The 91,186-nt window shown below is 60.7% G+C and carries 90 protein-coding genes and 2 tRNA genes (1 of these 92 running past the window's edge); 34 read left to right on the top strand and 58 right to left on the bottom strand.

Annotation, left to right across the window (positions count from 1 at the left end; translation table 11 throughout):
- Positions 1-208 carry the 5' portion of an ornithine/lysine decarboxylase gene (gene odc2, locus PH552_RS25090; protein WP_183764788.1) on the bottom strand. It extends 926 nt beyond the left edge of the window, so 208 of the gene's 1,134 nt are visible here — the first part of the coding sequence; it begins with the start codon at positions 206-208; its stop codon lies beyond the left edge, outside the window.
- 528 nt (positions 209-736) lie between these two features.
- Here odc2 and PH552_RS25095 point away from each other — a divergent pair.
- The 3 genes from PH552_RS25095 to PH552_RS25105 all read left to right on the top strand — a co-directional run bounded on the left by PH552_RS25095 (position 737) and on the right by PH552_RS25105 (position 3,486).
- Positions 737-1,630, top strand: a complete 894-nt coding sequence (locus tag PH552_RS25095; protein WP_112343266.1) for a LysR family transcriptional regulator — start codon at positions 737-739, stop codon at positions 1,628-1,630.
- Between the two features lie 90 nt (positions 1,631-1,720).
- Positions 1,721-2,380: a DUF1007 family protein gene (locus tag PH552_RS25100; protein ID WP_169645759.1), complete on the top strand. Its 660-nt coding sequence runs from the start codon at positions 1,721-1,723 to the stop codon at positions 2,378-2,380.
- Positions 2,374-3,486 (top strand): nickel/cobalt transporter, encoded by a 1,113-nt coding sequence (locus PH552_RS25105; protein WP_183764785.1) that lies wholly within the window; start codon positions 2,374-2,376, stop codon positions 3,484-3,486. The genes PH552_RS25100 and PH552_RS25105 overlap by 7 nt, the downstream gene beginning before the upstream one ends.
- 38 nt (positions 3,487-3,524) lie before the next feature.
- Here PH552_RS25105 and PH552_RS25110 read toward each other — a convergent pair whose 3' ends face one another.
- The 3 genes from PH552_RS25110 to PH552_RS25120 form a co-directional block, all read right to left on the bottom strand.
- A complete protein-coding gene (locus PH552_RS25110; RefSeq protein ID WP_112343263.1) occupies positions 3,525-3,740 on the bottom strand; it encodes a hypothetical protein in 216 nt (71 codons plus the stop codon).
- Positions 3,741-3,820: 80 nt separating this feature from the next.
- Complete coding sequence (locus PH552_RS25115; protein WP_112343262.1) at positions 3,821-4,534, bottom strand: tellurite resistance TerB family protein; 714 nt, start codon at positions 4,532-4,534, stop codon at positions 3,821-3,823.
- 128 nt (positions 4,535-4,662) lie between these two features.
- A complete protein-coding gene (locus PH552_RS25120) occupies positions 4,663-5,301 on the bottom strand; it encodes a 2-dehydro-3-deoxy-phosphogluconate aldolase (protein WP_183764782.1) in 639 nt (212 codons plus the stop codon).
- A 158-nt stretch (positions 5,302-5,459) separates the two neighbouring features.
- Here PH552_RS25120 and PH552_RS25125 point away from each other — a divergent pair, with 158 nt between their 5' ends.
- The 3 genes from PH552_RS25125 (at position 5,460) to trhO (ending at position 8,045) form a co-directional block, all read left to right on the top strand.
- Positions 5,460-5,945 (top strand): CYTH domain-containing protein, encoded by a 486-nt coding sequence (locus PH552_RS25125; protein WP_113250041.1) that lies wholly within the window; start codon positions 5,460-5,462, stop codon positions 5,943-5,945.
- Positions 5,946-6,100: 155 nt separating this feature from the next.
- On the top strand, positions 6,101-6,832 hold the full coding sequence (locus PH552_RS25130; RefSeq protein ID WP_348647380.1) for a CHAD domain-containing protein: 732 nt from the start codon (positions 6,101-6,103) through the stop codon (positions 6,830-6,832).
- Between the two features lie 271 nt (positions 6,833-7,103).
- The gene (trhO, locus tag PH552_RS25135) at positions 7,104-8,045 is read left to right on the top strand and encodes an oxygen-dependent tRNA uridine(34) hydroxylase TrhO (protein WP_183764779.1); all 942 of its coding nucleotides are present in this window, start codon (positions 7,104-7,106) and stop codon (positions 8,043-8,045) included.
- Between the two features lie 36 nt (positions 8,046-8,081).
- Here trhO and PH552_RS25140 read toward each other — a convergent pair whose 3' ends face one another.
- From PH552_RS25140 to PH552_RS25150, 3 genes are all read right to left on the bottom strand, one after another.
- On the bottom strand, positions 8,082-10,292 hold the full coding sequence (locus PH552_RS25140) for a putative bifunctional diguanylate cyclase/phosphodiesterase (RefSeq protein WP_145644463.1): 2,211 nt from the start codon (positions 10,290-10,292) through the stop codon (positions 8,082-8,084).
- Between the two features lie 108 nt (positions 10,293-10,400).
- Complete coding sequence (locus tag PH552_RS25145) at positions 10,401-10,949, bottom strand: NADPH-dependent FMN reductase (protein WP_183764776.1); 549 nt, start codon at positions 10,947-10,949, stop codon at positions 10,401-10,403.
- 165 nt (positions 10,950-11,114) lie between these two features.
- Positions 11,115-12,488: a GH1 family beta-glucosidase gene (locus tag PH552_RS25150; RefSeq protein ID WP_183764774.1), complete on the bottom strand. Its 1,374-nt coding sequence runs from the start codon at positions 12,486-12,488 to the stop codon at positions 11,115-11,117.
- A gap of 233 nt (positions 12,489-12,721) precedes the next feature.
- Here PH552_RS25150 and PH552_RS25155 point away from each other — a divergent pair, with 233 nt between their 5' ends.
- Complete coding sequence (locus PH552_RS25155) at positions 12,722-13,126, top strand: DoxX family protein (RefSeq protein ID WP_112343254.1); 405 nt, start codon at positions 12,722-12,724, stop codon at positions 13,124-13,126.
- A gap of 46 nt (positions 13,127-13,172) precedes the next feature.
- Here the strand turns inward: PH552_RS25155 and PH552_RS25160 are convergent, their stop codons facing one another.
- The 5 genes from PH552_RS25160 to PH552_RS25180 all read right to left on the bottom strand — a co-directional run bounded on the left by PH552_RS25160 (position 13,173) and on the right by PH552_RS25180 (position 19,476).
- A complete protein-coding gene (locus PH552_RS25160) occupies positions 13,173-14,360 on the bottom strand; it encodes a Gfo/Idh/MocA family protein (RefSeq protein ID WP_183764771.1) in 1,188 nt (395 codons plus the stop codon).
- Between the two features lie 192 nt (positions 14,361-14,552).
- Complete coding sequence (locus tag PH552_RS25165; RefSeq protein WP_112343252.1) at positions 14,553-15,605, bottom strand: sugar phosphate isomerase/epimerase family protein; 1,053 nt, start codon at positions 15,603-15,605, stop codon at positions 14,553-14,555.
- A 258-nt stretch (positions 15,606-15,863) separates the two neighbouring features.
- A complete protein-coding gene (locus PH552_RS25170; protein WP_112343251.1) occupies positions 15,864-16,811 on the bottom strand; it encodes a substrate-binding domain-containing protein in 948 nt (315 codons plus the stop codon).
- A gap of 69 nt (positions 16,812-16,880) precedes the next feature.
- Positions 16,881-17,891 carry an ABC transporter permease gene (locus PH552_RS25175; protein WP_183764768.1) on the bottom strand — a complete coding sequence of 337 codons (1,011 nt, stop codon included), beginning with the start codon at positions 17,889-17,891 and terminating at the stop codon, positions 16,881-16,883.
- Between the two features lie 61 nt (positions 17,892-17,952).
- Positions 17,953-19,476 carry a sugar ABC transporter ATP-binding protein gene (locus PH552_RS25180; RefSeq protein WP_183764765.1) on the bottom strand — a complete coding sequence of 508 codons (1,524 nt, stop codon included), beginning with the start codon at positions 19,474-19,476 and terminating at the stop codon, positions 17,953-17,955.
- A gap of 166 nt (positions 19,477-19,642) precedes the next feature.
- Between PH552_RS25180 and PH552_RS25185 the strand changes: the two genes are divergently transcribed.
- Both PH552_RS25185 and PH552_RS25190 read left to right on the top strand, forming a co-directional pair.
- Complete coding sequence (locus PH552_RS25185) at positions 19,643-20,668, top strand: LacI family DNA-binding transcriptional regulator (RefSeq protein WP_183764763.1); 1,026 nt, start codon at positions 19,643-19,645, stop codon at positions 20,666-20,668.
- Positions 20,669-20,680: 12 nt separating this feature from the next.
- Complete coding sequence (locus PH552_RS25190; protein ID WP_183764760.1) at positions 20,681-21,085, top strand: VOC family protein; 405 nt, start codon at positions 20,681-20,683, stop codon at positions 21,083-21,085.
- Here PH552_RS25190 and xylA read toward each other — a convergent pair.
- The 5 genes from xylA to PH552_RS25215 all read right to left on the bottom strand — a co-directional run bounded on the left by xylA (position 21,076) and on the right by PH552_RS25215 (position 28,077).
- Positions 21,076-22,386, bottom strand: coding sequence for a xylose isomerase (gene xylA / locus PH552_RS25195; protein ID WP_145644458.1), 1,311 nt, complete (start codon positions 22,384-22,386; stop codon positions 21,076-21,078). The genes PH552_RS25190 and xylA overlap by 10 nt on opposite strands.
- 168 nt (positions 22,387-22,554) lie before the next feature.
- The gene (gene xylB / locus PH552_RS25200; protein ID WP_183764758.1) at positions 22,555-24,012 is read right to left on the bottom strand and encodes a xylulokinase; all 1,458 of its coding nucleotides are present in this window, start codon (positions 24,010-24,012) and stop codon (positions 22,555-22,557) included.
- A gap of 37 nt (positions 24,013-24,049) precedes the next feature.
- Positions 24,050-25,075 (bottom strand): LacI family DNA-binding transcriptional regulator, encoded by a 1,026-nt coding sequence (locus tag PH552_RS25205; protein WP_183764755.1) that lies wholly within the window; start codon positions 25,073-25,075, stop codon positions 24,050-24,052.
- 150 nt (positions 25,076-25,225) lie between these two features.
- Complete coding sequence (locus tag PH552_RS25210; RefSeq protein WP_113249550.1) at positions 25,226-26,830, bottom strand: DHA2 family efflux MFS transporter permease subunit; 1,605 nt, start codon at positions 26,828-26,830, stop codon at positions 25,226-25,228.
- Positions 26,831-26,856: 26 nt separating this feature from the next.
- On the bottom strand, positions 26,857-28,077 hold the full coding sequence (locus tag PH552_RS25215; RefSeq protein WP_113249549.1) for an HlyD family secretion protein: 1,221 nt from the start codon (positions 28,075-28,077) through the stop codon (positions 26,857-26,859).
- A 180-nt stretch (positions 28,078-28,257) separates the two neighbouring features.
- On the opposite strand from PH552_RS25215, the gene PH552_RS25220 reads away from it, so the two are divergent.
- The 3 genes from PH552_RS25220 to PH552_RS25230 all read left to right on the top strand — a co-directional run bounded on the left by PH552_RS25220 (position 28,258) and on the right by PH552_RS25230 (position 30,793).
- Positions 28,258-28,938 (top strand): TetR/AcrR family transcriptional regulator, encoded by a 681-nt coding sequence (locus PH552_RS25220; protein ID WP_113249557.1) that lies wholly within the window; start codon positions 28,258-28,260, stop codon positions 28,936-28,938.
- Between the two features lie 117 nt (positions 28,939-29,055).
- Positions 29,056-29,895 carry a GyrI-like domain-containing protein gene (locus PH552_RS25225; RefSeq protein ID WP_113249548.1) on the top strand — a complete coding sequence of 280 codons (840 nt, stop codon included), beginning with the start codon at positions 29,056-29,058 and terminating at the stop codon, positions 29,893-29,895.
- 157 nt (positions 29,896-30,052) lie between these two features.
- Positions 30,053-30,793 (top strand): TerC family protein, encoded by a 741-nt coding sequence (locus tag PH552_RS25230; RefSeq protein ID WP_113249547.1) that lies wholly within the window; start codon positions 30,053-30,055, stop codon positions 30,791-30,793.
- A gap of 45 nt (positions 30,794-30,838) precedes the next feature.
- Here PH552_RS25230 and PH552_RS25235 read toward each other — a convergent pair whose 3' ends face one another.
- Positions 30,839-31,249 (bottom strand): hypothetical protein, encoded by a 411-nt coding sequence (locus PH552_RS25235; protein WP_112343240.1) that lies wholly within the window; start codon positions 31,247-31,249, stop codon positions 30,839-30,841.
- Positions 31,250-31,602: 353 nt separating this feature from the next.
- On the opposite strand from PH552_RS25235, the gene gltX reads away from it, so the two are divergent.
- Together gltX and lysS are read left to right on the top strand one after the other, a co-directional pair.
- Entirely contained in the window at positions 31,603-33,060 is a 1,458-nt protein-coding gene (gene gltX / locus PH552_RS25240; protein ID WP_112343239.1) for a glutamate--tRNA ligase, read from the top strand.
- 16 nt (positions 33,061-33,076) lie between these two features.
- Positions 33,077-34,573: a lysine--tRNA ligase gene (gene lysS, locus PH552_RS25245; RefSeq protein ID WP_113249546.1), complete on the top strand. Its 1,497-nt coding sequence runs from the start codon at positions 33,077-33,079 to the stop codon at positions 34,571-34,573.
- A 134-nt stretch (positions 34,574-34,707) separates the two neighbouring features.
- Here lysS and PH552_RS25250 read toward each other — a convergent pair whose 3' ends face one another.
- On the bottom strand, positions 34,708-35,544 hold the full coding sequence (locus tag PH552_RS25250) for a hypothetical protein (protein ID WP_113249545.1): 837 nt from the start codon (positions 35,542-35,544) through the stop codon (positions 34,708-34,710).
- A gap of 195 nt (positions 35,545-35,739) precedes the next feature.
- On the opposite strand from PH552_RS25250, the gene PH552_RS25255 reads away from it, so the two are divergent.
- The 7 genes from PH552_RS25255 to PH552_RS25285 all read left to right on the top strand — a co-directional run bounded on the left by PH552_RS25255 (position 35,740) and on the right by PH552_RS25285 (position 42,887).
- A complete protein-coding gene (locus PH552_RS25255) occupies positions 35,740-36,648 on the top strand; it encodes a LysR family transcriptional regulator (protein WP_112343236.1) in 909 nt (302 codons plus the stop codon).
- Positions 36,649-36,818: 170 nt separating this feature from the next.
- Positions 36,819-37,979 (top strand): ABC transporter substrate-binding protein, encoded by a 1,161-nt coding sequence (locus PH552_RS25260; RefSeq protein ID WP_112343235.1) that lies wholly within the window; start codon positions 36,819-36,821, stop codon positions 37,977-37,979.
- Between the two features lie 190 nt (positions 37,980-38,169).
- Positions 38,170-39,156, top strand: a complete 987-nt coding sequence (locus PH552_RS25265) for an ABC transporter ATP-binding protein (protein WP_113249544.1) — start codon at positions 38,170-38,172, stop codon at positions 39,154-39,156.
- On the top strand, positions 39,153-40,127 hold the full coding sequence (locus tag PH552_RS25270) for an ABC transporter permease (RefSeq protein WP_112343233.1): 975 nt from the start codon (positions 39,153-39,155) through the stop codon (positions 40,125-40,127). The genes PH552_RS25265 and PH552_RS25270 overlap by 4 nt, the downstream gene beginning before the upstream one ends.
- Positions 40,117-40,932 (top strand): ABC transporter permease, encoded by an 816-nt coding sequence (locus tag PH552_RS25275; protein ID WP_113249543.1) that lies wholly within the window; start codon positions 40,117-40,119, stop codon positions 40,930-40,932. The genes PH552_RS25270 and PH552_RS25275 overlap by 11 nt, the downstream gene beginning before the upstream one ends.
- 13 nt (positions 40,933-40,945) lie before the next feature.
- The gene (locus PH552_RS25280) at positions 40,946-42,373 is read left to right on the top strand and encodes a gamma-aminobutyraldehyde dehydrogenase (protein WP_183764752.1); all 1,428 of its coding nucleotides are present in this window, start codon (positions 40,946-40,948) and stop codon (positions 42,371-42,373) included.
- Positions 42,374-42,713: 340 nt separating this feature from the next.
- Entirely contained in the window at positions 42,714-42,887 is a 174-nt protein-coding gene (locus PH552_RS25285; protein ID WP_015341190.1) for a DUF1328 domain-containing protein, read from the top strand.
- Between the two features lie 31 nt (positions 42,888-42,918).
- Here the strand turns inward: PH552_RS25285 and PH552_RS25290 are convergent, their stop codons facing one another.
- The 11 genes from PH552_RS25290 to PH552_RS25340 all read right to left on the bottom strand — a co-directional run bounded on the left by PH552_RS25290 (position 42,919) and on the right by PH552_RS25340 (position 53,184).
- Positions 42,919-43,593 (bottom strand): DUF1345 domain-containing protein, encoded by a 675-nt coding sequence (locus PH552_RS25290; RefSeq protein ID WP_113249541.1) that lies wholly within the window; start codon positions 43,591-43,593, stop codon positions 42,919-42,921.
- Positions 43,594-43,699: 106 nt separating this feature from the next.
- Positions 43,700-44,431 carry an SDR family oxidoreductase gene (locus PH552_RS25295; protein WP_113249540.1) on the bottom strand — a complete coding sequence of 244 codons (732 nt, stop codon included), beginning with the start codon at positions 44,429-44,431 and terminating at the stop codon, positions 43,700-43,702.
- Positions 44,432-44,538: 107 nt separating this feature from the next.
- Complete coding sequence (locus PH552_RS25300; RefSeq protein ID WP_285166335.1) at positions 44,539-45,672, bottom strand: extracellular solute-binding protein; 1,134 nt, start codon at positions 45,670-45,672, stop codon at positions 44,539-44,541.
- Complete coding sequence (locus PH552_RS25305; RefSeq protein WP_113249538.1) at positions 45,669-46,130, bottom strand: MaoC/PaaZ C-terminal domain-containing protein; 462 nt, start codon at positions 46,128-46,130, stop codon at positions 45,669-45,671. Before PH552_RS25305 ends, PH552_RS25300 begins: the two co-directional genes overlap by 4 nt.
- 3 nt (positions 46,131-46,133) lie before the next feature.
- On the bottom strand, positions 46,134-47,168 hold the full coding sequence (locus tag PH552_RS25310) for a Gfo/Idh/MocA family protein (protein WP_113249556.1): 1,035 nt from the start codon (positions 47,166-47,168) through the stop codon (positions 46,134-46,136).
- A 213-nt stretch (positions 47,169-47,381) separates the two neighbouring features.
- Complete coding sequence (locus PH552_RS25315; RefSeq protein WP_113249537.1) at positions 47,382-47,711, bottom strand: L-rhamnose mutarotase; 330 nt, start codon at positions 47,709-47,711, stop codon at positions 47,382-47,384.
- Positions 47,712-47,724: 13 nt separating this feature from the next.
- Entirely contained in the window at positions 47,725-48,837 is a 1,113-nt protein-coding gene (locus PH552_RS25320) for a mandelate racemase/muconate lactonizing enzyme family protein (RefSeq protein ID WP_285166337.1), read from the bottom strand.
- A 12-nt stretch (positions 48,838-48,849) separates the two neighbouring features.
- Complete coding sequence (locus tag PH552_RS25325) at positions 48,850-49,947, bottom strand: ABC transporter ATP-binding protein (RefSeq protein WP_183764746.1); 1,098 nt, start codon at positions 49,945-49,947, stop codon at positions 48,850-48,852.
- A gap of 5 nt (positions 49,948-49,952) precedes the next feature.
- The gene (locus PH552_RS25330) at positions 49,953-50,819 is read right to left on the bottom strand and encodes a carbohydrate ABC transporter permease (protein ID WP_095435887.1); all 867 of its coding nucleotides are present in this window, start codon (positions 50,817-50,819) and stop codon (positions 49,953-49,955) included.
- Positions 50,820-50,821: 2 nt separating this feature from the next.
- A complete protein-coding gene (locus PH552_RS25335; RefSeq protein WP_112343222.1) occupies positions 50,822-51,715 on the bottom strand; it encodes a carbohydrate ABC transporter permease in 894 nt (297 codons plus the stop codon).
- 185 nt (positions 51,716-51,900) lie between these two features.
- The gene (locus PH552_RS25340; protein ID WP_483315505.1) at positions 51,901-53,184 is read right to left on the bottom strand and encodes a type 2 periplasmic-binding domain-containing protein; all 1,284 of its coding nucleotides are present in this window, start codon (positions 53,182-53,184) and stop codon (positions 51,901-51,903) included.
- A gap of 211 nt (positions 53,185-53,395) precedes the next feature.
- Between PH552_RS25340 and PH552_RS25345 the strand changes: the two genes are divergently transcribed.
- From PH552_RS25345 to PH552_RS25360, 4 genes are all read left to right on the top strand, one after another.
- Positions 53,396-54,187, top strand: a complete 792-nt coding sequence (locus PH552_RS25345; RefSeq protein WP_112343220.1) for an IclR family transcriptional regulator — start codon at positions 53,396-53,398, stop codon at positions 54,185-54,187.
- A gap of 65 nt (positions 54,188-54,252) precedes the next feature.
- Entirely contained in the window at positions 54,253-55,089 is an 837-nt protein-coding gene (locus PH552_RS25350; RefSeq protein WP_113249533.1) for an amidohydrolase family protein, read from the top strand.
- Positions 55,090-55,121: 32 nt separating this feature from the next.
- On the top strand, positions 55,122-55,676 hold the full coding sequence (locus tag PH552_RS25355; protein ID WP_113249532.1) for a MaoC family dehydratase: 555 nt from the start codon (positions 55,122-55,124) through the stop codon (positions 55,674-55,676).
- On the top strand, positions 55,669-56,826 hold the full coding sequence (locus PH552_RS25360; protein WP_113249531.1) for a CaiB/BaiF CoA transferase family protein: 1,158 nt from the start codon (positions 55,669-55,671) through the stop codon (positions 56,824-56,826). The genes PH552_RS25355 and PH552_RS25360 overlap by 8 nt, the downstream gene beginning before the upstream one ends.
- A gap of 141 nt (positions 56,827-56,967) precedes the next feature.
- Here the strand turns inward: PH552_RS25360 and tal are convergent, their stop codons facing one another.
- Positions 56,968-57,933, bottom strand: a complete 966-nt coding sequence (tal, locus tag PH552_RS25365) for a transaldolase (protein WP_112343216.1) — start codon at positions 57,931-57,933, stop codon at positions 56,968-56,970.
- 501 nt (positions 57,934-58,434) lie between these two features.
- Here tal and PH552_RS25370 point away from each other — a divergent pair.
- Positions 58,435-59,424, top strand: a complete 990-nt coding sequence (locus tag PH552_RS25370; RefSeq protein ID WP_113249530.1) for a sugar-binding transcriptional regulator — start codon at positions 58,435-58,437, stop codon at positions 59,422-59,424.
- Between the two features lie 264 nt (positions 59,425-59,688).
- On the opposite strand, the gene PH552_RS25375 is transcribed toward PH552_RS25370, so the two are convergent.
- Together PH552_RS25375 and PH552_RS25380 are read right to left on the bottom strand one after the other, a co-directional pair.
- Entirely contained in the window at positions 59,689-60,561 is an 873-nt protein-coding gene (locus PH552_RS25375) for a methylated-DNA--[protein]-cysteine S-methyltransferase (RefSeq protein WP_113249529.1), read from the bottom strand.
- A gap of 111 nt (positions 60,562-60,672) precedes the next feature.
- Positions 60,673-61,176, bottom strand: a complete 504-nt coding sequence (locus PH552_RS25380; RefSeq protein ID WP_145644570.1) for a DUF2244 domain-containing protein — start codon at positions 61,174-61,176, stop codon at positions 60,673-60,675.
- A gap of 22 nt (positions 61,177-61,198) precedes the next feature.
- On the opposite strand from PH552_RS25380, the gene nth reads away from it, so the two are divergent.
- A complete protein-coding gene (gene nth / locus PH552_RS25385) occupies positions 61,199-61,978 on the top strand; it encodes an endonuclease III (protein ID WP_145644448.1) in 780 nt (259 codons plus the stop codon).
- Here nth and PH552_RS25390 read toward each other — a convergent pair.
- Positions 61,975-62,697, bottom strand: a complete 723-nt coding sequence (locus tag PH552_RS25390; RefSeq protein ID WP_145644447.1) for a sulfate transporter family protein — start codon at positions 62,695-62,697, stop codon at positions 61,975-61,977. The genes nth and PH552_RS25390 overlap by 4 nt on opposite strands.
- A 256-nt stretch (positions 62,698-62,953) precedes the next feature.
- On the opposite strand from PH552_RS25390, the gene PH552_RS25395 reads away from it, so the two are divergent.
- Positions 62,954-63,805: a MurR/RpiR family transcriptional regulator gene (locus PH552_RS25395; RefSeq protein WP_145644446.1), complete on the top strand. Its 852-nt coding sequence runs from the start codon at positions 62,954-62,956 to the stop codon at positions 63,803-63,805.
- Between the two features lie 6 nt (positions 63,806-63,811).
- On the opposite strand, the gene PH552_RS25400 is transcribed toward PH552_RS25395, so the two are convergent.
- From PH552_RS25400 to PH552_RS25440, 9 genes are all read right to left on the bottom strand, one after another.
- Positions 63,812-65,395 (bottom strand): FGGY-family carbohydrate kinase, encoded by a 1,584-nt coding sequence (locus PH552_RS25400; protein WP_145644445.1) that lies wholly within the window; start codon positions 65,393-65,395, stop codon positions 63,812-63,814.
- 20 nt (positions 65,396-65,415) lie between these two features.
- Complete coding sequence (locus PH552_RS25405; protein WP_145644444.1) at positions 65,416-66,090, bottom strand: HAD family hydrolase; 675 nt, start codon at positions 66,088-66,090, stop codon at positions 65,416-65,418.
- A gap of 98 nt (positions 66,091-66,188) precedes the next feature.
- Positions 66,189-67,670, bottom strand: a complete 1,482-nt coding sequence (locus tag PH552_RS25410; protein ID WP_183764743.1) for a mannitol dehydrogenase family protein — start codon at positions 67,668-67,670, stop codon at positions 66,189-66,191.
- A 151-nt stretch (positions 67,671-67,821) separates the two neighbouring features.
- Entirely contained in the window at positions 67,822-68,820 is a 999-nt protein-coding gene (locus PH552_RS25415; RefSeq protein ID WP_145644442.1) for an ABC transporter ATP-binding protein, read from the bottom strand.
- A gap of 11 nt (positions 68,821-68,831) precedes the next feature.
- Positions 68,832-69,674: a carbohydrate ABC transporter permease gene (locus PH552_RS25420; protein ID WP_112343205.1), complete on the bottom strand. Its 843-nt coding sequence runs from the start codon at positions 69,672-69,674 to the stop codon at positions 68,832-68,834.
- Between the two features lies 1 nt (position 69,675).
- Positions 69,676-70,548, bottom strand: a complete 873-nt coding sequence (locus PH552_RS25425; protein ID WP_112343204.1) for a carbohydrate ABC transporter permease — start codon at positions 70,546-70,548, stop codon at positions 69,676-69,678.
- Between the two features lie 146 nt (positions 70,549-70,694).
- Positions 70,695-72,011, bottom strand: coding sequence for an ABC transporter substrate-binding protein (locus tag PH552_RS25430; RefSeq protein WP_112343203.1), 1,317 nt, complete (start codon positions 72,009-72,011; stop codon positions 70,695-70,697).
- Between the two features lie 145 nt (positions 72,012-72,156).
- Complete coding sequence (locus PH552_RS25435) at positions 72,157-73,110, bottom strand: sugar-binding transcriptional regulator (RefSeq protein ID WP_145644441.1); 954 nt, start codon at positions 73,108-73,110, stop codon at positions 72,157-72,159.
- Between the two features lie 84 nt (positions 73,111-73,194).
- Complete coding sequence (locus PH552_RS25440; protein ID WP_112343201.1) at positions 73,195-73,650, bottom strand: RbsD/FucU family protein; 456 nt, start codon at positions 73,648-73,650, stop codon at positions 73,195-73,197.
- A gap of 223 nt (positions 73,651-73,873) precedes the next feature.
- Between PH552_RS25440 and PH552_RS25445 the strand changes: the two genes are divergently transcribed.
- The 5 genes from PH552_RS25445 to PH552_RS25465 all read left to right on the top strand — a co-directional run bounded on the left by PH552_RS25445 (position 73,874) and on the right by PH552_RS25465 (position 78,678).
- Positions 73,874-74,533, top strand: a complete 660-nt coding sequence (locus tag PH552_RS25445) for a response regulator transcription factor (protein WP_112343200.1) — start codon at positions 73,874-73,876, stop codon at positions 74,531-74,533.
- Positions 74,530-75,882 (top strand): ATP-binding protein, encoded by a 1,353-nt coding sequence (locus tag PH552_RS25450; protein ID WP_145644440.1) that lies wholly within the window; start codon positions 74,530-74,532, stop codon positions 75,880-75,882. The genes PH552_RS25445 and PH552_RS25450 overlap by 4 nt, the downstream gene beginning before the upstream one ends.
- 85 nt (positions 75,883-75,967) lie before the next feature.
- On the top strand, positions 75,968-76,894 hold the full coding sequence (locus PH552_RS25455) for an ROK family protein (protein ID WP_145644439.1): 927 nt from the start codon (positions 75,968-75,970) through the stop codon (positions 76,892-76,894).
- Positions 76,884-77,594: a copper homeostasis protein CutC gene (locus PH552_RS25460; RefSeq protein ID WP_145644438.1), complete on the top strand. Its 711-nt coding sequence runs from the start codon at positions 76,884-76,886 to the stop codon at positions 77,592-77,594. The genes PH552_RS25455 and PH552_RS25460 overlap by 11 nt, the downstream gene beginning before the upstream one ends.
- A 208-nt stretch (positions 77,595-77,802) precedes the next feature.
- Positions 77,803-78,678, top strand: coding sequence for a DUF6030 family protein (locus tag PH552_RS25465; protein ID WP_145644437.1), 876 nt, complete (start codon positions 77,803-77,805; stop codon positions 78,676-78,678).
- A gap of 109 nt (positions 78,679-78,787) precedes the next feature.
- On the opposite strand, the gene PH552_RS25470 is transcribed toward PH552_RS25465, so the two are convergent.
- From PH552_RS25470 to PH552_RS25530, 13 genes are all read right to left on the bottom strand, one after another.
- Positions 78,788-80,338 (bottom strand): SpoVR family protein, encoded by a 1,551-nt coding sequence (locus tag PH552_RS25470; protein WP_145644436.1) that lies wholly within the window; start codon positions 80,336-80,338, stop codon positions 78,788-78,790.
- Complete coding sequence (locus PH552_RS25475) at positions 80,335-81,606, bottom strand: YeaH/YhbH family protein (protein ID WP_112343194.1); 1,272 nt, start codon at positions 81,604-81,606, stop codon at positions 80,335-80,337. Before PH552_RS25475 ends, PH552_RS25470 begins: the two co-directional genes overlap by 4 nt.
- A gap of 18 nt (positions 81,607-81,624) precedes the next feature.
- The gene (locus PH552_RS25480; protein WP_113249519.1) at positions 81,625-83,571 is read right to left on the bottom strand and encodes a PrkA family serine protein kinase; all 1,947 of its coding nucleotides are present in this window, start codon (positions 83,569-83,571) and stop codon (positions 81,625-81,627) included.
- 339 nt (positions 83,572-83,910) lie between these two features.
- Positions 83,911-83,986, bottom strand: a tRNA-Phe gene (locus PH552_RS25485).
- A gap of 196 nt (positions 83,987-84,182) precedes the next feature.
- Positions 84,183-84,398: a DNA gyrase inhibitor YacG gene (yacG, locus tag PH552_RS25490; RefSeq protein WP_145644435.1), complete on the bottom strand. Its 216-nt coding sequence runs from the start codon at positions 84,396-84,398 to the stop codon at positions 84,183-84,185.
- A gap of 5 nt (positions 84,399-84,403) precedes the next feature.
- A complete protein-coding gene (locus tag PH552_RS25495) occupies positions 84,404-85,024 on the bottom strand; it encodes a Maf-like protein (RefSeq protein WP_112343190.1) in 621 nt (206 codons plus the stop codon).
- Positions 85,025-85,114: 90 nt separating this feature from the next.
- Positions 85,115-85,333, bottom strand: a complete 219-nt coding sequence (gene infA, locus PH552_RS25500; RefSeq protein WP_004117876.1) for a translation initiation factor IF-1 — start codon at positions 85,331-85,333, stop codon at positions 85,115-85,117.
- Positions 85,334-85,475: 142 nt separating this feature from the next.
- The gene (locus PH552_RS25505) at positions 85,476-85,943 is read right to left on the bottom strand and encodes an arsenate-mycothiol transferase ArsC (protein WP_113249517.1); all 468 of its coding nucleotides are present in this window, start codon (positions 85,941-85,943) and stop codon (positions 85,476-85,478) included.
- Positions 85,944-85,948: 5 nt separating this feature from the next.
- Positions 85,949-86,422, bottom strand: coding sequence for a UPF0262 family protein (locus PH552_RS25510; RefSeq protein WP_112343188.1), 474 nt, complete (start codon positions 86,420-86,422; stop codon positions 85,949-85,951).
- Positions 86,423-86,425: 3 nt separating this feature from the next.
- Positions 86,426-87,724, bottom strand: a complete 1,299-nt coding sequence (gene hisD, locus PH552_RS25515; protein WP_112343187.1) for a histidinol dehydrogenase — start codon at positions 87,722-87,724, stop codon at positions 86,426-86,428.
- Positions 87,725-87,782: 58 nt separating this feature from the next.
- The gene (locus tag PH552_RS25520; RefSeq protein WP_112343186.1) at positions 87,783-88,226 is read right to left on the bottom strand and encodes a DUF2948 family protein; all 444 of its coding nucleotides are present in this window, start codon (positions 88,224-88,226) and stop codon (positions 87,783-87,785) included.
- Positions 88,227-88,464: 238 nt separating this feature from the next.
- Positions 88,465-89,757 (bottom strand): UDP-N-acetylglucosamine 1-carboxyvinyltransferase, encoded by a 1,293-nt coding sequence (gene murA, locus PH552_RS25525; RefSeq protein WP_145644434.1) that lies wholly within the window; start codon positions 89,755-89,757, stop codon positions 88,465-88,467.
- Between the two features lie 144 nt (positions 89,758-89,901).
- Positions 89,902-90,198, bottom strand: a complete 297-nt coding sequence (locus PH552_RS25530) for a hypothetical protein (RefSeq protein WP_210278946.1) — start codon at positions 90,196-90,198, stop codon at positions 89,902-89,904.
- Positions 90,199-90,354: 156 nt separating this feature from the next.
- Between PH552_RS25530 and PH552_RS25535 the strand changes: the two genes are divergently transcribed.
- Positions 90,355-90,429 (top strand) — tRNA-Thr (locus PH552_RS25535).
- A 166-nt stretch (positions 90,430-90,595) separates the two neighbouring features.
- On the opposite strand, the gene PH552_RS25540 is transcribed toward PH552_RS25535, so the two are convergent.
- A complete protein-coding gene (locus tag PH552_RS25540; protein ID WP_145644433.1) occupies positions 90,596-90,805 on the bottom strand; it encodes a hypothetical protein in 210 nt (69 codons plus the stop codon).
- A gap of 21 nt (positions 90,806-90,826) precedes the next feature.
- A partial coding sequence (locus PH552_RS25545; RefSeq protein ID WP_285166338.1) for an IS5 family transposase occupies positions 90,827-91,186 on the bottom strand: 360 nt, incomplete at its 5' end.

A 91,186-nucleotide genomic window follows, 5' to 3' on the forward strand; every position in this document is an offset into this window, starting at 1 on the left:
ACGCGCAATCGAAGTTGGAGCCGAGGCTGGCGAGCAGGCGCAGCACTTCCGGAGCCGGATTGGCCTTGACGGCATAATAGATGGCGCTGTCCGGCATGGCATGACGGAAGGCGTGAAAATTGTCGCGGACGACATCGAGATCGACCACCAGGCAAGGACCGTCCGGACGTCGGGCAGCGAGGAAATCGCGAATACGTTGCGTGGTCATGTCAATTCCCTTTCAATTCCAAAGGCTCCGGGGAAGACCCAGAGGACAAAGGGCGACGCTCATTCGCTCAGGAACCAGCCGGTGGAGACCCCGGTACCGTGCAAATGCGCGAAGCGCGGATGATGAACGAGTGCCGCAAGCGGCGCTAATTCGCTTTGTCTGCCATGGATTGGAGGGAAGATCCCAACCGCACTTCCGGCAATGAAGGTGTGCCTCTTCAGTAACCCCGGCTGATGGAAAGCCGGGAGAGAACAAAAAGGCCCGCACCGTCGTTGCTTCAGATGTCCTCGCATTTTCCGGTTGGCCGGAATAGCGACTGGAGGGGTTAATTCCAGGTACCTTACCGATTTTCTCACCACATCGAGGATCGGCGGACACCCACGGGCACGTGCGACTTTGGGCTGACCCCGAAATAGGAATATTCGCCGACATAATCAAGAAAATTTTTCTTCCATGCCCGAAAAAAATAATTGAACAAATCGAAGCATTTTGTTCAACATCCGGAAACAGTTAGCGGGAGGCTTCACCATGGACACTTTGACCCGGATTCGCGCCTTCATCGACGTGGTCGAAGCCGAAGGATTTTCAGCGGCTGCGCGCAAGACCGGCCGCTCCAAGGCGCTCTTGTCGAAATATGTCCGCGAGCTGGAGGACGAACTCGGCGCGCTGCTCTTGAACCGCACCACGCGTCAATTCTCCATGACGGAAGCCGGCCATACCTATTATCGGACCGCCTCCGATATCCTGAAGGAGATCGACAACCTTGCCGACCTCGTGCGCGAGAACAACCAGCAGCTTAAAGGCCGGCTGCGCGTCTCCGTGCCGCGCACCTTCGTCGACGCCGATGTCGGGCAATCGCTGATCGACTTTGCCAAGGAAAATCCCGATCTCGCGCTGGAAATCTCTGCCGACGACCGTTTTGTCGATCTGATCGAGGAAGGCTTCGATGTCGCCGTGCGCATCACCAAGCTCGAGGATTCCGGCATGATCGCCCGCAAGATCTCGGACTTCCGCATCCATCTCTGCGCAACCCCGGCGTTCCTCGAGCGCTATCCGACGCTGGAGCATCCGAGCGATCTTGCCCGCGTGCCTTTCATCATCGATACCAACACCCGCTCACAAGGCAATATCCGCTTCGTCGATGCCGACAGCACCACTTTCAACGTCGCCATCAACGGCACGCTCGAAGTCAACAGCCCGCATGCGACGTTGCGCGCAGCTCTTGCCGATCTCGGCATCGCCATCGTCCCGGATTTCATCGGCCGCCAGGCGATCGAAAGCGGGCAATTGCTGACATTGTTCAACGACTATCTTCCGACCGATCGCGGCATCTATGCCGTCTATCCGCACCGGCGCTATCTGCCGGCCAAGGTGCGCATCTTTGTGGACTATCTGCACAACTGGTTCCGCAAGAACGGCTGAACGCCCGAGCTTGGCCGCCCGGTCCCAATTCCGTCTCATTTCCTGACCAGAAAACGAAGTGAATCAATGCTCGCGAAACCTATCGGACGCATGAGAAAATCCACGACCGCCTACGCTGTTGCCCTGACCGGCGGCCTGCTGCTCGTGCCCGCCGCAGCATCGGCGCATCCGCATATTTTCGTGGAAGCCCGCCTGGAAGTGCTGGCCGGCGCGGATGGCAATGTGCAGGAACTGCGCAACGTCTGGCGGTTCGATGAAGTATTCTCTTCCTCGGTGCTGATGGATTTCGACAAGAACACCAATCTGAAGCTCGACCCGGACGAGCTGAAGGAGGTTGGCAAGACGGTGCGCGAGTCGCTTGCCGACTACGACTATTACACGAACCTGACGCTGAACGGTAAAGTGATCAAGGTGAACAAGCCTGACGTCATCAATGTCGATTATCGCGATGGCCAGCTCCTGATGTTCTTCGCCGTCAAGCCTTCCGAGCCGATGCCGCTTGCCAAGGGCAACAAGCTGAGCTTCGGCATCTACGATCCGACGCTCTACACCTCAGTCGATTTCCCGAGCGACAATGAACTGGTGACGGAGGGCGATGCCTTCAAAAGCTGTACGCAGAAGGTCGTTCGCCCCAATCCGGACGAGGTTATCGCCGAAAACAGATCGACATTGACGGATGCCTTCTTCAACGATCCGACGGGAACGACCATGTCGAAACTCTTCGCAACGCGGATAGACGTCGAATGCTGACTTCGAGACTGAGGAAGCTCGCTCCGGCCGCGGTACTCGCCCTTTTGGCGGCCGCCGGTCTGGCGCATGCCGCAGGCTCTCCGCTCGGCATCGGCACGGCGGAGCCGAGCTTCCAGCCGATTGGCGGCCCGCTTGCCCCGATCTTCCTCTATGTGAACTACGAACAGCAAGCCTTCTATCGCGCGCTTACCAGATCCATCGAGGCCATGCGCCAGGATCCCTGGCAACTCTGGACGCTGATCGGCCTTTCCTTCGCCTATGGTATCTTCCATGCCGCCGGTCCGGGCCACGGCAAGGCTGTCATCTCCTCCTACATGGTCGCCAACGAGATCGAGCTGAAGCGCGGCATCGGCATCTCGTTCGTTTCCGCGCTCATTCAGGGCCTCGTTGCCGTCCTTGTCGTCGGCGCCGCCTATTTCGTCCTGCGTGGTTCCGGCATCACCATGACGATGGCGACCAACGCCATGGAGATCACCAGCTTCGTCATGGTCATCCTGTTCGGCAGCTGGCTCTTGTTCCGCAAGCTGCGGGCAATGATGCAGAGCCGGGCGCAGCGTCAGGAAATGCAGCTCGCGACATCGGCGGGGCCAATCAGTGTTTCGCTGTTCGAGGGGGCCGCGACGGGCACGGATTCGACGAGAGGTTTTGCGCGCAGCGGCGCCGTCATGTCCACTGCCGGCGGCTATCAATGCTACGATCCCGCCCATGCGGCCGGCGATGGCGCTTATTGCGAGACCTGCGGCCACGCCCATCTTCCCGATCCGAAGATGCTGTCGAATGAAAAATTCAGTGTCCGCGAAGCCTGGTCGGCCATCATCGCCGTTGGACTGCGACCGTGCTCTGGCGCCCTGCTGGTCATGACCTTTTCGATGCTGAACGGGCTCTATCTCGGCGGGCTTCTGTCCGTGCTGGCCATGTCCATCGGCACGGCGCTGACCGTCTCGCTGCTTGCCATGATCGCCGTCTTCGCAAAAGGCACCGCCGTCCGTTTCACGGGCAAGGGCTCGAGGCTTTCGGCCTGGGTGGGCAATGGTATCGAAATTCTCGGTGCGCTGCTGGTCATCTGCACGGGCGTCATTCTGCTCGGCGCCTCACTGCAGAACTGAGCGATTTCGGAGGATTCGGGAAAGCCTTACGCTAGAGCTTACGGCCCATTGCGCCGCTGGTACCGGGCTCTCAGCCAGAACACCAGGAAGAAGGCCAGGATGACCAATACGCCGAAGCTCGTGCCGAGCCATGGCGAAATCGAGCCGAGCCAGACGATGACATTCGGCATCAGGTAAAGCGCGACCGTCGCCGCCACCAAAATAATGCCGGCGGCGATCGCCGCCGAGCGGGTGTCGCTTTTCTTGTCCGTCAATCGCCGATCCCCAGCACGCCATGAAATGTTTCGGCGAAGGCTTAGGCCAGCCGCCGCCGAAAGGCAACCAGCGCTATCTATCAGAGTGGGACTTTGGCACCAGCGACCGTCGCCTCGATATGGTCGACCAAGGCGTCGGCCAAACCGAGCCTGCCGGCCAGCAGATCGAGATAGCCGCGCTCGGCCCGAGAATCCGGCTCAATCGCGAGCCGCGACGCGGTATAGACCTGTACCCGCTGCTCTTCGGTCTTCGCCGAGGCGACGATCGCGTCAAGATCGACGGGATTGGCAAGCTCGCGCTGGAAGAAGGCTTCCGCCTCCGACCCGACACCGGCCTCGTGCACCTTGCCGAGAATGCGCTGACGCTCCGCATCGTCGATATGGCCATCGGCACGGGCGGCCGCGATCATCGCCCGCACCAGCGAAAGCGTAAAATCATTGCTGGCGATGGCAGGCGCTGTGCTGAAGCCGGAATCTGACGGCGGCGGCAGGAACTGCGGCTCGGCCTGCTGGGTCGATTGGGGTGCCGGCTGCGGCTGATTGCCATCGCGGTAATTCTTGTAGGCTTGATAGCCAAGTCCGGCGATGGCGGCGAGGCCGCCGAGCGCCAGCGCATTGCCGGCAACCTGGCGTCCGGTCTTCGTCCCCAGCAGCACGCCGGCGATCGCGCTCGTCGCCATCGGATTATCCCTGGCGAGATTGATGGCCTGGGTTGCCCTGTCCTTCACGGTCCCCTGCACTCCCGGAACCTGTGATCCCAGGAATTGGTCAAGAAGCTTGCGGGCGTCGATCATATGGATGGTCCTCCGTCCTTGTGATGGTGAGAGGGAGATAGGAAGCGCAACCGCAAATACCAATCCATAGAATCTAAAAAGGCGCGCAGAAGGCTGCGCGCCTTTACAATTGAACGGAAGCGATCGTCTCAGCCCTTGAGCGTGGCAGCCTCGGCGGCAAGCTTGGTGATGCCGGCCCAGTCGCCTGATGCAACCAGTTCCTTCGGTGCCACCCAGGAGCCGCCGACGCAGATGACGTTCGGCAGCGACAGATAATCATGGGCATTCTTCAGCGAAATGCCGCCGGTCGGGCAGAAGACCGTGCCTGCGAGCGGCGAGGACAAGGCCTTGAGATAGGAGGCGCCGCCGGCCTGCTCGGCCGGGAAGAACTTGAGCACCGTATAGCCCTCCTCCCGCAGCGCCATGACTTCGCTTGCGGTCGCGGCACCCGGCAGCAGCGGCACATGCGAGGAGCGCGCAGCGTCCAGCAGTTCCTGGGTCGTGCCGGGGCTGACGATGAACTTGGAACCGGCTTCGACGGCCGCATCCCACTGGCTGACATTGAGGATCGTACCGGCGCCGACTTCGGCCCCTTCCACCTCTTCGGCGACCGCACGGATGGCATCGAGCGCGCCGGCCGTGCGCAGCGTGATCTCGATGGCCTTCAGACCGCCGGCAACGAGCGCCCGTGCGAGCGGCACGGCCGATTTCGCATCATCGACGATCAGCACCGGAACGACGGGCTGCAGTTTCAGAATGGAAAGAAGCTTTTCGGTTTTCTCGCCCATGGTCGGTGCGCTCCTTTAAAACGATTGAAACCGGCTCTCGAATAACCTCCCCGAGAATGCTTGTCGAGACAAAAGCATGCTTTGGACAGGACGGGTAGGAATTCGTCGTGACATACTATAGTCTGCCGCGGTCTGTGCCAGTGGAGCATGTTAAACGCATGGCAAAAGAGATCGAGCGAAAGTTTCTGGTGCGCGGCGATCATTGGCGTGATTACGCTTCGGAGAAGCTGATCCTGCGACAAGGATATATTGCCTCCATGAACGACCGCTCCGTGCGGATAAGGCTGACGAACGAAACCACGGCGACTTTGACGATCAAGATCGGCAAGGCGATGACGAGGGATGAATTCGAGTACGAGATCCCCGTCGATGAGGCCGAGGAGCTTCTGGGAACGGCGGTCGGCCTCGTCATCGAGAAGACCCGCCACAAGGTGCCCTTCAAGGGATTTGTCTGGGAGGTGGATGTCTTTCGCGGCGCCCATCGCGGTCTTGTGATCGCCGAAGTGGAGATGGAAGACGAAAGCGATGATCCGGAACTGCCGGACTGGATCGGCCGCGAAGTGACCGGCGAATACCGCTACTCCAATCAGGCTCTCGCGACCCAGTTCGAACAGGAGTACGATGAGCTATCGCGTACGGCCTGACCGGGCTCTTGATGGCGAGGTGCACAAAGCCGCCGCGCATCAACTCGGCAAAGCGATAGCTGTTCTGACGGATAGGCCCCAAGGTCTGCACGAAGCGGTTCACGCCGCGCGCAAGAACATCAAGCGCGTGCGCGCTTTACCGTCTGATAGCGCCGATTGCGCGCGAATTTCAACAGCACGAGAATGACCGGCTTCGTGACATGGCCCGCTCGCTTTCAGGCCTACGCGACGCGACCGCGCTGATTGAGGCCAGCCATTACCTGCAGACGACGGCGAAATCCGAAGATGAACTGCAGGCGCTTAGCCGAGTAACCGATGTTCTGACCAGCAAGCGCGACCGCCTCGCCGAGGCCGAGACCGATCTCGAAAGCAAGGCACGGCTGGCAATCACCACCTGCAACGAGGCGCTCGAGACGTTGAAGGATATATCATTCGAGGCTGGGCGGCGCGACACGGCCCGTCTTTTCCAGAAGGGGTGGCGCAAGAATCTCCGCAAGGCGGTGCAGGCGCTTTCCGAGTGCCATGTGGAAGCGGCCCATGCCGAGTGCTTTCACGATCTGCGCAAGCGCAGTCAGGATTACTGGATGCATCACATGCTGCTACGCGACGTCTGGCCGGCCGCCATGCATGCCAAGCAGCTGGAGGCCAAGATATTGGTCGATGTGCTCGGCCGCTATCTCGACATGTCGATGCTGGCGGATGTCGCGGATCGCGAGCCGCATCTCTTCAACGGGAGCGACGATCACGCGCGCCTGCTGGAGGCGATCATTTCCCGGCAGCAGGCGGCCCGTGAGGAAGCGCTGAACCGGGCGCGTTGGGTCTTTGCAGACAAGCCCAAGCGCGAGGCACGAACCATAAAGCGCCTCTGGCTGGAGGCGGTGGATTGAGGCGGATAAGACCCCTCACCCGCCCTCGTGCTTCGAGGCTTCGGCCCTGAGCGCCTACGCACCTCAGCATGAGGGCTGGTCATCGGCGCCCGGCGCGTCACTGCGGAGCACTGTCTGAAGCTCAAAGGCCGCTCCACTCTCATTCTGAGCCCGTCGAAGGACGAGGGTGGCCCCGGTGGCGATGCCTCGAAGGATCGAGGCTGCCAGGTCGCATAGTTTCAAAATACGAATCCCGATTGCCTGAAAGCCCACAAAATTGTATTTCCCCGCCATGACCGACAAGCTTTCAGATCCACGGCGCGACGCGACCGGCGCATTCCTCGTTGCCGCGCTCTATCATTTCGTTTCCTTTCCGCGCTTCGAAATCCTGCGCGAGCCTTTGCTTGCGCTCTGCGAGGAAAATGGCGTCAAGGGCACGTTGCTGCTTGCGCATGAAGGGATCAACGGTACCATCGCCGGCACGGATGCTGCCATCGGCGCAGTCCTTGCCTTCCTGCGCGCCCAGCCGGAATTTGCCGGCCTGGAGCACAAGGAAAGCCGCGCGTCGAAAATGCCGTTCGTGCGCATGAAAGTGAAGCTCAAGAAAGAGATCGTCACCATGGGCGTCGAGCATATCGACCCCACCAAGGTCGTCGGAACCTATGTCGCGCCGAAGGACTGGAACGCACTGATCTCCGATCCCGATACGATCGTCATCGATACCCGCAACGACTATGAGACCGCCATCGGTGTCTTCAAGGGCGCGGTTGACCCGAAGACCAAGACCTTCCGCGAATTTCCCGATTGGGTGCGCGACAATACCGGCCTGCACAACAAGCCGAAGATCGCCATGTACTGCACCGGCGGCATCCGCTGCGAGAAGGCGACCGCTTTCATGAAGCAGCAGGGCTTCGACGAGGTCTATCACCTCAAGGGCGGCATCCTGAAATATCTGGAGGAAGTGCCGGCGGAAGAAAGCCTCTGGGAAGGCGCCTGCTTCGTCTTCGATGAGCGCGTCTCCGTCGAACACGGCCTGAAGGAAGGCAATCACAAGCTCTGTCACGCCTGCCGCAATCCCATTACATCAGAGGAAGTGACCTCGCCCTTCTACGAAGCCGGTGTATCCTGCAGCCATTGCTATCACGAGCGCAGTGAAGAGGATCGCGAACGTTATCGCGAAAGGCAGCGGCAGATCGCGCTCGCCCGCAAGCGCGGCCACGAGCATATCGGCTGACGCAATTCCAGGAAAAGCGGAAATGCTTTGGGCATATCAGGCCGCGGCATGCTCCTCGCCCAGCTCTACCGCCATCTGCACGGCAAGCCGCTTGCTGATCTCGGTTTCCGGCATCGGCTTTCCGTAGAAATAGCCCTGCAGCTCGTCGCAGCCGAAGCCTTCCAGCGCCCTTCCCTGCGCCTCGGTCTCGATACCTTCGGCGGTCACGGGAATATCGAGTGAACGGGCCAATGCCACCGTCGCCTGCAGCATTTCACGGGCGCGGTCGTCTTCGAGCACATTCATGGTCAGTGAGCGATCGATCTTGATGCGATCGAAGCCGAACTGGCGCAGATAGCCGATAGAGGAGAAACCGGAGCCGAAATCGTCGAGGGCCACCTTGACCCCGAGTGTCTTCAGCCGCTCGATCGACTGGCGGGTGCGCTCCGGATTCTGGATGATGTAGCCTTCGGTAATTTCCAGCGTTACCCGCTCGGCCTCTATCCCCGTCCCGTTCAGTACGCTGCGGACGTAGTCGGCAAAGGCAGGATTGCGGAATTGACCCGGCGATACATTGACGGCGATGCGAAGATCCGGCCATTGCCGCGCGGCTTCACAGGCCTTGCGCAGGACGAGCAGCCCCAGCGCCTCGATCAGACCGCTGGTTTCAGCAATGGGAATGAAGACCTCTGGTGAAATCGGGCCGTGACCGGGACGGTTCCAGCGCACGAGCGCTTCGACACCGATCATTTCGCAGCTCGATGCCTCGACCAGAGGCTGATAGGCGAGCGTCAGCTCTTCCATCTCGATGGCACGGCGCAGATCGAGTTCAAGCGCGTTGCGCTCCTCGCGATGGGCATCCATGGCCGTGTCGTAGCAGGTCATGCGGGCGCGGCCCGCCTCCTTGGCCTTGTACATGGCAAGATCGGCACGCCGCACCAGTTCCTCTCTGTCGATCCGGCCTTCCGGCGAACTCGCTATGCCGATGCTGGTGCCGACGACGACCACCCGCCGGCCGATTTCCAAGGGCTCGGAGAGAAAATCCAGGATCTGTTCCGCCAGCTGCAAGGCAGGCGCGTCGTTGAGTTCCTTCGTCGGAAAGACGATGGCGAATTCGTCTCCTCCAACCCTGGCCAGCGCCGCCTGTGGCGGCACAAGCACGCTGAGGCCTGCCGCCACGGCGCGAATGAGCTGATCGCCCGTGCCATGCCCATAGGAATCGTTGATTTCCTTGAAACCATCGAGATCGAGATAGAGAAGCAGAACATTGGTGCCGTCGCTGCGCGCCCGTTCGACCAGCCGGTCCACATCGAGCCGCAACCCCTCCCGATTGAGAAGACCGCTCAACCTGTCACGCAGTGAAACCTGACGCGCCTGAACCTCCTCCGACCGCAACCTGCGCCCAGCCAACGACCCCAAGATCAGCAGCACGACGAAGAACAGGCCGACAAGGCCGAGCGCGCCGAGCACCAGCGGCCGGACCTTTTGGTAGCTCATGTCGCCCGGTTCGCGCGAGCTCCAGACCAGCCGCCCCAGCGACTTGCCTAAGGGATCGACGATGGAAACCGCATAGCGAGCCACGGTTTCCGGCGGCATCAGCGTCAGGCCGCTGATGACATAGGTGTTGGAAAGCATCTTGATGCGGGCAGCGTCGAGATAACGCACGAGGATCAGGTAACGACGCTGGCCTTGCGGCGCGGGAATGCGGCCGGATCTTTCGCGGATGGTCGCCGCGCCGGCGGCGGCGATACCATCCCTGGTCATGATGTAACCCGAGGCTTCCGGCACACCGGTCACGCGCGTGGTGCGCGCCTGATCGACCAGGGCCCAAATGGCGGTGCCGAGGACGTCTTCGATATTCTCCGTCAACGGCACGCCGTCGTGATAGGCAATGATAGGCTTGTTGTGGTCGTCGACAATAACGGCGGTATCGAACAGCGCGCCGTCGGAGGAGATGTCGCCGTAATTGCCGGCGATCCAGCCCCGGTCGTTCGTCCCGTAGACGCTTCGCGCCGCATCGTTGCGCGCGGAATGATCATGCAGCGTCGCTTCCAGCTGCCCCTGGAAGGTTTTCAGGGCGCCGACGGTCGTCTCCCAGGAACGTTCGTCATCCAGCTTGTTGGAGTAATCGGCGACGCGGCCGATTGCGGTCAGCACCATCAGGGTCACGACGGCAACCACAAGAGCAAAGGAAATCAAAACGGCCGTCACAATGGAATGACGACCGATCTGTGTCGCTTGCCGCAATGAATTGAAAGTTGCTCCCACGCCTTTTCTCCTTGGCACGGAAGTCTGCCGTCAGGTCTTCAACAAACGGTTAAGGCGTATCGGAGATTCCTACAGGAATGGGTTGCATATTTGCCGAAGCCGGAAAAATCATGCTCTGGTGGCAATCGTTTGCGCGAAACGGCTGAGACCCCCGGACAGGAGGCCGTTTTCGTGCGCCTCCAGAAGCATGGCCGCCTGTGCCTCATCGCTCTTGCCCGCAATCGGCAAGCGCAGGAAAGCGTCGGCCACGATGTGCAGCGACATGGTCTGCAGGACCTCGGTCAGCTGTGCTAGGACAAGATCGCCGCGATGGGAAGCATGGGCGAGCATCAACGGCTTGAACGGCACTTCGTCGCGCGACACCAGCCAATCCAGCGCATTCTTGAAGCCGCCGGGAATACCATGAGCATATTCGGGGCAGGACACGATCAGACCATCCGCCTTACGGATCTCGGCTGCAAATCTCTCGACCACGGGCGGCGTCCTCTCGCCCTCATCGTCGGGATTGAAGATCGGCAGAGCGCCGATCAGATCGCAGATGGCGATGCTGACGCCGTCAGGACAGGCGAGCTGCAGCGCCTGCAGCAGCCTGCGGCTGGTCGAGGCCTGCCGTTGACTGCCGCAAAGCGCGTAAAGAAAAATCGGCCGTTGGGTCATGCGCGATATTTATCAGGCTTTACCGATTCAAGCGACCGACACCCTCCCCTTGAGGGGGAGGGTCGGACCGCAGGTCCGGGGTGGGGTGACCCCCGCGTTCACCCCAGAAATCACCCCCACCTGCGCGTTCCGCGCGACTTCCCCCTCAAGGAAGATGGAACCGCATCAAACCGCCTTGTGGTTGCCCTTCGGAAACTGCGAAGCGAGCTCGCGGTACCATTTGCCGCTCTTCTTGATCGTGCGCACCTGGGTCTCGTAATCGACATGCACGAGGCCGAAACGCATGCGATAGCCTTCCGCCCATTCGAAATTATCCATCAGGCTCCAGGCGAAGTAGCCGCGCATCGGATAGCCATCCTTGATGAGATCCGCGACGACACCGAGATGCTCGATATAATAATCGAGGCGCGGCTGGTCATCGACCTCGCCGTTGACGACGCCCATATTGTAGCAGGCACCGTTTTCGGTGATGTAGCACTCCGGCAGGTCGTAGCGCCTGTTGAGATCCTCGACGACGTGCTTCAGACCCGGCGAATAGACCTCCCAACCGATATCCGTTTTTACGTCGCTGACCGGCGGCGCCTCCTTCGTCCAGGGAAAATCGCCGCTCTTCGAGGCGTCGTCGGAGACGCGCATCGGCATGTAATAGTTCAAACCCCACCAATCGAGTTTCTGGTTGATGGTCTTCAGATCGCCGTCTTCGATGACAGGCATACGATCGCCGAGCGCCTCGACGAGCTCCTTCGGATACTCGCCCTTGAAGATCGGATCGAAGAAGGCGCCGTTGTGAAACTGATGCGCGCGTTCGACAGCGGCGGCATCTTCCGGGCGATCCGAGCCCGGCAGGATCGAAGCGGCATTCAGCACGATGCCGACCGGCACCTTCGGCGCCACGGAGCGGATCGCCTCGACGCCGAGACCATGGGCAAGGTTCATATAATGCATGGCATAGAGCGCCGCCTGCATGTTACGCTCGCCGGGTGCATGAACGCCATAGAGATGGCTCAGCCAGACGATGCACCAGGGCTCGTTGAAGGTGGCGACAGAGTCCAGACGGTCGCCGAGGCGGCCCATGACGGTCTTGGCATAGCGCTGGAAGGCATGCGCCGTCGAACGCGCCGTCCAGCCGCCGTCGCCGGCGAGCGCCAGCGGCAGATCCCAATGGTAGAGAGTCGCAAAGGTCTTGATCCCTCGCGCCTTGCAGCCATCGACGAGGCGATCATAGAAATCGAGGCCGGCTTCGTTCACGGGGCCGGTGCCTTCGGGAATGATGCGCGGCCAGGCGATCGAGAAGCGGTAGGCCTCGACGCCCATCTCCTTGATGAGATCGAGATCCTGCTCCAGACGGTTATAATGATCGCAGGCGACGTCACCATTATCGCGCTGATAGACGCGGCCCGGCATGTTGGCGAAAGCATCCCAGATAGATGGCTTACGGCCGTCGGCCTTGGTGGCACCTTCGATCTGGAACGCGGCAGTGGCAACGCCGAATGTGAAATCGCCTGGGAAGCGATCGGCAAGAAGCTTCGGATCGATCATGATGAAAATCCCGTCTGTTGTGGCTTCGTTGGCTGCGGTTTAGCCAACCCGGTTGGCAAAGTACAGCGTCGATTTGAGGAAACTGCAACGTTGCAGATGCCAAAAAATGCAGCCGGCTAACAGCTCTGTCCAGGCCACCCGCGGGCGATAACATCAATGTCAACAGTCGTGACTTGTCTTTTCGAAGTGGATCAATTGAGGGTGGTGCTCAACTCGACGACGAAAGGATAGAAATGCTCGCTGCTCTCCATACCCTCCACCCTTATCTGCTGAGCCTTCTGCGCATCGTCGCATCCCTTGTGCTGTTCAGCTATGGAACGCAGAAAATCCTGCATTTCCCAGCCGTCGAAAATGTGCCCGCCGTCGGATCGCTGCCCTGGATCGCCGGCCTGCTTGAGCTCACCCTTGGCTTCCTCGTCCTCATCGGCTTCCAGACGCGGATTGCTTCGTTCATTCTGTCGGGCCTGATGGCCTTCGCCTATTTCCTGCGCCACGCGCCGCAGAGCTTCTATCCCGCCCAGAATGGCGGAACGGCGGCTATCCTCTTCTGCTTCATCTTCCTGTTTCTCGTCGCCGCCGGCGCGGGCCCTCTGAGCGTCGATGCACTGACGAAGCGCAAACGGGACATCGCTGCCTGAATGAGCAGGTTCGAGGCGGTTCGCCCGCCTCGAACCTGCACCAAACCTAGAGCTTGACCCAGGCACCATTGCGCTTCGAGGACGCAACGCAAGCCTCGACGAAAGCCACGCCCTTCACGCCGTCATCGACGGTCGGATAGACCACGGCGGGATCGACCGCCACGCCCTTCTTTCGGGCATTGATGGCACGCGCAGCCTCAGTATAGATCGTTGCGAAAGCTTCCAGATAGCCTTCCGGATGGCCCGACGGGATGCGCGAGACGCGCGCCGCGGCCGCACCCGAGCCGGCGCCGTTGCGGGTAATCAGCCGCTTCGGCTCGCCAAACGGCGTGTACCAAAGATAGTTCGGATCGGCCTGCGTCCACTCGATGCCGCCCTTGGTGCCATAGACGCGGAGCTTCAGGCCATTCTCATGGCCCGGCGCCACCTGGCTGCACCAGAGCATGCCTTTCGCCGGTTTTTCCTTGCCCTTCGCCTTGAAACGCAGCAGCACATGGCCGTTGTCGTCGAGGCGACGTCCCTCAACGAAGCTGTCGAGATCGGCAGCAAGGCTATCGAGCTCGAGACCGGTGACGAAGGAAGCGAGATTATAGGCATGCGTGCCGATATCGCCGGTGGAACCGCCGGCGCCGGACTGAGAGGGGTCGGTACGCCATGCAGCCTGCTTCTGACCGGACTGCTCGATATTTTCCGTCAGCCAATCCTGCGGATATTCGGCCTGCACGATGCGGATATCGCCGAGCTCGCCGTTGGCGATCATCTCGCGCGCCTGACGGATCATCGGATAGCCGGTGTAATTATGCGTGAGGATGAAGAGCGCACCGCTTTCATCGGCCACCTTCTTCAGCTTCTTGGCATCGGCGAGATTGGAGGTCAGCGGCTTGTCGCAGATGACATGGATACCGCGCCGCAGGAATTCCTTGGCGGCGTCATAGTGCACATGGTTCGGCGTGACGATCGAAACCGCCTCGATGCCGTTCTTCAGCTTGGCTTCGCGAATTGCCATGTCACGATAACTGGAATAGGTGCGCGAGGGATCGAGACCGAGATCGCGGCCGGAAGCCTGAGCCTTGTCCGGCGAAGACGAGAGCGCGCCGGCGACGAGATCGAACTGGTCGTCAATGCGCGCGGCGATGCGATGCACAGCGCCGATGAATGCGCCGGCGCCACCGCCCACCATGCCAAGCCGGATGCGCGGCTCGCGCGTCTGTTCCGATGATCCTTCGATTGCCATTTTATCCTCCTGAATGAATGGAATTGTACTCACCTTCTCCCTGCGGGGAGAAGGTGGCCCGAAGGGTCGGATGAGGGGGGACTCAGCGGACACTGCCTTTCGCTTGTGGCTCAAGGCACTCGTCGCGACGCTCCTCGTCCCCCTCATCTGTCCTTCGGACATCTTCTCCCCGCCAGGGAGAAGAAAAAGAGATTACAGCCCCAGCATGCGCCGGTTCGCCGCCTGGTCCGTGCCGCTGCCCGCAAAATCGTCGAAGGCCTTTTCCGTGACGCGGATGATGTGCGCCTTGACGAATTCGGAACCTTCGCGGGCGCCGTCTTCGGGATGTTTCAGCGCGCATTCCCATTCGACCACGGCCCAGCCGTCAAAATTATTGGCGGTCATCTTCGAGAAGACGGCGCCGAAATCGACTTGGCCGTCGCCCAACGAACGGAAGCGGCCGGCACGCTCGACCCAGCCCTGATAACCGCCATAGACGCCCTGGCGCCCGGTCGGATTGAACTCCGCATCCTTAACGTGGAACATCTTGATGCGGTCCTTGTAGATGTCGATGTTCTCGAGATAATCGAGGCACTGCAAGACGTAGTGAGAGGGATCGTAGAGCATGTTGGCGCGCGGATGGTTCTTCACGCGCTCCAGGAACATCTCGAAGGTGATGCCATCATGCAGGTCTTCGCCCGGATGGATTTCGTAGCAGACGTCGACGCCGTTTTCGTCGGCATGGTTGAGGATCGGAGTCCAGCGGCGGGCAAGCTCTTCGAAGGCGGTCTCGACAAGGCCGGCCGGACGCTGCGGCCAGGGATAGATGAAGGGCCAGGCGAGCGCGCCGGAGAAGGTCGCATGCGCCTTGATGCCGAGATGCTTCGATGCCGTCAGCGCCATCTTCACCTGCTCGACCGCCCATTCCTGGCGCGCCTTCGGATTGCCCCGTACTTCCGGAGCGGCAAAACCGTCGAAGGCTTCATCATAAGCGGGATGCACGGCGACGAGCTGGCCCTGGAGGTGGGTGGAAAGCTCGGTGACCTCGACGCCATTGGCGCGAGCGACACCGGCAAATTCGTCGCAATAATCCTTGGAGGAGGCCGCCTTCTTCAGGTCGATGAGCTGGCTTGCCCAGGTCGGAACCTGCACGCCGATATAGCCGGCATCGGCAGCCCATTTCGTGATCGAATCCCACGAGTTGAATGGCGCCGCATCGCCGGCGAACTGGCCGAGAAACAGGCCTGGTCCCTTGATCGTCTTCATCTGTATTTCCTCCCTAATCGCGTTCTGTAAACGTTTCCGATGCCTTTCGGGCCCATATCCGAGGCGGCTGAGGTGCCGCAGCCTCCAAAAACTATAGGGTCGTCGGGCTGAAAGTCGAATGCCCCGTGACCTAATCACGGCCCGTCGCCGACGGCAAGAGGTACGTGCCGCAAAAATTACCGCAGGATGCGAAGCCAAGCGGCAGACGCATAAAAACGCCCGCCGGAACCGGCGGGCGCGTCTATCTGAATCAGCCGATCAGAATGGAGATTCGGCGAAGTAGAAGTCCTTGGCGTTGTCCTTTGTGACGAGCGTCGCATCGAGGATGTAATTGCCGCGAACCGGAACCTGATCATAGAAGTTGGCGGCGGTCAGCTCCATGGCGGTGCCGACCATTGCCGGTGGGTAGAGCACGTCGACGGGGATCAGCTTGTCGCCATCCATGACCTTCTTGATCATGTCCTTCGAGCCGGCGCCGGCGATGATATACTTGATATCGGTGCGCTTGGCCTGCTCGATTGCCTGCAGCACGCCGACAGCCATGTCGTCATCCTGGCACCAGACCACATCGATCTTCGGGAACTTGGTCAAGTAGTCCTGCATGACCTTGAAGGCGTCGTCGCGGTTCCAGTTGCCATACTGGCGGTCGAGAACCTTGACGTTCGAGCCGGCGATGCCCTTGTCGAAACCGTCCTGGCGCTGCTGATCGATCGGGATCGGCAGACCGCGGATGACGACAACCTGGGCATCCGGCGTATTGGCCTTGATGTATTCGCCTGCGACCTGGCCGAGCGCCGGATTGTTGCCGGCGACATAGAGGTCACGGACGGAATTGTCATTGTTGCTCGGCGCACGGTCGACCAGCGCCACGAACTTGCCCTTGTCCTTGACTTCCTTGATGGCGTTGACGAGCGGATCCGGATCCGACGGCAGGATCACGAGCGCATCGATACCCTGGGTCTCGAGGTCCTGTACCGCATTGGCCTGGCTCGCCGCATCAGGCGAGGTCTTGACGATGACGTTGAGTCCCGGATGCTCCGCCATCAAAAGCTTGGCGACGCGCTCGGCATGGAATACCACGCCCGAGGTCCAGCCGTGGTCGGCGGCCGGAATGGAAACGCCGATCGTTACCTTCTTGTCCTCGGCATGGACCGTGCCGGCCAGAGCCGCCATCACGACAGCCAAGCCTATGAGTCTCTTTCGCATGTTTCTTCCTCCCAGATAGAGACAGGGCCTTGTCACCAAGAACCGGGCGCCCCCTGACCCGGCTATTCGCTATTTGCGAGCAAGCGAGCGCTGAACCAGCATGGCGATGATGATGATCGCACCCTGGATGGCACTGAGCAGATACTCGCTGATGAAATTGGAAAGCAGCATGATGTTGCCGACCAGCTCAAGGATGAAGGCGCCGCAGATCGTGCCCCATACCCTGCCCGCCCCGCCCTTCAGCGCCGTGCCGCCGACGACCACGGCGGTGATCGCCTGCAGCTCCCATAGGCTGCCCGTCGTCGCCGACGTCGAACCAAGTCGCGGCACATAGAGAAGCACGGCGATCGACACGCACAGGCCCTGGATGACGAAGGCGATAGTGCGCACGCGGTTGACCGCCACGCCGGAATAGCGCGCAACATCGCGATTGGAACCGACGGCGATGACATGCCGCCCGTAGCGAGTGCGATAGAGAATGAAGGCCGCAATGCCGGTGACGACAAGAATGACCACGATCGGCACCGGCACGCCGAGCACCGAGCCATAATAGGCGGGCTTGTAGAGCGCCTGCAGATTCGCCGGCCGCAAGGTGATCGCACCGCCCTGCGACAGCCAGGTCGTCAAGCCGCGATAGACACCCATGGTGCCGAGGGTCGCAATGAACGGCTCGATCTTGCCCATGGTCGTGATGAGCCCGTTGGCAAGGCCGCACAGGAGGCCGGCGACGATCGAGAACAGCACGGCGGCTGCCAGCATCAGGGCGGGATCGGCGATGACACCCGAATTCATCAGGAGGATCATCAGGCTTGCGACGAAGGCAACCATCGCGCCGACAGACAAATCGAGATCACCCGCCGAGATGACGAAGGTGGCACCGACCGCGATGATGGCGATGAAGGCGCATCTCGTCGCGACATTGGTGAGATTGGTAATGCCGATGAAGTTCGGATTGACCAGCGCGCCTACGATCAGAAGCAGCACCAGCGCTGCAAACGGCGCCACGGCCCTGAGATCGACATCCCGCCAGGAGCGCCCCCGCCGACCGGCCTTTCCGCTACTGTCTTCACCCACGCTCATAACCAAAACCAACCTCCCGTCCCATGACTTCTGGGAATTCGCCCTGCTCTCCGCCGCCCATTCAGGCAGCGGTCTTTTTCTTCAGGCCCGCCGCATAACGCATGATTTCCTGCTCGGTGATCTCTTCACCTTCGAGCACGCCGACGATCCGGCCCTCGCGCATGACCGCGATCCGCGTGCACAGCCCGATGACCTCGGGCATTTCCGAGGAGATGACGATGATCGAATGACCGTCACGCGCCAGCGCCGAAATGAAATGATAGATCTGCTGCTTCGTACCGACATCGATACCGCGCGTCGGCTCGTCGATGATGATGATCTGCGGCTCGGTCTCCATGACCTTCGCCAGCAGCAGCTTCTGCTGGTTGCCGCCGGACATGCGGCCGGCAACGATATTGCCGTCACGTACGCGTATATCGAAACGGCGGCGCGCCCTCGCCAGCGCATCGGCTTCACTTGAGGCGCTCAGATAACCGAACTTGCCATGCCGGTCGAGCGACTGCAGCGTCAGATTGACGACCATGCCAGAACTCAGAAGCAGGCCCTTCGACTTGCGGTCCTTGGTCATATAGGCAAGCCCCGCATCGATGGCCGCATGCACGTCATGCGGCGGCACCGTTTGGCCGTTGACGACGACCTCGCCGGAGACACGCGAACGCAGTCCGACGATCGCCTCCATCAGCTCGGTTCGCCCAGAGCCGATCATGCCGGAAAAGCCCAATATCTCGCCCTTGCGCAGCTCGAAGCTCGCATCGTGGACGTAGCCGGTCGAGACCGAGGCGACGCTGAGCACCACCTTCTCGTCGACATCGGGCTCGTTCTTGGCCGGATAAAGGCTCGAGAGCTCGCGCCCGACCATCAGCTGGGCGATCGATTCGCCATCGAGCAGCGAGGTTGGCGAGGTCTTCACCCATTGGCCGTCACGCAGCACCGTGACCCGATCCGTCAGGTCCATGACCTCATCGAGCTTGTGGGAGACGAAGACGAAGCTCGTTCCCTGATCGCGCAGCTTGCGCACCTGTTTGAACAGGAAATTGGTCTCCTCGCGCGACAAAACGGCGGTCGGCTCATCCATGAAGACGATGCGCGCATCGCGGCTGATCGCCTTGGCGATCTCCACCATCTGCTTGTCGGCGATGGAGAGCGTACTGATGATGGCGTTCTCATCGACATGCGAGCCGAGAAGGTCGAGCACGCGCCGCGTTTCGGCACGCATATACTTGCGATCGAGCACGCCGAGGCGGGTGACTTCGCGGCCGAGAAACAGGCTCTCGGTGACGGTCAGATGCTCAGCAAGATTGAACTCCTGGTGGATGATGACGATGCCGAGCGCCTCGGCCGCACCGTTCGGCGGCAGCTTCACCGGCTTGCCATCGAGCAAAATCTCGCCGGAGGTCGGCTGCTCGAAACCGGACAGGACCTTGACCAGCGTCGACTTGCCGGCGCCGTTTTCGCCCATGAGCGCATGGATCTCGCCGGCCCGAAGATCGAAGTTGACGCTGAACAGCACCTGCACGCCGTTGAAGGATTTCGATATCCCTCTCGCAGACAGCACGACCGTACCGTCGACGGCTTCCGAACTCATTGAATCCTCCCTGCGGTCCCACCCGCTTTCCATGCTGTGTAAACCTTTACATAACCTGTGTAAAGGTTTACATCATTGGATATCGCATAAATTTTCGCGGTCACCTTTGACCTCCACCGAAGTCTGTGTAGTCTCCAGCCCCAGACGAGACCCAAGGCAGAGCGCAGTGTCGAATTCCACGCCCGCAACTATCGAAGACGTCGCCCGAATTGCCAATGTTTCGATAGCAACGGTTTCGCGGGCAATCCATATGCCGGAGAAAGTCGCCAATTCGACGCGGCTGAAAGTCAATCAGGCGATCGCCATCACCGGCTATACCACCAATGCCATGGCACGCAGCCTCCGGCTTGGCCGATCGAACATGATTCTCGTGGTCGCACCCGATATCGGCGATCCCAATTTCTCCAATATTCTCATCGGCCTGGAGAATGAGGCACGTTCGCACGGCTACGGTATCCTCATCGGCCACACGCAGAACGACGCGCAGCGCGGGCTCGAATATCTGAAGTTTCTGAACTCCAACCAGGCGGCCGGATTGATCCTTTTTACCGGCATCCTGCCCTTCGGACATCAGACGATGACGGCGCGGCTGCCGCCGAGTGTCGGCGTTTTCGAGCCGGTCTTCAACGGCGGCATTCCCTATGTCGGCGTCGACGATATCGCAGGCGCGCGCAAGGCCATCGACCTCCTGATTACCGAGGGTCATCGCAGGATTGCATTCGTCGGCGATTCCCGCACACGCCTCGCCTACAGCCGCCGGCGCATGGGTTATGAAGCCGGGCTGGATGCGGCCGGCATCGGGCAGGACCTGCGCATCGTGCTGGAAGGCGACGGCACCATCGAAAGCGGGAGGCTCGCCGTCGAGCAGCTCTTCATGCGCGACACCCTGCCGACAGCCTTCATGTGCGTCAACGACCAGACGGCGATCGGCGTGATGATCGGGCTAAAGGCGCGCGGCTACGATATCCCCGAGGATTTTTCGGTGACCGGCTTCGACGACGTACCGCAAGCCGTCTTCATGACGCCGTCGCTGACGACAATCCGGCAGCCGCGCACCGCCATCGGCAAGCACGCGATGGCGCTTCTGCTGGAACTGCTTTCGGATGGCGAGCCGGCCGAGACGGAGATCCTGCTGCGGCCGGATCTGATCGTGCGGAACTCGGTCGGAGCTCCGCCGCGCAGTCGACGCTAGGCAGACGCAACGATGCCGCTCGGCAGAATCACCCTCTATGTCCGCGATGTCGAAGCGACGATCAGCTTTTACGAGAAGCATTTCGGGTTCAAGCCACTCCGTCTGGAGGGCGATCGGATCATTGAGCTGCTCGCGCAGGATGGCGGTGCCAATCTGATGATCCATCCTGCGGGCAAGGCGCAGAAAATGGGCCAGGTGCTGGTCAAGCTGGTCTTCGACGTCGAGCATGTCGAAGCTTTCCGCGCTAGGTGTGCCGAAGAGGGGCTGGAGTTCGGCCCCTTTCATCAGGCCGACGGCTATGCTTTCGCCAATGCCAAGGACCCCTCAGGGAATCCCATAGCCATTTCCAGCCGCGCCTTCAGGCTGAAATCGGGAGGCGATGAATCACCGCCTCCCGAAGCTGTCGATCAAACGTAACGGTTGACGATGTTTTCCAGCAGTTCCTGCTTGCCGGATTTCGGCTGCGGGTTGACGTCCTTGGTCTCGACCCACTGAGCGATCTGATCGAGCGAATATTCGCCTCGCAGCAGCTTCTGGCCCTCGGCCGAATCCCAGCCGGCGTAACGGTCGGCGAGCGGCTTGGAGAGCGCCTTGTCCTCGATCATCTTGGCGGCCGCCTTCAGACCGCGGGCGCAGCAATCCATGCCGCCGATGTGGCCGATGAGCAGATCTTCCGGATCGAGCGACTGACGGCGCAGCTTGGCGTCGAAGTTCGTGCCGCCGGTCTTGAAGCCGCCGCCTGCCAGAACCTGGTAATAGGCCAGCGTCATTTCCGGAACGTTGTTAGGGAACTGGTCGGTATCCCAGCCGGACTGGTAGTCGTTGCGGTTCATGTCGATGGAACCGAAGACGCCGAGCGCGTTGGCGAGCGCCAGCTCGTGCTCGAAGGAATGGCCGGCAAGGATCGCATGGCCCTGCTCGATATTGAGCTTCACTTCGTTTTCCAGGCCGTACTTCTTGAGGAAGCCGTAGACCGTTGCGACGTCGTAGTCATACTGATGCTTGGTCGGCTCCTGCGGCTTCGGCTCGATCAGGATCGTGCCCTTGTAGCCGATCTTGTGCTTGTACTCGACGACGAGATTGAGGAAGCGGCCCATCTGGTCCATTTCCCGCTTCAGGTCGGTGTTGAGCAGCGTCTCGTAACCTTCGCGGCCGCCCCAGAGAACGTAGTTTTCGCCGCCGAGCTTATGGGTGGCGTCCATGCAGGTCTTCACGGTCGCAGCCGAGAAGGCGAAGACGTCCGGGTCCGGATTGGTCGCAGCGCCCGACATGAAGCGGCGGTTGGAGAAGAGGTTCGCCGTGCCCCAGAGCAGCTTGACGCCGGTTTCGGCCTGCTTCTGGGCGAAGTAGTCGACGATCTCATTCAGGTTCTTGGTGTTCTCGGCGAAATTCTTGCCTTCCGGACGTACGTCGGCATCGTGGAAGCAGTAATAGGGAGCGCCGAGCAAGGTGAAGAATTCGAAGGCGACGTCAGCCTTCAGCTTGGCGGCTTCCATCGTCTCGTGGAACCAGGGGCGAAGGAAGGTCTGGCCGCCGAAGGGATCGCCGCCCGGCCAGGTGAAGGTGTGCCAGTAGGCGACGGCGAAACGCAGATGGTCTTCCATGCGCTTGCCGGCAACGACTTCGTCCTTGTTGTAATAGCGGAAGGCCAGCGGATTGGTGCTCTCCGGACCTTCGTATTTTACCTTGCTGATGTCACCAAAAAATCCGGTGCTCATGTCTCATCTCCTTGGGTTGGTGTTTCGGTAGTGTTTTGTCACTTTGATGCCCCCCTCATCCGACCCTTCGGGCCACCTTCTCCTCGAGGGGAGAAGGTATGGGTGACTGCAGTAAGCTCCGTCGTCCCCTCTCCCCTCGGGGAGAGGGCTAGGGTGAGGGGGTTGACCTCAAACCATGCTCAACGGCTTGATCGCCGGATAAACCGCTCGGTAGCGCTTGTAGGCATCCGCATAAGCATCCGTCAGCGACGCAACCGGATCGATCGTGCCGGCCGTCTGCGGCGGGGTGCAGACCGCGACGGGGTCGGCGCCGGTGGCGGCAATCAGGCCGAGACGCGCAGCACCGAAGGCGGCGCCGAAATCGCCGTCCGCCGGCAGATCGACCGGTACGCCGAGCGCAGTCGCGATCGAGGCCAGCCAGTAGCGGGAGCGCGAGCCGCCGCCGATGGCGGTCACACGTGCGATATCCGTGCCGGCCGAGCGCAGCGCTTCCAGATTGTCGCGGATGGCGAAGGACACGCCTTCGAGCACCGCTTGCGTCAGCACGGCGCGGCCGCTTTCATGGCCGAGACCGATGAAGGCGCCGCGGATCGTCGCGTCGTTGTGTGGCGTGCGTTCGCCGGAGAGATAGGGCAGGAAGGTGACGCTGCTCGGCGCCTTCAGCGTCTCACCAAGCTCGCTGGTGAGTTCAGCAGCAGACTTGCCTGTCACATGCGAATGCCAATTGAGCGCATCGGTTGCCGAGAGGATGACGCCCATCTGGTGCCAGGTGTTGGGCAGCGCGTGGCAGAAGGCGTGAACAGCACTTTCCGGCTTCGGCAGATAGGAGCCGTTGGCAGCAAAGAGCACGCCAGACGTTCCGAGCGAAACGAAGGCCGCACCATGGCTCACAGTGCCCATGCCGCAGGCCGAGGCCGCATTGTCCCCTGCCCCGCCGGCAACGACGACATCGCCGCCGATACCCCATTTCGAGGCCAACTCGCTGCGGAGCTTGCCGGCAACGTCGGTGCCTTCCACCAGAGCCGGCATCTGCTTTTCATCGAGATTGGTCGCGGCCAGCAGCTCGGACGACCATTTGCGCTTGCCGGTATCGAGCCAGGAGGTGCCGGCCGAATCGGACATTTCCGACATGTGCTCGCCGGTCAGCCAAAGGCGCAGATAGTCCTTCGGCAAAAGCACCCAACGCACCCTCGCGAAAATCTCCGGCTCATGCTTGGCGACCCACGCGAGCTTCGGCGCGGTAAAGCCGGGGAAGACGATATTGCCGGTCAGCGCGCGAAATCGCGGATCGGCGTCGAGCGCTGCAGCCTCATGATAGCTGCGTGTATCGTTCCAGAGAATGCAGGGACGCAGCACCTTGTCATCGGCATCAAGCAGCGTCGCGCCATGCATCTGGCCGGAAAGGCCAATGCCGCGCACGGCCGCCAACTCCTTCGGATGTGCCGCCTTCAGCCCGGCAACGGCCTCTTCGGTCGCGCGGATCCAGTGGGCCGGATCCTGCTCGGACCAGCCGGGATGCGGGCGCGAGACGTCAAGCTCGCCATTGGCCGAGCCGATGATCTTCTGATTGCCGTCGATCAGCATCGCTTTGACGCCGGACGTTCCGAGATCGAGACCCAAATACATCAGATGTTACTCCCTGTGCTCTGCCGTGTTCGAATGCTCAGGGCAGATTATCCTTCAAGAAAATGTCGAGACGTATGCGCTCCTGATCGGCGATGACGGCCTGGCCGTCGGCGGTCGCCTTCATGACGCGGATGGCGCTGCGCACCTCGTGACCGGCATCCTGGTTGAGAACGGCGTCGATCGTGCCCTCCACCAGCGCTGCACGCGTATGCTGCGTCAGCTCATGAACGACGACGGTCAGTTCGCGCTCGGGCCTGACGGCCTTCAAGGCAGCGATCAGGCCCCGGTTGCCGGCACCGAGATTGTAAATGCCGATAATGTCCCTGCTTTCGGACAATGCCTTGGAAACGAGCGATCGGGCTAGGTCCGGATCGTCGCGCCCTTCCAATACGGGTCGCGGGTGCAGCCTGGGAAACTCCTCGGCCATGACGTCAGAGAAGCCCTGCAGGCGCTCGCGATGGTCGCGCACCAGCATGGAACCGGCGAGAACGGTAATCTCGCCCTGGCGGCCGCCAAGGAAGCGCCCGAGCAGCCGGGCGGCTGTGCGGCCGGCGGCGATGTTGTCGATGCCGGCATAATGATGCCGGGCGGAATCGGTCAGATCGGAGACAAGCGTGACGACGGGGACACGCTGGGAGACGAGCCGGCCGACCGCAGCCCGAACCTCGGGCGCATCGGTCGCCACCAGCGCGACGCCGGCGATGTCCTGCCCCTGCACCGCATCGAGCGCCGACACCAGCGCCGGCACATCGAAAGGTGGCACCTCGACGATACGGATATCCGTGCGCTCTATGCTCGCCCGCAACGTCGCATGATGCACCTCTGAGCGCAGCCCATGCATGAACGAGTTGTCGCCTGTCGGCACGATGAAGACGAGAGGATAGACGCGGCCCTTGGCCAGATTGGCGGCGGCGACGTCGCGGATATAGCCGATCTCCCGAATAGCGGCCTCCACCTTCTCCCGCGTCACCAGCCGCACGCCCGGCCGCTGGTTCAAGACACGATCGACGGTGGCGAGGCTGACGCCCGCGGCGGCGGCTATATCATGCACGGTCGGTCTCATCGGCTCCTCCTTGCCGAAATCCTTTACCGCCATTTCTGATGTACGTAAATCAAAAATTTCCGGCCGCTCGATTTTCCTCACAGGACCATAAACAAAAAAAGGCCCCTCACGAGGAGGGGCCATGCCTTGGGAGCATTCTTAAGCGTTGGATCAGTGGCCTCCGCCGCCACCGCCGCCTGTCGGACTGGGCTTGCTCAACATGAGGACGCCGAGGATCATCGCCAGGAACAATACGGTCAGCATCAGGAAGATATCCCCGAAGGACATGACCACCGCCTGCCGCGTCGCCATGTTGACCATCTGCTTCAACGCGGCCTGCTCACCGTCGAGGCCGGCTGCGTTGAAATTGGCGGCCATGTTGTTCAATTGGGTTACGGCGGCATGGCTGCCCCAATGAATATGGTCACGCAGGCTGAAATAATGCTGGTCCTGCCGGTTCGTCAGCAGCGTGTTGATGATCGCGAGACCGACGGCACCGCCAAGGTTACGCGTCAGGTTGAACAAGCCGGATGCGCCGCGCATGCGGGCGGGCGGCATGGTTCCCAGCGCGATATTGTTGATCGGCACCATGCAGAGCATCAGACCGAAGCCGCGCAGGATCTGAGGAATCATCAATTCCCAGAAATCCCAGTCCGTCGTCAGGTGCATCATGATGTAAGTACCGGCCGAGAAACTGGTGAAGCCGATGATCATCAGGATGCGGAGATCGATTCTGCCCGCAAGGAAACCGGCCAGCGGTGCCGTAAAGAACATGGCAAGGCCGGACACGAACATCGTCTCGCCGATCTGCAGAGAGTCGTAGCCGCGGATACGCCCGAGGAAAAGCGGATAGATATAGGTCAAGCCATAGAGACCGATACCCATCACGAAAGAGAACATCGAGCCGAAAGCGAAATTCTTGTTCGTGAAGGCTCTGAGATCGACCACGGGAAATTCGACCGTGAAGGCACGATAGAAGAAGATCACCGCACCGATCGCGGAAGCGATAGCGCCCGCAACGATATAATTGTCGTTAAACCAGTCGTTGGTATTGCCCTCTTCGAGAACATATTCCAGCGCGCCCAGAAAAACGCCCATGGAAAGAAGCCCCCACCAGTCGAATTTCTTCATCAGCGACAGTTCGGGCTTATCGAAATCGATGAAGTTCCAGGTCACGATTGTAACGATGATACCCGGGGGGATGTTGACCAGGAACAGCCAGTGCCAGGAAAAGGCATTGGAAAGATAGCCGCCCACGGTCGGGCCGATGGTCGGCGCAAGCGTCGCGATCAGGCCGATGATCGGCGAGACGACGTTGCGCTTGGATGGCGGGAAGATCGTGAATGCCGCCGCGAACACGGAAGGGATCATGCCGCCGCCGATGAAGCCCTGCAGGGCGCGGTAGACGATCATCTGGTCGATGTTGGTGGCGGTCGCGGCAAGCGCGCTCGCTGCAGTGAAGCCGGCGGCCGAGATTGCGAACAGATAGCGCGTCGAAATGATGCGCGCCAGCGTTCCCGACAACGGGATCATGATGACTTCGGCGATCAGGTAGGCCGTCTGCACCCAGCCGATCTCATCCGAACCGGCGCTGAGGCCTGCCTGGATTTCGCTGAGCGAGGCGGAGACGATCTGAATGTCGAGGATTGACATGAACATGCCGAGCACCATCGCCAGAAAGGCGATGAGTTTTTTCGTGTCGATGTGATCCGCCGCTGACGCGGCGGGGCCGGCCGCGCGCGGAGGCGACCCGGCTGTAGTGCTGGCGGACGACATGCTGCGTCTCTCCCGAGCTTGATCGCTTACTTATCCGGCGCCGTGCGGGTATCGACGTCGACGACGACGCTGAGGCCTGCGCGCAGACGGCCGGTGTTGAGCGCGTCCTGCGGCAATGCGATGCGGACAGGCACGCGCTGAATGATCTTGGTGAAGTTACCCGTCGCGTTTTCCGGCGGCAGCAGCGAGAAGACCGAACCGGAAGCCGGCGAGATCGACTCGACGGTGCCGACGATGGGATGATCGCTATAGGCATCGACGTGAATATTGACCTTGGAACCGGGAACCAGATGCTGGATCTGCGTTTCCTTGAAATTCGCGTCGATATAGAGCTGGCGGATCGGCACGATCGCCATCAGCTTCTGGCCGGGAGAAACAAGGTCACCTTCCTGGACAGAGCGATTACCGACAATGCCGTCATACGGCGCCTTCAGCACGGTGAACGACAGGTCGCGGGAAGCCTTGTCGCGAGCGGCCTCCAGTCCCTTGATCGTGCTCTCGGCCTGCCTGCGCTGAGCCTGCAGCAGATTGATGTTCGCCTGCGCCGAGGCAATCGCGGCATCGCCGCCGACCAGGTTCGCCTTGGCTTGGTCGAGCGCGATGTTGGCGCTATCCAAGGCGGCCGTGGTGCCGACCGACTTCGACTGCAGTTCGGCAGCGCGCGTCTGGGTGATCTGCGCGCCACGGACAGTGGCTTGCAGGGCAACCTTCTGTGCCTGCGACTGCGCAAGAGCGGCCTGGCCGGCTGCGATCTGTGCATCGATGGTATGGAGTGAAAGCTGCTCGGTATCGAGCGAGGCCTGGGCCTGTTCCAGCGCCAGCTTATAGTCGCCGTCATCGAGCGTGGCGAGCACGTCGCCGGCCTTGACCTGCTGGTTGGCAACGACGTTCACCTTGGAAACGTAGCCGGTAACCTTCGGCTGGATGGTCGCGATGTCGCCGCCGATATAGGCGTCGTCTGTCGAGACCATGAAGCGGCCGTTCGTCCACCAGTCATAGCCGTACCAGCCGCCGGCCGCGAGAGCGGCGACGAGGATAATCGGAAAAACCAGGCTGCGCCGCTTTTTCTCCGGCGGCGGTGGGGCCGCAGGGACCGGAGCAGCAGGCGCAGCCTGGGCGGGGGCAGGGTTGCGACGTGTTTCAGCCGCCGGAGCTTCAGCAGACACGCCGCCTTCGCGGGCTTCCGCCTCAGCATCTGCTGGCTCGTCCACGATGCGTGCTACATTGTTTCCATGACTTGACGACATTTCCCTACCACCGAAATCTGGCAAAATAATCGAACCGAACGGTTCGGTTCAATTGACATAGAGCCTTTTTCACTCCATATCAAGAGATATCGAACTGAGCGGTTCGATTTATTTGGCGAATCTGTTTAAGATTTGGAAAAAGTGATCGCCTATCGCGTAAAGGAGACGGTGAAAGAGCCGATGAAACACGAATCCCAAAATGCCGCTGTGTTGAACGCGCCTGCGCCGGGCTCCGGTGGGCGCTGGGCAGCCGGCGAAGACCCTGCCAAGCGTCATCAGATTCTCGAAGGCGCCAAGCGTGTCTTTATGAAAATGGGTTTCGATGCGGCGAGCATGAACGATGTCACCCGCGAGGCGGGCGTTTCCAAGGGCACTCTCTACGTCTATTTCGCCAACAAGGAAGATCTGTTCGCCGCCATGATGGAGAGCGAGCGCGCCCATTTCGTCAACCTTGTGCGCAATGCTCTTTCAGACGAAGCGGATGTCACGACCTCGCTTTATGATTTCGGTATCGTCTTCGTCACGCACGTCACCTCGGATAAGACCATCAGCGCCATGCGCACGGTCATCGGCGTGCGCGAACGCATGCCCTCGCTCTGTCAACGCTTCTTCACCGGTCCCGAAAATCTGCGCACGGTGCTGCGCGGCTTCCTCGAGCGCCAGGCTGCAGCTGGCCATCTCAAAATCGATGATTTCGACATGGCCGCGCGTCATTTCCTTGAAATGGCCAGTGGCGGCTATTTCAAGCTACGGCTGTTCGGCGACATGGAGGAGCCTCCGTCGAAGGAAGAGATCGACTATGTCGTGCGCGGTGCCGTGCGCGTCTTCCTGGCCGGCTACGGCCCCGACCGCAAGGATTAGCACGAACAACTCTCCCCTTGTTGCCGGCGAGCAGGTAGTGATCCAACTCCGCAACGGCGATCAAGCATCGCCACCGCCGGAGGCCTATGACTGGCCCGGCAACCAGGGGAGTTGAAGATGAGCGCGATCGGAAGAGCGATATGGTTTATCGAAAGCCATTTTGCGTCCGATATCTCGCTGGACGAGATTGCCGAGACGGCCGGGCTGTCTCGCTATCATCTGTCGCGCGTCTTCGGCATGACGACAGGCCATTCGATCAGCAGCTATATCCGGAGCCGCCGCCTCAGCGAGGCAGCCCTCGCGCTGATCGACGGTTCCTCTTCCATTCTCCAGGTTGCCCTCGATGCCGGCTACGGCTCGCACGAGGCCTTCACCCGCGCCTTCCGCGAGCAGTTCGGCATGACGCCGGAAAGTCTGCGCAAGCAGGGGCACATTCGCAACCTCGCTCTACAGGAGCCGATCAGAATGGACGACACCCGCCTTCCCAAGCTCGATGCCCCGCGCTTCGAAACCCACCCCGCAATGCTGCTCGCCGGCCTTGCGGAAACCTATGCCCACGAGGCAACGCAGGCGATCCCCTCGCTTTGGCAGAAGTTCAATCAGCATTTCGGTCATATTCCAGGCCAGGTCGGCAATGTCGCCTATGGCGTCTGCACCCAGGCGGAAGAAGGCAGCGAAAGCTTCCGCTATATGTCGGCAGCCGAAGTTTCAGCCGCCGACGGCCTGCCCGAAGGCTTCGTGACAATGAAGCTGCCGCAGCAGCGCTATGCGATCTTCACGCATCGCGGCCATATCTCCGGCATTTCCGCCACCGTGCAGCAGATCTTCGGCGAATGGCTGCCGCAATCGGGCCAGCAGCATGGCGGCACCCCCGACATGATGGAACGCTACGACGAGCGCTTCGACCCACGCACGGGCGCGGGCGTGACGGAGATATGGGTCCCCCTGAAGGCCTAGAAACCCAGCGTGGGAACAAGACCCGGAGATAAGGCCGCCGCCACGAAATTGGCGGTGGCGCTTGTACGGACGACTGCGCTCCTTACATTACGGCCATTCTGGAAAGGCCGGGCTGGGGGTCAGCACCGGCGAATGCTGATCAAAGGGGGCATCGTCAATGGATATTATCGGGCTGATACAGGACCCGGGGGCGTGGGTGGCGCTCATCACGCTTGTCGTCATGGAGGTGGTCCTCGGCATCGACAACCTGATCTTCATCTCGATCCTCACCAACAAGCTGCCGCCGGAGCATCGTGACAGAGCCCGCAAGATCGGCATCGGCCTCGCCCTTATCATGCGCCTCGCGCTGCTCGGAACAGTCGCCTGGATCGTCCAGCTGACCCAGCCCGTCTTCGAAATCTTCGGCCAGGGCTTCTCCTGGAAGGACATGATCCTCATCGGCGGCGGCCTCTTCCTCGTCTGGAAAGCGACGAAGGAAATCCATCACAATGTCGATCCGCAGGAGCAGGGCGAGGATTTCATCGCTAAATCAACCACGACCTTCGCCTCGGCGATCGGCCAGATCCTGCTGCTCGATCTGGTCTTCTCGATCGACAGCATCATCACCGCCGTCGGCATGACGCCGCACCTGGCGATCATGTTCGTCGCCGTCATCGCCGCCGTCACGGTCATGCTGGTCGCCGCAAACCCGCTCGCCAACTTCATCGAGAAGAACCCGAGCATCGTCATGCTGGCGCTCGCCTTCCTGCTGATGATCGGCACGACGCTGATCGCCGAAGGCATGGGCGTACATGTTCCCAAGGGCTACATCTACGCCGCCATGGCCTTCTCCGCTCTGGTTGAAGTGCTGAACATGGTGGCACGCAACCGGCGGAAAAACGCATCTGGCGGCCATTGATCGAAAGAACTGCGCCCGCCAGCGGGTGCAGTCCCATTAGAGCGATCAATCCTGCACGTGCACGTCGACCCATTCGCCGATATCGCCGCGGCCATAAATGTCGACCTTGATCCAGACGTTGCCGCGAACGATATAATTCCCGGCATCGTCGGCGATATTGCCGTTTGCCAGCATGGCTTCCAGCTTCTGGCGATTGGAGGGCAGTGAGAAGAAACTGTCGCCCTCGTCGCCACGGTCACGGCGGCGATAGGCGTGATAGTTGGCACGGTCCTGGCGGATGATCTGCCAGGGCGCCGTCAGGCGCTCGCCCTTGGAATTGTAAAGGTCGTCATTGCCGATATAGGCGCGGTAGGACTCGATCAGCCGGGCAGAACTGTCCCGCGTGATGGTCGATTGCGCCGCGGCTGCATCGAACGCGGCGACCGCCAATAAAAAGCTCAAAATCAGTTTCTTCATTGTTTCCTCGCGGTGGACGATTGAAGACCTATTTCGTCACTGCCGCGAAAATTGCAAATCAAATTCGACGGGCAGCCCGCTTTTGTCTCCGTAGCCTTATGAAGAGTAAAGACGTCTCGTGAAATTGAGAGACCGGCTCAAATCGATGCGGCGCAACCGGGTGCAAGCGGCCTCGCAGCGCAGTTTCCCTTGACGTCTCCCGTTGAATATGGCCTAAGGCCAGCCATACGGAAACGCGGAACTGAAGCGTTAAGAACGCCCTTTTCCGGCCGGTTTCCTGATCCAGATACACATTTTCGGCTGGACGGCGCTTGTCCCAAGCGCGGCCCGGCCTTTTATGACGGGCAAACAAAATGACCACATCAGGCGTTCGCGTCCGCATCGCACCCTCCCCCACCGGCGAGCCGCATGTCGGCACCGCTTATATCGCGCTGTTCAACTATCTCTTCGCCAAGAAACACGGCGGCGAGTTCATCCTGCGCATCGAGGATACCGACGCGACCCGCTCCACTCCGGAATTCGAGACCAAGGTGCTCGACGCGCTGAAATGGTGCGGCCTGAAATGGTCCGAAGGTCCCGATATCGGCGGCCCTTACGGCCCCTATCGCCAGAGCGACCGCAAGGACCTCTACAAGCCGTATGTCGAGCAGATCGTTACAAACGGCCACGGCTTCCGCTGCTTCTGCACGCCGGAGCGCCTGGAAAAGATGCGCGAGGCGCAGCGCGCCGCCGGCCTGCCGCCGAAATATGACGGCCACTGTCTGAACCTCTCGGCCGAAGAAGTGACCTCACGCGTCGCGGCCGGCGAGCCGCATGTCGTGCGCATGAAGATCCCGACGGAAGGCTCCTGCAAGTTCCATGACGGCGTTTACGGAGATGTAGAAATCCCGTGGGATGCCGTCGACATGCAGGTTCTCCTGAAGGCCGACGGCATGCCGACCTATCACATGGCCAACGTCGTCGACGACCACCTTATGAAGATCACTCATGTCGCGCGCGGCGAGGAATGGCTCGCCTCGGTGCCGAAGCACATTCTGATCTATCAGTATCTCGGCTGGGAGCCGCCGGTGTTCATGCACCTGTCGCTGATGCGCAATGCCGACAAGTCGAAATTGTCGAAGCGCAAGAACCCGACCTCGATCTCTTATTACACGGCCCTCGGCTATATCCCCGAAGCGCTGATGAACTTCCTCGGCCTGTTCTTCATCCAGATCGCCGAAGGCGAAGAGCTCTTGAGCATGGATGAGCTTGCCGCAAAGTTCGACCCGGAAAACCTCTCCAAGGCCGGTGCGATCTTCGATATCCAGAAGCTCGACTGGCTGAACGGCCGCTGGATCCGCGAAAAGCTCTCGGAAGAGGAATTCCAGCATCGCGTCCTGATCTGGGCGATGGAAAACGATCGCTTGAAGGAAGGCCTGAAGCTCTCGCAGTCACGCATCACCAAGCTCGGCGAACTGCCCGATCTCACCGGCTTCCTGTTCAAGTCCGATCTCAACCTCGACCCCTCCGCTTTCGCGAAGATCAAGTCGACGCCAGAGGAACTCTTGGAAATCCTGAACACGGTGCAGCCAGATCTGGAAAAGATCCTCGAATGGAACGTCGAGACGATCGAAGCCGAGCTGCGCGCCATCGCCGACCGCATGGGCAAGAAGCTGAAGGTCATCGTCGCGCCGCTTTTCGTCGCCGTATCGGGCTCCTCGCGCTCCCTGCCGCTTTTCGATAGCATGGCGATCCTCGGCCGCTCCGTCGTACGCCAGCGGCTGAAACTGGCCGCGCAGACCGTTGCGACCCTCGTCGGCCCAAAGAACTGAACCGGACTTTAAAACCATGAACGACAAGACCGAAGCATCCGCCCTCTCCTCCGACGCAACGGAAGTTCGCCGCCAGAAGCTGAAGCTGCTGCGCGAACAGATCGGCGACGTCTATCCGGCGCATTTCCACCGGACCATGACCAATGCCGAGCTCGCTGCGAAATACGAGGGCCTGGAGCCGGATACGGAAACCGGCGATGTCGTCACCGTTGCCGGCCGCGTCTATTCCTCGCGCAACTCCGGCATGTTCATGGATATCCACGACGCCTCCGGCAAGATCCAGATCTTCAGCCACAAGGACGTGACCTCGGAAGAGGCCCGCTCCCTGCTGCCGATGATCGATATCGGCGACATCATCGGCGTCACCGGCATAGTGCGCCGCACCAAGCGCGGTGAGCTCACGATCAACGCCCAGCAGATCACCATGCTGACCAAGTCGCTGCTGCCGATGCCGGAAAAGTGGCACGGCCTTTCCGATATCGAGCTGCGCTATCGCAAGCGCCATCTCGACATCATGACCAACGAGGAATCGAAGCTCCGCTTCCAGCAGCGCAGCCGGATCGTCTCTGGCATCCGCCGTTTCATGGAAGATGACGGCTTCATGGAAGTCGAGACGCCGATGCTGCATTCGGTCTATGGCGGTGCCACCGCCGAGCCGTTCAAGACGCATCACAACACGCTGAAGCTTGACATGTACCTGCGCATCGCTCCGGAGTTGTTCCTGAAGCGCACCCTGGTTTCGGCCCTCGCGGACAAAGTCTTCGAAATCAACCGCAATTTCCGTAACGAAGGCGTCTCCACCCGGCACAATCCAGAATTCACCATGATGGAGTGCTATTGGGCCTATGCCGACTACGAGGACATGATGGATCTCGTCGAGCGGCTGTTCTCGACGCTCGCCATGTCGATCCACGGCAGCACGGAATTCGCCTTCGGAGACAAGCAGATTTCCTTCAAGGGCCCGTTCCGCCGCGTGCCGATGCCCGATGCCGTCAAGGAAGCGACCGGTATCGATTTCCTGGCGATCAAGACCGACGAAGAAGCCCGCGACGCCGCCAAGGCTGCCGGCTTTACCGTCGAGAAGGATGCAACCTGGGGCGAATGCCTTGCCTTCATCTTCGAAGAGAAAGTCGAGGGCACGCTGATCCAGCCGGCGCACGTCACGCATTTCCCGAAGGACATCTCGCCCTTCGCCAAGGAAGTACCGGGCGAACCGCGCCTCGTCGAGCGCTTCGAGACCTATTGCAACGCCTGGGAACTCGGCAATGCCTTCTCGGAACTCAACGATCCGGAAGAGCAGCGCGCCCGCATGGTCGAGCAGCTCGAGCAGGCGCATGCGCGCGGTGAAAAGCAGAAGGAACTCGACGAGGAATTCCTTGATGCCATCGACCAGGGCATGCCGCCCGCAGGCGGCCTCGGCATCGGCGTGGACCGCCTCATCATGCTTCTGACCAACTCGCCGTCGATCCGCGACATCATCCTCTTCCCGGCCCGTCGCAACAAGGCCGATTGATCCGGCGATTTCAGACGCCAGAACAATTCAAGGAAAGCGCGTGGCGCTTTTTCGTCCGGAATTGCGCAAGAACAAACAGATTGGGCGTTTCAGCGTTTCGCGGAACCGCCCAATCTGCAACAGGGACGATGGCGTCAATTCGTGATGGGCGATCGGCGGTCCGCGGCACCCGTCATGGTCGGGTCCAGTCGCGGTGACGGAGTCTTTTCCTTGTCGCGGGCATCGGCGCCGATGAATTCGCCGTTGTCGTCATAACCGGGCCGCACATTGCCGGTCGATTTCGGCTCCGGCAGCGACGGCTTGGCATCATGCTGTTCTTCTTTTGCCGCTGCCTTTTCTTCCGCAGCGATCGCCGCTTTCATCTTGTCCTTCTTCGCGGTCGCGGCACCATTGTCGCTCGTCAGCGCGTTGTCGCAATCGCTATAGTCCTTCAATTCGGCAAGCGCGGCATCGATATCCTGCGGCAGCATGGTGACCTGCTCACCGTAGAACAGGCCGGCATTGCTGGCGCCGCCATCATAGTAGCGCGCCGTCACCGGCACCTCGGAGCTGCCGTCGACGAGCTTGTCCGGGTGCGGCACGTAGACCACGTCGGCGCCCAGCGCCCGGCCACGTATGTCGGAGCGCAGCGTCGGTCCGTTCTTGTCGAGAACCACAACCTGAACGAGATCCGGCTTCTGCTCCTGATACACAGCCTTGGCGACCCTGAGCGCGGTCCTGACCCGTGTCAGGCCATCGGTCGGTTCCGTGCGGATATATTTACGCACCCAGAAGCGGTTTTCCTTGCGGATGGTGACGAGATTGACATCCAGGCATTGAAGCCCGTTGGGGGAAGCCGACGCTAAATCGAGCAATTTGTCCTTGCCGATAGAAAGCGCCAAAACGCCGGAGGAGCCCACGAGCAGGGCCACTCCGCCGATCATGACGACAAACTTCCGGTGTGCCCGGAAAATATGCAGTAAGGCGCTCACGCCAACTGCTCCAGCATAGACCACTCCAAGCCGACAAAGATGATCAACCCTCACGTTAGGCAGAGGGCGTTTCGGAATACTTAAAACGGACGTGAAACTTGCAACTCTGGCGGCATTGCTACCAAAAAAGGTCCGAACTTTCACAGGATTGGCGGATGCTTGCCTTTCACGCCGCGAACATGCTCTAACCGGAGCATGGCTTTCACCCTGAGACAGCTGCAATACTTCGTCGCCGTAGCGGAACAAGGCTCCGTGACGCGCGCTGCACAGAACCTGTCCATCTCGCAATCATCCGTCACGGAAGCCCTCAAGGAGCTCGAAAGCGATCTGGGCGTCGAGCTGTTCGAGCGCCATCCGCGCGGTCTCTCCATCACCCATAACGGTCACCAGTTCCTGCGCCATGCGACGAAGATCCTCGCGACCGTTTCCGATGCCCGCACCAGCTTTTCCGGCAAGCGGAACGAGGCCGGCGGTACGCTGAATATCGGCGTGACATCGCTTGTCGCCGGCTATGTTCTGTCCGATCTTCTGGCGCGCTATCGCCGCGCCTGCCCCGGTGTCGAGGTCAGCGCCATCGAGGACAACGGCGGCTATCTGGAACATCTTCTGGTGGGCGGTGAACTAGACGTTGCCGTCATGGTCATCTCCAACCTTCGCGATCGCATGGCCCTGCAGGCGGAGATCCTTGAGACTTCGCCTTATCGTCTTTGGCTGCCAATGGGTCATCCCCTGGTCTCGGCCGACATCATCAGTGTCGCCGACATCAGCCGCGAGCCACTGATCATGCTGACCATCGACGAGATCGAGGAAAATACCGGCAAGCTGCTGACGGCGCTCGGCGCCCGCCCCCATGTTGCCTTCCGAACCCGTTCTGTCGAAGCAGTGCGCAGCCTGGTTGCGACAGGCGCGGGCGTCGCTCTCCTTCCGGATCTCGTCTATCGCCCCTGGTCGCTGGAAGGCGACCGCATCGAAAGCCGCGACGTCTCCGGCTCGCTGCCTGTGGTGCAGGTCGGCATGGTCTGGCGCAAGGGCTCGAGCCTGCCGCAGGCCGCCCGCGACTTCGTCGGCGTCGCAGAAAGCATGCGCTCGGGCCGGCAGCGGTAGCACGAGCTTATTCCTAGCTCACGCGTACGCGCCGGGAATCGGAATTTCCGATATCGCCTTTCTGATAAATGAATTTGCGAATGCGGTGAAATAGCGTCACCTTTTCTTCCGGGAACAGGAAGCCAGCCACTGGCTCCACGCCATCAAGGCTTAAAAACCGGGAGAGTCCGATGAAGCATCTGCTGAAATCATGCACGGCCGCACTCGCATGCTTAAGTTTCGCCACGCAGGTCATTGCCGCCGAACCGTTGAAGACGCTCGGCAAGGGCGAAGGTGCGGTGAGCATCGTCGCGTGGGCCGGCTATATCGAGCGCGGTGAAAGCGACAAGAATTACGATTGGGTTACCGGTTTCGAAAAGGAGACCGGCTGCAAGGTCAGCGTCAAGACCGCCGCGACCTCAGACGAAATGGTCGCGCTGATGAACGAAGGCGGCTTCGACCTCGTGACCGCTTCCGGTGATGCGTCGCTGAGACTCGTTGCCGGCAAGCGCGTCCAGCCGATCAACACCGATCTGATCCCGAGCTGGAAGAACCTCGACGAACGCCTGAAGAATGCCCCCTGGCACACGGTCAACGGCGTTCACTATGGCGTGCCCTATCTCTGGGGGCCGAACGTGCTGATGTACAACACGGACGCCTTCAAGGGTCAGGCGCCGAAGAGCTGGAATATCGTTTTCGAAGAAACAACGCTGCCTGATGGTAAGTCAAACAAGGGCCGCGTGCAGGCCTATGACGGGCCGATCTATATTGCCGATGCAGCCCTCTATCTCATGGCCCACAAGCCGGAGTTGGGCATCAAGGACCCCTACGAGCTCAACGAAGATCAGTACAAGGCCGCCCTCGAGCTGCTGCGTGGCCAGCGCAAGATCGTCAGCCGCTATTGGCATGATGCGATGATCCAGACCGACGACTTCAAGAACGAAGGCGTCGTCGCCTCCGGCTCCTGGCCGTTCCAGGTGAACCTGCTGCAAGCCGACAAGCAGAAGATCGCCTCCACCTTCCCGGATGAGGGGACTACGGGCTGGGCCGACACCACCATGCTGCATGCCGACAGCGAGCATCCGAACTGCGCCTATATGTGGATGGAGCACTCCCTGCAGGCCAAGGTTCAGGGCGATGCCGCCGCCTGGTTCGGCGCCGTACCCTCGGTTCCGGCAGCTTGCAAGGGCAACGAACTCCTGACCGACAGCGGCTGCGCCACCAACGGTTATGATCACTTCGACAAGATCAAGTTCTGGAAGACGCCCGTCGCGAAATGCAGCACGCAGGGCGAATGCGTGCCCTATCACCGCTGGGTCTCCGACTATATCGGCGTGATCGGCGGGCGGTAGGAACTTACCTTCTCCCCTCGGGGAGAAGGTGGCCCGAAGGGTCGGATGAGGGGGTGGCGCAGCATAGCAAAAGCTGCGTTTCGCTTGCCGCTCACCCTCCGCTTCACTCCGCTCTTCAGCCCCTCATCCGCCCTATCGGGCACCTTCTCCCCACTGGGGAGAAGGAAAACAAGTACCCCTGGAGCACCCCATGACCGCCGTTCGTTTTCAGCAGGTGTCGCGCCATTTCGGCCAGGTCCGCGCTGTGGACCGCGTCGATCTGGAGATCGCGCCCGGCGAATTCTTCGCCATGCTCGGCCCTTCCGGCTCCGGCAAGACTACCTGCCTCAGACTGATTGCCGGCTTCGAGCAGCCCACGGGTGGCCATATCGAAATCTTCGGCGAAACCGCCGAAGGCGTGCCGCCCTATAGGCGCAACGTCAACACGGTCTTCCAGGATTATGCGCTCTTTCCGCACCTCAATATCCTCGACAACGTCGCCTATGGGCTGATGGTCAAGGGTGTCGGCAAGGCCGAACGGCTGAAGGCAGCCGAGCAGGCGCTGGAACTGGTGAAGCTTCCGGGTTATGGCGCGCGTCGCCCCGGCCAGCTCTCCGGCGGTCAGCGCCAGCGTGTGGCGCTCGCCCGCGCGCTCGTCAACAAGCCGAAGGTACTGCTGCTCGATGAGCCGCTTGGCGCGCTCGACCTGAAACTGCGCGAGCAGATGCAGGAGGAACTGAAGAGCCTGCAGCGGGCGCTCGGCATCACCTTCGTCTTCGTCACCCACGATCAGGGCGAGGCCCTGTCCATGGCCGACCGCGTCGCTGTCTTCAACGACGGCCGCATCGTGCAGCAGGGCACGCCGCACGACATCTATCAGCGACCAAAGACCCGCTTCGTCGCCGATTTCGTCGGCTCCTCCAATGTCATCGCCCCCGAAACCATGTCGTCGCTCGGCGGCGAGCGGCGCTGGGCAAGCCTGCGCCCCGAGGCCATCCGGTTGACTGAGGGGAGCGGCGTGGTGGCCACCGTGAAAGCAACGAGCTTTCTCGGTGCCGCTACCCGCCTCTCGGTCGAGACGAATGGCGCCCGCCTGCATGTGACCGTACCCGCTGGCCAGCCGGCTCCGGATACCGGCGCCGCCATCCGCCTCGCCTGGTTGCCGGCGGATGTTCATTATATGGACGACGCCGCATGAACGCCGCCGCCTTCCCCGCCTCGTCGAGCCGGGCGCCGGCCTCGATCCTGCCGCGCCGCGGCGGCGTCTTCGGCCGCCTCTCGGATCTCTTCTGGCGCCGCCCGAAACTATTCCTCTTCCTGATGCTGACGCCGCCGCTGCTCTGGCTCGGCATCATCTATATCGGCTCGCTGATCGCGCTCTTGCTGCAGAGCTTCTTCTCGATCGACGACTTCTCGGGAATGGTGAACTACGAATTCACCCTCTCGACCTATGCCCAGCTGCTGAACTCGGCGAATTTCGATATCATCCTGCGCACGGTCGTGATGGCCGCCCTCGTGACCGTCGCATCCGCCTTCGTCGCCTTCCCTATCGCCTATTACGCCGCGCGCTATGCCCAGGGAAAATGGAAGGCGCTGTTCTATCTTGGCGTCATGCTGCCGCTCTGGTCGAGCTATCTCGTCAAGGTCTATGCCTGGAAGCTGATCCTCGCCAAGGAAGGCATCCTCACCTGGATCTTCGACAAACTGCATCTCGGCTGGCTGCTCGACGGCGTGCTTGCCTTGCCGATCATCGGCGGCAACTCGCTCTCCGTGAGCTACATCGGCACCTTTCTCGTTTTCGTCTATATCTGGCTGCCCTATATGATTCTGCCGACGCAGGCAGCACTTGAGCGCGTGCCGGCGAACCTGCTGGAAGCCTCCTCGGATCTCGGCGCGACGCCGAACCAGACCTTCCGCACGGTTCTGCTGCCGCTCGCTTTGCCGGGCGTCGTCGCCGGCTCCATCTTCACCTTCTCGCTGACATTAGGCGATTACATCATCCCGCAGATCATCGGCTCCTCGCGCCTCTTCATCGGCCAGGCCGTCTATACGCAGCAGGGAACTGCCGGCAACGTACCGCTGGCCGCCGCCTTCTCGGTCGTGCCGATCGTCATCATGGCCATCTATCTCTGGATCGCCAAAAAGCAGGGAGCTTTCGATGCGCTCTGATCGTGGCCAACGCGCCTCCTTGCCTTTGAAGATCGCAGCCGCTGGCGGCCTCCTCTTCCTGCATCTGCCGATCCTGCTGATCTTCGTCTATGCCTTCACGATAGAAGAAAAGAGCTATCAGTGGCCGCCGCCGGGGCTGACCCTGCAATGGTTCGGCATCGCCTGGAACAGGCCGGATGTCTGGTCGGCGCTGGCGCTGTCGGTGCAGGTCGCGACCATCGCCACCATCATCGCATTGATCCTCGGCACGCTCTGCGCCGCCGCCGTCAGCCAGACGAAATTCTTCGGCCGCGAGGCGATCTCGCTCTTGGTCATCCTGCCCATCGCGCTGCCCGGCATCATCACCGGCATTGCGCTGCGCTCCGCCTTCAGCCTGTTCGACATCCCCTTCTCGGTCTGGACGATCATTCTCGGCCATGCCACCTTCTGCGTCGTCGTGGTTTATAACAACGCCGTCGCCCGCTTCCGCCGCACCTCCGGCTCGCTGATCGAGGCCTCGATGGATCTCGGCGCCGATGGCTTCCAGACCTTCCGCCATGTCGTCCTGCCGAATATCGGCACGGCGCTGCTTGCGGGCGGCATGCTCGCCTTCGCGCTGTCCTTCGATGAAGTCATCGTCACCACCTTCACCGGTGGCCAGCAGATGACCCTGCCGATCTGGATGCTGGAGGAACTCATCCGTCCGCGCCAGCGACCGGTGACCAACGTCGTCGCCATGGTCGTCGTGCTCGTCACTTTCCTGCCGATCCTGGCAGCCTACTATCTCACCCGCGACGGCGATCAGATCGCCGGCGGCGGCAAATGAAAGGGAGAGAATAATGGATACCCAAATGCTGATCGGCTCCCGCTTCGAAGCCGGCACGGAAACGGAAGAACGCGTCCTCAACCCGAAGACAGGCGAGACGGTGCTCAACTTGCCCGAGGCGTCGCTCGGGCAGATCGATGCCGCCGTCGATGCCGCCGAAAAGGCGTTCACGAGCTGGTCGCAGACGACGCCAAGCCAGCGTTCGGCCTATCTCCTCAAGATCGCCGATGCCATCGAGCGCGATGCCGAAGGTTTCGCAGCCCTGGAGGCGCTGAACTGCGGCAAGCCGATCAACGCCGTGCTCAATGATGAGATCCCGGCGATTGTCGACTGCTACCGCTTCTTTGCCGGCGCGGTGCGCAACCTGCACGGCCCGGTCGCCGGCGAATATCTGCCCGGCCATACCTCGATGATCCGCCGCGATCCGATCGGCATCGTGGGCTCCATCGCGCCTTGGAACTATCCGCTGATGATGATGGCCTGGAAGCTGGCGCCAGCCATTGCCGGTGGCAACACCGTCGTCTTCAAGCCTTCCGAACAGACGCCTCTGACGGCGCTGAAGATGGCGAAGCTGCTGGCGGATATCCTTCCCGAGGGCGTCGTCAACGTCATCCTCGGCCGCGGCGAGAGCGTCGGCAATGCGCTGATCAACCATCCGAAGATCAGCATGGTTTCCATCACCGGCGATGTCGCTACCGGCAAGAAGGTCCTGCAGGCTGCGGCCAAGACGGTCAAGCGCACGCATCTCGAGCTCGGCGGCAAGGCTCCCGTCATCGTCTTCGACGATGCCGATATCGACGCCGTGGTCGCCGGCATCCGCACCTTCGGTTACTACAATGCCGGCCAGGACTGCACCGCTGCCTGCCGCATCTATGCCGACGCAAAAGTCTATGACAACTTCGTCGCGGATCTGACGTCAGCCGTGTCAAGCATCAAGTTCAACCTCGCTGACGACACCGAGAACGAGATCGGCCCGCTGATCTCCAAGCGCCAGCGCGACCGCGTCGAAAGCTTCGTCACCCGCGCCGCCGAACACAAGCACATGGAGATCACCACCGGCGGCAAGATTTCCGGCGAGCGCGGCTTCTTCTATGCCCCGACCGTCGTCGCCGGCGCTACGCAGGATGACGAGATCGTCCGCCGCGAAGTTTTCGGCCCTGTGGTCTCGGTGACGCGCTTCACCAATGCCGAGGATGCCGTCGCCTGGGCTAACGACAGCGACTACGGCCTGGCTTCCTCGGTCTGGACCAAGGACATCAGCCGCGGCATGCAGACGGCTGCCCGCCTGCAATATGGCTGCACCTGGATCAACACCCACTTCATGCTGGTCAACGAAATGCCGCATGGCGGGCTCAAGCAATCCGGCTACGGCAAGGATATGTCAGTCTACGCTATCGAAGACTATACAGCCGTCCGGCATGTGATGATCAATCATGGGTGACGGGAGGTTTGACGCAAACCAGCCTTCCTGAGTTTGGGGCCCCGCTGTACCCCCCTCTGTCCCTTTCGGGACATCTCCCCCACAAGGGGGGAGATCGTTGGAGCGCATCATTCAGTCCGTAAGATAAAGCATAATAGCCCAGCCGATACGATGCTCATTGTTTTGCAATGGCAGCGCTGCAAGTTACAATCTCCCCCCTTGTGGGAAGATGTCACGAAGTGACAGAGGGGGGTGCCACACTCCCCACAATTCCAGAGCCGTCGTCAAAACCCAACCGCCCTCGGAACAAATCACCCTCCTCCCGCGTCTTCAACAAGTACAACGCAGAGGAGATTGCTAAATGCTGAAATGGGCTCTCATTTTCTTTGTGATTTCGCTGATCAGCGGCTTTTTCGGTTTTTCAGGGGTATCGGCGGCAACCGCAACCATTGCGCGCGTTCTCTTCGCCATCTTCCTGATCATATTCCTGGTGTTCCTGATCCTGGCCGTGATGGCCGGTAACGCCGTCGTTTGACGACAGGGATCATCGATGCATCGGGGCGGGCCTAGATCAGGCTCGCCCCGACATTTATCGCAAGCGCCAGGATCGTCGTGTTGAACAGGAACGAGAGGATGGCGTGCAGAAGCACGAGCTTACGCATCGAAACGGTGGAAACGCCGATATCGGCCGTCTGTGCAGCAACGCCGATGGTGAAGGAGAAATAGAGGAAATCCCAATAGATCGGTTCCTCCACCGGCTCGGCGAATTTCAATCCCTGCCCCTTGCCCGGAATGCTATAGAACCGATGCGCATAGTGGATGGTGAACAGGGTGTGCAGGAAGGTCCATGAAATCAGGATCGTCACGATCGCCATCATCACGCGGTAGAAAGCGACTTCGGGTGAGGCGTCCTTGACGCCAAGCAGATCCAGCGCAATGCCACCAATGCTGGCGATTGCCGCCGCGATCGACAGGAAAAGCAGGAATCCATCCGAAAAATCGAGGTCGGCCGAGCGCTTGCGGATGCTAAGCGCATTGGCCGTCAGCATCCGATAGAGGCTATAGACGATAAAGACGACGGCGGTCGTGTCCCAGGCGATCAACAGGTTGCTGGCATTGAGATCACGTGATGTCAGAAACAGGAAGACGGCGATACCGGCAAGCACGGAGATCACGATCACATGGTGCTTGCGCCACAGCACGAGACCTCTGGAACGATGCAAAAATCCGTTCGCATCCATGCCGCTCTCCTGATCGCAAATCGCCGTTACAAACCGATTCGCAAACGAGAGTGGCAAATAAAAGGAGGCCTCGCAACACGAGGTCTCCGATTGCGACAAGGAAGCCTCAGCCCGTCCAGCCGCCGTCGATGACGTGGATCTGACCCGTCGTGAAGCCCGCCTCATCACCGGCCAGATAGGTCACCAGAGCGGCGATCTCTTCGGCGGTCGCGATGCGGCCCATCGGCTGGCGGGCGATGAAATCCTTCATTGCCTTGTCATAGTCGCCGGTTGCCCTGAGCCGCTCATGCAGCGAGGGGCTGTCGACCGTGCCGGGGCATATCGCATTGGCGCGGATGCCCTTCGCAACGAAATCGGCAGCGATCGACTTGGTGAGCCCGATAACGGCAGCCTTCGAGGCACAATAGGCGAAGCGGTTGGGCACACCTTTCACGCTGGAAGCGACCGAAGCCATGTTGACGATCGAGCCCTTGCCCTTCTCCAGCATGCCCGGCAAGAAGGCCCGGCAGGTCGTGTACATCGCCTTGGCATTGAGGTTGAAGGAGAAATCCCAATCCTTCTCCTCGCAATCAAGGATCGTGCCGGCATGGACAAAGCCGGCACAGTTGAAGAGCACGTCGATAGGGCCGACCTCTTGCGAGAAAGCCTTGACGGCGGTGCCGTCAAGCACATTCAGCACATGCTTGCTGGCGCCTTCCAACGTCGAGAGCGTCTGCTCGTTGATGTCGGTGGCGTAGACATGCGCGCCAAGCGAGATGAAGCGCTCGGCCGAAGCCCGGCCGATCCCCTGCCCCGCCGCCGTGATGACGACCTTCTTGCCTTCCAACCCGTGACCCATAATCCTGATCCTTTCCTCCGGGATCATGACCTCATCCACTTCGCCGGCTCTGTAGCCGGCATTTCGGATAAGATCATGCAATAACAATCAGTTGGCGCAGCCTCACACTAAGCTTCGAAGGACTGCGCGAAACGGCGGTTCAGCTTGTCGATGAGGACTGTATGCCGCTCTCCGGTTCGCAGTCCATCGCTAATCACTGCGGATGCGTCGCTTTGAAATGCCATGTAGCCGTCGTGCCGCGGCCGCACATAGGCGCCTTCCAGCGTCGCACGCGTGTTGCGATAAAAATCGAGCGCCGGCGCATTGACCGCATCGCTGACCCAGCCGTCGGCATGGCCGGATTGACCGTTTCCACTCGCATAAACACCCGCCTGCACCGGCCCGCTCGCAATCCAGCGCGCAAAGGCCTTCGCCTCTTCAGGCGCTTGCGTGCGTGCCGACACGGCGATGCCGGTGCCGCCGAGTGCCGAGCCATTCGGCGCGCGTCCATCGGTCACGGGCATATCTGAAAAAGCGATCCGCGCCGGCCTGAATCCAGCAAAGGAATAGTTCACGTAGCCATAGATGAAAGGCGACGCCACATAGGGGCTGTCAGGCTGGCCCATCAGGTCGAGCACGGCGATCGGATCCATTTCGTAGCAGCTGGCATCCATGCCCGAAACGAGCTGCGCGATCCAGTCGAGCACCGCTTCGCCATCAGCCTTGGCAATGAAATCCGGCCCTTCGATGTTGCAGGGCGTGCCGAGATGGGCAGCCAGCGTGATGAAAGTCATCAGCGAATGCGGCGGCCGCATCGGCAGGATCGCTTTGCCTTCCTTGGCGAGCGTCACGAATTCGGCGAGATCCTTGACCGGCGCGCTCAGTCGGCTAGGCCGATAGGCCTGCACCTGTGTTGCTGCATCGAGCGGAAAGGCCCATTGCCGGCCTTGCCAGTTGTAGCTTTGATAGGAGCGCCCAACGGTGCCGGCCGCGATCGCCGCGATTTCATCCGCATGTTCAACGTCGTCGAGCGGCAGCAGGCAGTTCTCGCGGGTGATCTGGCCAACATGCGGGTGATCGATGACGATGAGGTCGTATCGGGCGGCAAGTTCTTCCACCGGATAGGTCTCGAAATCCTGCAGCGACCGCTTTTCCCAGCCGATCTCGACGCCGGTCTTTTCCCGCCACACCTTCGAGCAGGCGATCATCGGATCGTAGCCGCGCGGATGCGACCAGGTCATTCCCTTCAGCGTCGCCATCATGCCTGCTCCGCTGCCGGTTTGCGTTCAACGACGAGGATGTGATCGGCGGCAAGCACGACTTCGTCGCGCTGGTTCAGCACTTCACAACGCTCGACCACACGACCGGACGCCGGACGCTTCGGATCATCCTCCTTCGCTGAAATGGTGACGCGGGTGCGGATCGTATCGCCGATATGTACCGGGCGGACGAAGCGGAGCCGGTCGTAGCCATAGGAAAAGGCGACGGGATTGATGAGCGAGGCCGTCAGTCCGACGCCGATCGCAAAGATCATCGTCCCATGCGCGATGCGCTGGCCGCCGGGCAACGTCTTGGCGAATTCCGCATCCATGTGATGCGGGAAGAAATCGCCGGTATGGCCGGCATGGACAACGAAATCGGTTTCGGTGATCGTCCGTCCGGTGGTCACCCTGACATGGCCGAGTTCATAGTCTTCTAAATAGATGGTTTGCTCTGCCATTGCTCAAACCTTTGGGAGTTCCGCGATCGGTGTCGCCGGCAAGGTGCTAGACTGATAGGCGGCCTCGACGAGCGCCATGGTCTGCCAGGCATCCTCGACCGAGCCGATCAGCTCCTGATCCTCACCGGATGCGAAGCGCTGCAGGTTGGCCATGCGATTGACGAAGGCATCCGGGAACCAGGCGCCCTCCAGCTTGACCTCGACCCAATCGCTGCCGCCGGCAGGGCGGATCCACAGCTCGTCCGGCTCGCCACTGGGATAGTCGAGATTGACGCCGAGCTTGACGTAGGCAGCGCCCTTGGTGCCGGAAATGCGAAACTCGCAGGCCTGGAACTTGCGGCCGAAATCATGGTCATGATTGACCGAGAGCACGCAGCGAACCTTGTCACCATAATCGAAGATCGCCGCCGTCCGCGTCTGCGCGACATCGTGATTGGGATGGCCGATGGTCTTGGCATGAACGCCTCGCGGATTGCCGAGCAAGCCGCGAATGAAATCGAGATAGTGGATCGAGTGCATGGCGATCTCGATCCGCGGCAGGCCTTTCAGGAACGGCCAGAGTCCCCAGGGTGTTGCAAGCGCCAGCCATGCGTCGAAATCGACGACCTCGCCGAGATAGCCCTTGTTCACCGCATCGTAGAGCGCCAGCATCATCGGCGCGAAGCGAAGCTGGAAGTTGACGGCCGCCTTGATATCCCGCTCGCGGCAGATCCGCAGGATTTCGGAGGCGCCGGCAAGATCACTGCCCATCGGCTTCTGGATCAGCGCGAAGGAACCGCGCGGCAATTTCGAAAGGATCGTCGCATGCGCTGCCGGCGGCGTCGCCAGATCGAAGATCGCGCCCTTGACAGCAAGGGCCTCCGCTTCGGAGGCGAAAACTCGAATGCCCCATCGAGCAGCCAGCGCCGCCGCCTTCTCGGCGTTCGGATCGTAAAGACCCGCGACCGGAAAGCCGGCTTGCTTATGAGCCGGAAGATGCGCGTCGCCGACGATGCTGCCGGCACCGAAGATCACGATGGAGCGAGGATGCGACGGCATCGGCCACCATTGGCGCAAGGATTTGGGATCGAAGGTCACGACACCCTCCCCTTGAGGGGGAGGGTCGGACCGAAGGTCCGGGGTGGGGTGATCCCTCCTCGTGCGAAAACGGCAGCGCTATGCGCCCGGAGCATCACCCCCACCCGCGCGTTCCGCGCGACCTCCCCCCTCAAGGGGGAGGTGACCGCTTCGCGGTCCGTTCCACTCCAATCCCTAATCATGATGAAACACCTCCTCCATCATGGCCCACCACTCGCCCTCTTTGCGGGTCTCGAAGGGCTTCTGGCAGGGTATGCAGAAGGACCACCACTCCTGGTTCTTCGGGTTGGCAGCCATCTTGGCCATATCGGCCTCGAAATCCGTGCCGACATATTCCCAATAGCCGAAGAGCAGGTTTTCCGGCTCCTTCAGGAAGATCGAATAGTTGGTGATGTTGCAGTCTGAGATCAGCGCCAGGATCTCGGGCCAGACGGCCACATGCAGTGCCTTGTATTCCGCCACCTTGGCCGGCTCCAGGCCGATCACCATTCCCATCCGCTGCATGGCAAGCTCCTCCTCAGCCGTGAATTTCCCGGGTGAATTCGCCGATCGAGCGCGCCTTCACCGCTTCCCAATCCCAGGCAATGCCGATGCCGGGCTCTGATGGGGCCACCGCCTTGCCATCGACGATGTCCATGCCCTTCGTCGTCAAGTCGTCGAGCTGCGGGATGTATTCGACATATTTGCCGTTCGGCACGGCGCAGGTGAGGCTGACATGCAGCTCCATCAGGAAATGCGGGCAGACGGGAATGTCGAAGGCTTCGGCCGCATGCGCCACCTTCAGCCAGGGCGTGACGCCGCCGATGCGGGCGACATCCACCTGCACGATCGAGCAGGCGCCCTTCTGCATGTATTCGCGGAAATGCCGGATCGAATACATGGATTCGCCCACCGCGATCGGCGTCGGCGTCGATCGGGTCAGCCGGATATGGCCATCGAGATCGTCGGCCGGCAGCGGCTCCTCGATCCAGGCAAGGTCCAGTTCCTTCAAGCGTGCCGCCCGCCGGATCGCCTCATCGACGGTGAAGCCCTGATTGCAGTCGGTCATGATCTCGAAGCCGGAGCCGAGTGCCAGACGCATCGCGGCCAGCCGGTCGTAATCCTCGGAGCCATGCGGCTTGCCGATCTTCACCTTCGAGCCGGAAAAGCCCTTGGCCTTCGCCTGCAGGGCGTCTTCGGCCAGGGCTTCCTTCTCGATGTGCAGCCAGCCGCCTTCCGTGGTATAGAGCGGGCAACGATCCCTAGCGCCGCCGGCAAGCTTCCAGAGCGGCAGACCTTGCTTCTTGGCCCGCAGGTCCCAAAGCGCGGTATCGACAGCCGCAAGCGCCAGTGCCGTAATGGGACCGATCGTCGTAGCATGCGTGGCGAATTCCAGTCTGTGCCAAATCGCCTCGATGCAATCGGCATCCTCGCCGATCAGCAGCGGCACCAGATGGTCGGAAAGCAGCCGCATGACGGACGAGCCACCGGTGCCGATCGTATAGCTGTAGCCGGTGCCGACTGCCCCATCGCTGTCGGTGATGGTGACGATCGGCGTCTCTTGGCTGACGAAGCTCTGGATCGCATCCGTCCGCTTCACTTTCGGCGGCAGGTCGACCATGCGCAGTTCAATTTTCTCGATACGTGCCATGGGAGCTATTCCTCAGTTTGCCAGGCTCTTGCCGGTATCGGCGGAGAAGAGATGTGCCTGGCTAAGATCGAAGCTCATCTTCAGCCGTTCGCCGCTCTTCAGCGCGCGCGGATTGAGCATGCGCGTCACCCATTCGCGCCCGGCGAATTCGACAAAGACGAGCGTTTCATTGCCGAGCGGTTCGGTGATGGCAACCGGCAAGGTCAGCTCGTAGACAGCCGATTCCACGCCGGAATGCAGGCCGTGGCCGGTCGGGAAGATATCGTCGGGCCTGAGACCGAAGGCGACCTTTTCTCCTTCCCTGACCCTTCCGGCAAACTGGTTCGGCAGCGGCAGACGATCACCGTTCTTGAAGGTGAGTTCGCCTGCCTTCAGCGTCGCCTCTTCGATATTCATCGGTGGCGAGCCGATGAAACCGGCGACGAAGCGGGTGGCGGGCCGCTTGAACACTTCGTCCGGCGTGCCGACTTGTTCGATGTGGCCATCGCGCATGATGACGATGCGGTCCGCCAGCGTCATGGCCTCGACCTGATCGTGCGTCACGTAGACCACCGTCGACTGCACCTTCGCATGCAGTTTCTTGATCTCGGTGCGCATCTGCGTGCGCAGCTTGGCATCGAGGTTCGATAGCGGCTCGTCGAAGAGGAAGACCTCTGGCTGGCGCACGATGGCGCGGCCCATGGCAACGCGCTGACGCTGGCCGCCGGAAAGCTGCGCCGGGCGGCGATCCATCAGCGCTTCGAGGCTCAAAATAGCAGCGGCCTCGTTGACGCGCCGGTCGATCTCGGCCTGCGGCTGTTTGGCGATCTTCAGCGAGAAGCCCATGTTCTCGCGCACCGTCATATGTGGATAGAGCGCGTAGGACTGGAACACCATGGAGATGTTGCGGTCGCGCGGCGGCAGGTCGTTGACGACCGTATCGCCGATCTCGATCGTGCCGTCGGAGACATTCTCCAGGCCGGCGATCATGCGCAGCGTCGTCGACTTGCCACAGCCGGACGGGCCGACGAGCGCGATGAACTCCTTGTCCGCGATGTCGAGATCGATCCCGTGGACGATTTCCAGCGCGCCGTAGCGCTTGACGAGTTTTTTGAGGGAAACCTGAGCCATGGAGATCAACCTTTGACCGCACCGAATGTCAGACCCGACACCAGATGCTTCTGAATGATGAAAGTGAGAGCGAGCGCCGGAATGATCATCACGACCGCCAGTGCGCACATGCCGCGCCAGTCGATGGTGAACTCGGCCGTGTAGTCGAGCAGGCCCACAGGCAGCGTCTTGGAATCGACGGAACGCGTCAGCTGCGAGGCGAGAGCATATTCATTCCAGCAGGTAAGGAAGGCGAAGATGCCGGCCGATGCGATACCCGGGCCGGCAAGTGGAAATTCCACCTGCCAGAAAGCCTGCCAGCGGGTGCAGCCGTCGATCTGCGCGGCCTCGGCGAGATCTTTCGGCACCTGCCGGAAGAAGCCGTCGATCAGCCAGATGGTGAAGGGCACGTTCAGTGCGACATAGGTGAGGATCAGGCCGAAATGCGTGTCGATGATGCCGAGCCGCGCATAGACCATGAAGAGCGGCAGCGATAGCGCCACGCCGGGCACGGAACGCGTCAGCATCAGCCCGAGGAATACGGCCGACTTGCCTGCGAAACGAAAGCGAGCGAAGGCATAGCCGCCGGACATGCCGATGACGAGCGCAATGGCGGTCGAGGTGACGGAGATGATGAGCGAATTGCGGAAATAATCCCAGACGGGAATGCCGCCCTGCCCGACGCCGCTGAACATGGCGCGATAGGCTTCCAGCGACAGCTCCTGCGGGATCCAGACCGGCGGTTTCGCCATGATTTCCACGGTCGGCCGTAGCGAGCTGATGACGATCCAGAAACCGGGCAGGCAGATGATAAGCATCGCGAGGAAGAGGCCGATGAGATAGGCGACCTTCCAGAGGCGGCGCTGCAGGCGTTGTTGAGCGTTGCGATCCATGATTACCACTCCGCTCCGATCTGGGTGCGGGCAAGCGCCAGCTTACGGAAGAAATAGACGGTGAAGACGATCGACAGGATGATCGAGACATAGGCCATGGCATTGGCGAGCCCCATCTGCGCATCGGCATAAGCGGTGCGCCCGACCAGCGTCCAGATCAGCTCCGTGCGCCGCGCTGGCCCGCCATCGGTCATGATCTTGACGATGTCATAGGCGCGGGCGACGTCGAGCGAGCGGATCGTCATGGCGATGAAGGCAAACGGCATCAGGAATGGCCAGGTGACGTAGCGGAAGGTCTGCCAGCTGGTGCAGCCATCGACCTTGGCGGCCTCGACAGGCTCCTGCGGCATGGCAAGCAGACCGGCTAGGATCAGGATCGCGAAGACCGACGTCGACGACCAGACTTCGGCAATGACGATGGAAAACAATGCCAGATTGCCATCGATCAGCCAGGGAATGGCCGTCTCGGTAATGCCCAGGGATTGCAGGGCATTGTTGATAATGCCGACATTGTCGTTGAACATGAATTTGAACTGAAAGCCGACGAGAACGGGCGAAAACATCATCGGGAACATCATCAGCGTGCGCAGCACGCGCTTGCCGTAGGTCGCCTTGTTGACCAGCAAAGCCAATCCGAGGCCAAGCAGCATTTCCAGATTGAGCGCGATCGTCAAAAGCACCACGGTGCGCACGAAGGCGGCGAGGAACACCGGATCCGAAAGGATGCGCATGTAGTTGCGCAGACCGATGAAGGTGAAGAGTGTGGCCGGCCGCGTCAGGCGAAACGGCGTGAAGCTGGAATAGAAGGAGAGCAGCAGCGGAAACAGAACCACCGCCGCCAGGACGATGATCGCCGGAAGAAGAAGCAGGACCGGTGGAGATATTCTTTTGAGCATGGTTTGCACCTGTCGGCATTCCTCGGCAGCGTGGCCCGGACTGCGTGGAATGAATTGCTTGGGACGAGACCCGGCAGAAAACCGGCAACGCGGATGGCGCCTAGCGGTGCCGATCGAAAGCGATTCTCGAAGTCAGATTGCGGAAGCCCCGCGCTCTTGAAGGCGCGGGGCTTCAATTGCACCGCTTAGAGCGCGCCGGCGTCCTTCAGGACATCGGTTGCCTTCTGAGCAGCGGCATCGAGCGCTTCCTTCGAGCTCTTGTCGCCGAGGATCGCGGCCTGAAGCTCAGGATAAACGACGTTGGAAATCTCGATCCATTGTGGCGTGCGCGGAACCGGGAAGGCATATTTCATGGCTTCCTGGAAGGTGCTCAGCACTTCCTTCTTGTAAGGATCGGAAGCCGCCTGCTGGATATCCCAATCCCAGACCGCCTTGCGGGTCGGCAGCGTGCCGTTGGCGGCTTCGAGCTTTTGCGAATCGTCGTTCGTCAGGAACCAGACGAGCGAGGCGGCAGCATCCTTGTGGGCGCAGGCTTCGGTGACCGAGAAGCCGTGATGGCCGGACCAGCCGGTGTGCTTGCCGGAGGAACCGGCGGGCTGCACGACGACACCGACATTGCCGGCGATCTTCGAAGACTTCGGGTCATTGAAATAGGTTGCCCAGCCCGGCCAGTCGAGATCGAGGGCGATCGAACCGGAGGCGAAGCCGGCGCCGAGGTCGTCCCACAGATAGTTGGTCGTGCCGGCCGGAACGGCCTTGGCCTTGTACATGTTGACGAACCAGTCGAGCGCGCGCACGCCGGCTTCGGAATTGAAGGCAGGCTTGCCGTCCTTGTCGAGATATTCGCCGCCTTCGGCGACCAGCATTTCATAGAAGCGGCCGTTGATCGCCTCTTCCTTGCCGGGGAATTGCGTGCCGAAGAAGTTCGGCGGGTTGGAGAAGAAGATCGCCTGATCTGAGACTTCCTTCCAGGTCTTCGGGGGCGCCAGATCGTAGCCGTACTTCGCCTTGAACGCCGTCTTCTTGGCATCGTCCTTGTAGAGGCTCTTCTGATAGTAGAGCGCCGAAACGTCAAACTGCGCACGCGGCAGCATGATCAGGCGGCCGTCGATGGTCGAGGCCTGGATGGTCGAATCGACGAACTGGCTGATTTCTTCCTTCGGCAGCAGCTTGCCGAGGTCGGTGTAGAGGTCGGGATACTGCGGCGCGAAGGACGAATGGTTCGAGCCGACACACCAGGAGATGCTGCCCGATGCCATATCGGATTTGATTTCCTTGTCGAGTTCGAAGTGGTTCTTCTTGGAGAGAATGTTGACCTTGGCACCCGTCTCCTTCTCCCACTCGGCGATGCGCGCATAAAGCGGCTCATATTGCTGGCCGCCGATGAGCTTGGCGTCGATCGTCACACCCTTAAATTTGCCCGGCAGATCGGCGGCGAAGACCGAAGTACCCGCCAGCAATGCCATCATGCCGGCAGCAAGACCGGCCTTCCAATTCCTCATCGAAGTTCCTCCCCTGAGACCGGACCCTTGTCCGATTGTCCTCCCGACCCAAATATGGATCGATGATTTATAAGTAAACATCTTATTCATTGGCCGTCAAGCTGCGATCGCGCGCTTGTAAAATGTCTTCATTCATATATGAATGATGATTCATGTTTCTTCGCATAGGGGCTTGTTGATGAGCGTAGAAGACGACAGTGACCGCTACCGCGCGCCGGCGCTGGACAAGGGGCTCGACATTCTGGAGCTGCTGGCAAGGATCGATGGTGGCCTGACGCAGGCGGAAATCGCCAAGGCGCTCAACAAGAGCCCCAACGAATTCTATCGCATGCTCGATCGCCTTGTGCGGCGCGGCTACGTACAGCGTCAGGATGGCGATCGCTTCTATCTGACGCTGAAGCTCTTCGGGCTCGCGCATTATCATGCACCGGTGCGCCGCCTCGTCTCCTTCGCGACCCCGCTGATGCGTGAGTTCTCCAACCGTGCCGAGCAGGCCTGCCATCTGGCGATCTACGACCGCGGCTCGGTGATCGTCATTGCCCAGCAGGATTCTCCCACCTATTGGGGCATCTCCATCCGCGTCGGCGCGCAGATCAATCTCTACAATACCGGCTCCGGCCATATTCTTCTGGCATTCCGGGATGCAAAGCAGCGCCAGATGATGATCAACGAGCAGAGACGCCAGGAACAGGATCCGGAGGAGCCGCCCGCAGATCTCGAGGAAAAGCTCGCGGCAATCCGTGAAAAGGGCTTCGAAACCATGAGCAGCCTGCAGACGAGCGGCGTACACAATATTTCCGCGCCCGTGCTGGCGATGGACGGCAACGCGCTTGCCGCCCTCACCTGCCCCTATATCGAGCCAGTGAACCCGAAGGCGCCTACGCGCGAGCAGGTGGTCGAATATGTCCGCGAAGCGGCAAAAGAGATCTCCGAAACCGTGGCCGGCACGGTCGATAAGGCCGAGCTGTAATTTTTATTTGAATAAACTATTCTTCTGTGAGTATATGTTGAGCAAGCAGGTATGGGAGGATCACCATGCTCTTCGACAGCCATTTGCACATCGTCGACCGGAACCGTCTCGCCTATCCCTGGCTGGCCGGCGCCGGCACGCTCAATCGCGACAGCCTCTATGAAGACTATGCGCGCGAGGCCAAGCGCCTCGGGATCACCGATACGCTTCACATGGAGGTCGACGTCGCCGAGGATGATATCGAGCGGGAAACCGATTACGTCAAAGACCTCAGCCGTGAGCCCGGCAGCCTCCTCAGGGGTGCCATCGCCGCCTGCCGCCCTGAAAGCACGAACTTTCCCGCCTATCTCGAACGCGTACTCGCCGATCCCTTCGTCAAAGGTTTCCGTCGTGTACTGCATGTCGTGCCAGATGACGTCTCCGAGGGCGCCCTCTTCCGCGAGAACCTGAAACAGCTCGGTGGCACGCCGCTCACCTTCGATCTCTGTGTCCTACCGCATCAGATGTCCAAGGCGCTCGTACTCATCGACCTCAATCCCAACATCCGCTTCGTCCTCGACCATTGCGGCGTACCGGCGGTGAAGGATGGCTTCAGCGAAAGCTGGGCAGCGGGGATCACAGAAGCGGCAAAGCGCCCGAATGTCATCGTCAAGATTTCCGGCGTCGTCGCCTATGCCGATCCGGACAGCTGGACGCCGGAAACGCTGCGTCCCTTCGTCGAACATTGCATCGCAAGCTTCGGCTGGGATCGCGTCATCTGGGGCAGCGACTGGCCGGTCTGCACGCTCGGCGGCAATCTCTCCACCTGGGTCGCCGCCACCCACACTCTGATGCAAGGCGTAAGTAACGACGAACGCAATCGGCTCTATCATCTGAATGCCAAGCGCCTCTGGTCTCTCTGAGACCAGGCGCGTTTCTTCCGAAAGACGATGTCATGACCGCCACCGTCGGCGTCTCCAGCACCCATCCGAAAACCATGCCGGCCGATCACGCCGAAATCCCCGTTTGGAACGCGGAGAACTGGTTCTATGAGGATTTCGAGATAGGCCACAGGATACGCTCGCTGCGCCGCACGATCTCCGAAGGCGAGTCACAGCAGTTCAACGCGCTCGTCCTTGATATGCATCCTTACGTCAGCGATCAGATCTTCGCCGAAACCGAAGGCCTGTTCGGCAAGCGGCTCGTTGCCGGTGCCTTCGTCTTTTCCGCCGGCCTCGGGCTTGTCGCCACCAATTGCGTCAACGCCTTTTCCTATGGCTACGACAAGCTGCGCTTCATCAAGCCCACCTTCATCGGTGAGACGATATACACCATCCGCACCAATCTGGATAAGCAGCCGAATTATGCCGAGCTCGGCCTGATCCGCTCTTCTTACGAAGTTTTCAAGGGCGAAGGCGAGCTGGTACTCTATTGCGAGCACATCCAGACCGTGCGTTACAGGAACGGTCGGCCGGCGGACGCGCCGCCGCTGAAAGTCCGACATGAATAACGAGCACGAAGAGGGCCTGCTCTCCGGCATCATCGTACTGGATATGAGCCAGTTTCTTGCCGGCCCGATGGCGGCGCTCCGGCTCGGCGATCTCGGCGCGCGCGTCATCAAGATCGAGCGACCCGATGGCGGCGATCTCTGCCGCCGGCTTTATCTGAGCGACACCGAGATCGGCGGCGACTCCACGCTCTTTCACGCCATCAATCGCGGCAAGGAGAGCTTTGCGGTCAATATGAAGGATGAGGGCGATCTGCAGGAACTGCGCGCGCTGATCGCCAAGGCTGACGTCGTCATCCAGAACTTCCGCCCCGGCGTCATCGAAAGGCTTGGCCTCGACTATGCCGCCGTTGCCGCGATCAATCCCCGTGTCGTCTATGGCAGCATCACCGGATACGGCCCCGACAATGAATGGCGACATTTCCCCGGACAGGATCTCCTGGCCCAGGCCCGCTCCGGCGTCATGTGGCTGAATGGCGAGGCGGATGACGGGCCTGTGCCGTTCGGCCTTGCGATCGCCGACATGTTGGCCGGCAATCTCCTGGTCCAGGCCATCCTCGCCGGCCTTGTACGGCGCGGCGTCACCGGCCGCGGCGTACATGTAGAGACGAGCTTGCTGGAGGCGCTGGTCGACTTTCAGTTCGAAGTGCTGACCACGCACCTGAACGACGGAGGCCGCTTGCCGAAGAAATCCGCCGTGCGCAATGCGCACGCCTATCTCGCGGCGCCGTATGGCGTCTATCGCTGCGCCGACGGCTGGCTGGCGATCGCGATGATGCCACTCGCGAAACTCGCGCCGCTGCTCGATCTGCCCGCGCTTGCCGGTTACGCGCCGGATGATGCCTTCCAGCATCGGGACGAGATCAAGAGCATGATCGCCAGCCGCCTGCGCGAAAAGACGGTTCAGCAATGGCTCGCCATTCTGGAACCGGCCGATATCTGGGCGGCGGAGGTGCTGGATTGGCCGAAATTGCTGCAAAGTGCCGCCTTCCGCCAGCTCGATATACTGCAGACGGTAACCCGTGATGACGGCACTTCCCTGCGCACGACGGCTAGCCCCATCCGCGTGAATGGTGTTCGAGCCAAAAATGGGCTAGCGGCGCCGACGATCGGCGGGCAGTCGGAGAAGGTCAGGGCGGAGTTTCTTCGGTAGGCCATCGCGCATTTGTGTGCGCGGCACCTGTGCCGCAAGCGCGAAGTCCCTGACATATCTTCCAAAACAAAAAAGGGCACCGCATCCCTGCGGCACCCCTTCTCTAACAACGCATCTCATAAGAGGGGAAGCCAAGTCGCCTCAAGCGGCAGCGAGCTGCAGCTCCTTGCTGACCATGGTGCGCAGCGCGACCAGGTCCTTGGCGAAGGCGCGGATGCCTTCGGAGAGCTTCTCGGTCGCCATTGCGTCTTCGTTCATCATCCAACGGAAGGTCTTCTCGTCGACGGCGATCTTTTCGACCGACCCCTTGGGCTCCGGCGAGAGCTTGCGCTCCAGCTTGCCTTCGTCCTTGGAGAGCTCGTCGAGCAGGTTCGGGCTGATCGTCAGACGGTCGCAGCCGGCCAGCGCTTCGATTTCGCCGGTGTTGCGGAAGGAGGCGCCCATGACGATCGTCTTGATGTCGTTGGCCTTGTAGTAATGGTAGATGTCGCGCACCGAGATGACGCCCGGATCTTCCTCGGCCGTGTAGTCCTTGCCCGTCGACTTCTTGTACCAGTCGAGGATGCGGCCGACGAAGGGCGAGATCAGGAACGCCTTGGCGTCGGCGCAGGCAATCGCCTGGGCCTTGCTGAAGAGCAGCGTCAGATTGCAGTCGATGCCTTCCTTCTGCAGCACTTCGGCGGCGCGAATGCCTTCCCAGGTGGAGGCGAGCTTGATCAGGATGCGGTCACGCTCGATGCCGCGCTCCTTGTAGGCGGCGATGATGGCGCGGGCCTTGGCAAGCGATGCTTCCGTGTTGAAGGAGAGGTCGGCATCGACTTCGGTGGAGACGCGACCGGGAACGAGGCCGGAGAGCGCTGCGCCGACTGAGATCGCCAGACGGTCGGCAACTGCGGCAACGACGGCTTCGGAGGCGCCGCCCTGCTTCTTGCCCCAGGAAACGGCTTCCTTGATCGCGTCGGCGAACATCGGCGTGCCAAGCGCCTTCAGCACGATGGTCGGGTTGGTGGTGCAATCCACCGGCTTCAGGCGAGCGACTGCCTCGATATCGCCGGTATCGGCCACGACCGTCGTCATGGCGCGGAGTTGATCAAGCTTGGAAGTCATAACAGGTATCCTTGTTGAATGAGGCCCATTTGGATGGGAGATGTCGGGCAGCAGATCCGATCTTTTCGTCGGACGGACTTGAAGGCGTCAGGGATGCAGCCTTCCTTCTCCTATGTTTCGGTAACGGGATAAAAAGCGCGAAAGTTCCATTTCCGGTGAACGGCTGAGCGATGAGGAGACAACCTTCCGAAAACAGGCTTTTCGCCGGCACCGGGCGCCCTATATGGCTCCCTGTCCGGCCTGGCGCTTGCTCGGAGCAGCATCTGCACATTGTCCTCCTCGATTGGACAAGACCGAATTCCTCACCACCGACTATCAGCAATCCCGCACGGAAAAGTCAAGGACATTTGTGCAATTCGATTGACATAAGTTTCACGTCATAGAATATCGGCAGCAGAAGAGCCGATCTCGCCTGCTCCTGTCGTCCGCCATAACAATATTTCGCATTCTGGGCGGATCATGACGTTAAACGGCGCATGCGACAATCCTGCCGGAGGACCCGTGGCCAAACTGAGACGCGGAACCCATACCGCCTATTCGGAAACCTCGTCCCTGAGGCTTCGCGCCGCTTGGCTCTATTACAATCAGGGCCTGACGCAGAAGGACGTTGCCGAACAGCTGGGCATCAGCCGTACCACCGTCATCCGCCTGCTCGACGAGGCCATGCGCCGTGCCGAGGTGCAGATCTGGATCACCGAAGGCATCGATGATTGCGTCGAACTGGCAATCAAGCTCGAGCGCACCTATGGACTCGACGAGGCGATCGTCGTTCCAGAGCCTGCTGGCGGCAACGTGAACGCGCAGGCGAAGAGCGTCGGCCTGGCACTCGGCCAGTTCCTGACGGAGGCCATCCCCGACAATTATACGATCGGCGTCGGCTGGGGCCGGACGATGACGGCTTCGCTCGCAAGCTTCCGCCCGACCCGCCGCGACAATTGCAAGGTGGTTTCCCTGCTTGGCGGCATCGTCGCCGTCCACCAGACAAACCCGATCGACTATACGTGGCGCCTGGCAAGCCAGCTGGGTGCCGAATGCTATATGTTCCTGGCGCCGCTTCTCGTCGACTCCGTCGAGACCAAGCGCAATCTCATCGAGAAATGCGGCCTCGAAGCGATTTACCGGCTGGCGGAAAACCTCGATCTCGCCATCGTCAGCTGCGGCGATATCGGCCCGCAATCGACCTCCTTGTCGGAAGGCTTCATTTCGAAGCGGGAACTGGAAGAGCTGATCGACATGGGCTGCGTCTGCGACACCATGTTCAACTTCCTCGACGCCGAGGGCAATTCCGTCGATCACCCGATCAACAAGCGTGTCATGTCGGTCGATCTCGATACGCTGAAAAAGGCAAAGCACATCGTGATCTCCTCCGGCGGCGCCCACCGCGCCCAGGCGATCAGCGCCACCATCAAGCGCATCGGCTGCAATACGCTGATTACGGATGAGAGCGCTGCCAAGGCGCTGCTGCAGATGGCGATAGCGAAGGCGGCGTGAGCCATGGCATTTGAGTTCGCGGAGGGTGCATACCCCCCTCTGTCGCTGTCGGGACATCTCCCCCACAGGGGGAGATCGTTGGGAGTTTGTGGCTCGCGCTACCGAATGTTCAGCAATTGCAATTTCCGCAGGCGCAATATTTGCTTTGAAGCGAGAGGCCGCCGCGAATTACCAATCTCGCCCCTTGTGGGGGAGATGTCGCGATAGCGACAGAGGGGGGTAGCGCAGGCATGGTAAACTCAGGGCTTCCGAAGGCACACCCCCTCAAGCATCCCCCGCCTCCCATCCCAGCATCGCCCGCTTGCGCGTCAGCCCCCAGTGATATCCCGTGAGTTGACCGTTCTTTCCGAGCGCACGGTGGCAGGGCACGACGAAAGAGATCGGATTGCGGCCGACAGCTGCGCCCACGGCCCGCATCGCCGTCGGCTGGCCAATATCCTTGGCGATGTCGGAATAGGTCACCGCGCGGCCCATCGGGATCTTCAACAGGCTTTCCCAGACCCGAAGCTGGAAATCCGAGCCAATCAATACGACACGCAACGGCTGGTCGCTTGACCAGTTCGAGCGCTCGAAGATGCGGGCCGCATAAGGTGCCGTTGCGTTCGGATCCTCGATGAACTCGGCATTCGGCCAGCGGCAGGTCATGTCGGCGAGGCAAGCCTTCTCATTGCCGGAATCGCTGAAGGCGAGACCGGCAAGGCCGCGATCCGTGACCATGATCAAGGCGAGACCGAAGGGCGAGATGTGGAACGCATAGCGCATCACCAGGCCGCTGCCCCTCGCCTTCCATTCGCCCGGGGACATCGCCTCATGCGTGACGAAAAGATCGTGCAGTCGGCTGGGGCCGGACAAGCCGACCTCGAAGGACGTTTCGAGCAGCGGCAGATCCTCCTTGCGCAGGAGCCGCTTGGCATGATCGAGCGTAACGGCCTGGAGAAACGCCTTGGGCGACAGCCCAGCCCAGCGCGTAAACGTCTTCTGCAGCTGAGTCGGCGACTGGCCGAGCCTTTCGGCGAGCATCTCCAGCGACGGCTGGTCGCGATATTCCTCGGTGATGAGCTCGATAACCTCCCGCACGGTGTCGTAATCGTGACCTTCCGGGGTGATGTCTTTCTTCAGCTGTGCAATCGCATTCATGATCTTTCTCCTTGGAAAGGAGAAAACCACGGCAAGAGGGCTAAAACCACCCGTTTCTTGCCTAAGTGGTCTCTCTGCAAAAATGCGATATCGCCGGTTTGGGTAGGCCGCTCATATCCGTTGTGTCACGGTCGCCAAGGCACGCTTGAAGGCTTTGGCAAAACTCTCACGATCCTCCGGATTGAGGAAGGAGCCGACATCGGTATCGTGGCTCCTGTCGCGGACATGCATCGATACGACCCCGATCTCGCGGTGGCGGCGAACGAGGAAGCGCGTCCAGAACGGATTGAAATCGTGCTCCACCATGCGGCCCGTCGGCGAGAACTTGCGGATGGAAACATTGGTGCGCGATACCGTCACCTCTTCGCGCACGCGACCCGAACGGTAATTCAGCCAGAAGGCGCCATAGAGCAGGAAGAGATCGGCGCCGAAGAAGATGCCGATCGGCCAGGCGCCGCGAAGGATGAACAGGACGCTGTAGACGAGACAGAAGCCGCCCGCCAAGGCCAGCATGACCCTGAACCCCTTTCGCCCCAGCGAGCGATGAGGGAACAATTCGGCAGCGAAGACCGGCCTGTTGCCCTCTGCCGCCCTATCGGCGTTGCGTTCCGTCATAGGAGTTGAGTATAGGTCGTTCATGGCAAATCCCAAGATCAAATCCAGCGCCCAAACCGCGAAAAAGTCAAATGCGACCGCAGGCCGCAAGCCGACCGGAAAGAGCCTCTATTCCAAGGCAGACCTTGAAGAGATCTTCCGCCGCTTCTCCGTCCAGCGGCCGGAGCCGAAGGGCGAGCTGGAGCATGTCAACCCTTTCACGCTCGTCGTCGCCGTGGCGCTATCGGCACAGGCAACCGATGCCGGCGTCAACAAGGCGACGCGCGCCCTCTTCGCCATCGCTGATACGCCGCAGAAGATGCTCGACCTCGGCGAGGAGCGCATCCGCGAATACATCAAGACGATCGGCCTCTACCGTAACAAGGCCAAGAACGTCGTCGCCCTGTCCGAAAAGCTGATCACAGATTTCGGCGGCGAAGTGCCACGAACGCGCGAAGAGCTGATAACCCTGCCCGGCGTTGGCCGAAAGACCGCAAATGTCGTGCTCTCCATGGCTTTCGGCCAGGCGACGATGGCCGTCGATACGCATATTTTCCGCATCGCCAACCGGCTGCTACTGGCGCCCGGCAAGACCCCCGATGAAGTCGAACAGCGGCTGATGAAGATCATTCCTGATCAATATCTCTACCATGCCCACCATTGGCTGATCCTGCATGGCCGCTATGTCTGCAAGGCGCGCAAACCGGAATGCGAACGCTGCGTCATTGCCGACCTCTGTCGCTCGCCGGAAAAGACCTGCGACATTCCCGCTCCTCTGATCGAACTTCCGCCCCAGGTCATCGGAGCGGAAGCGGCAGGCTAAGCCTGTCTTGACCGCAGGCCTGTCTCCCTGTGTGAGATCAGCTTGTGCAGGTGCACCATCATGCCCGCTGCAAACAGCGGCGTCAGCAGGTTGAGAAACGGGATCGCCAGAAAGGCGGCAATCACCAGGCCGGCAAGGAAGACCGTCAAAGCGTGCTTGACCCGGAATTCCCGCGCCTCGTCCGGCGAGCGGAAGCGCATGGCGGCGAATTCGAAAAACTCGCGGCCAAGCAAATAGCCGTTCACTAGGAAGAAGGCGACGAGGTTGACGCCCGGAATGAACAGCAGAAACAGCGCCACGATGTTGCCGACGATGACGACGCCGAGAAAACGCACGGAACTCTTCATCGCCGCAACGAGCGGCATCGCCGTTCCGAGCGCATCGCCGGGATAGTCGCGCTTTTCCACAACTTCGGCGACATCATCAAGAAACAGGCCGGCGATCAGTGCCGTCACCGGCGAAATCAGCAGCGCCATCGCCAGAGCCAATGCAATCCCCGCGAAAATGGCAAGGAAGAGCGTAAGCCAGCCCGTCCAGTCGGCCGTCGATGGCATGAAGCCCTGCAGCCAGGGCAGGATGAAGGAATTGAACGCGCCCCGCAGCGCAAACCACAGCGCGACCAGCGCCAGCAAAGTCAGGCCCAGGACCTTCCAGAAAACCTTGCGCGTCTCCGGCGCAAAGAGATTGGCAAGGGAAAGACGCGCAGCAAGAACAATCATTCGGTCGACCTCTTTTGATGGCAAGTGGACACCTAGGAAGTGGTTGCATCAATATCAATATCTCGCGTCGGTGTACGAAATACGTTCAATTAAAAATTTGAATTATTGTAATATATTTTACAGTAATATATCCTGTTCGCCACATTAAGAACAACAATCGAAACAAGACCAGCCGCTCGATTAGATTTGAATGAGCGATTGAACCAGGAATTGGCGCAACCGAACATCGGAAAGACCATCGACGAGGCGTGAAAAATTGGAAGACCTTAGCCAGAAACTTAGACAATATATCAAGATCGGCACTCCTGCCGAACGAAGAATTGCTAAGTATTTCTCAGAGCATCTAAATGAACTACCGTTCGAAACGGCCTCTTCGGTCGCCGACAGGCTGGAGCTCAGCCCAATGACGGTAGGGCGGTTCCTGCGGTCCCTTGGTTATCACGGCCTGGATGGGATCAAGGTGCATCTCAAGGAAAATGCGCCAACGCTTACGTCACAATTGCCTAACATTCTCGAACAGCTTCAGAGGGACGCCAGCGAAGGCCGTCCGCTTGCGGCCCAGATCGCCGAGCAGGTCGAAATGCTGCAGCATATCTACAACCTCGCCGGCCAGCCGCAGTGGCAGGAGGCGACCACGACCATCCTGTCCTCCGACAATGTCTTCGTCGCCGCCCATCCCAGCCTTGCGGGAATTGGGCGTCATTTCTCCGACCGCCTGGCCTTTGCCCGGGATCAGGTCCTGTTTCTCGACGGGGCCAATGGCAGCTATATCGAACTGTTCGGCGAGCGATCCAAAGACGGATTGCTCGTCATCATCGATTCACCGCGCTTTGTTTCGTCCCGCCTGCTCGCCCGCTCCGCGCGCCGGTCCGGATGCAAGGTACTGCTGGTGACAGGCCAGTTTACCGAATGGGCACATGAATTCGCAAACGTCACCCTGTCCCTGCCACCGCAGCGGGCTAACAGCCGCGAAAATCTCACGGCCATGATGTCGCTGCTCGAATATCTGGCCGTCGCCGTCATTCAGGCAGCTGGCGAGACCGCGGAAACCAGAACTCGCCGCATAGAAGAGCTACAAGGCATGTTTGCCCATGCGCCGCTCCGGTAAGCCATTCTATTCCATGGCGTCCAGTTCCGCACGGTGGCGGTACATGGCAAGGAAGCGCCGGTAATCGCGGTCGTAGAATGCCTTCTTTCCCGCGTTTGGAAGCCGTTCGTGACCGCCCGGATACATCGCAGCGCCCGCAGCCCCCAGGCTTTCATAGAGGCCGCAGGAGACGGAAGCGGCGATCGCCGTGCCCAAAAGCACGGTCTCGTTCATTTTCGGGATCACGACCTTGCAGCCCGTCACGTCGGAATAGAGTTCCATGAGCAGCGAATTCTTCACGTGGCCGCCGGCCACGTGCAGCGTGTCGGGCACATAGCCGTAGTCCCGCATCCGCTCCAGGATGTGACGAATGCCGAGCGCAATGCCGACGCTGGTACGCCAGTAGAGCCGGCAGAGACCATCAAAGGAAGCGTCCAGCGTCATGCCGCTGATGACGCCCAATGCATGCGGATCGGCAAGCGGTGACCGATTGCCGTGAAAATCGGGCAGCACATGGATGCGTCCGCCGAGCGAATCGCCCTCCTCCAGCCGCAGTTCGGCGATCCGCCGGACGATGCGGTCATGCAGCGCCGCCGTTGGCGGTCCGCCGGCCGCATGCATGCTGACGATATGATCGAGCAGCGCACCCGTTGCCGACTGTCCGGCCTCGGCAAGCCACATGCCTGGGAAGACCGCCTCGTAATAAGGACCCCACATGCCCGTGCTGCGCTTGCGCTCGCGTGCAAAGGAAACGACGCAGCTCGAGGTTCCGGCAATCAGCGCCAGCTGATGTTCCAACATGCGGGCATCGCCGGCATGGGCGGCAAGCGCACCCAGCGCGCCGGCATAGGCATCGATCAGGCCCGCGCCGACATGACAGGCGCGATCGAGCCCCAGCGCTTCAGCCGCGTCGGCCGTCAATGTGCCGATGCTTCCGCCCACTGCGACACTCTCTTCAGGCAGGCTACCGCGCTCGCACAGGTCGCCAAGGCCGATCACGTTGAGAAAATCGGCCTGCCAGCTCGGCTCGCGATGGGCGAGATAGTTCCATTTCGCCACCAGGGTGGAGCGCGACCGGGCAAGCGAGCCGGTTGCCTTCCATGTCATGAAATCCGCAAGGTCGAAGAAATAACCGGCCTCGGCCCAGCTTTCCGGCAGGTTCTCCTTCAGCCACATCAGTTTGGGCATTTCCATTTCGGGCGACATGAACTCGCCGGAATAATCGAGAACCTCGTGCTTCGTCGCCGTGCAATAATCCGCCTCGGCAAGCGCGCGGTGATCGAGCCAGACGATGGTATCGAATCTCTTCTCGCCACAGGTGGAAACGGTGAGTTGCCCGCCATCGCGATCGCGCACGACCAGCGAACAGGTCGCATCGAAGCCGATCGCTCCGATGGCGGATGCGGCAACGCCGGATGCTTTCACGGCTCCGCGAACCGCGGTGCAGACGGCGGCCCAAATATTTTCGGAATCATGCTCGGCGTGGTTTTCACGCGGGCGATTCATCAGGATCGGATGTTCGCTTTTACCCAGCAGTGAACCGCCCGCGGTGAAGACACCAGCGCGTGCGCTGCCTGTGCCGATATCGACCGCAACCACGTGATCACGCATGCAAAAGAGGTCCCGCCCACTTATGTCTTGTTGCGGACAAGTTGTATCAATTCCGGCATCGCGTCAAACACGACCTCGGGCGAGAGCTGCTCCAGTTCCGCCCGGTAACTCGGCGAATGAGCATGCGAACCACCAGTGAAGGCAAAGACCGTCATGCCGGCCGCGCGGGCTGCCGTGATCCCCGCCGGGCTGTCCTCCACGACGATGCAATCCTTCGGCGGCACGCCCATTTTTTCCGCCGCATAGAGAAAGAGATCCGGCGCGGGCTTGCCGCGCTTGACCATGCTGGCGCTGAAAATATTCGGCTCCAATCTGTCGAGAAGGCCGGTCACGCCGAGCGAGAGACGGATGCGCTCCAGCTGGCTCGATGAGGCGACGCAGCGCGGAAGCTTGAGCACATCCAGTGTCGCTGCAATGCCGTCGATCGGCTTCAGCTCGTGCTTGAAGCGCTCGTAAAGATCGTTGCGGATGCGATCGAGAAATGCCTGGTCGATGAAGACGTCGAACTCCGTCTGCATCGTGTCGACGAGCGTCGCCAGGCTCTTGCCGAGGAAGCGGCTGTAGACATCTTCCTCGCTCATCTCGATGCCGACATCATGCATCGCCTGGATGAGCACACTGACCGACAGCGGCTCGCTGTCGACAAGCACACCATCGCAGTCGAAGATTAGGAGCCCTGTTCCCGCATCCGCCATCACAGATCCAACCTGAATTCTGTTGCTGTCCCGCCGGCTGGAAACCCGGCACGGCAATGGAAAACGGCCGGAACAGGAGAAGTCCGGCCGCTTGAAAATCATTCCGCGAGTTTGTTGTCCAAGTATAGCTGCAGGGTGACGCGGGTACCCTTTTCCCACAGCGTTTTCAGTGCATGCGCGAAGCGCTTGCGGAAGAGATCGGATTTGGCGACATCGCCGAAAATATCATTGAAGACCAGGAAGGCATTCGGATCGTCTTTTGCCTTGAGGGCTGCTGCATGCAGCCGATCCGCGCTGGCATCGTTGAAGACGATCTCCTTGCCGCTGTCGCTCTTGCCGGCGAAATAGCGGCACCAGAGAGCGGAAACGAGTGCGAGACCGACGATATCCTCGCCGCGACGGAGACGGTCGGCTGTCGATGGCAGAATGAATTTCGGCTGGCGGTTGGAGCCGTCCTGCGCCAGACGCGGGATGGTATCGGCGATCTTCGGATTGGAGAAGCGCCGCTCGATCAGCTTGAAGTAATCCGCAAGCACCGTATTCGGTACCGGCGGGATGACGGGGATGATCTCGTCGTTTTCGAGCTTTGCGAGGAAGGCGCGGATCAGCGGCTCTTCCATGGCTTCATGCACGAAATGGATATCCATCAGCGCCGCCGGATAAGCAATCGCCGCATGGCCGCCGTTGAGAATGCGGATCTTCATGTGCTCATAGGGCGTCACGTCGGGAACGAAGGTCACGCCGACGTTTTCCAGCGCCGGACGTCCTGCCGGGAAGTTGTCTTCCAGCACCCATTGCTTGAACTCTTCGCAATACACCGGCCAGTTGTCCTCGATATCGAAGGCTTCTTTCAGCAGGTCGACTTCACGCGCGCCGGTCGCCGGCGTGATGCGGTCGACCATGCCGTTCGGGAAGGCGACGTTCGCGGCGATCCAGTCGGCAAAGGCCGGATCGGAAAGCCGCGCCGTACCGACCACGGCGGCTTTGGTGACGCCGCCATTGTGGGGGATGTTGTCGCAGGACATGACGGTGAAAGGCTGCAGGCCGACCGCGTGGCGCGCCTTGAGACCTGCGACGATCAGGCCGAACACCGTCTTCGGCGCATCCGGGTTCTGCCCGTCGGCCACGATCGCCGGATGGGCGGGATTGAACTTGCCCGAGGCGTCGATGAAGTAGCCGCCTTCGGTGATCGTCATCGAAACAATGCGGATCGTCGGATCGGCAAGCTTGGCGATGATGGCCTTGGCATCGCCGACCGGCAGGATGTCGATCATCGGCGCGGTCACGCGCGCGGCCGTGCGATTATTGTCCTGCTCGACGACGGTCGTCAGAAAATCCTGGGCTGCGAGCTTTTCCCGCATGGCCGCATCGGACGGCAGCACACCCGCACCGATGATCGCCCAGTCATGGGCTTCTCCGGCATTGAAAAGATCGTCGAGATAAACAGCCTGATGGGCGCGATGGAAATTACCGACACCGAAATGCACGATGCCCGCCGAAAGCGATTTCGGATCGTAAGCAGGAATGGCCGCCTTTGCAGCCGCCTGCTGAAGAGTTGCGAGCGATAATTTGCACGTCATGTCTCTGGTCCTTTTGAAGGTCTCTGGCTCCGGACGACTTGGGAAAGCCGCACCGGCTATAGGCTTGCCCGTCCGCGGAGATCGCAGGATGCGGCCCGGGAGAAATGCAATCGGCCATGCTCGCAAAAGCGCACACGGCCCTGACTCGGGTTCAGATCGAAAGCCCCTCGGCATTGAACCGGTGGATATGCGCCTTGTCCGGCGTTAGGTAGACGGTATCGCCAGCCCGAGCCGGAAAATCGCCCGAACCGCGTGCCGTCACCGTGCCGATCCCGTCGACGTCGATGTGCAGGAAGGTGTCGGAGCCGAGATGTTCCGCCACAAGTACCTTGCCCTGCCAGTCGCCAGAGCTGGTCGACAGCACGACATGCTCCGGACGAACGCCGATCGTGTCGCCGCCAAGGCTCTGGGCATAGGCGCCTTTGACGAAATTCATCTTCGGCGAGCCGATGAAGCCGGCGACGAAGAGGTTGCGCGGGCTGCGATAGAGCTCCAGCGGCGAGCCCACCTGCTCGATATTGCCGCGGTTGAGCACGACGATCTTGTCGGCCATGGTCATGGCTTCCACCTGATCGTGCGTCACGTAGACCATCGTCGTCTTCAGCTGCTGGTGCAGCTCGCTGATCTCGAGGCGCATGTTGACGCGCAGCGCTGCGTCCAGGTTCGACAAAGGCTCGTCGAAGAGGAAGGCCGCCGGCTGGCGCACGATGGCGCGGCCGATGGCGACGCGCTGGCGCTGGCCGCCGGAAAGCTGGCGCGGCTTGCGCTCCAGATAATCGGTCAGGTTGAGGACACGCGCGGCATCCGCCACCTTCTTGTCGATCTCCGCCTGCGGCATGCCCGCCATCTTCAGCGGAAAGGCGATGTTCTTGCGCACGCTCATATGCGGATAGAGCGCGTAGGACTGGAACACCATGGCAAGGCCTCGGTCGGATGGCTTCAGATTGGTGCCGTCCTTGCCGTCGATCATGATCTGGCCGCCGGAGACGTCTTCGAGGCCGGCAATCAGGCGCAGCAGCGTGGACTTGCCGCAGCCCGACGGGCCGACGAACACGACGAACTCGCCATTGTCGATCTCGAGGTCGATGGAAGGGATGACCTTGGCTTCGCCGAAGACCTTGGAAACTTGCTTGAGAACAATGCTACCCATGCTTGTCTTCCTTACTTAACCGCGCCGAAGGTGAGGCCGCGAACGAGTTGTTTCTGGCTGAACCAGCCGAGGATCAGGATCGGAGCGATCGCCATGGTCGATGCCGCCGAAAGCTTGGCATAGAACAGGCCCTCCGGACTGGAGTAGGAGGCGATGAAGGTGCTTAGCGGTGCGGCGTCGACCGCGGAGAGATTGAGCGTCCAGAAGGCTTCGTTCCAGGCGAGGATGATGTTGAGCAACATCGTCGAGGCAAGGCCGGGGATCGCCATCGGCGTCAGGACGTAGATGATTTCCTTTGCCAGCGTGGCACCGTCCATGCGGGCGGCTTCGAGGATCTCGCCGGGGATTTCCTTGAAGTAGGTATAGAGCATCCAGACGATGATCGGCAGGTTGATGAGCATCAGGACGATCACCATGCCCAGCCGGCTGGCGAACTGGTTGTTCAGGAGACCGAAGCTCTGGAACAGCAGATAGATCGGGATGAAGGCGCCGACCGGCGGCATCATCTTCGTCGACAGCATCCACATCAGGACATCCTTGGTCCGCTTGGTCGGCGAGAATGCCATGGCCCAGGCGGCAGGTACCGCGACGAGCAGGCCGAGAATGGTCGAACCGAAGGCGATGATGACCGAATTGCCGAAGTGGAGGAAGTAATCCGAGCGCGACTGCACCTCGAAATAATTCTCCAGCGTCCAGTGGAAGAAGAGGAATTGCGGCGGCGAGGCAATCGCATCGCCCTCCGTCTTGAAGCTCGTCAGGATCGTCCACAGGATCGGAAAGAAGATGAGGAGCGCCACGACCCAGGCGGCGAGCGATACGACGATCTTGCGTTGCGTGGTGATCTTGCGTGCCATCTCAAGCCTCCAGATTCTTGCCGACCGCACGCATCAGGAAGATCGCGACGATATTGGCGAGTATGACGGCGATGATGCCGCCCGCCGATGCGCCGCCGACGTCCTGCGACAGAACGATCTGCGAATAGACGAGATAAGTGAGGTTCGTCGTCGCCGTGCCCGGCCCGCCATTGGTGGTGACGAGGATCTCGGCGAAGGCCGACAGCATGAAGATCGTCTCGATCAGGATCACGACGGTGATGGCGCGGGCCAGATGCGGCAGGATGATGTAGATGAACTTCGAAACCGGCCCGGCGCCATCCATCTCGGCGGCTTCCTTCTGCTCCTCATCCAGCGACTGCAGGGCCGTCAGCAGGATAAGCGTCGCGAAAGGCAGCCATTGCCAGGCGATGATGATAATGATCGACAGCAGCGGAACCGTCTCCAGCCAGGTCAGCGGATCGAGCCCGAAAAATTTGAAGAGATGCGCCAGGAGCCCGTTCACCGGGTTCATGAACATGTGCTTCCAGATGAGGGCGGCGACGGTCGGCATCACGAAGAAGGGTGCGAGCACCAGCATGCGCACGATGCCCTGGCCGAAGATCGGCTGATCGAGAAGGAGCGCCAGCGCAATGCCGCCGATGACGGTAATGAGCAGCGCGCCGCCGACAAGCAGCAGCGTCACGATCAGAGAGCTCACAAAGGCCGGGTCGCTGATGAAATATTCGTAGTTGAGCCAGCCGATGAAATCATGCGTGCCGGGGTTCAGCAGATTGTAGTTCAGCGTCGAGAAATAGATCGTCATCACGAGCGGGACGATCATCCAAGCGAAGAGAAGCAGAACCGAAGGCGCCATCATGACGCGGGCGGTGGAACGGGTGTGCAACGTTGCCATGGCAAGTACCGACCTATCTTTTTAAGGAGGGGATGGCCGCGGACCGGCTGAAACAAAAGGGGCCGCCAAGGGCAGTTCGGCGCTCGGCGGCCTAGGGGAAAACAGCGCTCGAGAGGGGGCGCTGCTTTCCTTAGCTTCGAAGGCCCTTACTTCGGATAGCCGGCCTTCTTCATTTCGCGTTCCGTCAGCTGCTGGGCAGCCTTCAGCGCCTGATCGACGGAGATCTGGCCGGCGAGAGCAGCCGAGAACTGCTGGCCGACAGCCGTGCCGATGCCCTGGAATTCAGGAATGGCGACGAACTGGACGCCGACATAGGGAACCGGCTTGACGGTCGGATGCGTCGGATCAGCCGAGTTGATCGAGTCGAGCGTCATCTTCGCGAAAGGCGCGGCCTTCTGGTAGTCCGCATTCGCGTAGAGCGACGTGCGGGTGCCGGGAGGTGCGTTCAGCCAGCCTTCCTTCTGTGCCACAAGGTTGGTGTATTCCTTGCTGGTGGCCCAGGAAATGAACTTCTCCGCCGCTTCGGTCTTCTTCGAGGAAGCCGGAATGGCGAGGTTCCATGCCCAGAGCCAATTGCCGCGCTTGCCGAGGCCCTTATCCGGAGCCAGAGCGAAGCCGACCTTGTCGGCGACCTTCGATTCCTTCGGATCGGAAACGAAGGAGGCTGCAACCGTCGCGTCGATCCACATGCCGCATTTGCCGGACTGGAACAGGGCCAGGTTTTCGTTGAAGCCGTTGGAAGAAGCGCCCGGAGGGCCGGCATCCTTCATGAGCTTGACGTAGAAGCTCAGCGTGTCCTTCCATTCCGGCTGGTCGAACTGTGCCTTCCACTTCTCGTCGAACCAGCGGGCGCCGAACGAATTCGACATGGCCGTCAGGAACGCCATGTTCTCGCCCCAGCCTGCCTTGCCACGAAGGCAGATGCCGTAGACTTCATGGTCCTTGTCGGTGATCTTGCGGGCTGCATCGGCGACGAAGTCCCAGGTCGGGGCGTCCGGCATCTTGAGGCCGGCCTTCTCGAACAGGTCCTTGCGATACATCACCATCGAGCTTTCGCCATAGAACGGTGCTGCATAGAGCTTGCCGTCGGTGGTCAGACCACTGCGAATGGCCGGGAGAAGGTCATCCACCGCATAGTCCTTGTCGGCGGAAAGCTTGTCGAGCGCCGCGAGCCAGCCGAGCTTGCTCCAGATCGGCACTTCGTAGGTGCCGATGGTCAGCACGTCGTACTGGCCGGCCTTGGTAGCGATGTCGGTCGTAACCTTCTGGCGCAATACGTTTTCTTCGAGCGTGACCCATTGCAGGTCGATGCCGGGGTTCTTGGCTTTGAAATCGTCCGTAAGCTTCTGCATACGAACCATGTCGCCGTTATTGACCGTCGCAATGGTGAGGGTTTCTGCGGACGCCAGGCCGGCAAACATCAGCGCCGAGCAGGCGCTCAGCAATAAAGTTTTCAATTTCATATCTTCCTCCCAGAAGACTAAAAATGAGCATTCGCTTTGCTCGTGGGCAATTACTCGCTCATTGCGACAAAATGTCAATGCAGATTCGTTGCTGCATTGCCGAGCAAGAAACCCATCTCTTTGTTTTTATAGAAAAATTTTTTGCTCAATCCCTGAGCAAAAATTCAGCAACTGCCTCGTCGGTGATCAACCCGTTGATTTGCCGGCCAATAACCGCAGCCTTGATCGCCTCGAACTTGCGTCTTCCCTTGGCGATTCCAATGACGGAACAGGTGTCCCGGGACGGGATCGGCGCGCTGGCGACGCGATCGTTGACATCATCAGGCATGAGCTTGCCATCGCCATCGAAAAGCCAGCCGCAGATCTCGCCGGCAGCGCCGCGGTTCATGAGCGCCAGCATCTCCTCTCTCTCGAGGAAGCCATCGAGACAGAGCGGCGCTTCGATGCCCATCTCACCGATACCGACGAAGGTCACATCGGCCTGGGCGCTGATATCCAGCGTCGAGCGTACCAGCGCCTGCGCATGCAAGAGTTCGCGTTCTTCGGCCGACGATACCAGCACCGGCAGCGGCATCGGAAAATGTCGCGCCTTGACGACGTCGGCCATGCTGAAAATGACGTTGTAATAGGCGGCTGAACCATCCGGGCCGATATTGCCGGTCAACGACACCACCCGGTGCTGCAGACATTCGATGGCCGGCAGTTGGTCGACCGCGGCCTTCAGCGTGCGCCCCGTGCCGATCGCCAATACGATCGGATCGCTACGCCGCAGCCAGCGCTCGATTTCGGCTGCCCCGGCTTCGGCGATGCCGATGGTAGACGATGTGCTATCCGGATCGCTCGGCACGACATCGACATGACGAAGACCGAATTTTGCTTTCAGCGCCGCAGCATATTCCAGGCAGGCGGCGATCGGGTGATCCAGCCGCACCTTGATCAACCGTTCAGCAACGGCGAGCGATACCAGACGCTGCGCCGATTGGCGAGAGATTCCCATTGCGACCGCAATCTCGTCCTGAGTCCGGCCGGCAACGTAATAGAGCCATCCGGCTCGTGCCGCATCGTCAAGCCGCCCCTGGGAATCCAGCTTTCTCGCCATCGCATTCCTTTATCGAAACAGCGCCCGATCCTCGGCACTTATGCTCGCGATCCGGGCCAGGTGATCCGGACCGACCGTGCCGGATCACTCAGCTTCCGGCGGAATGACGCCCTTGGTCAAGGTGAAACAACCGTAGAAACGGCGTTCGCCGGTCTGAATGACGCAATAGGCATCCTTGGCGCGCTCATAGAAGGCGTAGCGTTCGACCGGCGTCAGCGGCCAATGCTTGCCCTCGGCCTTGTCGATCGCAGCCTGCACCTCGCGCTGCACCTGCGGCACCTCGTCGGGCGCACCGACCACTTCCATGCGCGTTGCGGCATCGTCGATGAACGTGTCGAGCGGCATCAATGACAATATCGCGGCAACCGCGTCGGCGGCCGGCACGTTGTCGATGCGCAGCAGCTCGCCCAGAACCGTCTGGCTTGCGATGGCTTCGGCGGGGAAATTCGTATCGACCACGACGAGCATGTCGCCATGTCCCATCGATTTCAGCGCATAGAGCACATCCGCATTCAACAGCGGCGAAATTCCCTTCAGCATGACCGAGCATCCTCCAATGACCTGTGCAGCCATCCTGCGGCCGCTTCGTTCTCCGCGCAAACAAGTAACCATCACGTTCCTGTCTGTCCATAGGCACCGGGACCGTTTTCGGCGGATGGATACCCGAAGAACTGTGCATCCAGGCTTGGCTTATTTCGGCCGTTATTGACCCGATAGCTTCGTCGGCATTAACTGAAGCGCGTTCAATGGTTGCGAGGTGCAAGTGCGCATTCTTCTGGTAGAGGACGATGACACGATCGGCAGCGCGGTTCGCGACCATATCGCGGCAGGCCCGCACGCTGTGGACTGGGTCAGGAATCTCACCGATGCCGATGAGGTTACCAGCGCCGTGCAGTATGGCCTTGTCCTTTTGGATCTGCAGCTTCCCGATGGCAGCGGCATCGATTTTCTGAAGCGGCTGCGCCGCAGGCCAGACGAAACGCCCGTCATCATCCTCACGGCGCGCGACCAGATTTCCGATCGCATCGAGGGATTGAACAGCGGCGCCGACGACTATCTCGTCAAGCCGTTCAATCTCGGCGAGCTCACGGCCCGCATCCTGGCGGTAGCCCGCCGCTATACCGGCAGCCCGCAGCCGACCATCCGCTTTGCCGATCTTGAAATCGACCAGCCGCAACGGCGCGTCCGGCTGGAGGGCAAGGATGTGGTGCTGACAGGGCGCGAATGGGCCGTGCTCGATCTGCTGGTTGCAAGGCCCGGCGCCATCGTCTCGAAAGACAAGATAGAGGAAGCACTCTATGCCTTCGGCTCCGAGATAGAAAGCAATACGGTGGAAGTCTATATCAGCCGTCTGCGCAAGAAGATCGGCAGGGACCGGATCCGGACGGCACGCGGCGTCGGCTATTGCCTGGGTGAGCGATGACACAGCAGAAAGGCCCAAGCCGCGCCAGCATCACCCGTCGCCTGATCGCGGCACTCACCGGGACCGTCGTCGTCTTCTGGCTGATTGCAGTCGGTATCGGCGTCTACGTGGTCAACAAGGAGCTTTCCGAGACCTTCGACGGCGCGCTGCAGGAAACCGCCGAACGGCTGATGCCCCTGGTGCTGGACGATCTCGCCAATCGCGACCATTCGGGCGACCCGCAAAGCCTGGAAGAGCTCAACAAGGGGCTGAACCGCGAATATCTGACCTATCAGGTGCTGGATGCGAACGGCAAGGTCATCCTTCATTCCCACGATGCCCCGGCAACCGCCTATGACGTACCGCTGAAAATCGGCTTCCACAATACGCCGCGATACCGGATCTATACGGAATCATCGGCCGACGGCACGATCTTCCTGCATGTCGCGGATGCCTTCAAGAATCGCCGCGAAGCATCCCGCGAAAGCGGCGTCGCATTGCTTTGGCCGCTGCTTGCCCTCATTCCCGCGAGCATCGTCGCCATCGGTTTCGTCGTCGGTCGGTCGCTGCGGCCCATCGACCGCCTGCGATCGCAGATTGCCACAAAGGACAGCGGCAACATGGCGCCATTGGACAGCGAGACGCTGCCGCGTGAGCTGCAGCCGATCGCGCGCTCCGTCAATCTCCTGCTCGACCGCCTGCGCCTGGCGCTCGAAGCCGAACGGGAATTCACCGCCAACAGCGCCCATGAGCTGCGCACCCCGATCGCGGGCGCGCTCGCCCAGACGCAGCGCCTGATCGCCGAACTGCCTGAGGGCCCTCTGACCGACCGCGCCGGCCGCATCGAGACATCGCTTTCCAATCTGGGGCGACTGGCGGAAAAGCTGCTGCAGCTCTCCCGCGCTCAAGCCGGCATCGGTACGGGCGATAAACCGGCCGATCTGGTGGCCATCATCGAAACCGTCATTGGCGATTATGACCGGGACACCGGCACGGCCGGCCGCGTCCAGCTGGAAAATGAAGCAAAGGCGAAACTGATCCGCAATGTCGATATCGACGCCTTTGCCATCGTCGTGCGCAATCTTATCGAAAATGCTTTGATCCATGGTTCGGACGATGACGACGTGACGGTCCAGGTCGATGATCGCGCCATTCGCGTCATCAATGGTGGCACCGTGCTTTCCGCCAATGAACTTGCTGGCCTGAAGAAGCGTTTTCGGCGCGGCAAGACGAAAGCGGCAGGCTCCGGCCTCGGCCTCTCGATCGTCGAGCGTATCGTCGAGCAGATCGGCGGACATCTCGACCTGCTGTCACCCGCGACAGGCAAGACCGATGGCTTCGAAGCCAGGATCACGCTGCCGGCCGATTGACGATGGCGCAGCCGGCAAGGATTGATCTTGCAAAGACCGGCAAAGGGTGCGAGCAAGGCCGCATGTTCCCAGCGGGTCGATATTCATGATCGTTTCCTTCGACATAGGCGGCAGCGCCATCAAGGGCGGCATCGCCCACTCGATGACGGATATCGTGCCGCTGGCGCGGCGGCCTACGCCCAGGCATGATTTTGCCGAATTCGTCGCAGTCCTGCGCGATGTCATCGCGGAAGCAGGCGAAAAACCGGATTGCCTCTCCTTTTCCATTGCCGGCGTGGTCGATCCCGATACGCAGGCGCTGACCTGCGCCAATATCCCTTGCATCCACACCCGGCACCTCGCCGCCGATCTGGAAGCGGAACTCGGCTATCCCGTGCTGATCGCCAATGATGCCGATTGCTTCGCCATGGCCGAGGCCATGTCCGGTGCCGGCCGCGGCCATCGCATCGTCTTCGGCGCCATTCTCGGCACCGGCGTCGGCGGCGGCCTGGTGGCCGACGGCCGGCTCGTCAACGCGGCCGGCGGCTTTGCCGGGGAATGGGGCCATGGTCCCATCATCGCATCCTTTGCCGGCAATCCGCCGGTCGCCATTCCCGCTTATCCCTGCGGCTGCGGCCAGAAGGGCTGCGTCGATACGGTCGGCGGCGCGCGCGGCATCGAACGCCTGCACAAGACGCTTCATGGCCAGGACCTTTCCAGCGAAGAAATCATCGACCAATGGCGGAAGGGCGATGAGCGTACGGAACGCACGATCGATGTCATGGTCGATCTGGTCGCCTCGCCGCTCGCTTTGACGGTCAACATAACAGGCGCAACCATCGTTCCGGTCGGCGGCGGTCTTTCCAATGTCGAACCGCTGCTTGCGCGCTTGGATGACGCGGTGCGGAGCCGCATCCTGCGCAAGTTCGGTCGGCCGCTCGTCGTGCCCAGTGAATGCAAGCTGGAACCGGGCCTCATCGGCGCCGCCCTCCTGGGCCTGCAATATGCCGGGGAGCGCGGCCATGCTGCTTGAGGTCTGCGTCGAGGATATTGCCGGACTGAAAGCCGCTGTCGCGGGCGGCGGCGACCGTATCGAGCTTTGCAGCGCGCTCGCCGTCGGCGGCTTGACGCCAAGCGCCGGGCTGATGGCAGAGGCTGCCAAGATGCCCATCCCCGCCTACGCCATCATCCGCCCGCGCGCTGGCAACTTCGTCTATTCGGCTGATGAACTCGACGTCATGAAGCGCGACATCGACGCAGCCCGCAATGCCGGACTGCGGGGCGTCGTGCTTGGCGCCTCCCTACCGGACGGGCACTTGGATTTCGATGCGCTTGCCATCCTCACCGCCCATGCGGAAGGTCTCGGCACGACGCTGCATCGCGCCTTCGATCTTGTCCCTGATATCGCCGAGGCCGTGGAAATGGCCGTCAAGCTCGGTTTCGAGCGCATCCTGACGTCGGGCGGCGCCAAGACCGCGGCGGAGGGCGTTGACATGCTCGAACAAGCGATTGCCGCAGCCGCCGGCCGCATCTCCATCATGCCCGGCTCCGGCGTCACGCTTGCAAACGTCGGCCGGCTATGGCCGCGATTGCAGATCAGCGAGATCCATGCCTCCTGTTCCGCGGCCTTTGCCGAGCCGGACGAGCGCGTCGTCGCCCTCGGCTTCTCGGCGCCGTCCGGGCGCCGCACGGATGCCGCGACCGTCAAGGCGCTCAAGACCTATTTTGCCTGAAGCGACGAAGCTGCGAAAAGCCAGGCCCGAAACGCGAGATATGAGCTGGAAGGAACCGCGACGCGCTCTGGGCAAGGTCATGAATTGACAAAGAAACATTAGAATGATCAATCGTTCATAAACGCATATGCTGTAGCCAGGTATTGGCTGCGCAACATACAGTTATCGCGGCCAACAGGTTTCCTCGGGAGTAGCTGAGATCTGAACCATGTCGGTGGCGCCACCTCGCAAGAAAAGCAGGGCTGTCTTCTGGATTGCGACGATCGTCATCGGCTCGATCATCCTGGCGACCGCGCTCCTTGCCAATGATATGCGTAACCTCAGGGTGCTGGACAGCCGCTATCATCTCAACCTGTTTCCCCAGCCGGAACAACAGCCGGCACCCTTACCGCCGAAGCCTGCCCAGGCGCAGCAGCCGGCACATGTCGCCACGGCAAGCACTCCAGCCGAACATCCGCCGACGGCAGCCGAAGCGCCGAGGCATGGCCGCATAAAACCGGCGAGCGATAAATCTTCGGCAAGGAGATCCCATCTGCTGGATGCCCCCGTCGACGCCCTGCTGAGCGCCTTCGTGCGCAGCTGGCGGATATCAGGCCAAGCGCTTTGCGCCGATCTCGAAAAATTCGGCCTGCCCGTGGGCGAGTGGCGGCAAAGCGAATTGGGCGGCGGCACATCGGAATGCAGCTACGCCGTCCAGAAGGGCGCCTACGGCAATGCGAACGCGGCGTCTTTCTTCATCATCGCACGCGGCAAGCCGACCGGCGAACTCGAGACGATCCGCATCAAGGTGATCATGCCCGACAACGACGATGGCAAGTCCATCGCCGGCACCTTCATCGACACTGTCGTCCTGCTGCTGAATGAGACCCATTGGCTGGATTTCCAGGCGGCGCTGAATGCGATCGGCACGCTTCAGGATGTGACGCTGCAGGCCTTCGGCGCCAAGCTCGCCTTTTTCAAGGAATTCCAGAGCAACAACAACTTCAACCTTCAACTCGAATTGCGCAGAACGACACCCGAACAGATCCGAACCGCCCTTGTCTTCGACAAGGCTCGCTGGACCCTTCCCTCTCCCTCCAAGTAGTTGCGTAGTCCCGTGGTACGATGCATTGATCCTCAGCCGTCAGGAAGACGATGCGCAGGTGAGCGACCATCAGCGCCGGCCCAAAAGCCGGTCATAGGCGAGTGGGATTTTACGCCGCTAGCGCCGAGGCGCGGGGATGGACGAGATGATCGCGAAGCACCGCGCCTGAGCGGTCGACTTCCTGCATCAGTACGTCGTAACTCCACAGATCGGCCAGGTGCTGCAGCACGCGCTTGGCATCCATATCGTCAAGCAGCGCACCGTTCAGCACCGTATGCCTGACCAGAAGCCGTCTGTCGCCGGCAAGATCGACATCGACGATCTCGATATGCGGATCGATCCAGCCGACATCATATTGCCGTGACAGTTCCCGCCGGATGCGGCGATAGCCCCGCTCGTCATGAATGGCGGCAACCCTCAAACCCTCTTCCTCTTCCGGATCGTCGGTCAGCTGGAACATGCGCATCTGACGCATCAGGTGCGGGCTTAGGAACTGCGCCACGAAACTCTCGTCGCGATAATTCGCCCAAAGATCGCGCAGCACCGCCATGGCATCGCCGGTGCCGGCGATTTCCGGGAACCACTGGCGATCCTCCGCTTCCGGCTTCGTCACGATGCGCTCGATATCCTGCATCATGGCAAAACCGATCGCGTAGGGGTTGAGACCGGAATAGCGGGGATCGTTGAAGGTCGGCTGGAAGACCACATTGGTATGCGATTTCAGAAACTCCAGAAAATCGCCGTCGCTGATGCCGCCAAGCTCGTGCAGCCGCGTCATGATGCGATAGTGCACATAGGTCGCCGTGCCCTCGTTCATGACCTTGGTCTGGCTCTGCGGATAGAAATACTGCGCCACATGCCTCACGATGCGGATGATCTCGCGCTGCCAGGGCTTCAGGCGCGGCGCCATCTTTTCCAGGAAATAGAGGATATTCTCCTGCGGCAGGCCCGCCAGCGAACGCCGCCGCTCCAGATCGAGATCATGGGTCTTCTTGCCAGATCCGGCCGGAACGGTGCGCCAGAGATCGTTGAAGATCTTCTCGTCATATTCGCGCCGCTCGCGCTCGCGCTTCTCCTCGTCGCGCAGATCTGGCGTCTTCTTGCCGGCATAGCGGTGCACGCCGTGCGACATCAGCGCATGGGCGGCATCCAGCGTGCGCTCGACGGCGGCGTGGCCGTAGCGCTCCTCGCAGCGTGCGACATAGCTCTTGGCAAAATTAAGGTAATCGAGAATGCCTTCGGCATCGGTCCAGAGCTTAAAGAGATAGTTGTTCTTGAAGAAGTGGTTATGGCCGAAGGCGGCATGCGCGATGACAAGCGCCTGCATCGTCGCGGTGTTCTCTTCCATCAGATAGGAGATGCAGGGCGAACTGTTGATGACGATCTCATAGGCGAGCCCGCGCAGCCCCTTGCGATAGAAGGCCTCGTGATGGGCGAAGTGCTTGCCGAAGGACCAGTGCTTGTAGAACAGCGGCATGCCGATCGAGGAATAGACGTCGAGCATCTGCTCGGCGGTGATGATCTCAATCTGATTGGGATAGACATCGAGACCAAGCTCGTTGACGGCGATCTTTTCGCAGGCATTGTGGATCCGCTGAATGGTGGCGAAATCCCAGTCCGCACCCTCGAAAAGCCGTTCCATCGATGCCTTGGCCATCATCCGCTCCTTGTTTCCGCCGTCCGGCGCTGGAAGAGATCGTGGAAGACCGGATAGATCTGGCTGCGATCGCTAACACGCCGCATGGAAAGCACCGGCCACCCCGCCTGCATCCGCTCGTAGAGCGACCAGATCGCCGAGCCTGAGGAGATCGCGACACTGCGCGATTCACCCACTTCGAGATAAGCAAAATACTGGCAGACGGGCAGAATCTCGCTCGTCATCAGCGCCGCCGTCGTCGCATTGTCGGAATAGGCATTGTCGCCGTCCGACGCTTGTGCCGCATAGATGTTCCAGTCGGACGCCGGGAAGCGGTCCCGCACGATCCGCCGCATGGCTTCGAGAGCGCTCGAAACCTGCGTGCCGCCCGTCGCCGGGCTGCGGAAGAAGGTCTCCTCGTCCACCTCCTCGGCGACGTCGGTATGGCGGATGAAGACGATCTCGACACGGCGATACTGTCGGGTCAGGAAGATGTAGAGCAGCATGTAGAAACGCTTGGCAAGGTCCTTCATGTGCTCGGTCATCGAGCCGGATACGTCCATCAGGCAGAACATGACGGCCTGCGCCACCGGCTTCGGCTCGTTCTCGAAACGGCGATAGCGAATGTCGATCGGATCGATATAGGGAATGCGCCGGACCTTCGATTCCAGCCTCTTGATTTCGGCTTCGAGCTGTGCGCGGCGCTTCTCGTCCGTGCACTCCTCCGCCTCCTCGATGAGCTTTTCGACTGTTTCCGGCTTCGGACGATGCAGCGCCACACGACGCATCATCGCCAGCCGCATTGTGCGGTTGATCGCAAGATTGGCGGGCGATCCCGTCACCGAGTAACCTGCCCGCACCGGGTTGATCTGGTCCGCCGACATCAGCCGCCGCTTGGCGAGGTCGGGCAGTTCAAGATCGTCAAGAAAGAGATCGAGAAATTCATCCCGCGTCAGGATGAAGCGGAAGGCATCCTCGCCGCTGCCGTCACCGCCGGCGCGCGGCCTGCCGTCGCCACCTTCCGGCCGCGGCAGGATATCGCCTTCGATGAAGTCCTTGTTACCGGGAAGAATATGCTCCTTGAGGCCCTCCGGGCCGCGATGGAACCGAGGCTCCTCGGTTCCATCCAGGGGAATGCTGATCTCGCCACCCTTCAGAATGTCCTGAATGTCGCGATTTTGAGAGGATTCATAGACCGCTCTCTGCACCAGCGCTTTTGCTCTACGCAAAAATCGTTGACGATTCTCCAGACTTTTACCGCCTGGGTTCAGGCGTCTGTCAACAATGTGCATTCCTTCTTCCTTGGTGGCTCATCCCGCCTGTTTCACACGCATGTACCATTCCACAAGCCGCCGGACCTGACGCTCGGTGTATCCCCGCGCCACCATCCGCTCGACGAATTCGCCATGTTTCTTCTCCGTCTCGCCGTCCTTCTTCGACCCGAACGAAATGACCGGCAGAAGGTCCTCGACCTGCGAGAACATCCGCTTTTCGATGACCTCGCGGATTTTCTCGTAGCTGGTCCAGGACGGGTTCTTGCCGCCATGGCTCGCTCGTGCCCGCAGGCAGAACTTGACTACCTCGTTGCGGAAGTCCTTCGGATTGGCGATGCCTGCCGGCTTTTCGATCTTGGTGAGCTCCTGGTTCAGGAGTTCGCGGTCGAGAAGCTGGCCCGTATCCGGATCCTTGAAGTCGACATCCTCGATCCAGGCGTCGGCGTAGTCGACATAGCGATCGAAAAGGTTCTGGCCGTAATCCGAATAGGATTCCAGATAGGCCTTCTGGATCTCGTTGCCGATGAACTCCGCATAGCGTGGTCCGAGTTCGCTCTTGATAAACTCGATATAGAGCTTCTCGGTTTCAAGCGGCAGCTGTTCCCGGCGGATTGCCTGCTCGAGCATGTACATCAGATGCACCGGATCGGCGCCGACCTCCGTCGTATCGTAGTTGAAGGTCGCCGCCAGCACCTTGAAGGCGAAGCGGGTGGAGGCTCCATCCATGCCTTCGTCGACACCGGCCGAGTCACGATATTCCTGCACGCTGCGCGCCCTCGGATCGGTTTCCTTCAGGCTCTCGCCGTCATAGACCCGAAGCTTGGAGAAGGCCGTCGAGTTTTCATGCTTGGAAAGCCGCGTCAGAACCGTGAAGCGGGCAAGCGTCTCCAATGTCGACGGCGCACACGGCGCCTCGCTGAGCTCGGATTCCTCGATCAGCTTTTCGTAGATTTTCTGCTCTTCGGTGACCCTCAGGCAATAAGGTACTTTCACGACGCAGATGCGGTCGATGAAGGCCTCGTTGTTCTTGTTGGACTTGAAGGTCTGCCATTCCGATTCGTTTGAGTGCGCCAGGATGATGCCGGAGAAGGGTATCGCACCGATATTTTCCGTACCGATGTAGTTGCCTTCCTGCGTCGCCGTCAGCAGCGGGTGCAGCATCTTGATCGGTGCCTTGAACATTTCGACGAATTCGAGAATGCCCTGGTTGGCACGGTTCAATGCACCGGAGTAGCTGTAGGCATCCGGATCGTTCTGCGCGAGGCTTTCGAGCTTGCGGATATCCACCTTCCCGACCAGCGATGAGATATCCTGGTTGTTCTCGTCGCCCGGCTCCGTCTTGGCGACGGCAATTTGCCGCAGCCGCGAAGGCTGGATCCGAACCACTTTGAAGCGGGAAATGTCACCCTCGAACTCCTCGAGCCGCTTGAGGCACCAGGGACTCATGAGCCCGGTCAGGCGCCGCCGCGGAATGCCGTAGCGTTCCTCGATCATCGGCCCCATGGTGACGGGATCGAACAGGCTGAGCGGGCTTTCAAAGACCGGACTGAGTTCGTTGCCGGCCTTCAGCACATAGATGGGATGCACCTCCATCAGCGACTTCAGCCGCTCGGCGAGCGAGGACTTGCCGCCGCCGACCGGCCCGAGCAGATAGAGGATCTGCTTGCGCTCCTCCAGGCCTTGAGCCGCATGGCGGAAGAAGGCGACGATGCGTTCGATCGTCTCTTCCATGCCGAAAAACCCGGAGAAAGCCGGATAGGTCCGGATGGTCCGGTTCATGAAGATACGCCCAAGCCTTGTATCCTTGGCCGTATCGATCAGCAGTGGTTCGCCCATGGCTGCCAGCAGCCGCTCTGCCGCATTTGCGTACATGAGCGGATCATCCCGGCACGCTTCCAGGTATTCTGAGAATGACATCTCGACTTCGCGCCGTGCTTCGAAAGAACGGGCGAACGTGTTAAATAGCACATCATTGTTTAACATGGCGCCTCGATAGCTTGCTATTGCAATAAACGCCGGCCTTTACGAGATCACTTTATCCCGCTGTATCTAAGGTGCGGTATGACTCGCTTCGAATCAATAGGTGATCTGTCAATAATTCGTACGCTTGATTCCGAATGTCATCAATATCTTGAAGGGATCATGCACCGAATTAATGAAACACAACCGCAGGATTGTTGCGACCAAAACACTACACGCAAGAAGTTTCTCTTCTCACAATCAGGCACGCCCCTCGGGCATCCATTCGAAAACCCGATCTGAACGAGAAGTTGCTCGAAGCCAGCGTCGCGCTTCATTGTCCGCATGATTGGGGAGAAAAGATGGTGCCCAGAGCCGGAATCGAACCAGCGACACGCGGATTTTCAATCCGCTGCTCTACCAACTGAGCTATCTGGGCATCCGTGCTTCACGCCTGAGAAGGAGCCTTGAGGGGCGCCGGGCGGTTGGTTCGCCCCGGAAGCGAGCGGGGTTATAGCATCTTGTTCGGCCATGTCCAGCAGCAAATGACTCTTTTTTGACAGGAAATCGAATTTTGGCAATTCGCGAACAAAATGAAGGGGTTCGTGAATGAAAGCGGCGTTGGAAAGCCACATTCATTCCTGGTCGGAGCCGTCGGCCTTCGTCTCGTCTTCAGTCACTGGGATGGCATAGGCGCCATTGAGCCATCGCGATAGATCGACGGAGCGGCATCGATCCGAGCAGAAAGGATAGTGTTCGCGCATCGATGGACGGCCGCATTCCGGGCAGGGTCGCGTCTTGCGCAGCGGCTCGACCTTGGAACCGACCTTGATCTCTTCAGCCTTCGTCATCAGCTCTATCCTTCCTGCCATCCGGCGTGGACATCGAATCCCTCGCCTGCGAGCAGGAGCATGGTCTCATAAAGCGGCAATCCGACGACATTGGTGTAGGAACCGACAAGTTTCTGCACGAAGGAGCCGGCAAGCCCCTGTATGCCGTAGGCTCCGGCCTTCCCCCGCCATTGCCCGGAGGCGAGATACATTTCGATGTCGCGGCCCGAGAGCCGCTTGAAGCGCACCTTGGTCTCGATAACCTTCTGGCGCAGCTTGCGGTCCGGCGTGATCAGGCAGATGCCGGTATAGACGACATGGCCGCGCCCGGAGAGCAGATGCAGCGCCGCGGACGCTTCATCGACGAATTCCGCCTTGGGCAGGATGCGCCGTCCGACAGCGACAACCGTATCGGCCGAGAGAATATAGCTGCCCTGCCAGGCGGCGTCGCTTTTGATTGCGGCATACGCCGCATCGCCCTTCTCCGCCGAAAGCCGGCGCGCCAGCGAGCGCGGATGTTCCGACTTCTTCGGCGTCTCGTCGATGTCCATGGGCATGAGACGCGCGGGCTCGATGCCTGACTGATGCAGGAGCTCGACGCGACGCGGCGATCCGGAGGCCAGTATCAGCTTGTGTTTCAACGCCATCAGATCTCGACCTGTCATGCGGGAATGAGAGCCGGCTCCGGAGCATGATGCCGAAAATGTCGGCGGCATCCGGCTCCAGCGAGCGGCGGACTACTTGAAACGGTAGGTGATGCGGCCCTTGGTCAGGTCGTAAGGGGTCATTTCCACCAGCACCTTGTCGCCGGCCAGAACGCGGATGCGGTTCTTGCGCATGCGGCCCGCGGTGTGGGCGATGATCTCGTGCTCGTTTTCCAGCTTCACGCGAAAGGTCGCGTTCGGCAGGAGTTCGGTGACGACACCGGGAAATTCGAGGACTTCTTCTTTCGGCATTAAAGCTTCTTTTCCTGTCGGTTGAGGCCGGCACCCCTGTTAAAAAGGCGGGGTCGCCGGAAATTTGCGCGGAAACTACACAATCGCCGCGGTTTTGTGAACCACGTTGATAAGGGTTTCTGCATTTGTTTCATCTGCGGCTCTAAAGCGAGCCGCGATGTTCCACAAGCCTGCTCTCTATGAGGCCGAGAAGATAGTCCCTCACCCCGCGATAGGCATCCAGAACCTGCTCGCGCGTTCCGTCCGTCGCCGAGGGGTCCATCGTCGGCCAATAGATGACGTCGATCGCATTGGCCCGTGTCAGTTCCAGCGCGGCGTGATGCGCCTCGGGAGAGAGCGTGATGATGACATCGAAGAAATCATCCTCCAGCTCCTCCATGGTCTGCGGCTGCCGCCGGCCGAGTGAAAGCCCCATCTCGGAAAGCACGACATCGACGAAGGGATTGCGCTCGCCGGCACGCACGCCGGCAGACGCGATATAGGTGCCTTGCGGCAGCATCTGCCGGGCGATCGCTTCGGCCATGGGCGAACGAATGGTATTCAGGCCGCACATGAAGAGGATGGCGCCGGGGGATTTGCCGATATGCTCGATCGCCTGCGGCTCTTCCATATCGGTCACCCGCGCCAATAGAGCACGCAGACGAGCGTGAACAGCCGCCGCGCCGTGTCGAAATCCACGGTGATCTTGCCGTTCAGCCGGTCCATCAGCGTCTGCGAGCCTTCGTTGTGGATGCCGCGCCGGCCCATGTCGATCGCTTCGATGCGGCTTGGCGTGGCGGAGCGGATCGCCTCGTAATAGCTCTCGCAGATCATGAAATAATCCTTCACGATCCGGCGAAACGGCGTCAGCGACAGGATATGGGTGGCGACAACGGCGCCGTCTTCCATGCGGATGTCGAAAACCAGCTTCTGGTCGACCAGCGACAGGTTCAGCAGATAGGGCCCGCCCTGATGCCCGATCGGCTCGAAGCTGTTTTCCTCGATCAGGTCGAAAATGGCGACGGCGCGCTCATGCTCGACATCGGGTGTCGAGCGGCCGATCGTGTCGTCCAGGACCACATCGCTCAGCCGGAAGACGCCCTTGGCCATGCCTTACCCCTCGAGATTGAGGCGGATCGCGACCGATCGCGCATGTGCATCCAGCCCCTCGGAATTGGCAAGCGCGATCGCCGCCGGCCCGAGTGCGCGAAGCTGCTCCGGCCCAAGTCTGAGGATCGAGGTGCGCTTGACGAAATCCAGCACCGAGAGCCCAGAGGAGAAGCGCGCTGAGCGGGCCGTCGGCAGCACATGGTTCGAGCCGCCGACATAATCGCCGATCACCTCGGGCGTATGGCGGCCGACGAAGATCGCGCCGGCATTGCGCACACCGGCAAGCAATGGCTCGGGATCGTCGACAGCGAGTTCCAGATGCTCGGCCGCGATTCTGTTGGCAAGCGGAATGGCCTGCTTCAGATCGGAGACCAGGATAACGGCCCCGAAATCCCGCCAGCTGGCTGCCGCCGTCTGCGAGCGGCTGAGCCGCTTCAACTGCCGCTCGACCGCCGCTTCTACCGCCTTGCCGAATTCGGCATCGTCGGTGATCAGGATCGATTGCGCGCTTTCGTCATGCTCCGCCTGTGCCAGAAGGTCGGCGGCGATCCAATCCGGATCGTTGTTCTTGTCGGCGATGACGAGCACCTCCGAAGGGCCGGCGATCATGTCGATGCCGACGGTGCCGAACACCTGGCGCTTGGCGGCCGCCACATAGGCGTTGCCCGGGCCAGTGATCTTATAGACCGGCTTGATCGTCTCCGTGCCATAGGCAAGGGCCGCGATCGCCTGCGCGCCGCCGATGCGGTAGATCTCCTCGACGCCTGCCATGCGGGCGGCGGCAAGCACGGCCGGATTGACGGCACCATCCTTGGTCGGCACGGCGATGACGACGCGGTCCACACCGGCGACCTTGGCCGGCACGGCATTCATCAGCACTGAGCTCGGATAGCTCGCCGTGCCGCCGGGCACATAGAGGCCGACGGCTTCGATCGCCGTCCAGCGCGATCCCAGGCCGACGCCGAGATCGTCCTCGTAGATGTCGTCCTTCGGCAGCTGCCGGCGGTGATGCGATTCGATGCGGGTGGCGGCGACCTTCAATGCGCCGAGAACCTCGGCCGGAACGGCGGCAATGGCGGCATCGATCTCCGCTTCGCTGACGCGCATCGGTGTCGTGGCGAAATCGATGCCCTCGAATTTCCTGGAATAATGAGCAAGGGCTGCATCGCCACGCGCCCGCACATCATCGATAATGCCGCGCACGACGGCATTCACATCCTCGGAGACTTCCCGCTTCGTCGTCAGGAACGCGGCAAACTGCTGCTCGAACCCTTCCGACGCCTGATCCAGCCAGATAGCCAATGCTGATATTCCCTTCCATCAAGACCGACTTCAGCGGCCGTATCCAACCGTTACAAGCCTATACTCCCGCGTCGGGATGCCGGGGCTTATGCGCCGTTTCCCACGCGCCGCCGATATCTGCGAGCTGGGCCTCGATGCATTCGACATCGAGCGCGATCGTGGCCTTGCCGGCAAGGGTGAGTTCGATCGTGCCGTCAGGCCCCTCGCCTTTCTGTTCGAAGCGGATCGCAAGCAGTGACAGCACCTCGTCGCGGTTGCGCCGATCGATGCCGCTGGAGCGCACCGCCTGCACGCGCTTGAACACCAGCGCGGAACGATGGCGTTCGTAAGGCTTGCTGCGCTGATCCGATTGCTCCCAGCCGAAGCGGTTGGCCGCGAGCGAAAACTGCTCCTGCTTCGGCGCATAGGACATATCGCCGACCTTGAAGACGCTATCCTGCATATAGGCAGAGATGACATCCAGGTCCTCCGTGTCGAGTGCCATTAGCTTGAGATCGCTCATTCGTCCTTTATCCCCGATCGCGCCACCAGAAAAACGCCCGGCGAAACGCCGTTTCCAGCGTTTCCCTTCTGTGGACATAAGATGCGAGCGCAAAAGACGCAACCGAAGAAAACGGGCTTGCCCGCTCTCTTCGCGCCATCGGATGGAATTAAGGCATGCCGCGCAAATCCGTGTCGCGGTTTTGCGACAGCGGCGGGCACGAAAGCCGAAAACTATTCCGCAAAGACCGCGATAGGGCTTAGTCGCTGATGCGTTCGACGATGGCGCCGCAGCGCGTCAGCTTGTCTTCCAGCCGCTCGAAGCCGCGATCGAGGTGATAGATGCGCGACACCACCGTCTCGCCTTCGGCGGCAAGGCCGGCAATGACGAGCGAGACCGAAGCGCGAAGGTCGGTCGCCATCACGGGCGCGCCCTTCAGCTTCTCGACGCCCTCGATGCGGGCCGTCTGGCCTGACAGAGAGATCTTCGCGCCGAGGCGGGCCAGCTCCTGCACATGCATGAAGCGGTTTTCGAAGATGGTCTCGGTGATGTGCGAAATGCCGGAGGAGCGGGTCATCAGCGCCATGAACTGCGCCTGCAGGTCGGTCGGGAAGCCCGGGAATGGATCGGTGACCACATCGACCGGCTTGATGCCGCCGCCATTGCGCATGACACGGATGCCGTTATTGGTCGGCGAGATCGTAGCACCGGCGCGGCGCAGGCTTTCGAGCGCCGTGTCGAGCAGCGCCACATCGGTGTTTTCGAGCGTGACATCGCCGCCGGCCATGGCAACGGCCATGGCATAGGTGCCGGTCTCGATACGGTCGGGCAGGACGCGGTGGCGCGCGCCGGAGAGCGAGGTGACGCCCTCGATGGTGATCGTGCTGGTGCCGGCGCCGGAAATCTTGGCGCCCATGGCGATGAGGCAATTGGCGAGATCGACGATTTCGGGCTCGCGGGCCGCATTGCCGATGACGGTGGTGCCGCGGGCAAGCGTGGCCGCCATCATCATCACATGCGTCGCGCCGACGGAAACCTTGGGGAAGACATAGCGCGCGCCGATGAGGCCGCCCTTCGGCGCGGTGGCATTGATATAGCCGGCGTCGATTTCCATGGTGGCGCCGAGCGCCTCGAGACCCTCGATGAAGAGATCGACCGGGCGCGTGCCGATGGCGCAGCCGCCGGGCAGCGACACGCGCGCCTGACCCTCGCGGGCGAGCAGCGGCCCGATGACCCAGAAGCTCGCGCGCATCTTGGCGACGAGTTCGTAGGGCGCGGTCGTATCGACGATGGTGCGGCAGGTGAAATGGATCGTGCGGGAATAGCCGTCTTCCTGGCGCTCGCGCCGGCCGTTGACGGCGACATCGACGCCGTGATTGCCGAGGATTCGCATCAGGAGCTCGACATCGGCCAGATGCGGCACGTTTTCCAGCGTCAGGGTATCGCTTGTCAGAAGCGAGGCGATCATCAGCGGCAGGGCGGCATTCTTGGCGCCGGAGATCGGAATGATACCGTTGAGCTCATTGCCGCCGACAATCCTGATACGATCCATATAAGCAATACGGGCGAGGCCCGCCTTTCCTGATAGTCCCGGGCGCCTTGAGTGCCGGCGCCAGGTTTCGTGCACCTTGGTAAAAGGCGCTCTTTAGACGAAATAGATTAACGCATCAATTCGTTTGATGATGGGCAACATCAATCATTGCGATTCGTCCCTTTTTGCGGCGGCTTCAGCGCTATCCACAGGCTTTGCCGCCGGCAAACCATCCGTCTCGTCGGCCTGGCCGGCGCGCCGCGCCCGCACCTGCTGCTTGCGGCGGGACAGATTCTCCCGCAGCTTCTGCGCGGCACGCTCGCGCCGCCGATCCGCTTCCGTGACCTGCTTGCCGCCCACGGGCTCGCCCGCCTCGCCGCCGACCCCACCACTGGTCCCACCGGGCGCCGAACCGCCCTGCAAAGCCTGCCCACCATCGATTTTCGTCTTGTCCGCAGCCATGGCTTCCTCATAGCGGAAAACCTTAGGCGTCAAAAGACCGACACATTTTTTCCAGCGATCTTTCAAAGAACTTGCAATTTGCGGCTTGCACTCCGCCCCGACCTATGGCAATAGCCGCCTCGCCCAATACGGCGCACTTAAATCGCGCCACGGAATGCTGCTATAGCTCAGGGGTAGAGCACTCCCTTGGTAAGGGAGAGGCCGAGAGTTCAAATCTCTCTAGCAGCACCAGCTTCTTGTTATTTCGCCAAAAACTATGACAATCGACGGATCGCTTACTTTTGCGTCAGTGGCCTCTTTCAATAAAGCGATGGCACGTGCATCGCCTTGTCGCACAATAAGCTAATGGGCTTTGCCCAATCTTATATACTGATAGAGCCGAGAAGTTAGACGCAAACTAATGTGGCGTTTGGGTCAGACGCTGTTCACGCTCCTCTTCTTCGGACTCAACAGCCGCCACTTTTCCTTTGTCCTCGATACCGAGAATGACCTTGGCAAGTCTATCAAATTCCGCTTTGGGTTCAAAAGGCAGCCGCTCCCAGAAATCGTCAGCGGCGACAAAAGCGATCAGCGATTCCAAATCTTTTGCTTTGTAGCCATCGGGCAAGTAGTCTTCTACGGCGTCGACTCATAAACTCTGGCACCATATTCTTGCAGCGACGAGCTTTACAGCGGCGAAGTAGTTTTCCAGACGCTTGTCATACCGGGTTGCGATGCCTCGAAACTGTTTGATCCTGTTGAAGAACCGTTCCACGAGATTGCGTTGTCGATAGACCCAGCGGGAGAACACGAAGGAGCCTTTCCGGTTTGTCTTCGGCGGAATATTGGCCCAGGCCTTTCGCTCGGCGGCCTTAGCCCGGATGGCATTGCTGTCATATCCCTTGTCGGCCAGCAGGATATCTCCTTCACCCAGTTCGTCCGTCAACGCGTCGGCCTGGGTACAGTCGGCGACCTGCCCACCGGTCAGACGAAGGTTGACGGGGCGACC

Source organism: Rhizobium aureum (assembly GCF_030182495.1).
In the GTDB taxonomy this organism is placed as follows: domain Bacteria; phylum Pseudomonadota; class Alphaproteobacteria; order Rhizobiales; family Rhizobiaceae; genus Rhizobium; species Rhizobium tropici_C.

Excerpts from the sequence above, each read along its gene's own strand:
- PH552_RS25095 (WP_112343266.1), top strand. The coding sequence starts at position 737 with ATGGACACTTTGACCCGGATTCGCGCCTTCATCGACGTGGTCGAAGCC.
- PH552_RS25100 (WP_169645759.1), top strand. The coding sequence starts at position 1,721 with ATGAGAAAATCCACGACCGCCTACGCTGTTGCCCTGACCGGCGGCCTG.
- PH552_RS25105 (WP_183764785.1), top strand. The coding sequence starts at position 2,374 with ATGCTGACTTCGAGACTGAGGAAGCTCGCTCCGGCCGCGGTACTCGCC.
- PH552_RS25115 (WP_112343262.1), bottom strand. The coding sequence starts at position 4,534 with ATGATCGACGCCCGCAAGCTTCTTGACCAATTCCTGGGATCACAGGTT.
- PH552_RS25120 (WP_183764782.1), bottom strand. The coding sequence starts at position 5,301 with ATGGGCGAGAAAACCGAAAAGCTTCTTTCCATTCTGAAACTGCAGCCC.
- PH552_RS25125 (WP_113250041.1), top strand. The coding sequence starts at position 5,460 with ATGGCAAAAGAGATCGAGCGAAAGTTTCTGGTGCGCGGCGATCATTGG.
- trhO (WP_183764779.1), top strand. The coding sequence starts at position 7,104 with ATGACCGACAAGCTTTCAGATCCACGGCGCGACGCGACCGGCGCATTC.
- PH552_RS25145 (WP_183764776.1), bottom strand. The coding sequence starts at position 10,949 with ATGACCCAACGGCCGATTTTTCTTTACGCGCTTTGCGGCAGTCAACGG.
- PH552_RS25150 (WP_183764774.1), bottom strand. The coding sequence starts at position 12,488 with ATGATCGATCCGAAGCTTCTTGCCGATCGCTTCCCAGGCGATTTCACA.
- PH552_RS25155 (WP_112343254.1), top strand. The coding sequence starts at position 12,722 with ATGCTCGCTGCTCTCCATACCCTCCACCCTTATCTGCTGAGCCTTCTG.
- PH552_RS25160 (WP_183764771.1), bottom strand. The coding sequence starts at position 14,360 with ATGGCAATCGAAGGATCATCGGAACAGACGCGCGAGCCGCGCATCCGG.
- PH552_RS25165 (WP_112343252.1), bottom strand. The coding sequence starts at position 15,605 with ATGAAGACGATCAAGGGACCAGGCCTGTTTCTCGGCCAGTTCGCCGGC.
- PH552_RS25170 (WP_112343251.1), bottom strand. The coding sequence starts at position 16,811 with ATGCGAAAGAGACTCATAGGCTTGGCTGTCGTGATGGCGGCTCTGGCC.
- PH552_RS25175 (WP_183764768.1), bottom strand. The coding sequence starts at position 17,891 with ATGAGCGTGGGTGAAGACAGTAGCGGAAAGGCCGGTCGGCGGGGGCGC.
- PH552_RS25180 (WP_183764765.1), bottom strand. The coding sequence starts at position 19,476 with ATGAGTTCGGAAGCCGTCGACGGTACGGTCGTGCTGTCTGCGAGAGGG.
- PH552_RS25190 (WP_183764760.1), top strand. The coding sequence starts at position 20,681 with ATGCCGCTCGGCAGAATCACCCTCTATGTCCGCGATGTCGAAGCGACG.
- xylA (WP_145644458.1), bottom strand. The coding sequence starts at position 22,386 with ATGAGCACCGGATTTTTTGGTGACATCAGCAAGGTAAAATACGAAGGT.
- xylB (WP_183764758.1), bottom strand. The coding sequence starts at position 24,012 with ATGTATTTGGGTCTCGATCTCGGAACGTCCGGCGTCAAAGCGATGCTG.
- PH552_RS25205 (WP_183764755.1), bottom strand. The coding sequence starts at position 25,075 with ATGAGACCGACCGTGCATGATATAGCCGCCGCCGCGGGCGTCAGCCTC.
- PH552_RS25210 (WP_113249550.1), bottom strand. The coding sequence starts at position 26,830 with ATGTCGTCCGCCAGCACTACAGCCGGGTCGCCTCCGCGCGCGGCCGGC.
- PH552_RS25215 (WP_113249549.1), bottom strand. The coding sequence starts at position 28,077 with ATGTCGTCAAGTCATGGAAACAATGTAGCACGCATCGTGGACGAGCCA.
- PH552_RS25220 (WP_113249557.1), top strand. The coding sequence starts at position 28,258 with ATGAAACACGAATCCCAAAATGCCGCTGTGTTGAACGCGCCTGCGCCG.
- PH552_RS25225 (WP_113249548.1), top strand. The coding sequence starts at position 29,056 with ATGAGCGCGATCGGAAGAGCGATATGGTTTATCGAAAGCCATTTTGCG.
- PH552_RS25230 (WP_113249547.1), top strand. The coding sequence starts at position 30,053 with ATGGATATTATCGGGCTGATACAGGACCCGGGGGCGTGGGTGGCGCTC.
- PH552_RS25235 (WP_112343240.1), bottom strand. The coding sequence starts at position 31,249 with ATGAAGAAACTGATTTTGAGCTTTTTATTGGCGGTCGCCGCGTTCGAT.
- gltX (WP_112343239.1), top strand. The coding sequence starts at position 31,603 with ATGACCACATCAGGCGTTCGCGTCCGCATCGCACCCTCCCCCACCGGC.
- lysS (WP_113249546.1), top strand. The coding sequence starts at position 33,077 with ATGAACGACAAGACCGAAGCATCCGCCCTCTCCTCCGACGCAACGGAA.
- PH552_RS25255 (WP_112343236.1), top strand. The coding sequence starts at position 35,740 with ATGGCTTTCACCCTGAGACAGCTGCAATACTTCGTCGCCGTAGCGGAA.
- PH552_RS25260 (WP_112343235.1), top strand. The coding sequence starts at position 36,819 with ATGAAGCATCTGCTGAAATCATGCACGGCCGCACTCGCATGCTTAAGT.
- PH552_RS25265 (WP_113249544.1), top strand. The coding sequence starts at position 38,170 with ATGACCGCCGTTCGTTTTCAGCAGGTGTCGCGCCATTTCGGCCAGGTC.
- PH552_RS25270 (WP_112343233.1), top strand. The coding sequence starts at position 39,153 with ATGAACGCCGCCGCCTTCCCCGCCTCGTCGAGCCGGGCGCCGGCCTCG.
- PH552_RS25275 (WP_113249543.1), top strand. The coding sequence starts at position 40,117 with ATGCGCTCTGATCGTGGCCAACGCGCCTCCTTGCCTTTGAAGATCGCA.
- PH552_RS25280 (WP_183764752.1), top strand. The coding sequence starts at position 40,946 with ATGGATACCCAAATGCTGATCGGCTCCCGCTTCGAAGCCGGCACGGAA.
- PH552_RS25285 (WP_015341190.1), top strand. The coding sequence starts at position 42,714 with ATGCTGAAATGGGCTCTCATTTTCTTTGTGATTTCGCTGATCAGCGGC.
- PH552_RS25290 (WP_113249541.1), bottom strand. The coding sequence starts at position 43,593 with ATGGATGCGAACGGATTTTTGCATCGTTCCAGAGGTCTCGTGCTGTGG.
- PH552_RS25295 (WP_113249540.1), bottom strand. The coding sequence starts at position 44,431 with ATGGGTCACGGGTTGGAAGGCAAGAAGGTCGTCATCACGGCGGCGGGG.
- PH552_RS25300 (WP_285166335.1), bottom strand. The coding sequence starts at position 45,672 with ATGATGGCGACGCTGAAGGGAATGACCTGGTCGCATCCGCGCGGCTAC.
- PH552_RS25305 (WP_113249538.1), bottom strand. The coding sequence starts at position 46,130 with ATGGCAGAGCAAACCATCTATTTAGAAGACTATGAACTCGGCCATGTC.
- PH552_RS25310 (WP_113249556.1), bottom strand. The coding sequence starts at position 47,168 with ATGCCGTCGCATCCTCGCTCCATCGTGATCTTCGGTGCCGGCAGCATC.
- PH552_RS25315 (WP_113249537.1), bottom strand. The coding sequence starts at position 47,711 with ATGCAGCGGATGGGAATGGTGATCGGCCTGGAGCCGGCCAAGGTGGCG.
- PH552_RS25320 (WP_285166337.1), bottom strand. The coding sequence starts at position 48,837 with ATGGCACGTATCGAGAAAATTGAACTGCGCATGGTCGACCTGCCGCCG.
- PH552_RS25325 (WP_183764746.1), bottom strand. The coding sequence starts at position 49,947 with ATGGCTCAGGTTTCCCTCAAAAAACTCGTCAAGCGCTACGGCGCGCTG.
- PH552_RS25330 (WP_095435887.1), bottom strand. The coding sequence starts at position 50,819 with ATGGATCGCAACGCTCAACAACGCCTGCAGCGCCGCCTCTGGAAGGTC.
- PH552_RS25335 (WP_112343222.1), bottom strand. The coding sequence starts at position 51,715 with ATGCTCAAAAGAATATCTCCACCGGTCCTGCTTCTTCTTCCGGCGATC.
- PH552_RS25340 (WP_483315505.1), bottom strand. The coding sequence starts at position 53,184 with ATGATGGCATTGCTGGCGGGTACTTCGGTCTTCGCCGCCGATCTGCCG.
- PH552_RS25345 (WP_112343220.1), top strand. The coding sequence starts at position 53,396 with ATGAGCGTAGAAGACGACAGTGACCGCTACCGCGCGCCGGCGCTGGAC.
- PH552_RS25350 (WP_113249533.1), top strand. The coding sequence starts at position 54,253 with ATGCTCTTCGACAGCCATTTGCACATCGTCGACCGGAACCGTCTCGCC.
- PH552_RS25355 (WP_113249532.1), top strand. The coding sequence starts at position 55,122 with ATGACCGCCACCGTCGGCGTCTCCAGCACCCATCCGAAAACCATGCCG.
- PH552_RS25360 (WP_113249531.1), top strand. The coding sequence starts at position 55,669 with ATGAATAACGAGCACGAAGAGGGCCTGCTCTCCGGCATCATCGTACTG.
- tal (WP_112343216.1), bottom strand. The coding sequence starts at position 57,933 with ATGACTTCCAAGCTTGATCAACTCCGCGCCATGACGACGGTCGTGGCC.
- PH552_RS25375 (WP_113249529.1), bottom strand. The coding sequence starts at position 60,561 with ATGAATGCGATTGCACAGCTGAAGAAAGACATCACCCCGGAAGGTCAC.
- PH552_RS25380 (WP_145644570.1), bottom strand. The coding sequence starts at position 61,176 with ATGACGGAACGCAACGCCGATAGGGCGGCAGAGGGCAACAGGCCGGTC.
- nth (WP_145644448.1), top strand. The coding sequence starts at position 61,199 with ATGGCAAATCCCAAGATCAAATCCAGCGCCCAAACCGCGAAAAAGTCA.
- PH552_RS25390 (WP_145644447.1), bottom strand. The coding sequence starts at position 62,697 with ATGATTGTTCTTGCTGCGCGTCTTTCCCTTGCCAATCTCTTTGCGCCG.
- PH552_RS25400 (WP_145644445.1), bottom strand. The coding sequence starts at position 65,395 with ATGCGTGATCACGTGGTTGCGGTCGATATCGGCACAGGCAGCGCACGC.
- PH552_RS25405 (WP_145644444.1), bottom strand. The coding sequence starts at position 66,090 with ATGGCGGATGCGGGAACAGGGCTCCTAATCTTCGACTGCGATGGTGTG.
- PH552_RS25410 (WP_183764743.1), bottom strand. The coding sequence starts at position 67,670 with ATGACGTGCAAATTATCGCTCGCAACTCTTCAGCAGGCGGCTGCAAAG.
- PH552_RS25415 (WP_145644442.1), bottom strand. The coding sequence starts at position 68,820 with ATGGGTAGCATTGTTCTCAAGCAAGTTTCCAAGGTCTTCGGCGAAGCC.
- PH552_RS25420 (WP_112343205.1), bottom strand. The coding sequence starts at position 69,674 with ATGGCACGCAAGATCACCACGCAACGCAAGATCGTCGTATCGCTCGCC.
- PH552_RS25425 (WP_112343204.1), bottom strand. The coding sequence starts at position 70,548 with ATGGCAACGTTGCACACCCGTTCCACCGCCCGCGTCATGATGGCGCCT.
- PH552_RS25430 (WP_112343203.1), bottom strand. The coding sequence starts at position 72,011 with ATGAAATTGAAAACTTTATTGCTGAGCGCCTGCTCGGCGCTGATGTTT.
- PH552_RS25435 (WP_145644441.1), bottom strand. The coding sequence starts at position 73,110 with ATGGCGAGAAAGCTGGATTCCCAGGGGCGGCTTGACGATGCGGCACGA.
- PH552_RS25440 (WP_112343201.1), bottom strand. The coding sequence starts at position 73,650 with ATGCTGAAGGGAATTTCGCCGCTGTTGAATGCGGATGTGCTCTATGCG.
- PH552_RS25450 (WP_145644440.1), top strand. The coding sequence starts at position 74,530 with ATGACACAGCAGAAAGGCCCAAGCCGCGCCAGCATCACCCGTCGCCTG.
- PH552_RS25455 (WP_145644439.1), top strand. The coding sequence starts at position 75,968 with ATGATCGTTTCCTTCGACATAGGCGGCAGCGCCATCAAGGGCGGCATC.
- PH552_RS25460 (WP_145644438.1), top strand. The coding sequence starts at position 76,884 with ATGCTGCTTGAGGTCTGCGTCGAGGATATTGCCGGACTGAAAGCCGCT.
- PH552_RS25465 (WP_145644437.1), top strand. The coding sequence starts at position 77,803 with ATGTCGGTGGCGCCACCTCGCAAGAAAAGCAGGGCTGTCTTCTGGATT.
- PH552_RS25470 (WP_145644436.1), bottom strand. The coding sequence starts at position 80,338 with ATGATGGCCAAGGCATCGATGGAACGGCTTTTCGAGGGTGCGGACTGG.
- PH552_RS25475 (WP_112343194.1), bottom strand. The coding sequence starts at position 81,606 with ATGCACATTGTTGACAGACGCCTGAACCCAGGCGGTAAAAGTCTGGAG.
- PH552_RS25480 (WP_113249519.1), bottom strand. The coding sequence starts at position 83,571 with ATGTTAAACAATGATGTGCTATTTAACACGTTCGCCCGTTCTTTCGAA.
- yacG (WP_145644435.1), bottom strand. The coding sequence starts at position 84,398 with ATGACGAAGGCTGAAGAGATCAAGGTCGGTTCCAAGGTCGAGCCGCTG.
- PH552_RS25495 (WP_112343190.1), bottom strand. The coding sequence starts at position 85,024 with ATGGCGTTGAAACACAAGCTGATACTGGCCTCCGGATCGCCGCGTCGC.
- infA (WP_004117876.1), bottom strand. The coding sequence starts at position 85,333 with ATGCCGAAAGAAGAAGTCCTCGAATTTCCCGGTGTCGTCACCGAACTC.
- PH552_RS25505 (WP_113249517.1), bottom strand. The coding sequence starts at position 85,943 with ATGGAAGAGCCGCAGGCGATCGAGCATATCGGCAAATCCCCCGGCGCC.
- PH552_RS25510 (WP_112343188.1), bottom strand. The coding sequence starts at position 86,422 with ATGGCCAAGGGCGTCTTCCGGCTGAGCGATGTGGTCCTGGACGACACG.
- PH552_RS25520 (WP_112343186.1), bottom strand. The coding sequence starts at position 88,226 with ATGAGCGATCTCAAGCTAATGGCACTCGACACGGAGGACCTGGATGTC.
- murA (WP_145644434.1), bottom strand. The coding sequence starts at position 89,757 with ATGGATCGTATCAGGATTGTCGGCGGCAATGAGCTCAACGGTATCATT.
- PH552_RS25530 (WP_210278946.1), bottom strand. The coding sequence starts at position 90,198 with ATGGCTGCGGACAAGACGAAAATCGATGGTGGGCAGGCTTTGCAGGGC.